The organism is Kitasatospora sp. NPDC098652, from assembly GCF_044760155.1.
Classification (GTDB): domain Bacteria; phylum Actinomycetota; class Actinomycetes; order Streptomycetales; family Streptomycetaceae; genus Kitasatospora.
The window spans coordinates 112,449-225,215 of record NZ_JBIWAQ010000002.1 but is presented as its reverse complement, the minus strand read 5'-3'; the positions used below and the strand labels follow the sequence as shown (position 1 = coordinate 225,215).

Genomic DNA, 112,767 nt, shown 5'->3' with positions numbered 1-112,767 from the left:
TGGGATCGGGCGCAGTTCGGACCTCGCGGCATTGACCGAGGAGGGTTTCGACGAGGTGTTCGCGGTGAACGTCCGGGCGCCGTTCTTCGTGGTGCGGCACGGGCTGGAGCGGATGCGGGACGGCGGCCGGATCATCAACATCTCCAGCGGGGCCGCCCGGCTCGCGATGCCGGAGATCATCGCCTACGGCGCGACCAAGGGCGCGCTCGACACCTTCACGCTCAACCTGGCCAAGCAGCTGGGCCCGCGCGGGATCACGGCGAACTCGGTCGCGCCCGGCGTGGTGGACACCGACGTCAACGCGGGCTGGCTGCGCGGAAACCCGGAGGCGCAGGCGCACGCGGCCTCACTCGCCGCGCTTGGCCGGGTCGGGCAGCCGGAGGACATCGCGGACATCGTCGCCTTCCTGGCCTCGGACGATGCGCGCTGGGTCACCGGGCGGGTCATCGACGCGACGGGCGGCGCCGGGCTGTAGGCGGCGCGGAGCGGAGAGGGGCAGACGGAGAGGGGTAGACGGAGAGGGACGGACGGCGAACGACGAACAGCTGACAGATTTCAGATGATGAAATCTGTCAGCTGTTATCCGTCGTCTGTTATCTGTTATCTGTTACCTGTCAGCCGCCCAGCCACCAGCCGTCAGCCCCGCACCCGCCCCGAGACCTCGCCGAAGCCGACCACCACGCCGTCCGGCCCCGGGGCCGTCGCCGTGATGACGACCTCGTCGCCGTCCTCCAGGAAGGTCCGGGTGGTGCCGTCCGGCAGCTTGAGCGGCTCCTCGCCGTTCCAGGTCAGCTCGATCAGCGCGCCACGGGTGTCCGGCTCCGGCCCGCTGACCGTCCCCGAGGCGAACAGGTCGCCGGTGCGCAGCGAGGCGCCGTTGACGGTCATGTGGGTCAGCTGCTGCTGCGCCGTCCAGTACATGGAGGCGAACGGCGGCCGCGACACCAGGTGCCCGTTCAGCCGGACCTCCATGGCCAGGTCCAGGCCCCACGGCTCGCCACCGCGGTCGTCCAGGTACGGCAGCGGCTCGACGTCGCGCTCCGGCGGCGTGACCCGGGCGTGCTGGAGGGCGTCCAGCGGCACGATCCACGGCGAGACCGAGGTCGCGAAGGACTTGCCCAGGAAGGGGCCGAGCGGCACGTACTCCCAGGCCTGGATGTCGCGCGCCGACCAGTCGTTGAGCAGGCAGACGCCGAAGACGTGCTCGCGGAAGTCGTCCAGCACGACCGGGCGGCCCAGCTCGGACGGTGTGCCGACGACGAAGCCGACCTCGGCCTCGATGTCCAGCCGCCGGGTCGGCCCGAAGCTGGGCGCGGCGTCGGCCGGCGCCTTGCGCTGCCCGTGCGGACGCACCACCGGGGTGCCGGAGACCACGACCGTGCCCGCCCGCCCGTGGTAACCGATGGGCAGGTGCTTCCAGTTGGGCGTCAGCGGCTCCGAGCCCGGGCGGAAGATCCGGCCCAGGTTGGTGGCGTGGTGCTCGGAGGCGTAGAAGTCGACGTAGTCCGCGACCTCGAACGGCAGGTGCAGTTCGACCTCGTCGGCCGGCAGCAGCGCCGGCGACAGCGCCTCCCGGAAGGACTCGTCGGTCAGCCAGGTGGTGAGGTCGGCACGCACCTGCGTCCAGGTCGAACGCCCGGCCGCCATCAGCGGGTTGAGCGAGTCCGCGTCCAGCAGGACGGACGGCGCCCCGGCCGCGCGGGCGGCCGCCCCGGCGTCCAGCACGAAGTCCCCGACGCGCACGCCGATCCGGCGCCGCCCGGGCCGGTCGGCCGCGGTGAAGACGCCGTACGGCAGGTTGTGCACGCCGAACGGCGAGTCCTGGGCGCTGGTCAGCCAGCTGCGGGGGGTGCTCAACGGTCCTCCTGGAGGAGTGGACTGGGCGACAGCAGGCCGAGCGCGGCCAGGTCGTCCAGGGGTTCGGCGACGCTGCAGGTGCCGAACGCGGTGAACGAGTTGCGGATCACCGTAACCTGGTGCCCGGTCAGGGCGCGGACGGCCTTGGCCAGTGCCTCGCCGTCGCGTTCGGCCAGTACCTCGGCCGCTGCCGCGCGGTCCGTCTCCTGGGCGGCCAGCAGCACGTTGAGGAAGCCGTGGTGCTCGAAGCCGGTCACCGGGTCGGTGTGCCGGACGGCGTTGTGCAGTCCGGCCGTGCACTTGTACGGCAGGCCGCGGCGGGCGCAGCCGGTGAGGAAGGCGGCCAGTTCGTCCTCGTCCGGGAAGGCCTCAGAAACCACCCCGCCGGTGCGGAACTTGGCCCGGTAGGCGCTGTCGACCAGGGCGTCCAGGGTCTCGTCCAGGCCGTCCCCGCGCAGGAGTTCGCGCGGCATTTCGACGGCGGCCGGCACGTCCGGCGGCAGCAGCCGGTCCAGTTCGGCCACGGCCTCCTGCACGTCCCGGGTGGCGAGCTCGACGCCCGCGAGCTCGAACGGTGCGGCGGCGGTGAGCGCCGGCCCGAGCTCGCTGCTGCCCCCCGGCAGCACGAGCCCGACCCTGAGCGGCCCGGTGCCCGCCACCGCCGCGGCCAGTTCGCCCAACCGGCCCGCCCCGCACAGGAACGGGCCGACCGCGTCGGCGTACCAGGCCGTGCGGTGGACGCGGTGCGCGGGCACCGCCTCGGCGACCGGCAGGTTCCCCGGGGGGAACACCGCCGCGTCGTCGAAGAGCCCGCGGAACAGCTCCGGGACCGGCGAGCCGTCGGCGCTCATCGCGCGGGCCCCCGACCCGCCCAGGTCCAGGCGTAGTTGGGGTCCTCGGCAGCCCGGCCGCCCTCGCCGAGCTCCAGCGGGCGGAAGGTGTCCACCATGACGGCCAGTTCGTCGAAGAACTCCACGCCGATGCTGCGCTCGTAGGCGCCCGGCTGCGGCCCGTGGGTGTGCCCGCCCGGGTGCAGCGAGATCGAGCCCTGGGCGATGCCGGAGCCCTTGCGGGCCGCGTAGTCGCCGCCGCAGTAGAACATCACCTCGTCGCTGTCCACGTTGGCGTGGTAGTAAGGCACCGGGATCGACAGCGGGTGGTAGTCCACCTTGCGGGGAACGAAGTTGCAGATCACGAAGTTGTTGCCCTCGAACACCTGGTGGGCCGGCGGCGGTTGGTGGATCCGCCCGGTGATCGGCTCGAAGTCCCGGATGTTGAAGGCGTACGGGTACAGGCAGCCGTCCCAGCCGACCACGTCGAAGGGGTGGTGCGGCACGGTGTAGCGGGTGCCCGAGATCCCGTTCGGGCCACGGTGCTTGACCAGCACGTCGACGTCGCCGTCGGCGTCGACCACCAGCGGCCCGACCGGTCCGCGGAAGTCCCGCTCGCAGTACGGCGCGTGCTCCAGCAGCTGCCCGTACTTGGAGAGGTAGCGCTTGACCGGGGTGATGTGGCTGTTGGCCTCGATGCAGTAGGCGCGCAGCGGTTCGTCCCCGGTCGGCACCCAACGGTGGGTGGTGGCGCGAGGGATGATCACGTAGTCGCCCTGGCCGACCTCGATCGAGCCGAAGACCGTCTCGACCGTGCCCGCGCCGGACTCCACGTACACGCACTCGTCGCCGAGTCCGTTGCGGTACAGCTCGCTCGGGGCCCCGGCGGCGACGTACGAGATCCGCACGTCGCCGTTGCCGAGGACGAGCCGGCGGCTGCCGACCACGTCCGCGGACTTCCACTCCTGGTCCGCGAACAGCTCGTGCAGCTTGAGGTGGCGGGGGAGCAGGGGATGGTTGGGCACCGTGGACTGGTCCGGCAGCTCCCACGGCACCGCGTTGACCACCGCCGAGGGGATGCCCCGGTGGTAGAGCAGCGAGGAGTCGGAGGAGAATCCCTCCTCGCCCATCAACTCCTCGTAGTACAGCCCGCCTTCGGGTGTGCGGTGCTGGGTGTGCCGCTTGGGCGGGATGTTGCCCAGCTGCCGGTAGTACGCCATCTCCGTGCTCCTCCTCGACGCCTCGAACGTCCGTCAGGGCCGCCGTCAATCAGGGTAGGCCGACGCTCACAGGTTGCCGCGACGGTCCTGCTCGCGCTCGATGGACTCGAACAGCGCCTTGAAGTTGCCCTTGCCGAAGCCCAGCGAGCCGTGCCGCTCGATGAACTCGTAGAAGACGGTCGGGCGGTCGCCGATCGGCTTGGTGAAGATCTGCAGCAGGTAGCCGTCCTCGTCGCGGTCGACCAGGATGCCGCGCTTCTTCAGCTCCTCGATCGGGACCCGCACCTTGCCGATCCGCTCCCGCAGCTCCGGGTCGTCGTAGTAGGCGTCCGGGGTGTTGAGGAACTCGACGCCGCGCGAGCGCAGCACGTCGACGGTGGTGAGGATGTCGTTGGTGGCGAGCGCCATGTGCTGGCAGCCGGGGCCGGTGTAGAACTCCAGGTACTCGTCGATCTGGGACTTCTTCTTGGCGATGGCCGGCTCGTTGAGCGGGAACTTCACCCGGTGGTTGCCGCTGGCGACGACCTTGGACATCAGGGCGGAGTACTCGGTGGCGATGTCGTCGCCGACGAACTCGGCCATGTTCACGAAGCCCATGACCCGGTTGTAGAACTGGACCCACTCGTCCATCCGGCCCAGCTCGACGTTGCCGACGGCGTGGTCGAGGGCCTGGAACAGGCGCTTGGGCGTGCCCTCAGGGTGGGTGACGGTGCTCTGCGCCACGACGTAGCCCGGCAGGTACGGGCCCTGGTAGCGGGAGCGGTCGATCAGGGTGTGGCGGGTCTCGCCGTAGGTGGCGATGGCCGCGCGGCGCACGGTGCCGTTCTCGTCCGAGACGTCGTTCGGCTCCTCCAGGATGGTGGCGCCGCTGGCCCGGGCGTGCTCGATGCACTTGTCGACGTCCGGGACCTCCAGGGCGAGGTCGACCACGCCGTCGCCGTGCCGGCGGTGGTGGTCCAGCAGCGCGCTGTCCGGCTGGACGCCACCCTTGATCACGAAGCGGCAGGAGCCGGAGCGCAGCACGTAGGCCTTGCGGTCGCGGCGGCCGGTCTCCGGGCCGGAGTAGGCGACCAGCTCCATGCCGAACACGACCTGGTAGAACTGGGCCGTCTGGGTGGCGTTGCCGACCACGAAGACGACCGCGTCCTGGGCGGTGACCGGGAACGGGTCGGAGGCCTGGTCGTGCTCGACGAGGCCGACGAGGCGGCGCAGCTGGTCGGCGTCGAGGCCGGCCTCGCGCTCCTCGGGGGTCAGCTCAAGGGCGTGGGACTGCGGGGTCATCGCTCGTTCCTCCAGTCAGGGCCTCGGCGTTGAGGCTTCCGGGGGTGTTCGGGGGCCTTGCGGCCCGCCGGGTCGGATCGCGTGGATCGCGGCCGCACGGCGACGGGTGGGCGGTGCGGTTGCGGAGAGCTTGCTCCTGTCCTGGGGGTTGGGCAACAGGTCGGTTTTTCACTGCTCAATGTGTACAAGCTGGCCAGGAAATCCCGGCTCGGGCTGCGCAAAATGTGCTGTCTCCGGGCGGTCATCCCCGGAATTCTGTGCAGCCGCACCTACCGGCCCTCGGGGCCGGGCCCGTCGGCGGGCGGGAGGTGGCGCAGGAACCAGTCCCCGGCCAGCTCAGCGGCCTGGTCGAGGGTGCCGGGCTCCTCGAACAGATGGCTCGCGCGCGGCACCACCACCAGCTCGCCCACGCCGCCCAGCCGGGCCAGGGCCCGCCGGTTGAGGTCCAGCACGGTGGTGTCCAGCGCGCCGACCACGAGCAGCGTAGGGGCGTCCACCCGGGCCAGCACGTCCGGCCCGGCGAGGTCCGGCCGCCCGCCCCGGGAGACCACGGCGCGTACCGCGGGGCCCAGTTCGGCGGCCGTGTACAGCGCGGCGGCCGCGCCGGTGCTGGCACCGAACAGTCCCAGCGGCAGCCCCCGGGCCCCTTCGGTGCGGCCCAGTTCCTCGGTCACGGCGGTCAGCCGCGAACCGAGCAGGGCGACGTCGAACACCTTGCGCCGGTCCGGCTCCTCGGCCTCGGTGAGCAGGTCGAACAGCAGGGTGCCCAGCCCGCGGCGGTTCAGGTGGCGGGCGACGTGCCGGTTGCGCGGACTGCGCCGGCCGCTGCCGCTGCCGTGCGCGAAGACCACCGCGGCGCGCGCCCCGGCGGGCACGGTCAGCCGGCCGGTCAGCCGGACCCCGGCGACGGCCAGCGGCAGCTCGCGGTCGATCCCGGGCGGCTCCCCGTCGGGCGGCTGTCTGCCGGACGGCTTCGCGCTGGGTGGCTCCCTGCCGGCCGGTTCCCCGGCGGCCGGCTCCCCGGCGGGCCGCTCGCTCCTGGCCTCGGCCAGCAGCCGCAGCACCTCCTCGTCGCCGGTCTGCGTGAAGTCGGCGTAGAACTCGCCGATCGCGAAGAACGGCGACGGCGTGTCGACGCAGACCAGTTCGTCGGCGACCTCGGACAGCCGCTCCGTCCAGTCCCGCGGCGCCACCGGGACGGCAAGCACCACCCGCGCCGCCCCGCGGGCCCGGACGATCCGGCAGGCGGCCCGGGCGGTCGAGCCGGTGGCGACGCCGTCGTCCACCACGACCACCGTGCGCCCGCGCAGGTCGGCCGCCGGGCGGTCGCCCCGGTAGCGCACGGCCCGGCGCTCCAACTCGGCGCGCTCGCGCCGCTCCACCTGGGCCAGCTGCCCGTCATCCACCCCGGCGAGCCGGATGACCTGCTCGTTCAGCACCCGGACGCCGTCCTCGCCGATCGCCCCCATACCCAGCTCGGGCTGGTGCGGCACGCCCAGCTTGCGGATCACGCAGATGTCCAGCGGCGCACCGAGCGCCGCCGCCACCTCGGCCGCCACCGGCACCCCGCCCCGGGGCAGGGCGACCACCACGGTGCCGGGGCCGGCGAGGTGGCCGAGCCGGTCGGCCAGGCGGCGGCCCGCCTCGGTGCGGTCGGTGAAGTGGGTTCCGGTGACGTGCATTCCACGGCCTCCGAGTTCCACCGTACGCCGGTCCGGTGCACCGGTCCCGGGCCTTGCTCCGGGCCTTGCTCCGGGCCTTACTCCGGGCGTTCCGCTGGGCATTCCGCCGGGCGTTGCTCCGGGCAGGGTGGGGGCGTCCGGCGGTTGCCTGCTGGGGGCTTGGCGGGGCCCGCACGGGGGTCTCGGCAGGGCCCGGTGGGACCGGGGCAGGACCGGGGCAGGACCAGGGCAGGACCGGGGCCAGGACCTGGGCGGCCGCGGACCCGGGACCGCGACGGGGCCGCCCGGGACTACGCACGTCCGGGCCCGGGACGGTACGGCCGCGCGGCCGGGAGCGGTACGGGACGACACCCCCGTGCGACCGGGACGGCGGGCGGCGGAACGTGGTGCGCAGAGGCGGTCCGCAGAGCCCGCCCAGCACCGAAGGAGCGTCCGACATGCCGGGCACCGTCATCACCGACCTGCGCCGCCGCGGCTCCGCCGTCGACCCCGGATGCCTGCTCGCGGGACCGCTTCGCGCCGTCGGCCTGCAGTGGCTCGAACCGGGACGGAGCGCCGAGGTGACCGCCGAGGGCGTCGAGCACGCGCTGTACGTCACTGCGGGCTCCGGCCTCGCCACGTTGCCGGAGGACGTCGTGCACCCCGACCACCCCGAGCGCGCCGACACCGGCCTGCCGCTGGTCGAGGGCACCGCCGTCGTGCTCCCGCTCGGCGCGCGGACCGTCCTGACCGCCGGAACGGCCGGACTGGAGTACTTCCACGCCGTCCTGGCCGTTCCCCCGTCCGCCGAACCGTCCGCCGAACCGGCCGCGGGACCGGCTGCCGGAGAAGCCGAAGCCTCCGGCGAAGAACCCGACGAACCCGAAGAACCCGAAGAAGGTGACCAGAGGTGATCGTCACCACCGACACCGGCTCCGCCACGGTCCTGCTCGGCCCGAACGGGGAGCAGGTCCGGATCCGTTCACTGGCCCGTCGCGCCATGCTCACCAGCGCGTGCGAGGCCTTCGACCACCTGCGGCTGAGCCCGGGCGCCCACCACGTCCTGCCCGGGCGGCCCGATGCCGAGACCGTGCTGCACGTACTGCGCGGCGCCGCCGTCATCGGACAACTCGCCGACCAGCCCGACCACTTGGCCTCGGACGGCGACCTGCTGCTGGCCCGCAAGGGCTGCACCCTGTGGATCGAGGCCGGCCCGCTCGGTGCGGAACTGCTCTGCCTCACCCTGGCCGTGCCCCGCCACCGCGCCGGCACCCGGGCCTCACGCGCCCGCCGCCGCGCCGAACACTGCGACCGGCCCTGACCTCCACCAGCTCTGACCTTCACCGGCCCTGACCGCCGCTAGCCCCGCCCTTCACCGTTCTCCGGGAGCCACTTGTGATCCTCGTCCCCGCCGCTGTCCCGCGCACCGCGCCCGTCTACCAGCGGCTGATCGACCCCGAGCGCCGCCCGTCCGTCCGTGCCGCGCTGACCGTCGAGACCCTGCCGCCCGGCGTCCGGGTCGAGCAACTCCCGTGCGAATCCGTCGAGTCGGTCACCGTGGTGCTGGCCGGACGGCTGTCCGCGGGCGGCCGGATCCTGTCCCCGGGTGAGGCGCTGCACCACCCGCCCGGGAGCGGTCACCGGCTCACCGCCGTGCGCGGCGCACCGACCGCCGTGCTCACCGTCCGGCCCGTCCTGTCCGCCGCCCACATCCCCACCCAGCGCGCCGGTTCGCGACTCCTCGGTCCGGTCCGGTCCGCCCGGCGGATCGCCGTCGACACCGTGCTCCTCGCCCCCGGTGGGCAGCACGGGCCGTACGCCGTGACCGCGGTGGACACGTTCCTGGTGCTGCTCTCCGGCGCCGACGCCCGCCTCGGTCTCGCCGACCGCGAAGTGCCGCTGTTCCCAGGTGACTTGGTCTACCTCCGGGCCGGTGAGCGGTACGTCCTGCGAGCTGGTGCGGGCGGGCCGGTGACCGCCGTGCGCGGCCGGGTCGGCGCGGTTCTGGGACCTGAACAGGACCTCGAGCCCATGCAAACGGGGCAGTCCCGTCCGCACAGTGGTGGGCAGAGCGATTGATCGATCGGATCGGCCGCTCGGAAGAACCAGGAGTACCACCTCATGTCCACGAACACTGCGACTGCCTCGACGACTGCGACCAGGGTGATCTGTACGGCCGGAGCGCTGGCGGGCGTGATCGCGGCAGCCCTGGCACTGCGCAAGGCCTGTTTCGGACCCGTCCCGGAGTCGACCGGGCGTTCCGAGTCGAAGTCCGGCCCGGTCACGCGTAAGGACTGCCCGTTCGGGTGCGGGCCCGGCCAGTAGCCCGCCGCGCCGCCACCCCCTCCGACTAACAGCTGACAGCCGACAAAAAACAACTAACAGCTGACAGATTTTGAAATCTGTCAGCTGTTCGCTGTCAGCCGTCGGCTGTCAGTTGTCAGCTGTCACCCGCTCGAGCTGTCACCCGCTCGCCCGCCACGGCCGCTCCCGCTACCGGTTGGCCGCCGCCGAGCGCGGCAGCACCGCCAGCACCTGTGTGCCGTGCTGCTCGGGCAGCGGTCCCACGGTGCAGCAGCCACCGATCTCCGCCGCCCGGTCGGCCATCGACCGCAGGCCGACCCCACCGCCCGGCGGTTCCTCGGTGGTCTTCGCCTCCCACCGGTACCCGACCCCGTCGTCCTGCACGGTCAGGGTCAGCGCCTCGTCGTCCACCCTGAGCGTCACCCGCGCGGTCCGGGCCCGGGCGTGCCGCAGCACGTTGTTGAGCGCTTCCGCGGTGATCCGGTAGGCCGCGACCTCCACCGCCGCCGCCAGCTCCGGCAGCGGTTCCGGCGCGACCTCCACCGTCACGGCCAGCCCCGCCCCGATGAAGTTGTCCGCCAGCTGCCGGACCGCCCGGGCCAGTCCGAGTTCGCCCAGCGGCGCCGGCCCGAGCCGGTCGGTGATCCGGCGGACCTCCTGGATCGCCATCCCCAGGCCCTCGGAGACGGTGTGCAGCGGATCCGCGAGCCCGCCGTCCGCCGCCGTCGAGGCCGCGTTGTCCACCCGCAGCCGCAGGCCGGCCAGGGCCGGCCCGAGCCCGTCGTGGATGTCCCGCCGCAGCCACCGTCGTTCCTCCTCCCGGGCGGCGATGATCTGCTCCCGGCTGGCCAGCAGGTCCTCCTGGAGCTGCAGGGAGGCGACGGCGGGCGAGGCCTGGTCGGCGAGCGAACGCAGGATGTCCACGTCGGTCGCCGCCAGCCGCTCCTCGCCCGTCCGCAGCCCGACGGTCAACTCGCCGATCGGCAGCCCGTTGTGGACGAGCGCGAAGCCCTGGCTGCGGCCGTTCAGCCGCCCGGCGGTGGCCAGCGTGCGCCGTCCGGCCCGGGTGGTGACGGCCAGGGTGACGCCGGGCAGCTTGAGTTCCTCGGCGACGGTCGCGCACAGCGCCGCCGGCAGCTGCTCCGGGTCGACGACCTGCCGCACCCGCCCCGCGAGCGTGCGCAGCACCTGGTACGGCTGCGCGCGTTCGCCGTAGTACAGCCGGTCCACCACGGCGACGGCCCGTCGCGCCGCCTTCGGCAGAGTGGCGCCGAGCGCGTACACCAGGGCGATCAGCAGCAGGGCGGCTCCACCGCGCCCCGGTAGCAGCGAGTTGGACAGTACGGCGGCGGCCACCACGAACAGTCCGGTGACGCCGGTGCCCAGCAACAGCCCGATCAGGACGCTGCGGGCCGCCCGGTCGAGCCGCCAGCCGTGGTCCCGGATCACCAGGAAGCCGATCGCGACGGCCCAGACCGCCCCCGCCGCGGTGAACAGCCAGTAGCTGAGCCAGTAGTGGTCGGCGCGGTTGCGCATGTAGAAGTCCTGCAGCGCGACCCAGAGCACGTACGCCCCGAGCATGCCCGCCACCCGCAGCCGGTGCCGACGGGTCTCGGCCGCGTCGCGCCCCGGGACGGCCGCCGGCCGCAGCAGCCGTGACAGCAGGACCAGCGTGACGAACCCGAGCACGCACTCGCTGATCAGCAGGTCGTGGCCGCCCAGTCCGTCGACCACGGTCACGGCGAGGTGTGCCGGCGGGCTGTCGGCCAGCGGGTTGGTCCGCCCGTAGGTCGTCGGGTAGGCGAGGCCCTGGGCCACCTCGGCGGTCACCCACACGCCGACGGCCCCGATGAACCACCACCATCGCCGCGTCGTCAGCCGTCCGCTCGGCAGCCAGAGCGGCAGCGCGTAGATGAGCGTCGTCCTGACCGCGCTGAGCAGGGTGTCGAAGGCCAGTACGGCGCCGGCGATGCCAGGGTCGCGGACCTCGACCCACAGCGGTGCGGCCGCCACCCGGGGAAGGATGTTGGTGAGCGCGTAGACGAGCATCACCCAGCCGAGCGGACTGCCCGGGCGGTGCGCGTGGAGCAGCATGCCCGCTCCGGCGGTCGGCAGGGCGTAGACCAGGATGGCGAGTTCGTCGCGGGGGTGGGAGACACCCGGTTCGCCGAGGTGGACGAGCACGTAGCAGATCCACACCGTCGCGGAGACGAAGCAGAGTGCGGTGACGACCGCGGCGGCGGTCAGTTGCCGCTCGGCCCGGGTGCGGCGCGGGGGATCGGAGACCGTGATCATGGCACCACCTCGGTTCTCGACAGCGGGTGTTCCGCCGGCCGCGACGTGGTCCGCCGGCGCCTTGTCCCCAGAGCGTTCGGTCCCAGGGCGTTCGGTCCCAGGGCGTTCGCTCCCAGTCTGGTCGGCCCGGTGTCCCGGTCGCCTGAGGCAGCGGTCACGCATTCCGGGCGGGACGGCGGTGGGCCCCGGGCGGGACGGCGGCGGGCGCCACCGCCGCCGTGCGGACGACCTCCGGGCATGTCACGGAGAGTCACGTGATCGCCGCTGCTAGTGTCGGCCGGGTGGATGAACACCAGCTGGTCGCACCCTCAGGCCCGGCGGGCGGGGCCACGCCCGTTCGGGTACTGATCGTCGATGACCACCCCCTCTTCCGCGAGGGGCTCAAGGCGGCGCTGGAGAGCGCCGAGGGCGTCACCGTGGTGGCCGAGGCCGAGCGGGTCGCCGACGTCCCGGAAGCGGTCGCCCGGCACAGCCCGAACGTGGTGATCATGGACCTCTCCCTGCCCGACGGCTCCGGGCTGGAGGCCGTCCGCCGGCTCGCCACCCAGGACCAGTCCCCGCCGGTGCTGATGCTGACCATGTCGGACGACGACGGCAACCTGCTCGCCGCGCTCCAGGCGGGCGCCCGCGGCTACCTGGTCAAGGGCGCGGGGCGCGAGGAGGTGCTGCACGCCGTCCGGACGGTCGCCGCGGGCGGCGCGGTGTTCGGCGGAGAGGTCGCCGGGCGGATCACCGCCCTGCTGGCCGGGGCGAAGATGCGCGAGGCCGGGCAGCTCTTCCCCGACCTCACCGCCCGCGAGGCCGAGGTGCTGGACCTGGTCGCGCGCGGCCACGACAACCGGCGGATCGCCCGGGAGCTGGTGGTCGCGGAGAAGACCGTCCGCAACCACGTCACCCACATCTTCGAGAAGCTGCACGTCGCCACCCGCGCGGAGGCGGTCGCCCGGGCCCGCGACATGGGCCTCGGCGACGGCTGAACCCGCCGCCCCGACGGGGGAGGTCCAGGGGCCGGGGGCTCCGGAGATGTCGGAGACGTCCGGGGGTGCCGGTCCGCCGACCGGCACCCCCGGAGTCGTACTGGTCCTCGCCGGACCTACGGCTGCGTCACGGCTGCATCTCGTACGCGCCCGAGAGCGCCTCGACCCGGGCCCACACCTTCGCGGCGCGTTCGGCGTCCGCCACCGGGCGGCGCACGTGGGCCAGCGCCCAGGCGGCCTGCTCCTCGGTGGTGGAGGCCTTGCCGTGCAGCTCGGTCGCGTGCGCGGAGAAGTCGCGGACCAGCGCGTCGAACACCTGGTCCAGGACGTCGGCGTCGAGGCCGGTCAGCTCGGCCTGCTCCAGCACCAGCTGGCCGTAGACGATCAGTGCGAACAGCTGGCCGATCTCCAGCAGGAAGTCCAGGTCGGCCTGCTGCTCCTTGCTCGGCGCGTGCTTGAGCAGCAGCTCGCAGAAGCCGTCGGCCTGCTCGCGGAAACGGGCGACGTTCGGCAGCTGGGCGTGCCGGTCGTAGGCGGCGCGCCAGTCGTGGAAGCGGATCGCGCCGAGGCCGCGGGCCGGGCCCTGGTGGAACAGGAAGGCGTCGTCGGCGGCGTCCAGCCGGGTCGGCACCGGCGCGTACTCGGCGGGTGCGAACAGGTAGTTGCCCATGAACTTGAGGATCAGCGCCAGGTTGACGTGGACCGTGCCCTCCAGCTTCGGCAGGCCGCGGATGTCCTTGGCGGCCTTGTCGAAGTAGGTGTCCGCCTCGAAGCCCTTGGCCGCGATGACGTCCCACATCAGGTCGATGACCTTCTCGCCCTCGGTGGTGACCTTCATCTTGGTCATCGGGTTGAAGAGCAGGTAGCGGCGGTCCTCGGCGGAGGCGGTGCGGAAGTAGTCCACGGCCCGCGCGCTGAACAGCTTCATCGCCACCAGGCGGGCGTAGGCGTCGGTCAACTCCCGCCGCACGTGCGGGAAGTCGGTGACCTTGCGGCCGTACAGCACCCGGTTGTGGGCATGCGTGACGGCCTCGTACATCGCGTGCTCGCAGATGCCGACCGAGGCGGTGCAGAGGTTGAACTTGCCGACGTTGACGGTGTTCAGCGCGGCGTCGAAGGCGGCCTGCCCGGTGTGCAGCACGTCCTCGGCCCGGACCGGGTAGTCCTCCAGACGGAACTCGCTGACGTACATCTGGGCGTTCACCACGTTCTTGACCAAGTGGTACGCGTCGTGGCGGCTGTCGGCGGCGAAGAAGACATAGCCCTCGGGGCCCTCGATGTCCGAGCGGCGGCCGAACACCGAGACCAGGCCGGCCACGTTGCCGTTGCCGATGTAGTACTTGGGGCCGGTCGCGGTGAAGCCGCCCTCGCCGTCCGGGGTGAGGATCATGTCGGTGGAGTAGATGTCGGCGCCGTGGGTGCGCTCGGAGAGGCCGAAGGCCATCACGTGGCCCTCGGCGAGGAGCTTGGCGGCGCGGGCCCGGACGGCCTCGTTCTCGCTCTGCCAGACCGGGCCGAGGCCCAGGATGGTGACCTGCCAGGTGTACCAGTAGCCGAGGCCGTAGAAGCCGAGGATCTCGTTCAGCTCGGCGATCCGCGCGGTGTCCCAGCGCTTGTCGGCATCGGCCGTGGACGGGGTCAGGAACTCCGCGAACAGGCCCTCCCGGGCGGCGAATTCGAGGAAGTCGCCGTACCAGGCGCGGTCGATGTAGGTGTCGATGAGCGCCTTCTTGCCGCGGGACTCGAACCAGTCGACGGTCGCGCGCAGCAGCCGGCGGGTCGGCTCGTCGAACTGCGCGGGGTCGTAGGTGCGCGGGTTGAAGAGCATCGGGGGCTCCCAGGGGGTCGAGGGTGTGAGGACTCGGCGGGGTGGGCCGGGGTGCAGCGGAGCGGCGGGGGAGAGGGGAGGGGACCGGCGGGCGAGGCGGGCGGGTGAACGGGCGGCGGCGAACAGAGTTCAGAAGACAGATTTCAGCGAACAGATTTCAGATTTCAAACTCTGTCATCTGTTATCTGTGATCTGTTACCCGCCGTCTGCCGCCTACCGTCCGTCCGTCGGCCGTCCGTCCGCCGTCATTCGTCCGCTCTTCCCCGTCCGTCCTCCGCGAGCCGGCGCAGGGTGGCGAGCACGTCGTCCAGCCAGGCGAGGGTCATCCGCTCGAACTCGATGCCGCCGCGCAGCACGACGTGCTGGAGCTCCTGCCGGGTGTCCAGCGCGGTGAGGTCGGGGAAGTCCCGCTGCTCACCGTGCAGGTAGCGGGCGAGGAGGGCGGCGTGGCTCTCGCGGTGCCGCTCGACCTCGGAGATCAGTGCGGCCGGGTCGTCGAAGGCGGCGGCCCGGATCTTGACCGCGAGCTCGTGCCGCACGGTCTCCGGTTCGACCGGTTCGCGCAGCCAGTCGGCCAGCGCGGCCCGTCCGGGGCCGGCCGCCGAGTAGACCTTCTTGTCCGGGCGGCCGTCCTGCGCGACCTCCTCGGCGGCGACCCAGCCGTCCGCCTCCATCCGCCGCAGCACCCGGTAGATCTGCTGGTGGGTGGCGGTCCAGAAGCGTCCGATGGAGCGGTCGAAGCGCCGGGCCAGTTCGTACCCGGAACCGGGCTGCTCCAGCAGCGAGACGAGGATCGCGTGCTCCAGTGCCATGCCCCGCATCCTGCTATGCAACGAGTTGCATAGGCAATGGGCCCTCGGAGTGTTGAGACACAGGTCACCGGTGTGACTGTCAGCGATAGTGGGCGGATGTCACCGATAGTTGGCGACAGCGGCGATCAGTAACCATGGGTTACGGTCATCTTCGAAGATCCAGACCCTTCCGCGTACGCGAGCTGTTGTCCTGAGCGCATGGCTGTGGATACCGGGGCGGCGATTCCTTCGGATGCCTGCGAGCTCGACGCGCTGGTGGTGCCGTACGCGGGTGACGCGGCTGTGCGGGACCGGTTGCTGCTCGACGGGGGCAGGGTGGGCCGGTGGGCGACGTCCTGGACGTTGAGCGGTGACCAGGTCGTCTGGCCGGTACGGGACCTGGGCTCGGTGGAGGTGTTGTCGTCGCAGCCGGTGCGGCGGTTCACCTGGTTGCCGCGGCAGTTGCACCGGCCAGGGCTGGAGTTCTTGGTGTCGACCGGGCGGATGCACGGCTTCGAGTCGCTGGAGGAGCGCTCGTTGCTGCTGGCGCTGGACTTCGTCGGGGTAACGGAGGTGATGCCGCAGCCGTTCCGGTTGGACTTCGAGCACGTCGGTGGGCGGTCGGCGCACGTTCCGGACTTCCTGGCGGTGATGCCGGACGGCACACGGTGGATGCTGGACGTCCGGCCCGCAGATCTGATCCGGGACGAGGACCTGGTGAAATTCGCTGCGACGCGGGAGGCGGCGGCGAGTGCCGGGTGGCGCTACAGCGTGGTGGCGGGCTGGCGGCGGCACGTGCTGGGCGTGGTGGATGCGCTGTCGGCCCGGCGGCGCCCGCGTTCGGACCGGCTGGGGCTGCAGCCGCTGCTGCTGGAGCGGGCCGCGCGGGGGCCGGTGCGGTTCAGCGACCTGGTCGCGTCGACGCCGTGGCCGCTGCCGGCCCGGGCGGAGGCGCTGCACCTGCTCTGGCACCGGCGGCTGGGCGTCGACCTGGCCGCACCGCTGGGCGACGGCTCGCCGGTCTGGCTCGGTGCCGCCGCTGGGGGCGGGTCGTGAGCCGCGGCGTCCTGGTGCTAGCACCGGGGGTCACCCTGGACGTCGACGGGGTGGAGTGGACGGTCGAGGAGGTGGAGCCGCAGCTCGGCCGGATCGTGCTGGCCAGCCCGGGTGGGGAGCGCGAGTGCCGGTCGCTGCGGTGGCTGGTTAACCACCCGGGTGTCCGGCCGCTGCAGGCACCCGCAGCGGGGCCAGTCCGGGGCGGCCGGCCGGGTGTCGTGCTGGACGATCTGACTGAGGAACAGCTGCTGCGGGCCCGGATCCGGGCCGAGCACGTGCTGGAGGCGGAGACCGGGTTCCGGGGCGGGCACCCGTCGATGGCCTTGCCCGGCGAGCCGCGGCCCGGCTATGACCCGCAGGCCACGACGGTGGGCGAGCGGAGGCGGGCGAAGGCGGCCGAGGTTGCCGCGATGCCGCCGATGGAGGCCGCGGCGCTGGGGATCCGGTTCATGAGCGAGCGGACGCTGGAGCGCCTGGCCGGGAAGGCCGGCCGGGAGTTGGTACTGGCCTGCGCGGACGGACGGTGGACGCGCTCGGGCGGCGGGCACCCGAGCGTCACGGGGGAGGTCCGGGAGGCGATCTTCGCAGTCCGGCAGGAGTCGCTGCGGCGCTCGCGCATGAGTTTCTCCGCCCGGCACCGGCTGCTGCAGCAGTACGTCAACGAGGTGTTCCCGGACTTCCCGCTCGCGCAAGTGCCGTCGCGGAACACGTTCGTGGCGGTCTGGCGGGAGTGGTTCGGGCCGGACGGAGCACGTCAGCGCTACGTCCGCACCGCGCAGACCGCGGAGACGGGGCAGCGGGTGGTGGTCCACCGGCCGGGCCAGGTGGTCGCGCTGGACTCGACGCCGCTGCCAGTGAAGGTGAGGGAGTCGGTGTTCGGCGAGCCGGTCTCGGTGGTGCTGTCGATTGCGCTGGACCTCTACACGCACTCGCTGGTCGCGTTCCGGCTGACGTTGGTGTCGGACACGTCGGTGGACATCGCGATGCTGCTGCGGGACGTGATGCTGCCGCTGCCGATGCGTGAGGGCTGGGGCGAGGAGATGGAGTGGCCCTACCCTGGCGTCCCGGCCTCGGTGGTCGCGGAGTTCGCCGGGCACAAGGTCGCCGCGCTGCCGTTCTTCGCGCCGGAGACGGTGACCACCGACCACGGCGGCCCCTACAAGAACCACCACCTGGTCGACGCCCAGCGGGTGTTGGGCTGCAACATCCTCCCAGCCCGCGCGTTGAGGGCGAGTGACAAGTCCGCCGTCGAGCGGGCGTTCTCCTCGATCAAGACGCTGCTGCTGGAGCACCTGCTGGGCTTCACCGGCACCGACGTCGCCGACCGGGGCGCCGATCCGGAGGCGGACGCGCTGCTGACGATGTCGCAGATGGAGCACGTGATCGCGACCTGGATCGTGAAGGTCTGGCAGAACCGCGTGCTGGGTGAGTACGCGCCCTCCTGGGGCCCGGGCGAGGGGCACAGCCCGAACTCCCTGTTCGCGGCCGCCGCCCTGCAGGGCGGCCTGGACCTGGAGATCCCCGACCCGGAGCTCTACTACCAACTGCTGCGGGGCCACCACGTCAAGATCCACCAGGGTCGCGGGGTGAAGATCCTCAATCTCTGGTATCACCACCCGGTGCTGGAGGAGGATCGCTTTCGCGGGCCGTCCGCGCGCGGCGGCCGGCACAAGGGCGGCTGGCTGGTGCGCTCGGACCGGCGCGACCGGCGGTCGGTGTTCTTCGAGGACCCCGACGAGCCGGGCTGCTGGCACACCTTGCGCTGGACGGGGCTGCCGCCCGAGGGTGAGGTCCCCGCGTTCTCCGATGCGACCGCATCCAGCTTGCTGGCGGAGGTCCGTGCTCGCGGGATCTCTCCGCGCACCGACGCCGAGTTGCTGCCTGTCCTGCTGGAGATCCTCGGCTCGGCGATCCCGGTCGAGCAGTGGCCATCCCGGATGACCAAGCGGGAGAAGACCGGCCGCTCGCGCCGCACCGCCCAGAGCGCGGCCGCCGCGACCGACCGGCCCGCACCGGCACCCGCGAAGTCTCCCGCGGACAACGTGGTGGCCTGGCCCGTCGAGGCGGCGGCGGTCGACGCGGCCGTCGACACCGAGCGCCGCCGGCTCCGGGAGGCGAGCGTCGTCCACGCTCCCACCCCGCCCCCGCGGCTGGGCGACAGCCTGCGACGCCGCCGCCTGTTCGCTCTGCCGCCCGACGACGCCCCCGAGGCACAGGAGGAGAGTTCGTGACCGACGCCACCGGGCGGCCGCACCCGCTCAGCGCGATCCTGGCCGGCAAGCCGCCACGTCGGGACACTTTCGACGGCTGGCAACACTACCGGGCCAACCGCAGGGCGTTCGAAGCCGCACCGGTGCTGACGCTGGACCAGTGGCGGGCGCTGAGCCCGCGCGGGCGGGCCCTGCACGACCTGCACCGAACGGCGACTCACGTCAACCTGCCCCTTCAGGAGACGCCGATGGCGTTGAAGGTTTCCCGGCTGCTGTCCCGGAGGATCCTTGGCAACGCGCTGCAGCGGACCGCGGCGACCTGGCCGGGGGTGATCGTCGGCGGGTGGGGCTATCAGGGCAAGACGGAGACGGTCTGCGAGGTCGCGGCGGAGTTCGAGGACACCTGGCTGGAGATGAACGGCTTCGTGAACCCCGGCGCCCGGCCGGGCGTCCGGGCCCTGCACGCGCCGGTCGCCTACGTCCAGACGCCCGTCACAGCGACGCCGAAGGGCCTCTGCGAGGCGATCCTGGGCTTCTTCGGGGCGCCGACCAAGGGCCTGACCCTGTCCCAGCTTGTCCGCCAAGTCGCCGCCGCTCTGGACGACCACGGAGTCCTGGTCCTGATCCTGGACGACATCACCCGGCTGCGGCTGCACCGCGTCGATGATCAGGATGCCTTCGACCTGGTCCGGGCGTTCATGAGTATGAACGTCACCCTGGTGTTGGTCGGCGTCGACATCGCCGGGGCCGGCCTATTGCGGCGGGCCAGTTGGGACAAGCGGGGCAAGCAGTGGGTGATGCCCGCCGCAACGGGCGGCCGCGTCCATGGCCTGGAGGTCACCCAGACCGAGCGCCGGTTCGACTTCGTCGAACTGGACCGCTTCCGCTACACCACCCCCGCCCAGATCCAGGCGTTCCACGACCACCTCGTCGGCCTGGAATCCGGTCTGCGGCTGTTCAACGCCGTCCCGGGCATGCTGACCGGCGGCGGCATGCCCGAATACCTCATGCGCCGCACCGGCGGCGTCGTCGGACTGCTCAACCGCCTGACCGAGGATGGCGCCCAGGAAGCGATGGACAGCGGCAGGGAGCTGATCGACGAGCAACTGCTCGACGGGATCGTCCTGAGCCTGGACGACCCGGACCGTGACCCGGCGGCCGGCGAAGTCCCCCAGATCCCGGCGACGGCGCCCCCGACCGTCGCGGCGGCGGGCCGGAAGGGGGAATCCGCAGGGTCGGGCCGGCGCGGGCGCAACACAGTCTTCGACGACACCGGCCCGGTCGCGCAGAAGGGGGCCTGACTGGTGGACGACCGCTTCCCGGCCGCCTTGCCCCGGAGCCTGGATCCGCTGCCGGGCGAGAGTTTGCCCGGCTTCGTTCTGCGGCTCTCCCACCTGCTGGATCTGCGGCCGGGTCTGGTCGTCCGATGCACTGGCCTGGGCACCACCGGCGGAGGGTGGTCCTCCCGGGCGTCGGCCATGCAGCTGTTTGTGCTCGAAGCCGATGTCCGGGCCCGGTTCGCTCGGGCGACCCGGTTGAGCGAGGAGGAGGTCGACCGGCTCACCCTCCGCCGTTGGGCCGCCCACTACCCGCCGATCGCCGACGCGGTCGGCCGGCCGGACCAGAGCTTCCGGCGCCCGTTCCTGAACCGCGAGTGGGTCCTGCCGGCCTCCAGTCGCTACTGCCCGCAATGCCTCGCGGGTGACGGCAGCGACATCCAGCTCCGACACGGCGGCCCCTGGAAGCTCGAATGGCGCCTGCCGGTCGTCTTCGGCTGCCTGGAGCATAACCGCCTGCTCGCGGATACCTGCCCGGGCTGCCGCCTCCAGGCGCTGAGCGGGAGGACCCGGACCACCAACACTCCGGACCTCATCATGGGCCCGGGTCGGCAGGTCCTGCATCCTGCTCAATGCCGGAACACAACGGAGATGTCGCTGCACGGCCCGGTCTGCGGGACCCGACTCGACTCGGCTGACAACACGACTGCGGCGCTCACTCCGGAGCAGGCGGCCCTCCAGGTCAAGTTGTTGGAGTTGCTCTCCGATGACCGCGATCCCGTCCGGTCGTTCCAGGCATTTGCCGATCTTCGTGCCGCTGCCGCGCTGGTCATCTCGGCCTGGCCGTGGTCCTCGTTCGACTCGCAGGTTTCGCGGGAAGAGATCGACCTGGTCATGCAGTCCCTTCCCGCCCTCCACCACAGGAACAGGAACACTGCGAGCACCGGGGGCCGGTGGGGAAGCGCTCCAACCACCAGTGCGGCCGCGGCATGCATACTTCGGCTCGCGGACGCTCTCCGCACTCTCCCTGCTCCCCAGCTCCGCCAGGCGCTCAGCCGCCGGCCGGGCATAGGCTTCCACGTCGACGGGTCCGGATGGGGCCGGACCTGGGAACATGTCCGACAGGACTGCTCACCGCAGTTTCGGACGCAACTCCAGCAGGCAGTTCAGCGCCAGTTTTCCCCCGCGGTCCAGGAGACCAACGCAACCCTGCTGATCCCCGTTCGCCAGCGCGGCTACCGGCCCGAGCACATCCCCCAGCGGTTCCCTCGTGAATGGCTGGACATCCTGGTGGCCAACGGCGCCCCGAAGGAGATCCGAAGCGTTCGAACCCAGTTCCGCCGAGCTGCGGCGATCCTGCTCGTCCAAGCCGCAGACGGGACCACCGCGGCCGACGCCGCACGCTTCCTTGGACTCCCACGAGACCGTATCCGAGGCCGGTTCCTGAGCCTCATGCCGACAGCGGGCCACCCCTGGATGCAGAGGCATATCAGCGAGAAGCTGCCGGAAGCATTCGAAGCCCTCGCCCGGCACATCGCTGAGCTGCCCGACCCGGTCGACTACCACGAACGACGCCAACGCTTGGGCTCATGGCACCTTCGCCCACCCGACTGGGAGAACCTCACCGCGCAACTGCCCCCGGCAACCTCGGCGCGGCCTCACTACGGCCCTGACCTGCACCGCACATGCGCCTCGGCCTACATCTGGGCCAAGGCCACGAGCGGCGAATGGACACACGCACCGATCTTCCAGCCCCCGCTGGACCCGGCCGGGACCATCGTCAACAAGACGAGCATCGAACACGCGCTTCTCTGCATCATCGACACCCGACGTGATCGCCACTACACAGCACTTCGCGAAGCCCTGAACGATCACGCCCAGGAGCTCACCACCGCAGCCCCCCTTAAGCGACTACCGTCCGTAATCAATACGAAGAACGTCCGCCAACTACCGCCGACAGGAACCGCCAACTAGTGCTGCCAAAGCACCCAGCCACCTGCGCGCATGCCTATGGTCTCCGCCAACTAGCGGCGAGAGTCACAACCGGCGTGATCGGATGGTTATCGGTCATTCCGGACTATCAGGTGCAAAACCTTGGAGAAGCGCCAGAATAGGTACGGGGCTTGCCCCTTTCAATGGTCCCGAACCACAGGAGGTGGTATCGGTGGCAACCCACGTGCCGGCAGGCATGGAGCACCACCCGGACATCGTCGAACTCCGGGAACACTACGAGCGGGTCACCTCGACCCCCCGCGCCCAGGGCGTCGAAGCCCTGGCCGTTCTGGCCGGTCTGTTCCTCGCGGCATCGCCGTGGATCGTCGGCTTCACCGCGTTCAGCACCCTGACCGTGACCTGCCTGATCGTCGGGCTGGCCTACACGGCCCTGATGGCCGGCTACGGCTCGGCCTACGAGCGCACCCACGCGAGGGCTTGGGCCGCCGCCGCGCTCGGCATCTGGACGATCATCTCTCCCTGGGCCGTCTCAGGGTCCGTCGCACACGGCAAGAACATCGTCACCTGCGTCATCGTCGGTGCCGTGATGTTCCTGCTCGGACTCGCGGCGCTCTCGATGGCCACGATCACGTCGAACGGAGCAGCGATGCGGCTCGGCCGGGCCGGCCGCGCCAAGGGCTGACCTTCCCCGCAGCCCGCGTCCGGGGCACGGAGGGCACTCGTGCCCGCCGCGCCCCGGCGCACCGACCGGCCCGGCCCTACCCGGCCCGACGCCCGACCCCGTCTGGCCCGACCGGTTACGGGTGCGTCATCCGCAGCACGTCCAGCGCCCGGTCCAGCTCCTCCTCGGTGAGCGCGCCCCGCTCGACGTACCCTCGCTCCAACACCACCTGACGGATGGTCTTCCGCTCCGCCAGCGCCTGCTTGGCGACCTTCGCCGCCTCCTCGTAGCCGATGTACCGGTTCAGCGGTGTCACCACCGAGGGCGAGGACTCCGCGTACTCGCGGGCCCGTTCGACGTTCGCGGTGATCCCGTCCACCGTCCGGTCCGCCAGCAGTCGAGCGCTGTTGGCCAGCAGCCGCACCGACTCCAGCACGTTGCGGGCGATCACCGGGAGCATCACGTTCAGCTCGAAGTTGCCGCTCGCGCCGGCCAGCGTCACCGTCGCGTCGTTGCCCACCACCTGGGCGGCGACCATCAGCACCACCTCGGGCAGCACCGGGTTCACCTTGCCCGGCATGATGGACGAACCGGGCTGGAGGTCCGGCAGGTTGATCTCGCCGAGGCCGGTGCGCGGGCCGGAGCCCATCCACCGCAGGTCGTTCGCGATCTTCGTGAACCCGACGGCGACCGTGCGCAGTTGGCCGCTCAGCTCGACCAGCGCGTCCCGCGCACCCTGCGCCTCGAAGTGGTCTCGGGCCTCGGTCAGCGGCAGCCCGGTGGCCCGGGCGACCTCCTCGATGACGGCCGCCGGGAACCCGGGCGGGGTGTTGATGCCGGTGCCCACCGCCGTTCCGCCGAGCGGCAGTTCGGCGACCCGGGGGAGGGTCGCCAGCAGCCGCTCCCGCCCGTGCCGCACCTGGGCCGCGTAGCCGCCGAACTCCTGGCCGAGGGTGACGGGCGTGGCGTCCATCAGGTGCGTGCGGCCGGACTTGACCACCTGCGCGAACTCGACCGACTTGCGCTCCAGCGCCTCCGCGAGGTGCTCCAGCGCCGGGATCAGGTCGTGGGTGACGGCGGCGGTGGCGGCGATGTGGATCGAGGACGGGAACACGTCGTTGGACGACTGGCTGGCGTTCACCTGGTCGTTCGGGTGCACCGGCCGCCCCAGCCGTTCGCCGGCCAGGGTGGCGATCACCTCGTTGGCGTTCATGTTGGACGAGGTGCCCGAACCGGTCTGGAACACGTCCACCGGGAACTCGTCGTCCCAGCGGCCCTCCGCGACCTCCTCGGCGGCCGCCGCGATCGCCCCGGCCGTCTCCTCGTCCAAGACCCCGAGGCGGGCGTTCACCCGCGCCGCGGCCGCCTTGACCCGGGCCAGCGCGGCGATGTGCGCGCGCTCCAGCCGTTGGCCGGACACCGGGAAGTTCTCCACCGCCCGCTGCGTCTGCGCCTGCCACTTCGCGGCGGCCGGCACCCGCACCTCGCCCATCGAGTCGTGCTCGGTCCGGTACTCCTGCGGCTTCTCCCGCTCGTCACCCATCGCGCGCTGCACCTCCTGTACGGGCCGGTCAGGCCCGGTCACGGGACTTCCGATCACGACAGCCGCGCGCGGGCCCCGGGTATTTCCACCCGGGGCCGGCGATCTCCGATCCGGGACGCGATGTGCGGCGTGGGCGTGGCTAGCGCCGGGGCAGCTCGGCGCGGACCAGCGCGCCCGGCTCGGTGCCGGCCTGGGCGACGGACGACCCGTCGGGTGCCCAGATCCCGGAACCGCCCGAGCTGTCCGGGTACTCGCCGGTGGACCCCGCGGACGTGGACAGCACGACCCAGACCCCGTGCGCGGTGGCGCGCGCCCGGCAGTGCTCGTCCCGCCGCTCGGCCTGCGCGGCGCCCGGGCCGTACAGGGTGGAGGCGACGTAGGCGTCGATGCCGAGCGCGGCGGTCTCCTCGGCGTGCGTCGGGTCGGCGGCGTCGGCGCAGACCGCGAGGCCCAGCCGCAGCCCGTCCAGCTCCAGCACGACGGGCTTCTCGCCCGGGGTGAAGCGGTCGGGCTCGCCCTCGCCGTGCAGGCGCATCTTCCGGTAGACGACGGTGGCGCTCTCGCCGGTGACCGCCAGGGTGGCGATCGACTCGTGCCCGTCGGCCTCCGCTACCGGCGCGCCGACCAGCGCGAGGGCGCCGGTGGCGGCGCAGGCCTCGACCAGTGGGGCGAGCCGCGGGTCGGCCGGGTCGACGGCGGGGGCTGCCAGGTCGTAGCCGGTCAGCGACAGCTCGGGGAACACCACCAGGCGGGTCCCCGCCGCCCGGACGGCCTCGGCGTGCCGCTCGACGTTGACGGCCAGGGTGTCCGGGCGGCCGCGCTCGGCGCAGAGGGGCTGGGCCACGGTGACGGTCAGCGGCGCGGACGAGGGCATGGCGGGGCCTCCGGGCAGGTGGGGGCGGGGGTCAAGATCAACCTATGCGGCCGCCGAGGAGCTTGGCAAGGGCCGGGAACCCGGTCCGGCCGGGCTGGACGCCCGCCACACCGGACCCCACCATGGCGGCATGAACAGCAACGATGCCGCCGCCACCCGCTACGAGGCGATCGCCGACGAACTGGCGCCCCGGGGCGCCCACCGCTCCAAGATGTTCGGCATGCCCTGTCTGAAGGACACCAACGGCAAGGCCTTCGCCGGGTTGCACGGGGACGAACTTGTCTGCCGGCTCGGCCGGGAATCGGCGGAGCACGCGGAGGCGCTCGCCCTGACGGGGGCGCACCTGTTCGACCCGGCGGGCGGGCGACCGATGAAGGACTGGGTCTGCCTGCCCGGTACGGCGGCCGACCGGTGGCAGCGTTACGCGGAGGCCGCCCTCGCGGCGCCACGCTGAACCCGGCCCGGCCGGAGGCGGCGCGACTACCGCCGGGGCAGCTCGGCGCGGACGGAGTGGACAGTGGACGGGTCTCGCCCGTTCGCGCCATGATCACTCGAACGAGTGAGATCCCGGCCGGAACGCTTCAAACTGTCGTACGGCACTTCGTACGCTCCTGACCGGGTCAGGCGGATGCCGACCGCCCCGGAGCGCCGCGATCCGGCCCGGGGAACCGATGCAGGGGGCGGACCGGATGACCACAGAACACGACGGCAACGACACCCACCGCGGCCTGAGCAGGCGGCAACTGCTCGGCGCCTCCGCGGCGCTCGGCGCCACCGCCTGGCTGCTGCGCGGCACCATCGGCCCGGACGGCGCCGAGGCCGCCACGCCGGTACCGCCCGGCCTTCCCGCCGGCACCGAGCTGTACCAGCGGGTGTTCCAGAACTGGTCCGGCGAGATCCGCACCGACCAGCTGTGGACCTGCGCGCCACGCACCCCCGAGGAGGTCCCGGCCCTCGCCGACTGGGCGCACGCCAACGGCTGGCGGCTTCGCGCCACCGGCTACCGGCACACCTGGGCGCCGCTCACCGTCGCCAACGGGACCCCGGCCGACGCCCGGGTCCTGCTCGTGGACACCAACCGGTACCTCACCGCCATCACCGCCGACTCGCCCACCACCGTGCGTGCGCAGACCGGCGCGAGCATGGAGGCGCTGCTCGCCCACCTGTCCGACCGGGGCCTCGGCCTGACGGCCTGCCCTGCGCCGGGCGACCTCACCGTCGGCGGAGTGCTCGCCATCGGCGGCCACGGCACCGCCACCGGCGCCGGTGGCGAACTGCGCCCGGACGGGCACGGCTACGGCTCGGTCAGCAACCAGGTGGTCAAGCTCACCGCCGTCGTCCTCGACCCGGCGACCGGCCGCTACGCGCTGCGCACCTTCGACCGCGCCGAGGCCGACAGCGCCGCGTTCCTGGTGCACCTGGGCCGCGCCTTCCTCACCGAGGTCGTGCTGCGCGTCGGAGCCGACCGCCCGCTGCGCTGCGTCAGCCGGCTGGACATCCCGGCGAGCGACCTGTTCGCCCGCCCCGGCACCGCCACCGGGGGCGGCGGGCTGCTCGGCGGAGTGCTGGGCGGAGTCCTGGGTGGCGGCGGTGGCCCGCGCACCCTCGCCGACTTCGTCGAGCGCGACGGCCGGGTCGAGGCGATCTGGTTCGCCTACACCGACTACCCATGGCTCAAGACCTGGACCGTCGCCCCGAGCAAGCCGCTCGCCTCCCGGGCCGTCGACCAGCCCTACAACTACCCTTTCTCGGACAGCATTCCGGAACCGGTCGCCCGACTGGCCGGCCAAATCGTCTCCGGCGCCTGGGGATCGGCCCCGCTGTTCGGTCAACTCCAGTACCTGATCGCCAAGGTGGCGCTCACCGGCGACCTCACCGACGTCCTGCTCTCCGGCGGACTGCTGCGCGACCTGCTCACCGGCGACCTGATCACCCACCTGCTCGCCGGCGGTCTGCGCTCCGACCTCTGGGGCCCCTCGCGCGCCCTGCTGCAGTACGTCCGGCCCACCACGCTGCGCGTCACCGCCAACGGCTACGCGATCTTGACCAAGCGCGCCGACCTGCAGTGGGTGGTCAGCGAATTCGCCGCCTACTACCGGCAGTTGCTCGGCGAGTACCAGGCCAGGGGCGAGTTCCCGGTGAACGGCGCGGTGGAGATCCGGGTCACCGGCCTGGACGACCCGTCCTACTCCGGCGTCCCCGGTGCCCGGCCCCCGCTGCTGTCCGCGCTGCGCCCCCGGGTGGACCGCCCGGAGTGGGACACCGCGGTCTGGCTCGACGTCCTCGCCTTCCCCGGCACGCCCGGACTGGAGCGCTTCGCCCGGGACTTGGAGCAGTGGCTGCTGCGTACCTTCGACGGCACCCGGGCCGGGATGCGGGTCGAGTGGTCCAAGGGGTGGGCGTACACGGCGGACGCCGCCTGGTCCGACCAGGACCTGATCGGCCGGGTCATTCCCGACAGCCTGCGCGCCGGGGGCGGGCCCGGCTGGGACGAGGCGGTCGCCACGCTCGACCGGTACGACCCGCACCGGGTGTTCGGGAACCCGTTCCTGGACGGGCTGCTGAGGTAGCCCGGGCCTCCGGGTCGGGAGGCGGCGGTGGGCGGCCGGCGCTGACGGACGGCGGGTGACAGCGAACGGATAACAGATAACAGCTGACAGATTTCGAAATCTGTCAGCTGTTATCTGTTTGCTGTCATCTGTTCGCGGCCGCCACCCGCTACCCGTTGCCCGTCGGTCGCCACCCGCTGGGGGTCAGTCGCCGCAGCCGGCGGCGGTGCGTCAGATGTGCTCCATCACGATCACCGCGAGGGTGTCCGGGGCCAGTGCGCGGAACACATGGGGGGCGTCCCCGGGATAGCTGATGTAGTCGCCCGGGCCGAGTTCGACCGGTGTCTCGGTCGGGCCGACCAGGGCCCGGCCCGAGCCGATCAGCACGTGCTCGACGGTGCCGGGCATGTGGGGCTCGGAGGCCCGGGTGTCGCCCGGCTGGGCCTCGATCCGGTAGATGTCGCGCCGGGCGTTCGGCGGGCAGGAGGAGAGCACAGTGGCCGCGTAGTTGGCCTGCTCGGAGTGGGTCACCGGACCCTCGCCGGCTCGGAGCACCTTGACGGTGGGGCGCGGCGGGTCGACCAGTCGGCTGAACGGCACGTTCAGCGCGACCCCCAGTGCCCAGAGTGTCTCCACGCTGGGGTTGCCCGCGCCCGACTCCAGCTGCGAGAGCGTCGACTTGGCGATGCCGGCGCGGCGGGCCAGCTCGGCCATCGACAGCCCGCTGCGTTCGCGTTCGCGCCGGATGGACGCGGCGATCTGGCCGATCAGCTCCGTGCCGGAGCCGTTGGCGCCCTCGGGCCGGGTGGTCCGGTCACTCATGCTCGCCACTCACGCTTTCTCCAGGCTCCTTCGGTCGGCTTCCCGCTGGTGGTGCCGTTCATGCTGCCACGGCCGGCCTCCGGGGGTCGGGCTACGGGCCTCGAGGACGTTCGTCACACCGGTCCTTCCGTTCGCCTTGACGAACGACGACTCTGGGTTCACTCTGATGAACATGCGTTCGCTACTCCGAACACTCGAACATGCGACCCTCCGCGACATCGCCCTGGTCTGTGTCGCCGACGCGCTCGTCGGCGCCTCCTTCGGCGCGATCAGCGTGTCCGGCGGCCTGCCGCTCTGGGTGCCGACCGCCCTGTCCGTCCTGGTCTTCGCGGGCGGCTCGCAGTTCGCGGCCGTCGGCGTGGTGCTCTCCGGGGGAGGCGTGCTCGCGGCCGTCGCCACCGGTCTGGTGCTCAATGCCCGGCTGCTGCCGTTCGGCTTCGCGGTCGCCGACGTGCTCCAGGGCCCTTGGTGGCAAAGGCTGTTCGGGGCGCAGATGCTCACCGACGAGAGTGCGGCCTTCGCGTTGCAGCAGCACGAACCGCGCCGCCGCCGGGCGGCGTTCTGGGTCTGCGGGGTCTCGCTGTTCGTGGTGTGGAACGTCGCGGTGCTGCTCGGGGGCCTCGCCGGCGGGCTGATCGGGGACACCGACGCGCTCGGGCTGGACGCCGCCTTCCCGGCCGTGCTGCTCGCGCTGGTGCTGCCCTCGCTCGCCGACCGCGCGACTCGTACGGCCGCGGTGGTGGGTGCGGTGGTGGCCGTCGCGGCCACGCCCTTCGTGCCGGGCGGGCTGCCGGTGCTGCTGGCCCTCGTCGGGCTGCTGTTCGCCGGGCGGCCCGGACCGGGGCCCGGGCTAGGGGCACCGGGTGAACTGGGTGAACCGGGGGAGCAGGAGGCCGCCCCGGCGGCCATGAAGGAGGAGGCCCGATGATGCCGCTGTACGCGATCCTGCTGCTGGGCGCCGGGACGTACGCCTACCGGGTGGCCGGTCCGCTGCTCGGGCACCGGCTCGCGCTCTCGGCGCGGATCCGGCACCTGCTGGCCGTCGCGGCGGCGGTGCTGCTGGTCGCGCTGGTGGCGACCGGTGCGCTGACCCAGGGGCACGGTTTCGCCGGGTGGGCCCGCCCGGCGGGGGTGCTGGTCGCGGGTGTGCTCGCCTGGCGCCGGGCACCGTTCCCGTTGGTGGTCGTGGCCGGGGCGGCGACGGCGGCGGTGCTGAGGCTGTGCGGGGTGGGGTGACGGCAGGCCGAGCACGGCGGACGGCAAACGGCTGACAGTATTCAGCGAACAGATAACAGATTTCGAAATCTGTTATCTGTTCGCTGTCATCTGTCAGTCGTCACTCGTCAACCGCTCCGCCTGCACCTCGGGCCGCTTGCTGTCCCACAGCAGCTCCCACACCTTGAACACGCAGTGGTAGTCCCGCATGCTCCCCCGCGAGATCAGCAGGTAGGTGTCCCCGTCCCGCAGCAGCGTCTGCTGCCGGCTGCTCATGGGGTGCTCCGGGGTGTAGGTCGGGACGATCCGCCGCAGCTCCGCGACGGCCTCCTCCCGGGTGCCCTCGACCTCGCCGAGCACCTTGTTGCCCCAGGTCCGGTCCTTGCCGATGCCCACCGTCTCCTCGACGACCAGCGCCCAACGTGCCATGTCCCGCCTCCCCTTCCGTGTTCCGTAGCGGCCGTTCGGGTTCGTACCGGCCGTACGCGCTCGAATCGGCCGTTCCCCGTCGGCCCGCCCGATCCGTCAGCGCACCAGCGACTTGAAGAAGATGGTGGTCGGCTGCAGCACGCCGGTCGTGTCGGCCGCGTAGTCGGGCACCGAGCCGACCCGGGTCCAGCCCTCCGCCTCGTACATCCGCTCGGCCGGGCTGCCCGTCACGGTGTCCAGCACCAGCAGCCGGATCCCCGACCCCGCCGCCCGCTCCTCCAGCGCCGCCAGCAGCCGCCCGGCCAGCCGCTGCCCGCGGTCCGCCGGGTGCACCATCAGCTTGGCCACCTCGCCCCGGTGCCGCCCGTTCGCCGTCGTGGCCGGCCGCAGCTGCACCGTCCCGGCGAGCCGCCCGTCGGCCGCCGCCCGGGCGGTCCACAGCACCAGCCGTCCGGCCGCGAGCTCCGGGACCAGCGCCCGCCACCACGCCGCGGACTCGCCCGGCTCCAGCGGGGCGAGGAAGCCGACCGAGGCACCGCCGTCGACGGTCTCCGTCAGCAGCCCGGCGAACTCGGCCACCGAGGAGTCCAGTTCCTCGGCCGTCACCTCGTCGACCACGTACCCGGTGCCGGACATGTCGCCTTCCTCACTCGCTCCCGTCGGTCCCTGACCGGGCGGGTTGCGGAATACTCGCCGATGTCCCGCCGAGACTACAAGGAGCTTCAATGCCGAAGCCGACCCGGATCGACCCGGCCGACCTGCTCGCGGTCGGCGACCTCCTGACCGACGAGGAGCGGTTGGTTCGCGACACCGTCCGCCGGTTCACCGAGGAGCGGATCCGCCCGCACATCGGCGACTGGTTCGAGCGCGGTGTCTTCCCGGCCCGCGAACTCGCCCCCGAACTCGGCGCGCTGGGCGTGCTCGGCATGCACCTCGACGGCTACGGCTGCGCGGGCGCCGACGCGGTGGCGTACGGGGTCGCCTGCATGGAACTGGAGGCGGCCGACTCGGGGCTGCGCAGCTTCGTCTCGGTCCAGGGCTCGCTGGCGATGCGCTCGATCCACGCCTTCGGCTCGGAGGAGCAGAAGCAGCGCTGGCTGCCCGGCATGGCGGCGGGTGAGCTGATCGGCTGCTTCGGCCTCACCGAGCCCGACTTCGGCTCGGACCCGGCGAACATGCGCACCCGGGCGGTCCGCAAGGGCGGCAAGGGCGGCAAGGGCGGCGAGGGCGGCGACTGGGTGCTGTCTGGCAGCAAGATGTGGATCACCAACGGCAGCATCGCCGACGTCGCCGTGGTCTGGGCGCAGACCGAGGAGGGCGTGCGCGGCTTCCTGGTCGAGCGAGGCACCCGCGGCCTGACCGCGACCGACGTGCACGGCAAGCTCTCCCTGCGCGCCTCCGTCACCAGCGAGCTGGCCTTCGACGAGGTGGTGCTGCCCGCCGACGCCGTACTGCCCGGCGTCACCGGCCTGCGCGGCCCGCTCTCCTCCCTCAACGAGGCCCGCTACGGCATCCTCTGGGGCACCGTCGGCGCCGCCCGCGACTGCTACACCGCCGCCCTGGACTACGCGAAGAGCCGGATCCAGTTCGACCGCCCGATCGCCGGCTTCCAGCTGACCCAGCAGAAGCTGGTCGAGATGATGCTGGAGGTGGAGAAGGCGTACCTGGTGGCCCTGCGGATCGGCCGGCTCAAGGAGGAGGGCGCGGCCCGCCCGCCGCACGTCAGCTTCGGCAAGCTCAACAACGTGCGCACCGCGCTGGAGATCGCCCGCAGCGCCCGGACCGTCCTCGGCGCCAACGGCATCACCACCGAGTACCCGGTGCTGCGGCACGCCAACAACCTGGAGTCGGTGCTCACCTACGAGGGCACCAGCGAGATCCACACCCTGGTCCTCGGTGAGGCCATCACCGGTGAGTCCGCCTACCGCTGACGAGCCGTCCACCCACCATGAGCAGCGAATAACCGGTGGCCGGGCCCCTCGCGGCCCGGCTACCGTCCCGCTATGACCAGTCAGCCCGCCCGGCAGCAGCCCCCGACCACCACCCTCTGGCGCCCCACCGGCCCGCAGGAACTGGCCCTGGTCGAGGGCGCCGACTGGCGTGCCTGGCCGGCCCGGCTGCCCGAGCAGCCGATCTTCTACCCCGTGCTGAACGAGGACTACGCGGTCCGGATCGCCCGCGACTGGAACGTGCCCGCCTCCGGCGTCGGCTACGTCACCCGCTTCGAGGTGGAGACGGACTTCCTCGCCCGCTACCCGGTGCAGCGGGCCGGTGGCCGGACGATCCTCGAACTCTGGGTCCCGGCGGAGGAGTTGGCGGAGTTCAACCGGCACATCGTCGGCCGGATCGAGGTCGTGCACGAGTTCCGGCCGGAGGGCTGACGACCCTGCGCGCGCCCGTCCTGCTCGCCTGCCTGCTCGCCTGCCTGGACGCCGCGCCACCCGGCCTTCGCCAAGCCGACCGCCGACAGGTCCTTTCCGCCCGCCGTCCACGCGGACGGTTCCCGGCTGCCCCGCACCGGCGAGCGAATCGGCCCGGACACCCCGTCCTGGTCGGCGAGCCGGTGAGCATCGCCGCCGAGTACCGGCTGTTCCTGCCCGACGGGGAGGCACGCACGGGCGGCCGCTACGCCCGCTTCGGCTCCCGACACCTCGCGGACACCTGCCGTTCGGCGCCCCGTCGCCGACCGGTACGGCCGACCGTGAAGCATGGCGCGGTCGGCGGCGCCCTCGGCGGGCGCGGCCGGGTGTGCACGACCGAGAGGAAGCCCCACCATGTCCGCAGTCCAGTGGCCCCGCCCCCGCGTCCTCGTGGTCGGGATCGACGGAGTCCGCCACGACTACCTCGCCCAGGTGCCGATGCCGCGCCTCCAGGAGGTCGCCGAGGCCGGGTTCCTGGTGCCGGTGACCGTCGCGGACTCCACCCCGACCATGTCCGGACCGTGCTGGGCCACCATCGTGACCGGCGTCGAGCCCGCCAAGCACGGCGTCTGGGGCAACCACCTCGGCGGCAACCGGCTGGACGTCTTCCCCGACTTCGCCACCCGTCTCAACCGCGGCGACCGCCGCCGCACCTTCGTCGCGGCCGGTTGGGACCCGCTGATGATCAACGAGTCCGGCGGCCCGCTGTTCCGCGCCCCCGGCCGGCTCTCCTACGTGGCCCCTGCCGAGGACACCCCCGAGGCCTGGGAGGCCGTCGACGAGGAGGTCACCCGGGAGGCCGTCCACGTCCTCGGCACCGCCGACCCCGAGGCCTCCTTCGTCTACCTGGGCGCCGTGGACGAGACCGCCCACTTCCTCGGCTGCGGCGAGGAGTACCGCGCCTCCATGCGCACCGCCGACGAGCGCCTCGGCCGGCTGCTCGACGCCGTCCGCGGCCGGGAGGACTACCCGCAGGAGCAGTGGACCGTCATCGTGGTCACCGACCACGGGCACGTCGACGCCGGCGGCCACGGCGGCCGTACCGTCGAGGAGCGGACCGCCTGGGTCGCCTGCGCCGGGCACGACATCCCGGCCGGCCCGCCCACCGGCGAGATCCGCCACCCCGACGTCGCCGCCCAGGTGTACGCCTCGCTGCTGCGCCCGATCGACCCGCACTGGACCCTGGACGGCCGCCCCTTCCCCGTCGCCCGGCCGGTCCCCGCGACCGTCTGACCCGGCGCCCGCCTGGCCCGGCGCCCGCCTGGCCCGGCGCCCCACCCCCGTCCGTCGCGCGCCCGGCCCATGCCCGCCCGCGGGCCGGTGCCCCGGGTGCAGCACACCGGGCTGCGGCGGGGCCGCGCCTGCGTCAGGCTCGATCGGGGCTCGGGACGTACCCGGGCCCGGCGTGGCGGCCCGAGCGCCGGAGCGGTACCCGCCTGCCTCCGGGGCCGGCCCCACGGACATACGCCTGAAGGTGGAGACGGTACCCCGTGGGTTGGATGCACGATCGCGACCTGGTGGTGACGATCCGGAAGGTCGGCCCGCGCCACCATGGATACACCCGGACGGCGGACCGTTCAGCCAGGACGGGTCGCGGACGGGCCGGCGGCGGTCCCGGCCGCACCGGACGCAGCACGGGCGCCGCACGCAGCAGGCGCACAGCAGGCAGCACAGGCATCGGACGTACCGGACACACCGGACGCATCGGCACCGCACACGGAGAGGGCAGCCAGGCATGAAGGGCATCGTGAGCAAGGTCGCGCTGGGAGTCGCGGGCACCGGCATGGCCGTCGCCGTGGCAGCGGTGGCAATCGGCCCGCGGGTGTCCGAGTGGTACGACGGGCGCCACCAGGAGCTGGCCGCGTTCGACAGCGGCTCGCAGGCCAAGGCCGAACGCCGCTCGATGCCGACCTGGCTGCCCGACAATGCCTCCTCGGTCAGGTACCTGATGTCCACCACCGGCGACGACCGGCTGCTGCGGGCCACCCTCCCCGAGGGCCGGCTGCCCGCCGGCTGCAACACCGGGGTGCCGGGCAAGGGGCCGCACCCGGTGCCGGTCTCGCTCAAGGCGGGCTGGTTCCCCGAGGGCATCGCGGCCAAGGCCACCGGCACCTGCGGGCACTACAATGTGACGCTCACCGGCAACCAGCTCTACGCGTGGCAGGACGGCGCGACGCTGCAGGCGGCCCTTCGCGCCGAGCACGTCGCCAAGCACTGAGGGTGCTGATCGGGCGCTGACCGGGCGCTGATCCCGGATCAGCCGTCCTGACCAGGGAACGAACGGCCCGCCGGGCACCGGAAGGTGCTTGGGTTCTAACGGTCCTCGCAACACCTGCGATCTGTGGGAGTTGCGAGGACCGTGGGCGTTGGGCGTAGTGATCTTGCCGGGTTGCGGGAGCGTTTCCTTGAGCGGCTGGATGTCGTAGGCAGCGTGACCGTGGCGGCGCGTGAGTTGGGGCTGAACCGGAACACCGCCTTCACCTGGGCCCGGAAGGCCGGACGGAGGTCGGTTGGCCCGCCGCGTCGGCATTCCGGGCGGGACGAGTACGAGCGGCTCCGGGCCGGCGGTATAGCCCGCCGGGTGGCAGCCCGGCAGGTCGGCGTGAACGAGCGCACGGCCAGGGACTGGGACCGGGGCGTCAAGAAGTCCCGCCATGCGCGCACCTATCCCGGAGGGCGCCGCGTCGACTATCAGGCGGGAACCGTCACCATGGCCGGTGTGACAACAGCACCGGTCAGCTTGAGGGCCCTGGAAAAGCAGCTCCACCCGCGGTTCCTGACACTGGCCGAGCGCGAACAGATCCGCGATCTTCGCGAGGCGGGTCAGTCGCTGCGGGCGATCGGACGGGCCCTGGGGCGGCCCGCGAGCACGGTCAAGCGGGAGATCGACGCGAACTCGGGCAGCGAGGGCTACCGGCCCTACCAAGCCCACCGGGCGGCGGCAGCGCGCCGGCCCCGGCCCAAGGACCGCAAGCTGCTGCGCGAGGGACGACTGCGCCGCTTCGTCGCGGACAGGCTGCGCAGGCGGTGGTCACCGGAACAGATCTGCCACGCTCTGCGGAGGGAACATCCCGGCGACGAGAGCATGCGGGTGAGCGTGGAAACGATCTACCAGGCGCTGTACTTCCAGGCCCGCGGGGGCCTGAAACGGGAAGTGCAGGCAGCCGTCCGCTCCGGGCGGACCCGCCGCAAACCCCGCCGGAACCCCGAGCGGCGCACTTCCCGGTTCGTCGATCCGATGGTCATGATCAGCGAGCGCCCCGCCGACATCGAGGACCGAGCCGTTCCCGGTCACTGGGAAGGCGACCTGATCCTCGGCGCGGGCGGGCGCTCCGCGATCGCCACCCTGGTCGAGCGAAGCACCCGCTACACCATGCTGGTCCACCTGCCGGGCGGAGCCCACGACGCCGAGACCGTCCGCGACGGGCTCGTGCGCACCGTCCAGACCCTGCCCGCCCACCTGCGCGGTTCTCTCACCTGGGACCAGGGCAGCGAGATGGCACGGCACAGGCAGTTCAGCATGGCCACCGACATGCCCGTCTACTTCTGTGACCCGGCCTCGCCCTGGCAACGCGGCTCGAACGAGAACACCAACGGGCTGCTGCGGCAGTACTTCCCGAAAGGCACCGACCTGAGCCTGCACGGTCCCGAAGACCTCGAACACGTCGCCCAGGAGCTCAACGGCCGCCCACGCAAGACGCTCGGCTGGGATACCCCAGCCGAGCGTCTACGTGATCTACTCACCGTCTGAAACCAGGTGGTGTTGCGACGACCCCTTGAACCCAAGGTGCGGGCGGGCCTTCGTCGTGCGCGTGCTGTGGATCGGCCGGTGGGCGGATCCGTCCCGGTGCACCCCTGCCGTCGTCGCGCCCGAGGTGTTGGGATAGGACGGACCGCGAACAAACCCCGCGTCACCGCGTCCGTTAGGAGAGCCATGCCCGGCCCGACCGTCGGTCCCACCGACGACACGTCGACCGATCCAGCTCCAGATCCAGCCCCAGATCCAGCTCGAGCCCCAGCCTCAGTCCCAGCCCCGGCGTCCGGCAGGTCGGCAGCCGCCGGCCGGGCCACCGTCGTCGTCCTCGGCGGCCTCACCGCGCTCGGCCCGCTCACCACCGACCTCTACCTGCCCGGTCTGCCCGCGATCGCCGATGACCTGGTCGCCGAACCGGCCGCCGTCCAGCTCACCCTCACCTTCTCGATGATCGGGGTCGCGGCCGGGCAACTGCTCTTCGGGCCGCTCAGCGACCGCTTCGGGCGCCGTCCGCCGCTGCTCGCCGGGCTGGTCGTCTACACCTTGTCCAGCGTGGTGTGCGTGTTCGCGCCGAACCTGTCGGTGCTGATCGCGGCCCGCTTCGTCCAGGGCGCGGCCGGGTCGGCCGGACTGGTCATCGGACGGGCCGTCGCCCGGGACCGCTTCCAGGGCGTGGCGATGCTGCGCTTCCTCGCCTCGATCGCGCTGATCTCCGGGCTGGCACCGATCCTCGCCCCGATCATCGGGGCGCAGCTGATGCGCTTCACCTCCTGGCGCGGCACCTTCGGGGCGCTCACGGCGCTCGGGCTGCTGCTCACCCTGGCCGCGTTCGGCGCGCTGCGCGAGAGCCTGCCGCCGCAGGCGCGGGACGGCGGCGGGGTGGGCGCGACGCTGCGCACGATGGCGCGGCTGCTGAGCCACCGGCCCTTCCTGGGACTGGCGTTGACCAGCTCGCTGGCGTTCGGCGCACTGTTCGGGTACATCAGCGGGTCGTCGACGGTCCTCCAGCACGTCTACCAGGTGTCCCCGCAGACCTACAGCCTGCTGTTCGGGCTGAACTCGCTCTCCATCGTGGTGATGACCCAGCTGAACGGGCGGGTGCTGGCGCCGCGCTTCGCCGCGCGGTCGCTGATGCTGGCCGGGCTCGGGACGGCTGTCGCGGCCGGGGTGGCGCTGGTGCTGCTGACCACGGTGTGGGACTTCGGGTTGACCGGGTTCTGCCCGCCGCTGTTCGTGCTGATGGGCAGTCTCGGGGTGGTGCTGCCGAACACGGCGGCGCAGGCGCTGAGCCTGGTGAAGCCGCAGGCGGCTGGGACGGCCTCGGCGCTGCTGGGGACGGGCAACTTCCTGTGCGGCGCGGTGGTCGCGCCGTTGAGCAGCCTCGGTGGGCGACCGTCGGCGACCCTGCTCGCGCTGGTGGTGCTGGGCTGCGGTGCGCTGGCGCTGGCGACGTACGCGGCGCTGTGCCGGCCGGGGCGGCTGCGGGAGGTGGCGGAGGGGGTGGAGGGGGCGACCGAGCGGGCCTGACAGATGACGGCAAACGGATAACAGCTGACAGATGTTGAAATCTGTCAGCTGTTATCTGTTTTCTGTTATCTGTTACTTGTCAGCTGTCAGCTGTCAGCTGTCAGCTGTCAGCTGTCGTCCGTCGCTCAGGAGATCGAGAAGTCGTCCCCGTAGACGCTGCCCTGCCCGTACCAGCCGTGCAGGTACACCGTGACGCTGCCGGAGGCGTCGGTGGTGAAGGGGACGGAGAGCTTGGTCCAGCCCGAGGAGATGGTCCAGGTGCTGGCGTTGGCGCCACCGCTGACACCCAGGTAGGCGTAGTTGCCCTGCACCCAACCGCTCAGCGTGTAGCTGGTGTTGGGCTTGAGCGTCACGCTCTGGGTGCAGTCGCCGGTCTGGCTCGCGGAGGCCGCGGCCTGCAGTGCGTACGAGCCGGAGTGGACCGGCGTGGTCACGATGCCGCCACCGCTCTGGCAGGTCCAGGGGGCCGCCTTGCCGGTCTCCAGGTCACCGTTGACCAGGCCGGTCGACGGGGCCGTGCCGGTGACGGTCAGCGAGTAGGTCGCCGTGTGGCTTCCCGAGGGCGCGGTGGCCGTCACGGTCAGCGGGTAGGTGCCCGCCACCGCGCCCGAGGTGGTGGCGATGTTCAGGGTGGCGCTGTTTCCGGCGGTGACGCTGCCGGGGGTGACGGTGGCGGTGACTCCGGCCGGGGCGCCGCTGACCGAGAGGTTGACGTTCTGCGCCGAGCCCGCCGTGACCGCTGTCGCGATCGCCGCCGAGGTCGACGAACCCGCCTTCACGGTGGCGGAGTTCGGGTTCACCGCGACCGAGAAGTCGTTGGTCACCGTCGATCCGCTGGTGAAGGGCGCGAAGATGTGGGTGAAGTCCCAGGTGTTCTGGTTGATCCCGGAGCAGGAGTCGTCCCCGCCCTTGCCCGGGCAGCTGCCGTTGTCGCGCTGGAGCGCCCAGAAGGACAGGGTGTTGATGCCCTTCGACACCGCCCAGTTGTACACGGTGGTGGCGTTGGCGACCGTGAAGGTCTCGGCCGCGCCGAAGTCGTCGATGCCGACCATCTCGGTGATCCCGATCGAACCCCACAGCTGCGAGGGGGACTTGGCCGGGTAGAGCTGGGCCAGCTGGTTGTACAGGCCCTGCGCCGAGGTCTGGGTGTCCGCCGCCATGTCGTGGGTGGCGTTGTCGTAGTAGTCGAAGGTCATCATGTTGACGACGTCGATCCGCGCCTTGTTGCTGACGGCGTTGCGCAGCACCGCGAGGCCGTTGTCGGCCAGCCCGCTGGTGGTGGTCGGCAGCGTGTAGGAGAACTGGACGTTGCGCCCGTTGGCGGCGGCCCAGTCCTGCACGACCTTGATCGCCTTGTTCCGGCGGTCGATGCCGGCCGTGTTGGTCAGCGAGTTGTCCTCGATGTCGAGGTCGATCCGGCTGATGTCGTAGGTGGTGATCAGGTTCTCGTAGGCGGCCGCGATCTGGTTGACGTCGGTGCAGCTGTCGGCCAGTTCGGTGCCGGTGTTGTCGGCGGTGTAGCCGCCGAAGGAGGGGATCACGTCCCCGCCGTTGGCGCGGATGGTGGCGATGTCGGCGCCGAAGGTGGAGGAGGACACCGGCTTTGAGGTGTCGCCGTTCCAGTACGGGGTGCAGGAGCCCTTGGTGGCGGCCTGGAGGAAGGCCATCGTCAGGTACTTGGCGCCGGACTGGGCGGCCAGGGTGGCGGGGCTCTGGCCGGTCCAGGACTCGAAGTAGGGCGCGAAGACCCGGCTGGGGAGCGGGGTGGCGGCCTGGGCGGAGCCCGTCCCAGTACCGACCAGACCGGCCGAGGCGGCCAGTGTGACGCAGGCCGTCAGCGCGGCCCGGAGGGTTCTGCGAAGACGCATGGATTCTCCAACAGGCGTGGTGGGGGAGGATGTTGGGGGGCGTACGGGCCGCGGGACGTCCGGGTGGTCGTGTGGGGTCGACCGTGCGGACGTCCGGGGCCGGGGATCGGGTGCCGGGAATCGAGTGCGGGGGATCGGGTGCAGGGGGCGTTCGATGCGGACGTGAGGGCGTGCGGAGCCCGCCGCCTCGCGTGGAGGCGGGCGGCGGTGCGAAAGGTGCGCACGCCGTAGGAGGGCGGGGGCGGAGCGGAGCAGGGCAGTGCCTCAGCCGCCGGTGGTCACACCCCCACAGTGCATCCCGGTCGGATCGACATGCTTATGTTTGGACTAGACCACTGGTCTGTCAAGAGAGCTAACAGTTCGTCAGCGGACGGCCCCGGCCGTCGAAGGGAGGGGGCGCCAGTGGCCGCGCACCCGGCGGGCGGGGCGCGGCCACGGCTGCCCGGAGCTCAGGACACCGGGCGGTTCGGGGGCGGTGCGGGCGGCGTCAGCGCGCCGCCGGGCAGAGGGTGGCGCGCAGCGCGTCGTCGATCTTCGCGGCCGTGTCCGGTCCGAAGCCCTGCGGATGCTCGGGCGAGGTGAAGTGCTGGTCGGCCAGTTGGGCCAGCTTCGCCTTGTCCTTGGGGTACTGGTACAGCGCCTGGCACTGCTTGCGGGCCTGTTCCACCACCTGGTCGGGCTTGCCGCCGACGATCGCCGGGTCGATCGCGTTCAGTGCGGCGACCACCTTGCCGGTCAGGTCGGCGTCCGGCTTGGCGGGCAGGCCGGCGTCGGCGGGCGGTGCGGGCTTGGCCGGGGCCGAGCCGTCCGCGCCGGGTGTGGAGCCCGGGTCGGCGGGTGCGGACGGTGCGGCCGTCGCGGGTGCCGGGGCGCCTGCCGAGGCCGTGGCGTCGGCGGTGGCGGCGGTGGGGGAGCCGGCCGCGACGGTGGCCTTGGCCGAGCTCGAGCCGGAGCCCGATCCCGAGCCGGAGCCCGAGCTCGAAGCGGAACTGGAGCAGGCAGCGAGGCTCACCGCGGCGAGTGCCGTGAGGGAGGCGGCGAGGAGACGAGTGCGCATGGCGCCACACTGTCATGTTCGCGGCGTAGAAGGGAAGGTCCGGTGGGGCTGCCGGGAAGGGCGCGGAAACGGCGAACGACGGCCCCGGAGGAAGCCCCTCCGTGCCGCCGCCCGCCGCGCCGCTGTCCGCCGCCCGCTGTCCACCGCCCGCCGCCCGCCGATTCCCGGGCAGGGCAGGGCAGGGCAGGGCCGGGCCGAGTCGGGTGGGGCCGGGTCGGCCGGACCGTCAGCCCAGCCCGTTGCTCTTCAGCCAGTCCTTGGCCACCGCCGACGGGTCCTCCTTGTCGACCGAGACCCGCTTCATCAGCGCCGTCAGCCCGGCCGTGTCGAGCTTGGCCGACACCGCGTTGAGCGCCGCCGTCGCGTTGGCGTCCACGCCCGCCTTGTTGACCAGCGGGGTGACGTTCTGCGCGCCGAAGACGTTCTTCGGGTCGCTCAGCGGCACCAGCTTGTACTGGACGATCTTCGGGTCGGTGGTGAACACGTTGCCGACCTGGATGCTGCCGTCCTTGAGCGCGTTCGCGGTGGTGTCGGCGGTGGGCTTCCACTCCTTGAAGGTCAGCCCGTAGACGTCCTTGAACTGCTGCTCGCGGCGGGTCTTGAACTCCGGCGGACCACCGATGGTGAACTCGCCGGCCTTGGCCGCGAGGTCCGTGATGCTCTTGAGGCTGTACTTGTCGGCGGTCTCCTGGGTGACGCTGAGCGAGTCCTTGTCCTCCGCGGGGGAGGAGTCGAGGATCGCCAGCGAGGCGGGCAGTGCCTTGGTCAGCGCCGCGTTCACGTCCGGGGTGGTGACGGCGGTGTTCTTGGCGTCCAGGTACGCGAGCAGCGCGCCGTTGTACTCGGGCAGGACGGTCAGGTTGCCGCTCTGCAGCTGCCCGTAGAGCACCTCGCGGCTGCCGATGTTGAACTTCTCCTGGACCTTGACGCCCTTGGCCTTGAGGGCCTGCGAGTAGATCGAGCCGAGCAGCACGTTCTCCGGGAAGTTCGCCGAGCCGACCACCACGGTCCCGCCGGAACCACCGGAGCCGCCCGAGGCGGCACCGCCGGAGGCCGTGGCACCGGCGGAGGCGCTCGACCCGCCGCCGAGCGGGTTGCTGCTGCCCGAGGAGCCGCAGGCGGTGGCGCCCAGGGCGAGGGCGGCGAGGGTGCCGAGGAGTACGGCGCGGCGGCTTCCGTTGAATGTCGACATGATGACAGTTGTCCTTCCGGGGCGAATGGGAGAGAGAAGCAGGGAGGGGCCTCAGCGGGTCCGGCGCTGGGCGCGCACCCCGGGCGGGAGCGCGAACCGGGCGAGCAGGGCGAAGAACAGTTGGGCACCGACCGCGAGCAGCACCACCAGCAGCGCGCCGCCCACGGTCACCGCGTACTGCCGGGTGGCCAGCCCGTCGATGACGTAGCGGCCCAGGCCGCCCAGCCCGACGTAGGCGGCCACCGTGGCGGTCGCGATCACCTGGACGGTCGCGGTCCGGAAGCCCGCCAGCAGGGTCGGCGCGGAGGAGGGCAGGCAGACCTGGAACAGCACCTGCGGGTGGGTCAGGCCGATCCCGCGCGCGGCGTCCCGGACGTCCGGATCGGTGCCGCGCACCCCCTCGACGGCCGCCACCAGCAGCGGCGGCGCGGCCAGGGCGACCAGCGGGAACAGGACGGCGGTGTCGCCGACCCCGGCGAGCAGCACCGCGAGCGTGACCAGGCCCAGGGTGGGCAGGGCGCGGGCGGCCCCCGCCAGCGCGGTGACCACCGTGACGCCGCGCCCGGTGTAGCCGATCAGCAGCCCGAGCGGGACGGCCAGCAGCGCCGCGAAGAGCAGGGCCTCGCCGGAGAGCAGCAGGTGCTCGGAGACCCGGTGCACGATCGAGTCCGGGCCGCTGCGCCGGTCCGGGGCGGAGAAGAAGTCGCTCAGCCAGTTCAGCCAGTTCACGAGCCCGCCCCCTGCTCCCGGACGGCCCACGGCGCGAGCAGCCGGCGGGCGGCCACCAGCAGCAGGTCGACGGCCAGCGCCAGGACGGCGATCAGCACGATCCCGGCCACGATCGGGGTCGGGAAGGTCCGCTGGAACCCGTCGATGAACAGGTAGCCCAGCCCACCGCGGCCGATCAGGGCGCCGACGCTGGCCAGCGAGATGCTGGACACCGCCGCGACCCGCAGCCCGGCGATCAGGTACGGCACGGCGGCGGGCAGTTCGACGGCGGTCAGCCGGTGCCAGGGCCCGTACCCCATCGCGGTGGCGGCCTGCCGGACGGAGTCCGGGACGGCGCGCAGCCCGTCCACCGTGGTCGGCAGCAGGACGGCGAGGGCGTAGAAGGTGAGCGGGATCATCACGGTCGCCTGGGTGGCGAGCCCGGTGTACGGGATCAGCACCACGAAGACGGCCAGTGAGGGCAGCGCGTAGACGATGTTGAAGACGGCGGACAGCGGCTGGTAGAGCCGGGGGAAGCGGGCGCAGGCCAGGCCGAGCGGAACCGCCAGCAGCAGGCCGATGAGCACCGGGACCAGGGCGATCACGGCGTGGTCGGCGAGCAGGTTGCCGAGGTAGCCGAGGTGGTCGCCGATCCAGTACCAGCGGACGATCGGTTCATCGTCCACCGTCGGCTCCGTCCGTCGGGGCCTGCGGGAGCGCTTCGTCCGCCAAGTCCGCCTCGTCCGTCACGGCCGCCTTGTCCGCCACGGCCGCCTCGTCCACCTCGTGCGCCACGGCCGCCCGGTTCGCCTTGGTGAGGGCGACCGGCGTGAGCGCGGCCAGGACGGCCTCCCGGCCCGCGGTGCCGACCGCCCGGCCGGCGGCGTCCAGCGCGACCGCGACCCCGGCGGGGGAGAGCACGGCGGCGTCCAGGGCGGCGCGCAGGGTGTCGGTGTCCGGGCGGTAGCCGGCGGCCGGCCGCAGTTCGGTGGCCCCGGCGGCACGGTCGATCCAGCCGATCGGGCGGCGCTCGTCGTCCAGGGCCAACTCCCAGCCCCCGTGGCGGAGTCCGTCCTCGATCGGGCGGAGTTCGACGGCCTTCGCGGGCCGCAGGCCCAGGCCGCGCAGGCCCCGGTCGCGGCCGAGGAAAGCGGCCACGCCGTCGTCCGCGGGGGCGGTCAGCAGGGTGTGCGGGTCGGCCAGCTGGGCGATCCGGCCGTGCTCGCGCAGCACCACGACCTGGTCGCCGAGCCGGACGGCCTCCTCGATGTCGTGGGTGACGAACAGCACGGTCTTGTGCAGCTCGGACTGCAGGCGCAGCAGTTCCTCCTGGAGGCCGGCCCGCACCACCGGGTCGACGGCGCTGAACGGTTCGTCCATCAGCAGCACCGGCGGGTCGGCGGCCAGCGCCCGGGCCACGCCGACCCGCTGCTGCTGGCCGCCGGACAGCTGGAACGGGTAGCGCTTGGCGGTCTCGGGGGCGAGGCCGACCAGCTCCAGCAGTTCGGCGGCCCGGGCCCGGGCCTTCTTGCGGTCCCAGCCGAGCAGGTAGGGGACGGTGGCGATGTTGTCGATCACCTTCCGGTGCGGGAACAGCCCCGCCTGCTGGATCACGTACCCGATGCCTCGGCGCAGCTTGGCGGGTTCCAGGTCGGCGACGTCGGTGCCGTCCAGCAGCACCCGGCCCGAGGTGGGCTCGACCATCCGGTTGACCATGCGCAGAAGGGTGGTCTTGCCGCACCCGGAGGGCCCGACCAGGACGGTTATCCGACCGGTCGGGACTTCCAGGTCCAGTCCCTCGACCGCGATGGTGCCGTCTGGGTGGCGCTTGCCGGCGCCCTCGAATCTGATCACGGAGTGTTTCCTCGTCAGGGCGCCCCGGGGAGGCGGCGCCTGTGTCGGTCGGTCTTTCGGGTCGTTCGGTTGGCGGCGGTCGCACCGCCCGGGCGTTCTTCCGCCCGCCTGGCTGCCCAGCTTCGGACCGGCGGAAACTCTGATCAGACTATGACCTGCATCATCTCCTGTCCCTGATTTACCGCCCGGCACGCGGCGTGACTCCCGGCCCGGCGGCCCGGCGCCCGGTGAGGTGACCCGGGCTCAGCCGCCCGGGAACACCCCTCGTGACCTCGGGCCCGAGGGTTCAGTCGCCCGGACGGGTCCGCAGCCCGGACGCCGCCCAGCCGACGAAACCGCCGTCGAGATCGGTCGCCCGGTGCAGCCCGAGCTCGCGCAGCGAGGCCGCGGCCAGGCTGGAGGCATAGCCCTCGGAGCAGACCACGATCACCTCGACGTCGTAGCCCGAGGCCTCGGGGATGCGGTGACTGCCCGTGGGGTCGAGCCGCCACTCCAGCACGTTGCGCTCGATGACCAGCGCGCCCGGGATCCCGCCCTCGGCGGCCCGCTGCGCCGCCGGACGGATGTCCACCAGCAGCGCGCCGTCCAGCTGGGCCTGGTACGCCTCCCGGGCGCGCGGGCGGTGGACGCCCTCGCGGGCCCGCTCCACCAGGTCGTCGATCGTGGTCACCATTGCTCCGGTCCTTCCTCAGAGGTGCGGACGAGCCCGCCGGCCCGCAGGTCGTAGTGCGCCATCGAGCTCAGCGGCGGCGAGTAGGCGTGCAGGGTGACGGCCGGGCCCGAGGCGGTGTTGCGCACGTCGTGCACGTACTCCGGGCCGAAGGCGCGGGCCGTGCCGGCCGGGACCCTGCGGATCAGCAGGCCCTGGTCCGGGCCGCCGAGGGACAGCTCCTCCAACTCGCCGAGCGCGACGGTGAACGCGCCGCGCGAGCCGCCGTGGTCGTGGAAGCCGGTCGACTGGCCGGGCAGCCAGCTGATCAGCCAGACCTCGTGGTCGTCCTCGGCGACCAGCCGCTGGTACCAGCGCTCCTCGGTGGAGAGCCGGACCAGGTGGATCCACTGGTCGGGCCGCTCGGCCAGCTCCCGGACCACGGTCCGCAGGGTGCTCGGGCTGAGCGGGGGCCGTGCGGGGCCGGTGGCTGGGTCTGCGGCGGGGCCGGTGGCTGGGACGGCGGTGGGGTCTCCGGTGGGGTCGGTGGCTGGGGGTAGCTCGGGGCTGCGGGTCGGGTTCTCGGTTGCGAGGTCCAGGCTCATGGGGCGTCCTCGGGTGCGGCGGGAACGTCGGGAGGGGCGCTCGGATCCGGCGGCGGGGCCGCGGCGCCGCGGGGTGCGGCTGTTGCGGCCGTGGTTGCGGCTGCTGCGACGTGGCGGTGACGGGCGCGGGCCGGCGGAGCGGCCCGCACCCGGCCGGGCACGGCACGTGCGGTGCCGCCGGGCGGGCGGGTTTCAGGACTGCGGGTACGGCTGCGCGGTGCGGGCCCTGGCAGTGGTCACAGGGCGGAACCGGCGAAGTGGAACAGGGTCAACAGGCACAGATGGAACTCGCCTGGCGTCGCAGATCGACGTGCAGGCGGCAAACCAGAGTGGTGCCGGAGTCCATGCCCCGGATCTTTTCCGAGCCGGTCGGACGAAGTCAAGCCGGGGCGCCCGTTTGTTGCCGTCTGTTGCGCCTTGTGGACGGGAGGCGCGACGCCCCGGCCAGGGGCGCCGGCTCACCCTCTGCTCAGCCCTCTGCTCAGCTCTCGGCCCGGTCCCCGGCGGGCCGCTCGGCTGCCGCGGGCGGCCCACCGCGCGGCTGCGCGGGCACGGGTGGGGGTGCGGGCGCGGATTCAGGTGCGGTGGCGGCGGCCGCAGCGGCGGACAGCGCCCGTTCGAGCACCGGTCCGGCCTGCTCGCCCAGGTAGCGGCCGAGCGTCTGGTAGGCGTCGAACTGCTGGTGGTCGAACCACTGGTCGCTGGTGCCGTCGTTCGGGAAGGCCGGGTGGGCCACCGCGTAGGACTGCAGCTCGTACGGCATGTCGGCGGTCAGCACCGCCTGGAGGACGATCAGTGTGCCGTGCCGTTCGGAGTCGGGCTCGCCGTCGATGGCCGGGTAGTGGATGTCCCCGGTGATCACGCCCCGGGCCGAGAGCCGTTCGGAGAGCTGGGCCGCCAGCCCGCGCAGGGGAGTGCCGCCGTCGGTGCCGGCCCCGTCGGCGCTGGTGGCGCTGCCCGGGATCAGCAGCTCCGGCCGGTGCAGGGTGATGACGATGCCGAGCTCCTCGCGGGCCAGGGTGATCGCGGCGGCCAGGTTGGCGGCGTAGCCGGAGTCCCCGCTGGCGTCGATGCTCACCGCCGTCCGGACCCGGTGCCGCAGCAGTTCGACCAGCCCGAGGTTCTCGTAGTGCCCGCCGTCGGTGGTGAGCAGGAAGCGGTCGTCCGCCGGGAACCGGCCGGTCAGCTCGCGGAGTTGGTAGGGCAGCCGGCGTACGGCGGGCTGCCCGGCGCGACGCCAGTCGGGCGTGCCGGACCAGGCCGGGCCGAGCTCCGCCGGGTTGGGCAGCCACGTCCCGAGCCGGGCGTTGGTGACCGCGAACAGGCCCTGGTAGACCTTGGACTGGCGGCCCATCGCGGAGGAGAAGGCGGCGCCGGAGACGGCCATCGCGGACTGCACGGTGAGGTCCCGGGCGATGTGCCGACGCGTCCGCCGCTCCAGCAGGTCGGTGCGCGCGTAGCCGATGTCCGGGCCGCCCACGTAGTCGTACGAGAGGGAGAAGGAGACCGCCCGACGGCCGGGCGGGGTACGGGAGTTGCCGGATAGGTTGGCCGCCGCCGAGAAGATCACCTGGGGGAAGTCGGGGTGCCGGGCGCCGTAGTGGCTCAGCCAGGTCTGCTCCCGGTGGAAGTCGTACGGGCGGGCGAGCGAGCGGCCGCCCTCGGTGACCCGGCGGACGGCGAAGGCCGAGGCCAGGCGCAGCCGGTAGAACGGGTGCAGGCTCATCCAGGTCTGGTCGAGGTTGAGCCCGACCGCGCCGAGCACCAGCGGCAGCAGCACCTGGACGGCCGTCGGCCAGGCGTACCCGGTGGCGACCGCCCAGCCGAGGGCCAGCAGCGCGCCGGCCGTCAGGGCACTGAGGGCGGCCCAGACCACCAGGTACTGCGGGAGGTTGGCGGTCAGCCCGCCGCCGAGCCGGCCCGCGCCGCGCAGCGCCCCTGCGGCCGCGCGCACGCCGCCGCCGATCGCCCGGCGGTCGCGCCAGAGTATGCCGAGCAGCAGGGCGAGGTAGCTGAGCACCACGGTCAGGCTGAGCCCCGCGCCGGTCAGTTGCGGGCCGGCCGCCAGCGCCTGTTGGAGCCGGACCGCACCCCAGGCCAGCCCCGGCACCGCCAGCACCCCGAGGGCCAGCAGCCCGGCCAGCGCGAGCGCGGCGTAGTTGAGCCGGCGCAGCGTGCGTGGCAGCAGCGCGTGCCAGCCGAGTGGTGGGAAGGCCAGCAGCCACAGCAGCCAGCAGCAGGCTGCCGCGCCCAGCAGCACGCCGAGGGCGGCCAGCGCGGGGGCGCGGAACTCCAACCCGCCCGGCACGGCGCCCGGGTGGCGCAGGCCGGCGGCGGCCAGTGCGTCCAGGTCGGCGAGCGGGACGGCGTGGTAGAAGCGGCTGAGGCCGAGGCCGAGCACCAGGACGGCGGCCAGCAGCAGGCTGAGCGCCGAGAGCACGCCGCGCAGCAGCGTCCCGAGGGCGACCAGCCATTCGCCGGTGCCGTCGGCGATGTACTTGCTGTGGCGGCGGAGGTGGTCCTCCTCCGGGGAGCCGGGCTCCAGCACCGTGTCGGCCGTCAGGCCCGAGACGGCGCGCACCGGGCCGCCGGGCGCGGAGTCGCTGAGCGCGAGCTGCAGCGCTCCCACGGTGTATCCGCCGCCGGAGACGGAGACCAGGTAGCGGGCCCGTTTCAGCCACGGGCGCAGGGCCTGGAGTGCGCCGAGCGTGACGCAGGCCGAGCGGATACCGCCACCCGAGGCGCAGAAGCCCAGCTCGGCGGGCTCGCGGCCGGGCGGCACCCGGCCGGCGTCCCGCCAGTGGGCGTGGGTGCCGGGAGCGTCGGGTGACGTCGCTGCCTCCGGCCGCCGGGGGCCGGGACGGGAGTCGTGCGGTGGCTCGTGCGGTGACCCGTGCGGTGGCTCGTGCGGTGACCCCTGCGGCGGTTCGGGCGGTGGTTCGGGCCGGGACGCGTGTCGGAGCCCGTGACGGAGCCCATGTCGGAGCCCGTGCCGGGGCCCGTGCAGCGGGTGGCCGTGCCGGGTGAGGACGGGCCAGGGCGGTATCAGCGCCGGGCGGTCCGGGTCGGCGTCGTCACCCGGTTTCACCGCCGTGGCGCGCAGCCCGCGAACGGCCCTGGCGGCCGTCACCGTGAGCAGGGCCGCGGCCGTCACCCCGGCGGGCAGGAGCAGCAGCCGGCTGACGGTGGTGAGCGCCGCCGCCACCACGAAGGGAGTGTCGGAGCCGGCGTGGTCGAGGCCCAGGCGCAGCAGGACGTTCGCGGCGAGGTCGCAGCCGGCGGCGAGCAGCCCGGCGACCCCGACCACCAGGGGCGCCCCCAGTCTGCGGCGCCGACCGAGCACGTACCCGCCCAGCAGGGCCGCGGCCGTCAGCGTCAGCCCGTAGCCGGCGATCAGCCAGGGCTCGCTGCCCAGGGCGGCCCGGTACGCCCCGGAGCTCCCGCCGACCACCGCCTCGGCGGCCGCCCGGGAACCGGCCAGGCGCAGGGCCGTCAGCCCGGCCCGCGGCACCCGCCCGGGGGCGAGGAGGAGGCCGCCGGCGAGGGGCAGCAGGGCCCCAGGGGCGAGCAGCAGGCCCGCCCAGGCGGGTAGGGCGGGCGGCCGCCCCGCCGGCGCCGACGTACCCGCCGTGCGCTCCGCGCGCTCGTCCGTCGCCGTCATCAGTACCACCCCCCGTTCGGCCCCCTGCCGACCGTCGATCGCCGCGGCCGATCCCCGTGTTTGATCGCCGCATCCGACCCCGGATGATCAGCGCATGATCAGCGCATGATCACCGAAGTCGCCCCGTACGCGCGGCGGATGACGATCCGTCGCACCGTCAAGGCGCGTTTTACCCTGCCGTGGCCGATTCCGCACCCCCGGTGCCCGCTTTCACTCGAATGAGTAAGGAGGCCATCAATGGGGTAGATGAGCATTTCATCCCACCCAGGGCCACCCGCGTGTCCGCGTAACAAGATCGCCCCATAGGCGTTACTGCCGACGTATTGTCAGGCGACCAAAGCCCGGCCTACCGTCTACAGATCGCTTTCTACGCACGTAGACCCTTCCGTAGAACCCCGCGGCCCCCGAGCGGAGCCGCAGGCGAAACCCGCCCCGTCAACCCTCAGACCGCGGGCCCGACCGCACGGCCGGGACGCGGAGTTGCGGAGGTACCCATGTCGCAGATCGTCCGTGCCGCGCTCGTCCAGACCCGCTGGACCGGCGACCAGGAGAGCATGATCGCGCTCCACGAGCGGTACGCCCGCGAGGCCGCCGTCCAGGGAGCGAAGATCATCGGCTTCCAGGAGGTGTTCAACTCCCCGTACTTCTGTCAGGTCCAGGAACCCGAGCACTACCGCTGGGCCGAGGCCGTCCCGGACGGGCCGACCGTGCGCCGGATGCAGGACCTCGCCCGCGAACTGGGCATGGTGATCGTCGTACCGGTCTACGAGGAGGAGCAGACCGGCGTCTACTACAACACCGCCGCCGTGATCGACGCGGACGGCAGCTACCTCGGCAAGTACCGCAAGCACCACATCCCGCAGGTCAAGGGCTTCTGGGAGAAGTACTACTTCAAGCCCGGCAACCTCGGCTGGCCCGTCTTCGACACCGCCGTCGGCAAGGTCGGCGTCTACATCTGCTACGACCGGCACTTCCCCGAGGGCTGGCGCGCCCTGGGCCTGGCCGGCGCGCAGATCGTCTACAACCCCTCCGCCACCAGCCGCGGCCTGTCCGCCTACCTCTGGCAGCTCGAACAGCCCGCCGCCGCCGTCGCCAACGAGTACTTCGTCGCCGCCATCAACCGGGTCGGCACCGAGGAGTACGGCGACAACGACTTCTACGGCACCTCCTACTTCGTCGACCCGCGCGGCCAGTTCGTCGGCGACGTCGCCTCCGACAAGGAGGAGGAGCTGGTGGTCCGCGACCTCGACCTCGGCCTGATCGAACAGGTCCGCCAGCAGTGGGCGTTCTACCGCGACCGCCGGCCCGACGCCTACGGACCGCTCGCCGAGGCCTGAGGAGCACCGCGATGACCACCCGTGACCCGCAGCAGCGCACCGTCGTCCGCGGCGGCCTCGTCATCACCGCCACCGACGAACTCCACGCCGACGTCCTGATCGAGGGCGAGCGCGTCGCCGCCCTGGCCGTCACCGGCAGCGCCGCCGCCGAGGCCTGGAGCGCCGACACCGTCATCGACGCCACCGGCCACTACGTCATCCCGGGCGGCGTCGACGCCCACACCCACATGGAGCTGCCGTTCGGCGGCACCGCCGCCTCCGACACCTTCGAGACCGGCACCCGTGCCGCCGCCTGGGGCGGCACCACCACCATCGTCGACTTCGCCGTCCAGCCCGTCGGCGGGGCGCTGCGCGAGGGCCTGGACGCCTGGCACGCCAAGGCCGAGGGCAACTGCGCGATCGACTACGCCTTCCACACCATCGTCTCGGACGTCAACGACGCCGTCCTCAAGGAGATGGACGCGCTGGTCGACTCCGGCGAGTCCACCTCCTTCAAGCTCTTCATGGCCTACCCCGGCGTCTTCTACAGCGACGACGGCCGCATCCTGCGCGCCATGCAGCGCGGCGCGGCCAACGGCGGGCTGATCATGATGCACGCCGAGAACGGCATCGCCATCGACGTCCTGGTCGAACAGGCCCTCGCCGCCGGGCACACCGCCCCCCGCTACCACGGCGAGGTCCGGCGCGAACTCCTCGAGGCCGAGGCCACCCACCGGGCGATCAAGCTCGCCCAGGTCGCCGGCAGCCCGCTCTACGTGGTGCACGTCTCCGCCGCCTCGGCGCTCGACGAACTCGCCCGGGCCCGCGACGCCGGGCTCCCCGTCTTCGGCGAGACCTGCCCCCAGTACCTCTTCCTCTCCACCGACAACCTCGCCGAGGAGGGCGCCGACGGCTTCGAGGGCGCCAAGTACGTGTGCAGCACGCCGCTGCGGCCGCGCGAGCACCAGGAGGCGCTCTGGCGCGGACTGCGCACCAACGACCTCCAGGTGGTCTCCACCGACCACTGCCCGTTCTGCTACGTCGGGCAGAAGGAACTCGGCCGCGGTGACTTCTCGAAGATCCCCAACGGCCTCCCGGGCGTGGAGAACCGGATGGACCTGCTGCACCAGGCCGTGGTGGACGGGCGGATCAGCCGGCGCCGCTGGATCGAGATCGCCTGCACCACCCCGGCCCGGATGTTCGGGCTGCACCCGCGCAAGGGCACCATCGCGCCCGGTGCGGATGCCGACCTCGTGGTCTACGATCCCACCGCCGTGCAGACCGTCTCCGCCGCCACCCACCACATGAACGTGGACTACTCGGCCTACGAGGGCCGCCGGCTCACCGGCCGGGCCCGTACGGTGCTCTCGCGCGGCACCGTGGTGCTGGACGACGGCCGCTGGCTCGGCCGGGCCGGACACGGCACCTTCCTGCGCCGGGACACCTGCCAGTACCTGACCTGATCCGCTTCGTCTCCCCTTCGCCCTCCCTCCGTCCTCTCTCCGCCTTCCTGCTGCCTTCCCTCTGTCCTTCCTCCGCCCTCCCGTTGACTTTCCTCCGTCCTTCCTCCGTCCTTCCTTCGTCGCCCGGGGCCGCGCCGAGCGCGTCGGCCCCGGGCCGCCCTCCCACCCCTCCCGGAGCACCCCATGGACATCGGCCTCGTCCTGCAGACCGACCCGCCGGCCCGCCTGCTCATCGACCGGATGATCCGCGCCGAACAGGCCGGGTTCAGCCACGGCTGGACCTTCGACTCCTGCGTGCTGTGGCAGGAGCCCTTCGTGATCTACAGCCGCATCCTGGCCGAGACCGAGCGCCTCACCGTCGGCCCGATGGTCACCAACCCCTCCACCCGCACCTGGGAGGTCACCGCCTCCCTGTTCGCCACCCTCAACGACATGTACGGCAACCGGACGGTGTGCGGCATCGGCCGCGGTGACTCCGCCATGCGGGTCGCCGGCCGTCGCCCCGCCACCCTCGACCGGCTCTCCCAAGCCATGCATGCCATCAAGGAGTTGGCCGAGGGGCGCACCGTCGAGGTGGACGGCACCGAGATGCACCTGCCGTGGGTCGGCCCCGGCGCCTCCCTGCCGATCTGGATGGGCGCTTACGGGCCCAAGGCACTTGCACTGACGGGGCATCAGGCGGACGGCTTCATCCTCCAGTTGGCTGACCCCTACCTCACGGAGTACATGATCAAGGCCGTCCGGGCGGCCGCCGTCGAGGCGGGACGGGACCCGGCCGACGTCACCATCTGTGTCGCGGCGCCCGCGTACGTCACCGCCGACGACTCACCCGCCGCGCTCGCCCACGCCCGTGAGCAGTGCCGGTGGTTCGGCGGGATGGTCGGCAACCACGTCGCCGACCTGGTCAGCCACTACGGCGAACACTCCGACCTGGTGCCCGACGCCCTCACCGAGTACATCAAGGACCGCCAGGGCTACGACTACAGCCACCACGGCCGGGCCGGGAACCCCGACACCGCCTTCGTGCCGGACGCGATCGTCGACCGCTTCTGCCTGATCGGGCCGGTCGAGGCCCAGCGCGCCCGGCTCACCGAACTCCGCTCGCTCGGCGTCGACCAGTTCGCCGTCTACGCCATGCACGACGCGGTCGAGGCCACCATCGACGCCTACGGGGCGGACGTCATCCCGCACCTGTGAACCCGTGGTTCCTGGTGCCGCGGTCCCTGAATCCATGATCTCCGGAACCAGCATGTGGCAGAAGGGAGTTGCCCATGGCCGACATCGCGACCGGCGGTGGCGGACAGTGGCAGCATTCCGACGGGCGGGTCGAACTCGACTCGGTCGAAGGGGTGTTGCCTCCCAACGGTTTCACCAGTGACGACCTCCGGCCGGTCCCGGTGCGGCGGCGTACCTGGACCACCTACAACTTCCTCGCGCTCTGGGTCGGCATGGCCCACAACATCCCCTCCTGGACCCTGGCTTCGGGCCTGGTCGCGCTCGGGATGGACTGGAAGCAGGCGGTGCTGACCATCGCGCTCGCCAACCTGATCGTGCTCGCACCGATGCTCCTCACCGGGCACGCCGGGACGAAGTACGGCATTCCCTTCCCGGTGTTCGCGCGGGCCTCGTTCGGGCTGCGCGGCGCCAACCTGCCCGCGCTCATCCGGGCGGCGGTGGCCTGCGCCTGGTTCGGCATCCAGACCTGGATCGGGGGCGAGGGGATCTTCCTGCTGGCGGGTCGGCTTCTGGGCGAATCCTGGCGGACCGCACCGGAGTTCGGCGGCTACCCGTGGACGCAGTGGGCCTCCTTCCTGCTGTTCTGGCTGGTCGAGATGGGCATCATCGCCCGGGGGATGGAGGCGCTGCGGCGCTTCGAGAACTGGGCGGCGCCGTTCGTCATCGTCGGCGCGCTCGCCCTGCTGGTCTGGATCGGCGTCAAGGCCGGCGGGCTCGGCCCGCTGCTCGACCAGCCGTCGAAACTGGGCTGGGGCGGCGGGTTCTGGAAGGTCTTCTTCCCGTCACTGATGGGGATGATCGGCTTCTGGTCCACACTGGCGCTCAACATCCCCGACTTCACCCGCTTCGGCGGCAGTCAGCGGGCCCAGATCCGCGGCCAGGCCCTCGGCCTGCCGACGACGATGACGCTCTTCGCCCTGCTGTCGGTGCTGGTCACCTCGGGCTCCGCGGCGGTGTACGGCGAGCCGGTGTGGGACCCGATCAAGCTCGCCGCGAAGATGGAGAGTCCGGTGGCGCTCCTGTTCGCGCTGCTGACCGTCCTGATCGCGACGCTGTCGGTGAACGTCGCCGCCAACGTCGTCTCCCCGGCCTACGACCTGGCCAACCTGGCGCCCCGGTTCATCAACTTCCGCACCGGGGCGCTGATCACCGGCGTGGTCGGGATCGCCATCTTCCCGTGGCGGCTGACCGCCGACCCGCACGTCTACATCTACGTCTGGCTGGGCGTGGTCGGCGGCCTGCTCGGGACGGTCGCCGGGGTGCTGATCGCCGACTACTGGCTGCTGCGCCGCACCCGACTGCAACTCGCCGAGCTCTACCGGCCGTTCGGCGCCTACTGGTACGCGGGCGGATGGAACTGGCGGGCCGTCGCCGCACTTCTGGTCGGCGGTCTGCTGGCGGTCGGGGGGTCGTACTCGACGGTGGACGCGCACGGGGTGAAGCAGGGACCGTTTCCGGTGGACGGGTTGGTGCCGTTCCTCCAGCCGTTGGCGGACTACGGGTGGGCGGTGGGGCTCGCGTCGTCGGCGGTGGTGTACCTGGTGCTGAGCGCGGGGCGGGGAGAGGAGAGAGAGGCGGGGAGCAGCGGGCGGGGGACGGCTGACGGGTAACAGATGACAGCGAACAGATAACAGATTTCAGCGAACAGATTTTGAAATCTGTTCGCTGAAATTTGTTCGCTGACATCTGTTATCCGTCATCTGTCACCCGTCGCCTCCACCGCGGCCAGGACCTTGGCGGCGCCGTCCTCGGTGGCGAGGGCGGCCGCGACGGACCGGGCGCGGGTGCGGTAGTGGGGGGCGTCCAGGGCCTGGCGGATGGAGGTGGCGAGGTGGGCGGCGGTCAGGGCGCGCAGGGGTACCGGGCCGGGCGAGACGCCGAGCGCGGTCAGCCGCGCGGACCAGAAGGGGGCGTCCAGTTGGGCGGGCACCGGGACGGCGGGGGTGCCGGAGCGCAGGGTGGCCGCCGTGGTGCCCGCGCCCGCATGGTGGACGACGGCGGCGGTGCGCGGGAACAGCCAGTCGTGCGGGGTGTCGCCGATGGTCAGTACGGTCTCCGAGTCCTCGGCGGCCAGGCCGCTCCAGCCGGACTGCAGGAGGAGGCGGACCCGGGCGGTGCGGGCGGCGGCGATGACGGTCGCGGTGAGCCGTTCGGGATCGGGTACGACCAGGCTGCCGAAGCCGACGAAGACCGGGGGCGGTCCGGCGGCCAGGAAGTCGAGCAGCCGCTGCGGCGGCTGCCAGTCCGCGTGCCCGGCGGGCCACCAGTACCCGGCCACCTCCAGCCGGGGGTGCCAGTCCGTCGGGCGGGGGACGACCCGCGGCGAGAAGCCGTGCAGGACGGGGTGGTCCCGCCGGGCCCGGGCGATGCCCATCGGCGCCAGTCCGAGCCGGCGGCGCAGCCCGCGGACGGCCGGGACGAACAACTGGTCGGTGGCCGCCTGGACGGCGTGACCGGCGAGCAGGTTGCCGGCCCGTCCGAGCGAGCGTGCGCCGGTCACGGCCGGGGCGAACTCGCGGGTGGGGGAGAGGGGTTGGAGGTACAGCCCGATGGTGGGGATGCCGGCCGCCTCGGCCGCGACCTGGCCGAGCGCACTGGTGGTGCTGGTGGTGAGCAGCAGGTCGGTGCCGAGCGCCGTCGCGTCCGCGATGCCGTCGCCGAGGGCGGGCATGAACCTCCGCCCCAGGCGCAGGAGTTGCAGGACGACGCCGGGCCCGCCGCCGGCCCGCAGCAGTCGCCGGCCCTCGGCGGAGGCGAGTTCGGCCCGCGGGTCGACGGGCAACGGACGGAACTCCAGTCCGGCGGCCCGTACCGAGTCGGCGAAGGTGGCGTGGGTGGCGACGGCCACCTGGTGTCCGGCCGCCCGCAGGCGGACGCCGAGCCCGGTGAAGGGTGCGACGTCGCCCCGGGAGCCGGCGGTGGCGATCAGGATGCGCATGGCCGCAGTATTTCGGCGGGTACGGCCGGCCGGAAGGACGCCACGCGCGGACCGGTCGGCTGGGGGTGGCCGGATCCCGCCGCCTGTCGCGGTCGGCCGGAACCGCGGCGGCGGGAGTCGGCGTCCTCAGCGGCAGAGCGCGCGGAACGGGGCCGTCGCGCCACGGACGGGAGGGACGGGTTCGGATGAGCGTCATCGCGTGGATCGTGCTGGGCCTGGTGGCCGGAGCCCTGGCCAAGCTGCTGCTGCCCGGGAGGGACCCGGGCGGTCTGATCGTCACCACTCTGATCGGGATCGCCGGCTCCTTCGTCGGCGGCTGGATCGCGTCGCACTTCCTGCACCGGTCGATCACGGCGCGCTTCTTCGACGGGCCGACCTGGGTGTCGGCGATCGGCGGCGCGTTGGTGCTGCTGATCCTCTACCGACTGCTGTTCGGCAACTCGCGCCGCTGACGGGCGAGCTCGGCGGCGGCGCGAGTTGTACCGATGACGCAAGGGGCGGCGGATGAGCTGGCTGGAGTGGATCGTGCTGGGCCTGGTGTCGGGGACGCTGGCCAGGATGGCGATGTCGAGGCGGGAACGCGGCCTGATCGGCAGCACCCTGATCGGGATCGCCGGCTCCTACATCGGCACCTGGATCGTCCTGCGCTGGATGCACGGGACGGTGCGGGTGGGCCTGCTCGACGTCCCGACCTGGGTGTCGGCGATCGGTGGCGCGATGGTCCTGCTCATCGCCTACCGGGTGCTCCGCTTCGTCGCCCGGCGCTGACTGCCCGGCGTGACTGCCGGGCGCTGACTGCCCGGCGTTGACTGTCGGGCGGTGACCGTCGGGCGCCGGTCACCGGCCGGTGGCCCGGTCCGGTAGCTCCTCGCAGGCCGCGAGCCAGTCGGCCGGTACGCCCGCGAGCCCGGTGCGGGCGGCCACCACGCCGGCGGCGATGGCGCAGGTGGTGTCCATGTCGCCCCAGCCCGCCAGGGTGTGCCAGATCGCGTCGGGCAGCGAGTCCAGGTGCCCGGCGGCGGACCAGAGGGCGAACGGGACGGTGTCCGGGGCGGAGATCATCAGCCCCGAGCCCAGGACGTTGGCAGCGTGCCGGACGCTGGTGTGCTCCGGCAGCCGGGCGGCGATCCGCAGGCCGGAGCGGACGTCGCTCTCCGGCAGCCGGTCGGCGACCTCGGTGAGCAGCTCGGTCCGGCCCGGCGCCCGGCGGCCCCGGCTGCGGACGGCGAGCGCCGCGGCGAGTGCCACCGCCACCGCCCCCGTGACCGCCTCGGGGTGGAAGTGGGTGGTGAGCGCTTGGAGTTCGGCCTGCCGGGCGACCTCGTCGAGGTCCTCGGCGAACCTGGCGCCCAGCGGCGCGACCCGCATCGCGGCGCCGTTCCCGTACGAGCCCTGGCCCTCGAACTGGCCCGAGGTGATGGCGCGCCAGTGCCCGCCGGCGCCGATCCCGCGCAGTACCCGGTGCATCGACGGGCCGTACTTGCGCTGGTACTCGCGGGCGTACTCGGCCGCGAACTCGGCGGCCAGCGCGTCCTGCCGGATCTCGCCGTGGGCGGTGAGGTGGCGGACCAGGACGAGGGCCATCGCCGTGTCGTCGGTCCAGTGCCAGGGCGCCGGGCGGACCAGGCGGGCCGCCAGGGCGGCGGGTGCCTCGTCCACCGGGACGGAGAACCACCGGTCGCCGAAGGCGTCGCCGAGCGCGAGCCCCCGCAGGCTGTCCAGGACCGGACCGGCCGCACGCATGTCATCCTCCGAGTGAGATCAACTGGGTGCGACAGTCTGCCGGAAAGGGTGAGGCGCCGACGACCGGATTTCGCTCCGGCCGCCGACGCCTCACCGCCCCCGTGCGGGGCGCGTTCCGCTCAGGACGCCGCCGGCTCGCGGAGCGGCTTGGTGGGCCTGCCCTTCAAGCCGCCGAGCACGAGCTTCCAGACCGCCGCGAAGCGCTCGTCCGCGGTCGGCTCGGACCAGGTGTGGGCGAAGACCGGGTCGTGGAAGGGGGCCGTGGCGTCGAAGACCGCGCGGGCGGTGGAGGGGACGTGGGCGAGCTGGAACTCCTTGGCGTCCATGCCGTCGTGCACGATCTGGGCGATCTGCTTGACCAGGGTCTCGACGTGCGCGTCGACGACCGTGCTGTTCTCCTCGGCCAGCACCAGGTAGGTGGCGAACAGCTCCGGGTCGTCCAGCGCCTTCTTCCGCTTGGCCTCGAACAGCGTGGTCAGCCAGCGCTGGAGGCGCTCGACGGCGCCGCCGGTGTCGCTCGCGACCATCTCCAGGTCGTAGTGCGCCTGGTTCAGCCAGCGTTGGGTGACCGCCTCCCGCAGTGCCGCCTTGCTGGGGAAGTGGCGGTAGACGCTGCTGTGGCTGACGCCGAGTTCCCGGGCGACGTCCACGACGGTGGCCTTGGCCGGGCCGAACCGCCGGAGGGCTTCCTCCGCCGCGATCAGGATCTGCTCGGCGGTGAGTGCGGTGTCCGTGGTCACGGGGCCGTCCTTAGGGTCGTGCGGTCGGGTGGTGCGGAGGGTTCTCACTGGTCGGTGCGGGCTCGGTCAGCGCTCGCTGTCCAGGCGCGCCATCTGCGCGGCAGCGTACCGGTCCCCGGCGGCGGCCCCGGCGGGGACGGCGGCCTCGATGGCGGCCAGGTCGGCCGGGGTGAGGGTGACGTCCAGCGAGCTGAGCGCCTCGGCCAGCCGGTCGCGGCGGCGGGCGCCGACCAGCGTGACGACGTCCTCGCCGCGCGAGGCCACCCAGGCGATGGCGATCTGGGCGACGCTGGCGCCCTTGCTGTCGGCGACCGCGCGCAGCGCCTCGACCAGGGCCAGGTTGTGGGCCAGGTTGTCGCCCTGGAAGCGGGGACTGTTCGTGCGGAAGTCGGTGTCGGCGAGCGAGCGGTCCGGGTTCCAGTGGCCGCTGAGCAGGCCGCGGGAGAGCACGCCGTACGCGGTGATGCCGATGCCGAGCTCGCGGGCGGTGGGCAGGACGGCCGCCTCGATGGAGCGGCTGAGCAGCGAGTACTCGATCTGCAGGTCGCTGATCGGGTGGACGGCGGCGGCGCGGCGCAGGGTGTCGGCGCCGACCTCGGACAGGCCGATGTGGCGGACGTAGCCGCCCTTCACCAGGTCCGCGATGGCGCCGACGGTCTCCTCGATCGGGACCTTCGGGTCGAGCCGGGCGGGGCGGTAGACGTCGATGTGGTCGGTGCGCAGCCGGCGCAGGGTGTACGTCAGCGCGGTCTTGGTGGCGGCCGGGCTGGTGTCGTAGCCGAGCCACTGGCCGTCGGGGCCGCGCTGGGCGCCGAACTTCACGCTGATCTGGACTCGGTCGCGGTCGCGACCGCGCAGGGCTTCGTGGATCAACAGCTCGTTGTGGCCCATGCCGTAGAAGTCGCCGGTGTCGAGGAGGGTGATCCCGGCGTCCAGGGCGGCGTGGATGGTGGCGATGCTCTCGGCCTCGTCGGCCGGGCCGTAGAGGTCGGACATGCCCATGCAGCCGAGGCCGAGCGCGGAGGTGACGGGGCCGGAGGTGCCGAGCGGGCGCTGGGCGGGGCGGGTGGTCGAGGCCATGGGGGCTCCAGGGGCGAGTGCGGCGCCGGACGGCGAGGGCAGTGTGACCCGGATCTCACTATGGCACGACAGCGAACAGATTTCAAAATCTGTTCGCTGTCGTTTGTCATTTGTTCGTAGCGATACTCCGCTAGGAGTACGGCCCCGGCGAGCGCAGCAGGTAGGCCCGGGCGGGCGGCAGATTGCGCCACACCGTGCGCTCGCCCAGCCCGTACGTCGCCTCGAAGCGCCGCAGCAGCCGCACCACCGCCCGGTGACGGGCACCCCGACGGGGGCCCGAGGTGAGGGTGCGGGCCGTCGTGGTGCCGAGGTACCCGAAGTAGGTCAGCTCGCCACCCGGGGCCAGTAGGCGCAGGTAGAGGTCGAGGATGCGCCGGACCAGGGCCGGCTCGAAGTTGGTGAACGGCAGCCCGGACACGATCACGTCGTACCGCTCGCCCGCGAGCCCGGGACCGGGACCGGCGCCGCCCCCGATCTCGGGCCCCGCCGGGGCGGATGCCTCCGGAAGCTCCTCCACCCGACAGGTCGACAGTCGCAGCCCCACCCCCGGCCGGCGTGCGGCCAGGACCGGGTCCTCCCGCAGCCGGTCGGCGAACCGGGGGTTCGCCTCGACCACGTGCAGCCGGTCGCCGGGGCGCAGCACCTGGGCCAGTCGGCGGGTCACCACGCCCGTGCCGGCGCCGACCTCCAGCACCGAGATCGGCCGGTTCGGGCGACTGGTGGCCGGTACCACCAGGGCGTTCACCAGTGCGGGCCCGCTCGGCGCCAGCGCGCCGGTGTCGTGGAAGGTGCGCAGGGCCTCGGCGAGGAACAGCAGGTGGTCCCCGCCGTGCGGAGAGCCGTGCGTGCTGTGCGTTCCGTGCTGGTCGTGCTGGTCGTGCGCGAGGTTCTGCTCGTAGGTGTCGGGCGAACTGCGTTGCGGTGAAGGGGAATCGGGGGCCTGGTGGAGCTGCTCGGTCGTCATGCAGACGACGCTAGGGAGCGCGGGGATGCCGCGGATCGGCCGGTGAGCGGCGCCGGCCCCCGACGAAAGTCGAGGGTGCCGACGTCCGGGAGGAGGGGGTGGCGCGCCGCCGTCCGCCCGTAGCATCGAGCGGGCGGACGGGACCGGGCGGGAGGAGCTCCATGCGCACAGGCCTGCTCGGTTGGTACGGCCCGGACCACCGGCCCTGGACCGACAGCCTGTTGCTGCTCGGGGTCCTCGGCCTCGCCGTCGAGGAGGGCGTCTTCCAGTGGCTGCACGTCGACGGCCCGCTGCGCCTGCCCCGGGCGGGGGTGGCCGTGCTCGCCGCGCTCTCGCTGTTGCTCGCCCGTCGTCACCCCATCGCCTCGGCCGTCCTGCCGGTGCTCACCGGCGGTCTGCTCAACCGGGCTTTCCCCGGCTTGATCAGCGTCTACTACCTGGCCTCCCTCGGCCGGGTCGGTCCGGCGGCGGTCGGCGGCGCGATGATCGCCGTTGGCAGCGCGATCGCCGCGGACTCGCTGGCCGGCTGGGCCGGTACGACCGGTTCCCAACTCCTCCTCCAGGCGGCCACCTTGTCCTTCGGGCTGTGGCTGCACGGCCGCCGGGTGCTGATCCGGGCGCTGCACGCCCAGGTCGAAACCCTGCGGCGGGAGCGGGAGTTGCGAGCCGAGCAGGCCCGGTCCGCCGAACGCGCACGGATCGCCCGGGAGATGCACGACGTGCTGGCCCACCGGCTGAGCCTGCTGGTGCTGCACGCCGGAGTGCTGCGCGACCAGGCCCGGGCCGGTACCGTCGCCGCCGACCCGGACCGGCTCACCCACCGCCTCGAACTCCTGCGCACCACCGCCGCCCGCTCGCTCGACGACCTGCGCGACGTCCTGGGCGCCCTGCGCGCCGACCCGCCGGAGCGGTCCGCCGCCGAGGCCGCCGCGCCCGTACCGTCCGGGTCGCCGTCCGGGTCGCGGTCCGGGTCGCGGTCCGGGTCGCCGTCCGGGTCGCGGTTCGGGGCGCCGCCTGTTCCGCCAGCCGTCCCGCCACCCGTCCCGGCGCCAGCCCTGCGCGACCTCACCGACCTGATCGACGAGGCGAACCAGGCCGGGCAGCAGGTCGAACTCGCCCTGGCGGGAGACCCGGAGGCCGTGCCCACCACCCACCGGCTCGCCGTGCACCGGGTGGTCCAGGAGGCGCTGACCAACGCCCGCAAGCACGCCCACGCCGCGCCAGTCACCGTCCGGGTCGGCTACGGGGCACCGGCGACCACCGTCGAGGTCCGCAACGGCCCGGGAGGGTCCATGCCGAACGGGCCGGTCACCGGCGGCGGGTACGGGCTGGTGGGCCTCGGCGAACGGGTCGGCGCGCTGGGCGGCCACCTGGACGCCGGGCCGGACGGTGCCGGCGGCTTCCGGCTCTCCGCCCGGTTGCCCGCGCCGGACCGGCCGGCGCAGGGCGCGTCGTCCCCGAAGTCCGCGCCCCCGGCGGAGGTCGCGCCCCCGGCAGAGTCCGCGGCCCCGTCGGAGGTCCCGTCGCCGAGGTACCCGTCCTGGAAGAAGCCCCCGAAGCCGAAGGACACCGCATGATCCGCACGATGGTGGTCGACGACGACGCGCTGGTGCGCCTCGGACTGGTCGACCTCCTCGCCCAGGACCCGGCCCTGACCGTGGTCGCCGAGGCGGCCGACGGGCTGCAGGCCGTCGAGCTCGCTCGCGGCCGCCGGATCGACGTCGCGCTGATGGACATCCGGATGCCCCGGCTCGACGGGATCGCCGCGACCCGGCGACTGCGCCAACTCCCCGACGCCCCAAGGGTCATCGCGCTCACCACCTTCGACCTGGACGAGTACGTGTACCAGGCGCTCGCCGCCGGGGCGGACGGCTTCCTGCTCAAGGACACCCCGCCCGCCGAGATCGCCCGCGCCGTCCACGTGGTCGCCGCCGGCCAGGGGATGCTGCACCCCGCCGCCGCGCGACGGCTGATCGACCGGTACCACCGGGTCGGCGCGCCGCGCTCCGTCGCCGCCCGGGGCCGGATCGCCGGGCTCACCCCGCGCGAGACCGACGTGCTGCGGGAGCTCGCCGACGGGCTGTCCAACGCCGAGATCGCGGGTGTGCTGGGGATGCGGGAGAGCACCGTCAAGGCGCACGTCAGCCGGATCCTGACCGCGCTCGGCGTGGCCAATCGGGTCCAGGCGGCGCTGCTCGCACGGGATGCGGGGCTCGTCGGGGACGGCGCCTGACCGTGGGCGCTCGGGAGGGCAGGGCGGGGCGCAGCGTCGGACGGTGTTCACACGGATGTTCCCCGGGCGTCGGTCCGGGCTTCGCCGCGGGCTTCCCTGAGCCGTCGCGTGCCTCCGGTTGGTACCGCCCGCTGAGCCGTTGTCACCCATCCGGCGTGGAAATGCCGTGCCTTGGCCGTTTGCGCTGCCGAACCCGGGCGGCGGGTCCATGGTGGAGATGGGCGTGATCCGGCGACCGCGCCCGCGCGTCGATCCGGGCCCGCCCGCCGAGCGCCCGCCGCTTCCGCCGACGGGTGCCCGGCACCGGGGCCCGTACCGGCACGCTGGGAGCAGGGCCACCTCGCAGGAAACCGAACGGTTCTTCTAGGCTCACATCTCGGCTTCCCTGCGGCGGTCCGGCCCTTGCGCCCGCCACCAGGAAGCCGCCGTCCACGGGGCTCCGGGCGGAACCGGGGCCACCGGATCGAGCGAGGAGGACGCAGATGCCAAGCACGCCGCCCAACCGTTCCACCGCACTTGGGCCAGACGGGCCGTTCCGACGGGCCGTCCGACCCCCTGGCCGACCGGTGCGGTCCGGCCGGACCTGGCACCCGGGCGGGAGCGGTCGGCCGGTGCGGCCGCTGAGTACCGGCTGCGGCCGCGGAGGCGAGCGTTGAGTCCCCAGATCGTCGGGTCGCCGGCCGCACCGGGCAGCGCCGCGGAGCCCGACCGCGTACCCGTGACCGTTCCCGCCGCGGCCGACGGTGAGGCCCTGGTCGCCCTCGGCGGCTCCGTCAAGGCCGGTTCGTCCACCATCGGTTCCACCATGGGCTCCGCCGTGGTGGGCTCTGCCGTCGAGAGCCCCCCGGCCGCCACGTCCGCGACTGGTGTCACGGCCAAGTCCGGTGTCACGGCCAAGCCTGGCGTCACGGCCAAGTCGGTGGCCGCGGTGAAGCTCGGTGCCACGGCGAAGTCCGGCGTGGCAGCGAAGTCCGGTGCCGCGGCGGTCGGATCCGCCCCTGCCGGCACCACTGCCAGTGCCGCTGCGACGAGCATCACCGCGGCGCTGCCCGGACTGCCGCAGGCACTCAGTACCCGGGCCCGTACCCTCGCCGGCGCCGTCCGGCGGCGGTGCGCGGACCTGGCCCGGATCGAATCGCCGAGTGGTGACGCGCCCCGACTCGACGCGCTCGCCGAGGAGTTGGAGTCCGGATTCCGGGCCACCGGGGCAACCGCCCGCCGCGAACCCGGGCCGGCCGGTGACCACCTGGTGCTGGAGTGGGAGGGACGGGACGAGACCCTGCCCCACCTGCTGATCGTGGGGCACCACGACACCGTCTGGCCCGCCGGCACCCTGGCCGACTGGCCGGTGACCGAGCAGGACGGTCGGCTCACCGGGCCCGGCGTCGTCGACATGAAGGGCGGACTCGCCGTCCTGGAGGGCGCCTTGGCGCTGCTCGCCGACCTGGGGCAGCGGCCGCACCGCACCGTACGGCTGGTCGTGGTGTCCGACGAGGAGGTCGGCAGTCCGGACGGGCGGGGCCTGGTCGAGCGCCAACTCCGGGGCGCGGCAGCGGTCCTGGGACTGGAACCGCCGCATCCGGACGGGCGGTTGAAGACCGCGCGGCGTGGCAGTACCCGGGTGCGGCTGACGGTCACCGGCCGGGAGGCGCACGCGGGCAACGACGCCCACGACGGGGTGTCGGCGGTGGATGAGCTGGTCGACCAGCTGGTACTCGTCCGCGGCCTCGCGGGCCAGCCCGGTACGGAGCTCAACACCGGTCGGATCAGCGGGGGTTCGCGGGCGAACATGGTCGCCGGACGGGCCGAGGCGGAGCTCGGCCTGCGCTTCTCCACCACCGAGGCGCAGCGCCGTACGCTCGACAACCTCGCCCGGCTGACCGCGTTGCGGCCGGGAGCGCGGGTGCGGACGGAGGTGCTGTCCAGCCGGCCGGCCTGGCCCGAGCGCACCGGCAACCCGCTGCTCAGGCATGTGCGTTCGCTCGCCGCGGTGCTCGGGCAGCAGATCGACGGCGCCCCGGCCGGTGGTGCCGGGGACACCAACCTGCCCGGCTCGCGCGGACTGCCGACGTTGGACGGTTTCGGCGCGGTCGGTGCCGGCGCCCACGCCCGGCACGAGTACATCAAGCTGGACCAGCTCGCACCGCGGATCGCCCTGCTTGCGGCGCTGCTCGCGGTGCCGTTGCCGCGACTGCGGGACCGCGCGGAGGGGTGACCCTCGACGGCTGACGGCTGACGGCTGACGGCTGACGGCTGACGGGCGACGGGCGACGGGCGACGGGTAACAGGTAACAGGTAGCAGCGAACAGATAACAGCTGACAGATTTCAGATTCTGTCAGCTGTTATCTGTTTTCTGTTCGCTGTTACCCGCCCCCTGCCCCTCGCGCCCGCCCATTCGTCGACGTCCCTTGCCATCCCTCCGTCCCGCCGCGCAGAATGGTACCGACCGAACGGTCAGTCGGTTGGCGCCCCGGTGCCAAGGCCGAGAAGTCGGAAGCCGGGAAGCCGGAGCAGGGAACACGAGAGGGGACCGTGGTGACAACAGAGGTGGCAGAGGCGGTCCCCGCGCAGACGCCGGAGGACCGGTTCGACGCGGTGATCGCCGCCGAACAGCGGATCGAGCCCCGGGACTGGATGCCCGACGCCTACCGGGCCACCCTGATCCGCCAGATCGCCCAGCACGCCCACTCCGAGATCATCGGCATGCAGCCCGAGGGCAACTGGCTCACCCGGGCCCCCTCGCTGCGCCGCAAGGCGATCCTGCTCGCCAAGGCCCAGGACGAGGCGGGCCACGGCCTCTACCTCTACGCCGCCGCCGAGACCCTCGGCGTCGACCGCGCCGAGCTCACCGAGAAGCTGATCAACGGCCGCCAGAAGTACTCCTCGATCTTCAACTACCCCACCCTCACCTTCGCCGACGTCGGCGTGATCGGCTGGCTGGTGGACGGTGCCGCGATCTGCAACCAGGTCCCGCTCTGCCGCTGCAGCTACGGTCCGTACGCCCGCGCGATGGTGCGGATCTGCAAGGAGGAGTCCTTCCACCAGCGTCAGGGCTACGAGCTCCTGATGACCCTGATGCGCGGCACCGAGGGTCAGCGCCGGATGGTCCAGGACGCGGTCGACCGCTGGTGGTGGCCGTCGCTGATGATGTTCGGTCCGCCGGACGCCGACTCGCCGAACACCGCCCGCTCGATGGCCTGGCGGATCAAGCGCCACACCAACGACGAGCTCCGGCAGCGCTTCGTCGACATGACCGTCCCGCAGGCCGAGCACCTGGGCGTCACCCTCCCCGACCCCGAGCTGCGCTGGAACGAGGAGCGCGGCGGCTGGGACTTCGGCGAGCCGGACTGGTCCGAGCTGACCAGGGTCATCCACGGCCAGGGCCCGTGCAACGCCCAGCGCGTCGACCGCCGCCGGGCCGCGCACGAGGACGGCGCCTGGGTGCGCGAGGCGGCAGTCGCCTACGCCGCCAAGCGCGCCGCCGACGCCGAACACGCCGCGGCCGCCGCGCGGCCCACCCCCGAACAGGAGAACGAGAAGTGACCGAGTCCGAGGCAGGGCCCAAGGCCGGCTGGCCGCTGTACGAGGTGTTCGTGCGCCCCCGGCGCGGCCTGAACCACGTCCACGTCGGCTCGCTGCACGCCTCCGACGACCGGATGGCGCTGCTCGCCGCCCGCGACCTGTACACCCGCCGCAACGAGGGCGTCAGCCTCTGGGTGGTCCGCTCGGACGCGATCACCGCCTCCACCCCGGACGAGCGCGACCCGTTCTTCGAGCCCAGTGGCGACAAGGTCTACCGCCACCCGACCTTCTACGACATCCCCGAGGATGTCCCGCACATCTGACGGGGGAGTCACCGTGCACGACCACACCACGTCCGCCACCGAGGACGACCACGTCTACCTCAGCCTCGCCGGGGCCGCCCCCGGCCCCGAGGGCGAGGGCCGCTGGGCGTACGGGACGGGCTTCGCCGACCCGCTGCTCGGCGTGGACACCGCCCTGCCCGCCGGCCTGGATGGTGCCGACCTCGCCGCCTACTGCCAGATGCTCGGCGACGACGCCCTGGTGCTCTCCCAGCGGCTGATCGAGTGGTGCACCCGGGCGCCCGAGCTGGAGGAGGAGGTCGCGCTCGCCAACCTGGGCCTGGACCTGCTCGGCCAGGCCCGGCTGCTGCTCACCCGGGCCGGCCAGGCGGACGGCTCCGGCCGCACCGAGGACGACCTCGCGTACTGGCGGGAGGAGCACGAGTTCCGCAACGTCCGCCTGGTGGAGACCCCGAACGGCGACTTCGCGTACTCGATCGCCCGGCTGCTGCTGTTCGCCACCGCCCGCGGCGCGCTGTACGAGGCGCTGAGCGCCCACCCGGACCCGGTGCTGGCCGCGGTCGCGGCCCGGGGCGTCAAGGAACTGGCCTACCACCGCGAGTACGCCACCGCCTGGACGCTGCGCCTCGGCGACGGCACGCCGTACTCGGCGGAGCGGATGCAGGCCGGGCTGGACGCGGTCTGGCCGCTGCTGGACGAGCTGTTCACCGCGCACCCGGTGGAGCTGCGGGCCGGCGTCGACCCGGCCGGCCTGCGCGAACCGGTGCTGCGCGAGCTCGCCGCCGTCGTCGCGGAGGCCGGGCTGACCCTGCCGGACGTCCCGCCGCTGGCCACCGTCCTGGGCCGGGCCGGCCGCGATGGCGTGCACACCGAGGCGCTCGGCCCGCTGCTCGCCGAGCTGCAGGTGGTGGCGCGCGCCCACCCGGGGGCGACGTGGTGACGGGCACCGCGGACACGGGCACCGCGCATACGGGCGCCGCGGCTCCGGGCACTGTGGACATGGGCACTGCGGACACCGTCCGCGGGACGGCCTGGTCGGTCGCCGCGGCCGTCCCGGACCCGGAGCTGCCCATGCTCACCCTGGCCGACCTGGGCGTGCTCGCCGGGGTCGAGGTGGACGACGGCAGCGGCACGGTGACCGCCTGGCTGACGCCGACCTACTCGGGCTGCCCGGCCGTCGCCGAGATGGCCGCCGACGTGGACCGCCGGCTGCGCGCCGCCGGGTACCCGGACGTCCGGGTGCGGCTGCGGCTGGACCCGCCGTGGTCCACCGACCTGATCACCGCCGAGGGCCGCCGCAAGCTCGCCGAGGCGGGCATCGCCCCGCCGCGCCCGACCTCGGCCCTCGCGCCCGGCCCCGGACCGGTCCCGCTCACCCTCGGCCCCACCCGCGCGGGCGCCGCGGCCCCCGTGCCCTGCCCGCACTGCGGCGGCACCGACACGGAGGAGCTGTCCCGCTTCGGCTCCACCGCCTGCAAGGCGCTCTGGCGCTGCCGCGCCTGCCGCGAGCCGTTCGAACGCGTCAAGGAGATCTGAATGCCCGCCGCGACCCCTGTGACGGATCCCGTCCGCCCGGCCCGCCGCCCGAGCTTCCACCGGCTGCGGATCGACCGGGTGGAGCGGCTCTGCGAGGACGCCGTGGCGGTGACCTTCGCGGTGCCGGACGCCCTGGCGGCCGAGTTCGCGTTCCGTCCCGGCCAGACCCTGACCCTGCGCAAGCTGGTGGACGGCACCGACGAGCGCCGCTCGTACTCGATCTGCGCGCCGGTCGGCGGCCCGCTGCGGATCGCCGTCCGCGAGGTGCCCGGCGGGCTGTTCTCGCGCTGGCTGGTGCGCGAGGCCCGGCCCGGCGAGGAGGTCGAGGTGCTGACCCCGTCCGGCCTGTTCACCCCCGAACTCGGTGTCCCCGCCGACCACGTGCTGCTCGCGGCGGGCTCCGGCATCACCCCGATGCTGTCGATCGCCGCCTCCGTGCTGGCTGCCGACCGCCGCTCCACCGTCACCCTGCTCTACGGCAACCGGCGCAGCGACACCGTGATGTTCGCGGACGAGCTGGCCGACCTCAAGGACCGCTACCTCGGCCGGTTCCAGCTGGTCCACGTGCTCTCCCGGGAGACCAGGGACGCCGAACTGCTCAGCGGCCGACTGGACCCGGAGCGGGTCCGGGCGCTGCTGGCGGCGCTGGTGGACGTCGGCGCCGTCGGGCACTGGTGGCTGTGCGGGCCGTTCGGCATGGTCGCCGGGGCGAAGGAACTGCTCGCCGAACTGGCCGTGCCGGGGGAGCGGGTGCACCAGGAGCTGTTCCACGCCGAGGACGAGCCGCTCGCCGAGCGGGACGAGGACCTGGACGGTCCCGACGGCGCGGCCGAGGCCGCGGTCGGTGAGCGCAGCGAGGTCACGGTCGTCCTCGACGGCCGCGGCAGCACCCTCAGCCTCCCGCGCGACCGTTCGATCCTGGACGGCGCCCAGCGCTCCCGCCCCGACCTGCCCTTCGCCTGCAAGGGCGGGGTCTGCGGCACCTGCCGGGCCCTGGTCACCGAGGGCGAGGTGGAGATGCGCCGCAACTTCGCGCTGGAGGAGAAGGAGCTGGCGGCCGGCTACGTCCTCACCTGCCAGGCCCGGCCGGTCACCGACCGGGTCACCGTCGACTACGACCGCTGACCCGGGCCGTCAGACGGCGGCGGGGACGGGCGCGAGTGCGGGCGCGGGTACGGGTGCGGGTACGGCGGTGACGGGGACCGGATCGGCCGCGGATTCGGTCCCGCGCCCGGCCTCCCCGGCCTCCCCTGCCTTCCCGGCCTCCCCGGCCCGCCCGGTCGGGCCCCCGAGCAACTCGACCAGATCGTTGACGGCGGCGCGGCCCGCCCGGTTGGCGCCGATGGTGCTGGCGGACGGCCCGTAGCCGACCAGGTGGACGCGCGGGTCGGCGGTGGCGCGGGTCCCGGTGAGCGCGATGCCGCCGCCGGGGGAGCGCAGGCCGAGCGGGGCGAGGTGGCCGACCTCGGGGCGGAAGCCGGTCGCCCAGACGATCGCGTCCACCGCCAACTCCTGCTCGCCCCAGGCGACTCCGTGCTCGGTGAGCCGGTCGAACATCGGGCGGCGGTGCAGCGCGCCCAGCTCCTCGGCTCGGCGGTAGGCGACGGACGGGCCGAGGCCGGTCACGCTCACCACGCTGCGCACCGGCAGGCCCTGGCGGACCCGCTCCTCGACCTTGGCGACCACCGCGCGCCCGTACTCGGGGGTGAACGGGCCCTCGTGGAAGACGGGTTCGGAGCGGGTGACCCAGACCGTCTCGCCGACCGCGGCCACCTCGGACAGCACCTGGATCGCCGAGGCGCCGCCGCCCACCACCAGGACGCGCCGACCCGCGAACTCCTCGGGGCCGCGGTACTCGGCGTAGTGCAGCTGACGGCCCGCGAAGTGGCCGGGGTAGTGGGGGAGGAACGGGCGGGTCCAGGTGCCGGTGGCGTTGACCAGTGCGCGGGTGGACCAGGTGCCGCGGTCGGTCTCGACCAGCAGCCGGGAGCCGGGGCGATAGGACTCGGCGCGTACGGCGCGTACCGCGACCGGGCGCACGACCGGGAGCGCGTGCCGGGCCTCGTACGCCGTGAAGTACCCCGGCACCACCTCCCGCGCGCGGGCCTCCGGGTCGGGCGCTGGGAGCTCGGCGTCCGGGAGGTCATGGAAGCCGTGCACGGTGGCCATCCGCAGGGACGGCGAGCGGTGGGCCCAGGCGCCGCCGGGGGCGGGGTTGGCGTCGAGTACGACGAAGCCGCCGTCGACTCCTGCCCGGTAGCGGGCGAAGCCGCGGCGGCCGAGGTGGTAGGCGGCGGACAGTCCGGCCTGTCCGGCACCCACCACCAGGACGTCCACGCGCCGCTCGCCGGCCTCGTCTGTTGCACCGTAAACAGTCACGCACGTGAAACATCGGGCGGTCGGTGGCTGTTCCCCGCGCAGCCGGCCCTCAGAGCGGCGCGGCGTGGTGTGGCGTGGCGTGGGGCGCGGCGCGGTGTGGCGAGGGGCGCGGGGCCTCAGCCGATCGGCGAGATCACCGCGGCGGTGCCGTACGCGCAGACCTCGGTGCCGACGTCCGCCGCCGCCGTCACGTCGAAGCGCATCATCAGGACGGCGTTGCCGCCGCGCGCCTTGGTCTGCTCGATCAGCCGCTGCATCGCCTCGTTGCGGCTCTCGACCAGGGTCTTCGTCAGACCCCGCAGCTCGCCGCCGATCAGCGACTTGAGTCCGGCACCGATCTGGCTGCCGACGTGGCGGCTGCGCACGGTCAGCCCGAAGACCTCGCCGATCACGTGGTCGACCCGGAAGCCGGGGATGTCGTTGGTGGTCACGACCATGACGTCGGCGTTCGGGCCCTGCCCGCCGCCGTACTCGTTGATGTCAGCCATGGGCCCATCCTGCCCGCGTCGTGCGTCCGGGTGACAGAGACACGGCCGGGCGGTGGCCGAGAAGCTCTCCGGAAGCTGCTCCGGACCGGTGATCGGGCGGCCGAAAAGCCGTACCGTAGCCCCATGGGCGAGCGAAGCGATCATCCGCAGGGGCCGGGCGCGGCAGAGTACTCCGGCGCACCGGAGATCGAGGCGACGGTGGTGCTGGGCCTGCGGATCAACGACTGGCCGGCGCTGCGCGCGGCCGCGATCAAGGCCGTCGAGGAGCTGGACTTCGACGGCGTCGACCCGGCCGGCCAGCGCCGTGAACTGCTGCGCGAGGTGGCCGAGGACGCCAACGCGGCGCTCGGTGCGCTGCTCCACCCGGACCGGCTGGTGGCCGCCATCCCCGGGGTCGAGGCGATCGGCGGCACGCTGGAGATCAGCGTCACCGAGGACTTCACCCCGGACTTCGCCGAACTGTTCCCGCTGGACGGCGAGGACGAGGAGGGCGGCGCCGGTGCCGACTGGACCCTTACCCCGCGCACCGCCTGCCTGCTGCACGCCCAGCTGCTCGGCCTGGCCGACGCCGCCTACGACGACCTCGACGAGCACGGGGACGACCCGGTGGTCGACGGCGAGGACGTCGACTGGACGGTCTTCGCCCGGCTGCCCCAGCGCACTTGGCGGCTCCACCGGGGCTGGCGGCGCACCATGGCCCGGGCCTTCGACGACCTGGCCGACGACCTCGCACTCGGCGAATGGCCGCTGCCGCGCTGCCTCGCCGAGGAGCTCGCGCTGCGGATGGCCCTGGTGGACGCCCGGACGCTGCTGGGCTCCCAGCCCGAGTCGGTGGCCGACATGATGGGCGACCTGCCCGCCGACCTGTACGACTACGACTGGGACGGCTGTCACGACGAACTGTTCGGCGTGTACGGGCCGGACGACGGCGACCCGGAGCTCGGCGCCGAGCAGCGCACCGAGTTGCTGCTGGCCGCGACGCACCCCGAGGGCTGGTTCCTGATCTACGAGGACGCGGAGGAGCGGGACCCACAGCGCGGCTACCGGCGCTGAGCGGGCCGCCGGGCCTGTCCGGCCGACCTCGCCGGGCGGGACCCGCCGGACTGGCCCTAGGCTGCCGTCATGTCCGATGTATCCGATGTGTCTGATGTGCACGGTGTGTCCTCGGCGGAGTCCGGTCCGGACGGGGGTGCTGACGAGTCGGCGCTCGGCCGGATCGCACTCGGACTGAACGGTGTGCGGGCGGCGCAGCTCGGGCGGACCGCCGAGGCGCGGGCCAGCTTCGAGGCCCTCTGGGAGGAACTGGGCGAGCGGGACGTCTTCCACCGCTGCGTCCTGGCGCACTATCTGGCCGACCTGCAGGACGACCCCCGGGCCGAACTGGAGTGGGACCGGCGGGCCCTCGCGGCCGCCGACTCGCTGACCGCCGAGCGCGCCCGGACCTACGAGTCCGCGCTCCAGGTACGGGCCTTCTATCCGTCGCTGCACCTCAACCTGGCCTCCGACCACCTCAAGCTCGGGGAACCCGACCTCGCGCGCGAACAGCTGGAACGGGCGGTCCGGAGCCTGGACGCGCTGCCGGAGGACGCCTACAGCGCGGGGATCCGGGCGGCGGTGGACGAACTGCGGCAGCGGCTGCGCTGAGCGGGGCTGCCGGGCCGGGGTGGGGCGCGCGGTGCGCTGGCGGCTCGGGCACGGCTCGGGTGCGGGTGCGGGTGCGGTGCGAGGGCGCGGGGGCGGGCCGGGGCGGTGATGGCGGGGCTGGCATGCTGGACGGGTGACTTCTCCGTTCGATGCCCCGGCCCCCGCTCCCGCCCCCGGCGACCTTCCCGACCCCGAGGACCGCGACGCGCGGCCGCAGTACGTGCTGCCGCTGGTCGTCCGGCTGGAGAAGGCCACGCCGCCCGGGCGGACGGACGCGCTGGAGACCTCGGCACGGGCGGTGCTGACGCTGCTCGCCGACCCCCGGGTGACCGGGCCGGACGGGGAGTGGGCGGAGCAGGTCGAGGCCTGGGAGGACGCCCGGATCCGCAAGGTGGTCCGGCGTGCTCGGGGCGGGGAGTGGCGTCGGGCCGGGGAGTTGTCGGGGATCACGGTGCAGGGGCGGGAGGCGGAGGTGCGGGTGTTCCCGCCGATCCCCTTGGACGGCTGGCCGAAGGAGCTCGCCAAGTTGCAGGTCTCCGGGACGGACCTGGAGGAGACCGCCGAGGTCGGCGCGCCCGAGCCGGGACTGCCGGTGCTCTGGCTCAACCCGGAGCTGGAGATGAGCGCGGGCAAGACCATGGCCCAGACCGGGCACGCGGCTCAGCTCGCCTGGTGGCGGCTGGACGATGCGCAGCGCAAGGAGTGGGCGGAGTCGGGCTTCGCGCTCGCCGTCCGCACGGCGGAGCCGGGGGCGTGGGAGGAACTGGTGCGCAGCGGGCTGCCGGTGGTCCGGGATGCGGGCTTCACCGAGATCGCCCCGGGGAGCTGCACGGTGATCGCGGAGCACCCGGCGCTGCGGTGACGGGGCGGGCCGGCGGCGAACGGATGTCCGATGACAGATGACAGGTAACAGATAACAGCGAACAGATTTCGAAATCTGTTCGCTGTTATCTGTCATCTGTTTGTTGTCATCTGTTACCCGTCGCTGGCCCTGCTCTGCCCGCCCTCCTGTCGCCCGCCCGCCATCCCGCTACTCGCCCGAAGCCTGGTAGCGCTGCATCGCCCGTAGCCCGCCGTACACCGCCGCGGCCGTCCAGAGCGCCATGATCAGCAGGCCCGTCCAGTGGCCGTAGTGGATGCCGGGCTCGGTCTGGGTGCGCATCGCGTAGAGGCCGGCCCGGTCGGGCAGGAACTGGCCGATCTCACGCACGCCGGGAATCGCCGCCAGCCAGGTGGTGCCGAGGAACACCATCGGGGTGAGCAGGCCGAGCGCGGCGCTGAAGTTTCCCAGCATCGCGGTCAGTCCGAGGCAGATCAGCACCATCAGCGGGTGGTAGAGCACGCCGGCCAGGAAGCTGTGGGCCAGGCCCGGGGTGGAGAGGTCAAGGCCGGCGGTGGCGTCGAAGGCGAGGAAGGAGCCCGCCGTGGAGGCCAGCCCCACCAACAGGCCGAGCCCGGCGCCGAGTGCGAGCTTGGCACCGTACAGCTCGCCGCGCCGGGGGACGGCGGTGAGCGAGGTGCCGATCATCCGGGTGTTGAACTCCTGCCCCATCAGCAGGATGCCGAGGCAGGCCACGGCCACGTGGCCGAACAGCAGGCCGTAGAAGATCCCGCCGGCCGGGTCCTCGCCGGGGACATGGTCCTTCGCCGCGTAGGCGGCGTTGACGGCCGCGGTCACCCCGACGGTGAGGACAACTGCGGTCAGCGGTGCCGCCCACTGCGAGGGCAGGGTGGTGAACTTGATCCGTTCGGCGCGCAGGGCGTTGCCGAGGCTCATCCTCATCTCTCCTTCGCTCACGGTCACTTGGTGCGCTCCCGCATCGCCCGCAGTCCCCCGTACGCGGCCAGCGCCGTCCAGATCGCCATGATCGCCAGGCCGGTCCAGTGCCCGTACGCGAGCTGCGGGTCGTCGGCGTAGTGCAGCGCGTACTGGCCTGCCCGGTCGGGGAGGAACTGGGCCACCCGGCGCACCCCGGGCACGCCGCCGAGCAGCGGCGAGAGCAGGAAGACGGTCGGCGTCAACAGGCCCATGGCGGCGGTGAGATTGCCCAACAGTGCGGTCACCCCGAGGCAGAACACCACCAGCAGCGCCGGGTACAGCACCCCGGCGGTGGCCGCGCGGGCGAAGGCGGGGCCGTGCCAGTCGGCGGGCACGGTGGCCGCGTACCCGGCGTAGGAGCCCGCCGTGCCGAGCGCGCCCACGCCGAGGCCGATCAGGGCGCCCAACGCCAGCTTGGCGCCGTACAGTCGGCCGCGCCCGGGGACGGCGGCGAGGGAGACGTCGATCATCCGGGTGTTGAACTCCTGGCCGATCAGCAGGACACCGAAGGCGACCAGTGCCGCCTGGCCGAAGTTGAGTCCGTAGAAGATGCCGACGCCCGGGTCGTCGGTGATGCTGTGGTCCTTGTCGCCGAGTATCGCGCCGACGGCCGTGGTCGCGCCGACGGTGAGCAGCACGGAGAGCAACGGCGGGACCCAGAGCGAGCGGAGGGTGGTGAGCTTGACCCGCTCGGCCCGGAAGGCGTTGGCGGTGTACGGAACGGCACTCATGCGACGGACTCCGCCCGGTACTCGACGCTGTCCGCGGTCATCCGCATGAACGCCTCCTCCAGCGAGTCCTGTTGGACCGCGATCTCGTACAGCACCACGCCGTTGGCGGCGGCCAGTGCGGCGATCCGCTCGGGTTCGGCGCCGGTCACCTCCCAGGCGCCGCCGTCGACTTCGACGGCGTCGAGGCCGTGGCCGGGCCCGCCGAGCAACGCGGCCAGCTTGGCGGCGTCCACCGCCCGGACCCGGATCCTGGTGCGGCCGTGGCGGTCGATGAACTCGGCGGTGGCGGCGTCCGCGAGCAGTCGGCCGCGACCGATCACCACCAAGTGGTCGGCGGTGAGGGCCATTTCGGTCATCAGGTGGGAGGAGACCAGTACCGCCCGTCCCTCGGCGGCCAGTTCGCGCAGCAGGGTGCGGATCCAGCGGATGCCCTCCGGGTCCAGGCCGTTGACCGGTTCGTCCAGGAGCAGCACCGGCGGGTCGCCGAGCAGTGCGGCGGCCACCCCGAGGCGCTGGCGCATCCCGAGCGAGAAGCCCCGGATCCGTCGCCCGGCGGCCTCGGCCAGCCCGACCTGGGCGAGCACCTCGCCGACCCGTCGCGCCGGCAGGCCGTTGCTCGCGGCGAGCCAGCGCAGGTGGCCCTGCGCCGTCCGGCCGCCGTGCAGGGCCTGGGCGTCCAGCAGCGCGCCCACCTGCCGCAGCGGCTCGGCGAGTTCGGCGTACGAACGGCCGCCGACCAGGGCGCGCCCGGCGGTGGGGCGGTCCAGGCCGAGGACCAGCCGCATGGTGGTGCTCTTCCCGGCGCCGTTCGGGCCCAGGAAGCCGGTCACCACGCCGGGCCGGACCTCGAACGACAGGTCGTCGACGACCCGACGGCCGTCGTACTCCTTGGTCAGGCCCTGGATCTTGATCACGGCCGCTTTCCCCTCCTCGTCGCTGTCACCGTCCGTGTTCCGGTCGGCGGTTCCATTCGACCGGAACGGGCTGGTGGGCGGATCCCGCCGCAGCGGGGATTCGTCTCCCTCCCGGGAGGGAGACGGCGACAACCCGGCGGGGGAGCCGGGGCCGCCCGCTGAGCTGGCAGGATGGGGCGGTGCCACGAATGAACGCGTTCCGGAGCCGGGGCCGAGCGACCGCGATCCTCGCGCCGCTGGTGGCCGGTGCCACCTACGCCCGGCTGCTGCACCTGCTGGTGGGGTGGATCTTCGCGGGCGTCGTCCTGATGTCTACCCGGGGACGTACCAGCGGAGCCTCGGCTCGATCCTGACGGCGGCCGTCTCGCTGGACGTCGTCCTGCTCGGGCTCGTCGCCCTCATCCCGGCGGCGCGCCGCGCAGAGGGCGTGCAGGCGCGACTGCTGCTGGTGCCCGACCGCGAGGAGGACATCGGCGTCGAACCCTCCGGCACCTGGGCCGACCGGCGCCGTACGGCGGCCTGGTTGATCGGGCGGGTGGCGCTCGGTTCGGCGATCGGCTTCGCCACGGTCTTCGGCCTCGCTCCGGTCTTCGACCTGCTGACCGGTCCGCGCGGCTTCTGGTACCTCCCGCTCGCCCCGGTGCCGGCGCTCGGCTACGGCTGGCTGGTGGTCTGGGCTGGCCGCCTCCAACTCGCCATGGCCGTGAGGCTGCTGGGGCCGTCCCCGGCGGAGCGGCTGGCGGAGGCGGAGCTTCGGGCCGAACGGCTGCTGGAGCGCAACCGGTTGGCCCGCGAGCTGCACGACTCCATCGGCCACGCACTGACGGTGACGGTCCTCCAGGCGGGGGCGGCGCGCGAGGTCGGGGACCCGGCCTTCGCCGCCAAGGCGCTGGAGGTCATCGAGGAGACCGGGCGGCAGGCGATGGAGGACCTCGAACGCACCCTCGTCCTGCTGCGGGAGACCCCGGCAGGCGGCGCGGCGCGGAACGGGGCGGCCACCGAGCAGCCCGGCATCGACCAGCTGCCCGCGCTGTTCGACACCGCCCGCGCGGCCGGCAGCCCGGTCGAGGCGAGCATCGAGATACCCGCCGGGGTGCTGCCCGGGGTGCTCTCGCGCGAGTCCTACCGGATCGTCCAGGAGGGCGTCACCAACGCGCTCAAGTACGCGCCCGGCCAGCCGGTCGATGTCCAGATCGCCGTTCGGGAGGGGCAGTTGGAGCTGCGCTGCGCCAACCGCCTGGTGGCGGCGCCGAGCCGGGGCGGCCCAGGCCGGGTCGGCTCCCGCAGGGGAGGCAAGGGGCTGCGCGGCATCAGGGAACGGGCCGCGCTGCTCGGCGGTGAGGCCATGGTCGGGGCGGGCGGCGACGGGGGAGCGGAGTGGGTGCTCGACGTCCGGCTGCCCCTACGCTTGGGCTCGTGACGAATGATCTTGCAGGCGACGGCAGGACGGCAGGCGGCGCGGGCATGACCGACATCCTGCTCGCCGACGACGAGGAACTGGTCCGGGCCGGGATGCGGGCCGTACTGGAGGCCCAGGGCGACCTGCGGGTGGTCGGCGAGGCGGGCGACGGCGCGGAAGCCGTGTCCCTGGCCCGCGCGCTGCGCCCGCGAGTGGTGCTGATGGACGTCCGGATGCCCGTCATGGACGGCCTGGCGGCCACCCGCGAACTGCTGCGCCCCGGCCCGCCGGGTGAGTTGCCGCCGAGGATCCTGGTCGTCACCACCTTCGAGAACGACGACTACGTCTACCAGGCGCTGCGCGCGGGCGCCGACGGCTTCCTGCTCAAGCGCAGCCGCCCGGCCGAGATCGTCCACGCGGTACGGCTGGCGGCGGCGGGCGAGTCGCTGCTCTTCCCGGCCGCGATCCGGCAGCTGGCCGCCGGGCACGGCAACCCGGCCGCCCGCGCGGCCATGGAGCGGGCGGCGCTGACCGGGCGGGAGGCCGAGGTGCTGCGGATGATGGCGCGCGGGCTCAGCAACGGGGAGATCGCCGAGCAGCTGGTGCTCGGGGTGCAGACGGTGAAGACGCACGTCAGCAGCGTGCTGGCGAAGCTGGGCGCGCGGGACCGTACCCAGGCGGTGATCGCCGCGTACGAGTCGGGGTTCGTCGAGCCGTCGGAGTAGGCGCGCTCAGGCGCGGCGTCGTCCGGCGGGCCGGGGCGGTACAGGGCGCTCCGGCGCCGGGGTCGGGCCGGGTCAGGCCGGGTAGGCGTGAGTCTGGGTGGCCTTGACCGAGGCCCAGACCGGTGTTCCCGGTGCCAGCCCCAGTTCGGCGACGGCGGCCGGGGTGAGGTCGGCGGCCATCGGCAGGGTTCCGGCGAGTTCGGCGCGCACCTGGTCGCCGTGCAGGTCCAGGCCGGTGACCTCGGCCTGCCACAGGTTGCGGGCGCTGGACCGCGGCCGCTCCCGGTACAGGGTGACGGCGGCGGGCGGGAAGGCGACGAACGCCGGTCCGGACAGCTCCTCGGTGGTGGTCAGGACGGTGCCGTCCGGGAGGGTGACCAGGGTGCCCTCGGCCCGTCCCTGGTACAGGTTGAGGCCGACCAGGCGGGCGATGTAGTCGGTGCGCGGACGCCGGGCGACCTCCGCCGGGCTGCCGGACTGCACCTCGCGGCCGTCCTCGATCACCACCAGCCGGTCGGCCAGCACCATCGCGTCCAGCGGGTCGTGCGTCACCAGCACCGCCACGGCCTCGAACTCGGCCAGATGGCGCCGCAGTTGGGACCGTACGTCGAGCCGGGTGCGGGCGTCCAGGGCGGCCAGCGGCTCGTCCAGCAGGAGCAGCCGGGGGCGGACGGCCAGGGCCCGGGCCAGCGCCACCCGCTGGGCCTGGCCGCCGGAGAGCCGGCCGGGGCGCACCGAGGCGTGGCCCGCCAGGCCCATCCGGTCCAGCCAGGCCGCCGCCTCGGCCCTGGCCTCGCGCTTGGGGCGGCCCTGGCAGCGCGGGCCGAAGGCGACGTTGTCGAGCGCGCTGAGGTGCGGGAACAGCAGGTAGTCCTGGAACACCACGCCGACCGGTCGCCGCTCGGCGGGGGTGTGCAGGCGCCGGGCCGGTTCCTCCAGGACGTGGCCGTCCAGGCGAAGGTGGCCGCCGGTGAGCGGGAGCAGGCCGGCGAGGGCGCGCAGCGCGGTGGACTTGCCGGCGCCGTTCGGGCCGAGCAGGGCGATCACCTCGCCGGGGGCGGCGGTGAGCGCCAGGTCGAGGGCGAACGCGGTGCGGTCGACCCGCAGGTGGGCGTCGAGGGCGGCGGGCGCGGCCCCGACCCCCGGTGCGGGGACGGGGACGGGGACGGGGGCAGGGGCGGCGGCGGAGGGCGGTTCGGGGGGCATCGGTTCGGCCGTCCTGTCGGCGTCCTGGGTGTGGGGGCGTCCGCCCGGGGCCGGGGCCGGGGCCGAGGCCGGGTCTGGGTCCGGGATCGGGGCCGGGGTCATGGGGTCGACATCCAGCGGTCGCGCAGGCCGACCAGGACGGCGACGGAGACCACCAGCAGTACCAGCGACAGCGCGATCGCCGCCTCCGGGTCGGACTCCATGGCCAGGTAGACGGCCAGCGGCATGGTCTGGGTGCGGCCCGGGAAGTTGCCCGCGAAGGTGATCGTCGCGCCGAACTCGCCGAGCGCCCGGGCCCAGGCCAGGACGGCTCCGGCGGCGATCCCGGGGGCGATCATCGGCAGGGTGACCCGGCGGAACGCGGTCAGCCGGGAGGCGCCCAGGGTCGCGGCCGCCTCCTCGAAGCGGGGATCGGCCGCCCGCAGCGCGCCCTCCACGCTGATCACCAGGAAGGGCATCGCCACGAAAGTTTCGGCGATCACCACCCCGGTGGTGGTGAAGGGCAGGGTGATGCCGAACGCCGAGTCCAGCCAGGAACCGACGATGCCGCGTCGGCCGAGCACCAGTAGCAGCGCCACACCGCCCACCACCGGGGGCAGTACCAGCGGCAAGGTGATCAGCGCCCGGATCACCCGCCGGCCGGGCAGCTCGGTACGCGCGAGCAGCCAGGCCAGCGGGACCCCGAGGACCAGCGACACCGCGGTGGCGGCCGTCGCGCAGATCAGCGAGAGCCGCAGGGCGTCCCAGACGGCGGTGCTGGTCAGCTGCTCGGACAGGCCGCTCCACGGCGCCCGGACGAGCAGCCCGACCAGTGGGAGGATCAGGAACGCCAGGCCGAGCAGCGCCGGGAGCAGCAGTGTGACCGGGACGCGCTGTGCGCCGGGGCGGCGCGGGCCCCGGCGGCGGCCCGGCAGGGCGTTCGCGGGTCCTGCCGGTGCCGGGGCTGCGTCGTCCCGGGTGATGCCCGCACCGGTGTCGGTACCGGTGTCGGAGCTGGCGCCGGTGCCGGTGCCGATGCGGGAGCCGGAGTCCCGGTTGCGGTCGCTGCCGGTGGTGCGGTCCGTCACGGCGCCTGGAAGCCCGCCGCGGTCAGCACCTGCTTGGCCTCGGGGGACCGGACGTAGGCGACGAAGGCGGCCGCGCCGTCCTTGTTCGGCGCCTTGGCGAGTGCGGCGATCGGGTAGTCGTTCACGGCCTTGGCGGCCTCGGGGAAGTCCACGCCGTCGATCTTCGCAGCATCGGCCTGCACATCGGTCTTGTACACCAGCGAGGCGTCGACCTCGCCGAGCTCGACCTTGGTGAGCGCGCCCTTGACGTCCTGCTCCAGGGTGACCGGGGTGAGGTCGACGCCGGCGGCCTTCAACGCGGTGAGGGCGGCGGCGCCACAGGGCACCTCCTTCGCGCAGAGCGCGACCTTCACGCCGGAACCGGTGAGGTCCTTGAGGCCCGCGAGGTGCTTGGGGTTGCCCTTGGGCACGGCGATGGCGAGGGTGTTCTTGACGAAGGTCGTCGGCTGGCCGCTCGCGCCGCCCGCGTCGGTGACCGTCTTCATGGTGGCCGGGCTGGCCGCGGCGAAGACGTCCGCCGGTGCACCGGAGTTGATGCTGGTGGCGAGGGCGGAGCTGCCGCCGAAGTTGAAGGTGACCTTGGTGCCCGGGTTGGCGGCCTCGAACTTCTTGCCGAGCTCGGTGAAGGTCTCCTTGAGGGAGGCGGCGGCGAACACGGTGATGGCGCCCTTCGCCTTCGGGGCGGTGGCTCCGTCGGTGCCCGCCGCGCCGGTGGCGCCGGTGGCGGCGGCGGTCGCGGCCGAGGAGGCGGAGCCGGAGGACTTGCCGCCGTCGCTGCCGCAGGCGGTGGCCCCGAGGCTGAGGACGAGGGCCGCAGCGGCGGCGACGGCGAGTCTGCGGGTGGGGGTGGTGCGAGTGCTCATCGGTGCTTCCCCTCCAGGGTTCGCGCCGGAAGGGGCGCGGAGGTGTGGCCGCAGGTGCGGCCATTACGGCGATCATAGTGCCGCAGATGCGAGCGATAAATCGTCTGTCACATCGCACAGCGGGGGTGGGGCGACGGTCTCGGGGCTGCTGTGCGAAGGCTCAAACGTGCACGGACGGTTCGGTCCGGAAGGGCGGCAGGTGGAAGGACGGCCGGCGCAAGGGCGGCCGGTGGAAAACCCTTCGCATCCGGGCAGGTGGAACGGTCAGAGTGGGCGACAGCCCGTAGGCGCGGCCGACCGTCGGCCGCCCGGGCCCGATGGTCGATCCGAACGGATCAACGGGGAGGAGTCCGCCCATGTCCACGCTGCGCGTCACCGCCGAGAAGCTGGTCATCCTGGAGCACCCGAACGCCGACGCGCTGGAGTTGGCCCAGGTCGGGCTCTATCGCGCGGTGGTGGCCAAGGGCTCCTACCGGACCGGCGACCACGCCGTCTACATCCCCGAACAGGCCGTCCTGCCCGAGGAGTTGATCGAGGAGCTGGGGCTGACCGGCAAGCTGGCGGGCAGTGCGGCGAACCGGGTCAAGGCGGTACGGCTGCGCGGGGAGCTGTCCCAGGGCATCGTCTGCCGGCCCGGCGCGCTGGCCGGAACCGACCTGGCCGGGGCGGCCGAGCGGGGCGAGGACTTCGCCGACCTGCTCGGGATCGTCAAGTGGCAGCCGCCGGTGCCGACCTCGATGAACGGTGAGGTCCTCAGCGCGCCCGACCTGCTGCCCTGGGTGGACATCGAGAACCTCAAGCGCCACCCCGACGTCTTCGAGCCCGGCGAGCCCGTGGTGCTGACCGAGAAGCTGCACGGCAGCTGCTGCCTGGTCACCTACACCGCCGCCACCGGCGAGGTGCACGTCTCGTCCAAGGGGATCGGCGCGCAGGGGCTGGCGCTCGCCGAGGACGAGCGCAACCTGTACTGGCGGGCGGTGCGCGCGTACGACATCCCGGCGGTGGCGGCCCGGTTGGCCGAGCGGCTGGGTGCCGAGCGGGTCGGCATCTTCGGCGAGGTGTTCGGCGAGGGAGTGCAGGACCTGACGTACGGCGCCTCCGCGCGCACCGAGCGCCCCGGGTACGCGGCCTTCGACGTGTCGGCCGTGCTGGACGGGCAGCTGACCTGGCTGTCGGCCGCCGAACTCCTGGACGGCGAACTGCCGTTGGTGACCGAACTGTGGCGCGGGCCGTTCGACACCGCGACGGTGCTGGCGCATGCGCAGGGCAAGGAGGCGCACTCGGGGCGTGAACTCCACCTGCGTGAGGGCGTGGTGGTCCGGCCGGTGGTCGAGCGCTGGAGCCCGGTGCTCGGCGGGCGGGCGATCGCCAAGGTGGTCAGCGACGCCTACCTGACCCGCAAGGGTGGCACCGAGTACGAGTGATACGAGTGAGCGGACCGGGCCGGCGGCGTGGGTCGGCGGCCCGGTCCCTCCGCGCGGCTTCCCCGGCTGAATACCCGTCAGTAAGGTTGAAGGGCCGCCGAGCGCGCGTCAGCGCCGAGGAAGTCCAGAAGGAGTGCCGATGGCCACCGCAGCCGCCATACCCGGACCGGCCGGGAACCCCCTGGTCGGGTCGCTCTTCGACCTCACCCGCCGTCCGCTGCGCACCTACCTCGCGGCCCGGCGGGACCACGGCGACGTGGTGCGCATGGTGGCCGGGCCGCCCGGGCTGCGTGTCGAGTTCTACGGGGTGTTCTCGCCGGAGGGCGCCCACCAGGTGCTGGGCAGCGAGGCGGCGAACTTCCGCAAGGAGAACAGCTTCTACGACGAACTGCGGACCAGTGTCGGCAACGGGCTGCTGACCAGCCAGGACGAGGTCTACCAGCGTCAGCGCCGACTGGTCCAGCCGCTGTTCACCCGTCGCCGGGTCGACGGCTACGCGGAGGCGCTCGCTCAGGAGGCGCAGGCGCTCGCCGAGCGCTGGCGGGCGGTGCCGGGTGGGGTGGTGGACGCTGCGGAGGAGATGTCGCGGTTCGCGCTGCGGGCCGTCGCCCGGATCCTCTTCGGCGCCGACGTGGAGGAAGCGGTGGAGGTGGTGAACCGCAGCTTCCCGGTGCTCGGCGAGTACATCAAGGAGCGAGGCTTCGCGCCGGTCCGGTTCCCGCGCACCTGGCCGACGCCGGGCAACCGGCGCGGCCTGGAGGCGCAGCGGGCGCTCTACGAGGTCTGCGACCGGATCATCGCGGAGCGGGCGGCGCGCGGGGGCGGTGACGAGGAGGCGGACGACCTGCTGACGCTGCTCGGCCGGGCGCGCGGCGAGGACGGCGAGCGGCTGGATCCGGCCGAACTCCGGGACCAGGTCCTGGTGTTCCTGCTCGCCGGGCACGAGACCACGGCCACCTCGCTGGCCTTCGCCCTGCACCTGCTGGCCAAGCACCCGGAGCAGCGCAAGCTCGCCCAGGAGGAGGCGCGGACCGTTCTGGCCGGGCGGGTGCCGACGGCGGCGGACCTGGAGCGGCTGCCGTACATCACCCGGGTGATCAAGGAGGCGATGCGGCTCTTTCCCGCGGCGTCGCTGATCGGGCGGCGGGCGGTCGAGGAGACGGTCATCGACGGGTACGTGATCCCGGCGGGGGCACAGGTCGTGGTCGCGCCGCTGGTCACCCAGCGGCACCCGGACCACTGGGCCGAGCCCGAGCGCTTCGACCCGGACCGGTTCCTGCCGGAGGAGGAGAAGGCGCGGCACCGCTACGCGTGGTTCCCGTTCGGCGGCGGGCCGCGGGCCTGCATCGGGCAGCACTTCTCGATGCTGGAGTCGGTGCTGACCCTCGGGGTGCTGCTGCGGGACTTCGACCTGGAGGTGGTGGACCGGCGGGTGGCGCTCGTGCAGGGGATCACGCTCCGGGCGGCGAGCGCGATGCGGGTGCGGGTCACGGCGCAGGGCTGACGGCGCTGGGATGACGGCGCTGGGCTGACGGGAACGGCTGACGGGTTTCAGAGTTCAACTTTCAGAAGACAGATAACAGATTTCAACATCTGTTATCTGTCTTCTGTCTTTTGTTTGCTGTCAGTCGCCCGGGTGCCGCTGGGCACAGGACCGGGTCATTCGAACACAGCGGCCGCGCCGCGCGTGCAGCTTTTCAGATCTTCGCCTGGCCGATTCCAGCTGCTCGATAGCGTCCCACGCACCCCAGGCCGGAAGCGCACATGCGACGGGCATATGCCCGTGCGCCCGTCGGATGCAGTCCGCCCGGCCGGGGGTGCCCGGGAGTACCGCATTCCGCCCCGGGCCCGACCGGTCGACCGGAGGTCCCATGGGAGCCCTCAACCAGTTCAGCTTCGGCTGGCTGACCCCCGTCCTCTCCTACGCGATGGCCTGCGCCGGTGCCGCCCTCGGGTTGCGCTGCACCCTGCGCGGCCTGGCCGCCACGGGCGCCGCCCGTCGGAACTGGCTGCTCACCGCAGCCGCCGCGATCGGCTCCGGGATCTGGACCATGCACTTCGTCGCCATGTTCGGCTTCGCCGTCGACGGAACCGAACTGCGCTACAGCGTGCCGCTCACGGTGCTGAGCCTGCTGGTCGCCGTACTGGTCACCGGCCTCGGCCTGACCGTGGTCTGCTACGGCCGGCACCGCGGCCTCGCTCTGCTGGGCGGCGGCTGCACCACCGGCGTCGGTGTCGCCGCGATGCACTACCTCGGCATGGCCGCCGTCCGGATGCACGGCGGGCTGCGCTACGACGGCGGGACGGTCGCACTCTCCGTCCTGGTCGCGGTCGGTGCCGCCACCGCCGCGCTCTGGGCCGCCGTCACCGTCCGCAACGGGTACGCCGCGGCCGCCGCCTCACTGGGCATGGGCCTGGCCGTCAGCTGCATGCACTACACCGGCATGGCGGCCGTCCACGTCCAACTGGATCCCGCCCGGGCCGGGTTGGGCGGGGTCAGCCCGATGGAGTTCGTCTTCCCGCTCGCCGTCGGCCTCGGCTCGTTCCTCTTCCTGGCCTCCGCCTTCGTCGCGCTCTCCCCGACCACCCAGGAGCGGGCCGGCGACCTGACAGCGGGGGAGCTGGCGATCGAGGAGTTCGCCGACCCCGCCGCCCGGCCCGGCACCGAGCCGGGCGCCGCGTCCTCGGGCACCGCGCTCACAAGCCTGTACGGCCCCGCCGCGGACGGTTTCGACCCGGCCGGCCCTGCCCCGGGCGGGCGGGATCCGTACGGCCGGGACCGCGCGGCCTGAGCCTGCTTGTGCCGCCTGAGCCCGTCCGCGCCGCCCGAGTCTGTTCGTGCCGCCCGAGCCCCGTCGCCCTTGCCCGAAAGGCTCCCGTCCATGCGAGAAGTCCGTGGCACCACCCCTGGCGCCCGCCGGGGTGCCCACGCCGGACCGCCCGCTCGCTCGTCGCGCCCCGGCCCCCGACTGCGCGGGCTGCGCGGGCCGTTCGGACTGCGGGGGCTGCGTCCCCGGAGCGTGCGCGCCCGGATCATCGCCCTGCTGATGGTCCCGGTCGTCTCCGTCATCGCCCTCTGGGGCTTCGCCACCGTCACCACCGCCCAGGGCGTCTGGGACCTGCTGCGCCTGCGCGACGCCCAGCGCAGCCTGCTCACCCCCGTCGCCGACACCGTCGCCGGCCTGCAGGCCGAACGCGCCGCCGCCGGAGAGCTGTTGGCCGGTCCGGGCCTCGTCCCGGGGACGGTGCCCGCCGCAGGGCGGGAGAGTGCCCTGCGCGAGGCCGCCGCCGCCACCGACCGGGCGCTCACCCCGCTGTTCCCCGACCCGCGCCGCCCCGGCCGGGGCTACAACCGGGCCGATGCCCAGGGCCTCGGCGCCGACGCCGCTGCCCGCCTGGACGACCTCGGCACCGCGCTCGCCGCCCTGCCCGAACTGCGCGGCAGGGTGCTCACCCGGAGCGTGGGCTGGTCCGAGGCGTACGCCGCGTACGGGGCGGCCGTGGACCGGGCGCTGGCCGTGTCCGGTGCCGTCGCCGCGCCGCGCGACGGCCACCCCGGGGCCGACTCGCGGGCGCTGCCGGAGCTGGACCGCACCCGCGAACTCCTGTCCCGTGAGGACGCGTTGCTGCGGTCAGCCGAACTCTCCGGCGGGCTCGGTGACGACCAGCTGCGGGAGTTCTCCGGTGCGGCCTTCGCCCGTCGCGCGTTCGAGCAGGGCGCGACGGTCGGTCTCGGCCACGCCGACCGGGAGACACTGCTCGTCGTCACCGACGGCCCTGACCACCGGGAACTGGTGGGTTACGAGGAGGAGGTCCGTACCGCCGCCGACGGCCGGTCGGCCGTCGCCGCGGTGCCGGCGGACCGGTGGGCGGCGGTGGCCGGGAGCGTCGCCGCCGGGCTGCGCGACGTTGCGGACCGGGCCGGTCGGCTTGCCGCCGAACAGCAGAACCCTTACGCACTGGGCCTGTTCACCCCGTCCGGGATCGCCGTACTGCTCGGGCTGCTCGGGGTGGTCGCCTCGCTGGTGATCTCGGTGCAGATCGGCCGCGGCCTGGTCACCGAGCTGACCGGCCTGCGTAACACGGCACTTGACCTTGCCTGGCGCAAACTCCCGTCCACCATGCGGAAGTTGCTTGCTGGCGAGGAGGTGGACATCGAATCCGAGGCGCCCCGGCCGGTGGGCCGCGACGACGAGATCGGCCAGGTGCACCGGGCGCTCGGTACCGTGCAGCGGGCAGCTGTCACGGCGGCGGTGGAACGGGCCGAGGTGCTGTCGGGAGTGTCCGGGGTGTTCGTCAACCTCGCGCGCCGCAGCCAGGTCCTGGTGCACCGCCAACTCACCTTGCTGGACAGCATGGAGCGCCGCACCGAGGACCCGTCCGAGCTCGCCGACCTGTTCCGGCTGGACCACCTGACCACCCGGATGCGCCGCCACGCCGAGGGGCTGATCATCCTCTCCGGTGCGGCTCCCGGCCGGGCCTGGCGGCGGCCCGTCCCGCTGGTGGACGTGGTGCGGGCGGCCGTCTCGGAGGTCGAGGAGTACGCCCGGGTCGAGGTGCACCCACTGCCGCGCGCCGCCGTCGTCGGCCACGCCGTAGCCGACCTCACCCACCTGGTGGCCGAACTGGTCGAGAACGCCACCGGGTTCTCCCCGCCGCACACCAGGGTGCACATCCGCGGTGAACAGGTCGGCAACGGCTACGCGTTGGAGATCGAGGACCGCGGTCTCGGGATGGGGCCGGCCGCGCTGGCCGCCGCCAACCGGCGGATCGCCGCGGCCGAACAGACCGACCTGTTCGACAGCGACCGGCTCGGCCTGTTCGTGGTCAGCCGGCTCGCCCGGCGGCACGACGTCCGGGTCTCCCTGGTGACCTCCGCGTACGGCGGCACCACTGCGGTGGTGCTGCTGCCCACCGGACTGTTGGCCGACGAGCGGGGGGAGCCGGGGCAAGGCCAAGAGCCGGTACCGGAGTTGGACATCACGCCGGAGCCGGAGCCCGAGTGGGTGCCGGATCCGGCGGGGGACGGAGCGGAACCCGCCCTCCCGGGCAGCGGGGTGGCGGGGACAGAGCTTCCGGCGGCGGGTGGGCCGCTGCCGGAGGGCGGGGCGCTGCTGCCGTTCGGAGCCCGGGGCGTCGACCCCGGGCCGGGGCACCGCACCCCCTTCCGGGCCTCCAGTGCCCGGACTGCCGGACCGGCTGCGGACGGAGGCCCGGGTGCGGGCGCCCGCCCGCAGCCCGGTCCGCCGCAGCCCCAGCACGGCGCCTCCGCACCACCGACGGGCGCGTTTCCGAGCGGGTCACTGGGCGAGGTGCCGGGCGAGCGCGGATTGGTGGACGGTCCGGAGGAGTTGCCGCGCCGGGTGCGCCGGGCGAATCTCGCCCCGCAGCTGCGGGAGGCGCCCGCCGCCGCCCCGTACGGCCGCCGCGGAGTCACCACCGGAGTCACCACCGGAGCCGGAGCCGGAGGCGGAGGCGGGGGCGAAATCGGTACGGGGCCGGTGGCCCGCAGTCCGGAGGAGGCGCGGGCGGCGATGGCGGCCTTCCAGCACGGCTGGGCCCGCGGCCAACGGCCCGAAGTCCGGCCCGGCACCTCGCCCGTCACCTCGCCCGGCACCCCGCCCGACGCCCGGCCGGAAGCCCGGCCGGGCTTCCGGCCCGGAGCGAGACCCGATACCCGAACCGAAGGAGACCGGTCGTGATCGGCACCACCCACCGCGCGGGGGAACTGAGCTGGCTCCTCGACGAGTTGGTCCAGCGCGCCCCCGAGGTCCGCTTCACCGTGATGCTCTCCGCCGACGGTCTGGCCATGGGCAGTTCGGCCGGTCTGGCCCGGGAGGACGGCGAGCACCTGGCGGCCGTCGCGGCCGGGTTCCACAGCCTCGCCAAGGGTGCCGGGCGGCACTTCGGTGCGGGCGAAGTCCGGCAGACCATGGTCGAGTTGGAGGGCGGCTACCTGCTGGTCGCGGCGGCCGGGGAGGGTACCTGCCTGGCCGTGTTCGCCACCGCGCGGGCCGATCTCGGGCTGGTCGCCTACGAGATGGCCAGACTGGTCCGCCGGGTCGGTGAGCACCTGAGCGCCCCGCCCCGCACGGTGCACGGAGGGTGAGCTCGGTGCCCCAGCCGGACCGCCCGGACCACCGGGCGGAGCACGCCTTCCACCCGTACCACCGGCGACATCCGGAGCACCCGAGGGCCGACCCCGACCGGCTGCCCCGGAACCCGCTCGCCGCCGCCCACCGGGCCCACTGGTACGACGACGAGGCCGGACCGCTGGTCCGCCCGTACGCCATGACCAGGGGCCGGACCGGGAGCGGTGAGCAGCAGTTCGACCTGATCGCCGTGGTGGTGTCCGAGCTGCCCGACCCGGCGCTCGCACCGGACGCGGCCGAGCTGCCGATCGGTCCGGAGCAGGCGCGGATCCTCCGCCGGTGCCTGGGCACACCGCTGTCCGTGGCCGAGCTCGCCGCCGACCTCGACCTGCCGGTGGGCGTCGTGCGGGTGCTGCTCGGCGACCTGCTGGCGGCCGGGCTCATCCGGGTCAACCGCCCTGTGCCGCCCGCCCTGCTCCCCGACGAACGCATCCTCCAGGAGGTCATCCATGGGCTCCGCGCACTCTGACCAGCCGTCCGGCCGTCATCACCCCGCCGGTCCGGGCCGCCCGATCAGCCGGTGGCCGTCCACCCCGGTGGGGCCGGTGGACCAGTCCGACTCCGTGCTCGCGCTCAAGATCCTGGTGGCGGGCGGGTTCGGGGTAGGCAAGACGACGCTGGTCGGCGCGGTCAGCGAGATCCGTCCGCTGCGCACCGAGGAGCGGCTCACCGAGGCCGGGCGCGGGGTGGACGACCTGGACGGGGTGGAGCGTAAGTCCAGCACCACGGTGGCGATGGACTTCGGCCGGATCACCATCCGCGAGGGCCTGGCCGTCTACCTGTTCGGAACCCCGGGGCAGGACCGGTTCTGGTTCCTCTGGGACGAGTTGGCCCAGGGGGCGCTCGGTGCGGTGGTGCTCGCCGACACCCGTCGGCTGACCGACTGCTTCCCGGCCGTGGATTTCTTCGAGCACCGCGGCATCCCCTTCGTCGTCGCGGTGAACCGATTCGCCGGGACGCGCGAGTACGGCCCGGAGGAGGTCGCCCGCGCGCTGGACCTGGACCCCGGTACGCCGGTGCTGCTCTGCGACGCCCGGCAGCGCGCCTCCGGCAAGGAGGTGCTGATCAACCTGGTCGAGCACGCCGGCCGGGTGCACGCCGCCCGGCTGCTGGCAGAGGTCTCGCCGGCGGCGACCGGCGGCTGACGGAGGCTGGACGACGGACGACGGCGAACGGATGGCAGGGAACAGGTGACAGATGACAACGAACAGAAAACAGATGACAGCTGACGGATAACAGATTTTGAAATCTGTTATCCGTCAGCTGTCAGTGGTCATGCCCTCCGGCCGGCCCGGCGGTGGGGAAGGTGAACGCCCGCTCCGTTCGGCCGATGACGAGTTGCACACGAATGACTGCGCAGGGTGAGAGGACGGCTTATGATGTGACCTGTGTCACAACATGTCCGGTAGGGGTGGGAAACGGCCCCAACTGGGCGTTCGGGGTGCCGATTTCCGGGGAGAACGGCATGGCGGAATGCAACGAGCGGTGTGCGGGCGGACCGCGCAAGGACTTCGGCCCGGGGCCGACGGAAGGCCAACCGGTGGACCGGTCGGCGGACTTCAACCGCTTGTTCACCGAGCTGCTGCCCAGACTCCAGCAGGCGGCCGCGATGCTCGCCGGGAGCCCGCTCGCCGCCGGTGACGTAGTCCACGACGCGTACCTGCGGATCGCCCGCCGCCCGGAGCGCTTCCTCAGCCACCCGCAGCCGTACGCCTACGTGTTCACCACGATGACGAACATCCTGCGCGACCAGTGGCGCCGGGAGCGCCGTCGGGCGGCGCTGCGCGAGTTCCCGGAGTCGGCCGAGGCCGCGGGACACGGGCGGGCGGCGGCGTTCGGCCCGTCGCCCGGTGGGATGGCCGAGTTGCAGGCGCGCTGGGAGGTGGTCCGCCTGCTCGGCTTCCTGACCGTCAAGCAGGCCCGCGCCGTGGTGCTGGTGGACCTCGACGGCTACTCCGTCGACGAGGCCGCCGAGTTGCTCAGCCTGCACCGCAGCACCCTGGCCGTCACCCGCCGCCGCGCCCACGGCCGGTTGCGCGCCGTCCTGGAGCACGAGCGCAGGCAGGACCCCTGACGGCCCGGCCGCCCGCCGAAGCCGCCGCCCGCTGAGCCCGAGCGCTGAGTCCGAGCGCTGGGTCCGAGCGCTGGGTCCGAGTGCTGAGTCCGAGTGCCGAGGCCGCCCGCCAGGGCAGTCCCCCGACGTGCAGACCCGCCCCGACGCACCGAGCCGACGGCAAGTCGGCTGATGCGCCACCCCGGCCCGTACGCTGAAAATCGTGATCACGTACGAGGACCACAGCGTCCGCGCCCTGGCCGAGGACGGTCGCTGGCCCGAGCTGCTCGCCGCCTACCGGCAGGGCCGGGCGGCCGCCGTCGTGCAGGCCGGTGAGCGGGCCGCGGTGGCCCTGACCGCGCCGCTCGGCCATCTGATCGCCTACGCGGCGCCGCCCGAGCTGGCCGTCCGGCTGTTCGACACGGACGGTGGCGCGGGGACCTCCGCCGGGGTGGCGGACCACGACGCCGGTCCGCTGTGGGAGGTGCTGGCGACCCGTCACTCCTGGCTGCGGCTGGCCCCGCTGCTCGGTCCGGCCCCGGTGCGCCGCCTGGTGGCGCACACCAGGGTGCTGCTCGGCGAGGACCTCTCCTACGGTGCCGAGCCCGACCCCGAGGGTGTGCCGCTGCGCCTGGAGCCCTGGGAGAAGGCGGGCTGGGACGAGGCCGCCCGGGTGCGCGAGTACCTGCCCGGCGGGGGAGCGCGCAGCGCGGTGCTGACCTTGCCGGCCAGCCGGGAGGGCCTGGGCCAGGTCGACCTGCCGCGGTCGTCGGCCCGGCCGGGCGGTCAGCGGGTCACCCGGGGCCTGGCGGAGCTGGCCGCGCTGGCGCCCTGGGCGGAGGTGGTCTGCGTCCGCGGTCAGGCCCCGTCGGCGGCCGCAGTGCTGGCCCGGGGCCGGCGGGTGCTCGGCGGGTTCCTGCCGTTCGCACTCGCCTACCCGGCGCTCGTGCAGGCCGCCGCGGTGGGCCGGACGCACGGTTGCGCCCACGGCCGGCTGAGGCTCTGGCGGGCGCTGGGCGCGATGGCCGGGGCGGACGGCCCGAACCGCCGGGAGGTGGACGCCCTGGTGGCCCGGATGCGCTGCTTCACCTGGCATGAGCCGGCCGCCGGGCTGCGCCATCTGCACGTGGCGCTGGAGGACCCGGCCAGCGGGGTGGCCTGGGCGGTCAGCGGCTCGCAGGAGTTCTGACAGGAGTTCTGACAGGAGTTCTGACAGGAATGGGAAGCCCCCGGTCCGGCGCCGTTTCCGGGGATGGTGGTGGCGCCGGACCGGGGAGTCGTGGGAGTGCTCAGACGGTGGCTGTCGTCGTGGCTGCCGTCGTGCCCGCCGTCACGGGCGCCGCGGGGACGGCCTCCGGTTCGGGGGCGGCGCTGCCGTGGCCGTCGACCAGGGTCAGCTCGTCGAAGGGCAGCTCGCCGTCCAGCACGCGGCGGGCGCGCTCGGCGTCCAGTTCGCCGGTCCAGTGCCCGATCAGCACGGTTGCGACGGCGTTGCCCGCGAAGTTGGTGAGGGCGCGGGCCTCGGACATGAACCGGTCGATGCCGACGATCAGGCCGACCCCGTCCACCAGTGCGGGCTTGTGCGACTGCAGTCCGCCCGCGAGGGTGGCCAGCCCGGCGCCGGTGACCCCGGCCGCGCCCTTGCTGGCGATCACCATGAAGACCAGCAGCGAGAGCTGTTCGCCGATCGACATCGGCTTGTCCATCGCCTCGGAGATGAAGATCGAGGACATGGTGAGGTAGATCGCGGTGCCGTCGAGGTTGAAGCTGTAGCCGGTCGGCACGGTGATGCCGACGACCGGGCGGCTGACGCCCAGGTGCTCCATCTTGGCGATCAGGCGGGGCAGCGCGCTCTCGGAGGAGGAGGTCGAGAGGATCAGCAGGAACTCGCGCCCGAGGTACTTGAGCAGCGCGAACACGTTGACCCCGGCGACCAGGCGCAGCAGGGCCCCGAGCACCACGACGACGAACAGCGCGCAGGTGACGTAGAAGCCGATCATGATCACGGCGAGGCTCTTCAGCGCGTCGACGCCGGTCGCCCCGACCACCGCCGCCATCGCCCCGAAGGCGCCGATCGGCGCGACCCACATGATCATCGACATGATCCGGAACACCATCCGCTGCAGGTGCTCGACGCCGCGCAGCACCGGGGCGCCGACCGGTCCCATCGCCTGGAGGGCGAAGCCGGCCAGCAGTGCGACCAGCAGGGTCTGCAGCACCTTGCCCTGGGTGAGGGCCGAGAACAGGGTGTCGGGGATCATCCCGAGCAGGAAGTCGGTGGTCGACTGGGCGCCGCCGGCGGTCGCCTGGGCGTGGCCGGACTTGGCGAGCGCGGCGGTCAGGTGCAGGCCGCCGCCGGGCTCCAGCAGGTTGCCGACGACCATGCCGATGGCCAGGGCGATGGTCGACATGGCGAGGAAGTAGCCGATGGCGAGGCCGCCGACCTTGCCGACCTTCGCGGCCTTGGTGACCGAGCCGATGCCCAGCACGATGGTGCAGAAGATGACCGGGCTGATCATCATCTTGATCAGGTTGACGAACCCGGTGCCGATCGGCTTCAGCTCGACGGCGAAGCCGGGGGCGGCCAGCCCGACCACCACGCCCGCGACCACCGCGGCGATCACGGCGAGGTAGAGGTAGTGGGTCCGGTCCTTGCGTCTGGGTCCCCCCGCCGTGGCGGTCTCGGTGGTCGACATCTGCGGCTCCTTCGCCCTGCAGTCCTGGCGGCCCCGGGTGGTGGGCCGATCCGACTATGAGGTCCGGGCGTGACGGAGGTCACGTTTGCGTTCATAGAGTTCACGGCGGGACGGGAACGAGCCGGGGAGCCCGGAGCCCCTCGGGTGTGCGGGGCCGTGGTGCACACTGGCAGGCATGTCCGTGAGCACCGCCCCCACCCGCTCGCGTCGCCGCTGGCTCCCGCCGCCGCGTCGGCTGGTCGCCAGCCTGGCCGGGCAGCTGTTCGTCGTCCAGGTGGTCATCGTCGCCGCCGTGGTGGCGGGCGGCGCGGTGCTGGCGTACCTGTTCACCGCCGAGCGCACCGCGGACGCGGCCCGCCGCGAGGTCACCTCGGTCGCCCACGCCGTCGCCGACTCCCCGTCCGTACGGTCCGCCGTCGCCGGACCGGATCCGACCGCGGTGCTCCAGCCGTACGTCGAGCGGGTGCGCCAGGACGTCGGGGTCTCCTTCATCACCGTCATGGACACCGACGGGGTGCGCTGGACCCACCCGCTGCCCGAGCAGATCGGCAAGCGCTACCTCGGGCACATCGACTGGGCGCTGGCCGGGCAGACCCGCAGCGAGACCTACACCGGCACGCTCGGTCCGTCCGTCCGGGTGGTCACCCCGGTGTGGGACGACCAGCACCGGGTGGTCGCGCTCGTCAGCGTGGGGCTCACGCTGGATTCGATCTCCGCGCAGCTGAGCGGACCGCTGCTCGCCCTGGTCGGGGTCGCGGTGGCCGCGCTGGCGCTCGGCGGGGTGGGCACCTACCTCGCCAACTCCCGGCTGCGGCGGCACACTCACGGCATGCGGCCGGACGAGCTCAGCCACCTCTACGAGTACCACCAGGCGACCCTGCGCTCGGTGCGGGAGGGGCTGATCCTGCTCGACCGGGCGCACCGGGTGGTGCTGTGCAACGACGCCGCTCGTGAACTGCTCGGGTTGGAAGGCGAGTTGGACGGACGCCCGGTGGCCGGGCTCGGGCTGCCGGAGGCCCTGGTGGCCGCCGTGCTCGGTGAGGAGCCGGTCCGGGACGAGGTGCACCTGACGGCCGAGCGGGTCGTGGTGCTCAACACCTCCACCATCGGCACCGGCCTCGGCCGGGTGGTGACCCTTCGCGATCATACCGAACTGCAGTCGCTGAGCGGAGAGTTGGACTCCGTACGCGGCTTCACCGAGGCACTCGGGGCGCAGGCGCACGAGGCCGCCAACCGGCTGCACGCCGTCGTCTCGCTGATCGAACTCGGGCGCCACGAACAGGCGGTGGAGTTCGCGACCGCCGAACTCGCTCTCGCCCAGCAGCTCACCGACCGGGTGGTCGCCGCGGTCGGCGAGCCGGTGCTGGCCGCGCTGCTGCTCGGCAAGGCGGCCCAGGCGGCCGAACGGGGCGTGGAGTTGACCCTCACCGAGGACAGCCGGATCGACGACGGGGTGCTCCCGCCCGGGCTCTCCGCGCGGGACCTGATCACCGTCCTCGGCAACCTGATCGACAACGCGGTGGACGCCGCGATCGCCGGGGCCGCGCAGAGCCCGGGCGCGCCGGAGGTCACCGTCACCGCGCGGATCGACGGCGGAGCGGTCGGTACGGGCGGTGGGGCCGGCGGTGGTGCGGGCGATGCGGTCGGTACGGGCGGTGCGGACGGTGACGGCGGGGCAGGGGGCGCCTGTCTGCTGCTGCGGGTCGCCGACACCGGTGCGGGCATCGACCCGGCCGTCGTCGAGGACGTGTTCCGGCGCGGCTGGAGCACCAAGCAGGACGGCCACGGACACGGCCTGGGCCTGGCGCTGGTCGCCCAGGCCGCCCGGCGCAACGGCGGCACCGTCGAGGTCGGCCGCGAGCGCGGCGCGGTGCTCACCGTACGGCTGCCGCTGACCGGCGGCCGGGCACGGGAGCTCGACCAGGAAGGGGCCCCGGCGTGAGCGGCGGCGGCATGAGCGGTACCGGCGCGGGCGGCGCCTCCGCCGGGGGCGCCTCCGGCGGGGCCGCCCGGAGCGGGATCTCCGTCCTGGTCGTGGAGGACGACCCGGTGGCCGCCGCCGCGCACACCCTGTACGTCGAGCGCGAGCCCGGTTTCCGCGCCGTCGGCACCGTGCACAGTTGCGCCGACGCGCTGCGCTCCCTGGAACGGGCCCGTGCCGCCGGGACGCCCGTCGACCTCACCCTGCTCGACCTCTACCTGCCGGACGGCCACGGCCTCCAGCTGTGCCGCACGCTGCGCGCGGCCGGGCATGCCACCGACGTCATCGCGGTCACCTCGGCCCGTGACCTCGCCATGGTGCGACAGGCGGTCTCGGCGGGGGTCGTGCAGTACCTGCTGAAACCGTTCAGCGCGGCGGCGCTGCACGACCGGCTGGAGCGCTACGCCCGTTACCGGGACAGCCTCGGGCGCACCGGCGAGGCGACCGGACAGGACGAGGTCGACCAGGCGCTCGCCCTGCTCCGCACGCCCGAGCGCAACTCGCTGCCGAAGGGGCTGAGCGCGCCGACCCTGGACACCGTGGCCTCGGTGCTGCGGGAGGCGTCGACCGGTCTGTCGGCGGCGGCCGCCGGTGCCGCTGCCGGGGTGTCCCGGATCACCGCGCGGCGGTACCTGGAGCACCTGGTGGGCACCGGGCGGGCGGTGCGCGAGCCGCAGTACGGGAGTGTGGGGCGGCCGGAGCTCTGCTACCGCTGGAAGGGGCGGTGACACGGGGGCGATGGCCACGGGAGCGGTGACGGCGGGACGGTGACACGGGGGCGGTGACGAAGGGGCGGTGACACGGGGGCGCGGCACGGGAGCGGTGAGGAAGGGGCGGTGAGGAAGGGGCGGTGACGAAGGGGCGGTGACGAAGGGGCGGTGACGAAGGGGCGGTGACGAAGGGGCGCTGATGGTGGAGGGGCGCCGCCCGTTACCTTTCGGTGCCCTCGTTCGTTGGTCCGGACGGGGCGGCGCGGGTGCTGGCGCGGGAGGTTCACTCACTCGGGTGGTTCTGGGTGCCCCGCGGCATTCCGGCAGGTCGCGGGCGATAAAGTTAGGCTTACCTAACTTCTTCTGGGGGTTCGCCTTGTCGCTCGCCGCCGTACCCGCCCAGGCCGCCTCCGGGGCCACCGCCGCCGCGGCCCCGCCCTCCGGCGAGGCCATCCTGCGCCGCCAGCGCGTCCGCGAGTCCGCCGCCCGGACGTACGCCCGGTCCTTCCCGATCGTCCCGGTCCGGGCCCACGGCATGACCGTCGAGGGCGCCGACGGCCGCCGCTACCTGGACTGCCTCTCCGGCGCCGGGACGCTCGCCCTCGGGCACAACCACCCGGTGGTGCTGGAGGCGATCCGCCGCACCCTCGACAGCGGTGCCCCGCTGCACCTGCTCGACCTGGCCACCGCTGAGAAGGACGACTTCACCAGCGCGCTGTTCGAGAGCCTGCCCCCCGAGTTCGCCTCCCGCGCCCGGGTGCACTTCTGCGGACCGGCGGGGACGGACGCCGTCGAAGCCGCCCTCAAGCTGATGCAGACCGCCACCGGGCGTTCCGGCGCCCTCGCCTTCACCGGCGCCTACCACGGCATGACGGCCGGCGCCCTCGCGCTCACCGGCAACGTCGCCGTCAAGGAACCGCTGCCCGGCGGCGGCGAGGTCGTCCGGCTGCCCTACCCGTACGGCTACCGCTGCCCGTTCGGGGTCGGCGGCGAGGCGGGCGTCGAACTCGGCGCCACCTACGTCGAGCGGCTGCTGGACGACCCCTCCGGCGGTGTGGTGCCGCCCGCCGCGATGATCCTGGAGGCCGTCCAGGGCGAGGGCGGGGTGGTGCCCGCCCCCGACGGCTGGCTGCGCGAGATGCGCCGGATCACCGCCGAGCGCGGCATCCCGCTGATCGTGGACGAGGTGCAGACCGGCGTCGGACGCACCGGCGCGATGTGGGCCGTCGAACACAGCGGCATCGTCCCGGACGCGATGGTGCTCTCCAAGGCCATCGGCGGCAGCCTGCCGCTCGCCGTGGTCGTCTACCGCGAGGACTACGACGGCTGGCGGCCCGGCGCCCACACCGGCACCTTTCGCGGCAACACCCTCGCGATGGCCGCCGGAGCCGCCACCCTGCGGTACGTCGCCGCGCACGGACTGGCCGAGCGCGCCGCCGTGGCGGGCGAGCGGATCACCGCCCGGCTGCGCGAACTCGCCGCCGAACTGCCCGCGATCGGCGACGTGCGCGGGCGCGGGCTGATGATCGGGGTCGAACTGGTCGACCCCGACGCCGCCCCCGACGCCTGCGGCGCCCGCCCGGCCGACCCCGCGCTCGCCGTACGGGTCCGCGAGGCCTGCCTGGAGCGCGGGCTGATCGTCGAACTCGGCGGGCGGCACGACGCGGTGCTGCGGCTGCTGCCGCCGCTGACCATCACCGACGAGCAGGTCGCGGCCGTGCTGGAGCGGCTGGCGGAGGCGATCGCGGCGGCCTCGGTCGCGTCGACGGCCTCGGGTGCGTCGGGTGCGTCGGGGGCCCTGGGGGCGTCTGGGGCCTCGGGGGCCCGGGCCACGGCTCCGGGTTCGACGGCGCGGGGTGGGGCGTGACCGCCGCCGACTCCGGGGCGGTGCCGCCCGAACTGCCCGGCGAGGGCGGCGACCTGGACACCCTTGCGGGCGGCGCGGCCGGTCCCGGAGCCCTCGGCCCGCTGCTGGCCACCGTCCTCGACGCCCTCGACACCGGCACCGCGCTGCGCTCCGGGCCACTACCCGCCGGCAGCCCGGCCGAGATCGCCGCCCTGGTCGCGGACGGCCTCGCCGGCGCCGGGGGACACGGCGCGCTCGCCCGGCTCACCGAACTGCTCGCCTACGGCGCCGCCGACCCCGCCGACCCGGCCTGCGCCGCCCATCTGCACTGCCCGCCGCTCGCCGTCGCGGCCGCCGCCGACCTCGCGGTCAGCGTGCTCAACCCCTCCCAGGACTCCTGGGACCAGGCCCCCGCCGCGACCGCCCTGGAAACCGCCCTGCTCGCCGAACTCGCCACCCTGGTCGGCTACGACCCGCGCCGCGCGGCCGGGGTGCTCACCTCCGGCGGCACCGAGTCCAACCTGATGGGCCTGATGCTGGCGCGGGACCAGAAGCTCGACGGCATCGTGGAACTGGACGGCATCCCGGCCGGCGCCCGGCCCTGCATCCTCGCCTCCGAGGCCGCCCACTTCTCCGTCCAGCGCGCGGCCGCCCTGCTCGGACTCGGCGAACGCTCCGTCCTCGCCGTCCCGGTGGACCGCCGACTGCGCATGCCCCCGGAGGAGTTGGAACGCACCCTGGCCGAGGCCAGCTGGGCCGGACACACCCCGATCGCCGTCGTCGCCACCGCCGGCACCACCGACACCGGCGCCATCGACCCGCTGCACGCCGCCGCCGACCTGGCCGGCCGCTACGGCGCCTGGCTGCACGTCGACGCCGCGTACGGCGGCGGCGCGCTGCTCTCCGACCGGCTCGCCCCGCTGCTCGACGGCATCGCCCGCGCCGACTCCGTCTCCCTGGACTGGCACAAGCTCGGCTGGCAGCCCGCGGCCGCCGGGGTCTTCCTGGTCCGCCGGGCCGAGACGTACGTCTCGCTGGCCCGGCGCGCCGAGTACCTCAACCCCGTGGACGACGAGCGGGCCGGCTACCCGAGCCTGCTCGGCCGCTCGCTGCGCACCACCCGGCGGGCCGACGCCTTCAAGCTCGCCGTCACGCTGCGCACCCTCGGCCGGGAAGGACTCGGCCGACTCGTGGACGCCTGCCACGACCTGGCGCTGGCGGCCGCGGACACCGTCCGGGCCGAACCCTCGCTCGAACTGCACGCCGAACCCGTCCTCACCACGCTGCTGTTCCGCTACCGGCCGCCCGGGATGACGGACGAGGCCGCCGTGGACGAGTTGAACGGGCAGCTGCGTCGGCTGCTGCTGCGCACCGGGCGGGCGGTGGTCGGGCGGACCGAGCTGCCGGGGGACGGGCCCGGGCGGGTGCGGCTGAAACTCACGCTGCTCAACCCGCACACGACGGTGGGCGAGGTGGGGGCGCTGCTGCGGGAGGTGGTCGGCGCGGGGCGCAAGGTCGCCGGGGAGCGGGCGGGGTAGCGGTGCCCCCGCCCCGGGCGGGCAGGTGCCGGGGTGGGGTGGAGCAGGGGGTCCGGTGGGAAGGGGGAGGGTCCGGCGGGCGGCTTCGGTGGGGTCAGCCGTTCAGCAGGATGCCGCGGGTGAGTTCCCAGGTGTCGGGGTCGGCGGCGACCAGCAGGCCGTCCTCGCAGCCGGGGGCCTCGGGGCGGTAGGGGGCGCCGTCCATGCGGGCCGCGACACCGCCGGCCTCGGAGAGCAGCAGGGAACCCGGGGCGTGGTCCCAGGGGAGGGTCCGCCAGTAGAAGATGAAGTCGGTCCGGCCCTCGACGACGTCGGGGTACTCCATCCCGGCGGCGCTGCGGCCGGGGGAGATCTCGCCGAAGGCCGCGCAGTGCGACTCCAGGCGGTGGCGGTCGGCCGGGTCGAGGAATCGGCTCTTGAGGATGCCGGTCAGCTTGCCGGCGTCGGCGGGCGCGGGGCGGCGGGTGAGGCGTTCGCCGTCCCGCCAGGCGCCGGAGCCCAGTTCGGCGCGGTAGGCGGTCGCGGTAGCGGGCTGCCAGATCCACGAGGCGACGGTCAGGCCGCTGCGGACCAGGGAGCACATCACGGCGTAGTCGGGGCGGCCCGCGACGAAGTTGGCGGTGCCGTCCACCGGATCGACCAGCCAGACAGCGGGCTCGTCGTGGATGGCCAGGGCGAGCGACGGGTCGGCGGCCACGGCCTCCTCGCCGACCACCGGGACGGGCAGCAGTTCCTGCAGGCGGCGGGCGATGATCGCCTCGGCCTCGCGGTCGGCGATGGTCACGACCTCGCCGGGTGCCTTCTCCATCACCTCGCCGGCGGTCAGCGCCCGGAAGCGCGGCTCCACCGCCTCGGCCGAGGCCTCGGCGAGTATCTCCGCCACCTTGTCCATCAGCACGTTCGCGCTCCCTTCGCCGGTTACCACTCTCGCACGAGTGGGAGGAGGGGGTGTCGGCCGGCCGGTGACGGCGGGCGGGAGCGGGGACGGGGACGGGAGACGGGGAACAGATAACAGATGACAGATTTCGAAATCTGTCATCTGTTATCTGTTCCCCGTCATCTGTTATCCGTTGATTGTCTGCCGGTTCCCTGCCGGTTCCCTGCCGGTTCCCTGCCGGTTCGCCGTCGGCCGCCGGTCAGTCGCCCAGGTAGTGGAACCCGGGCCGCGGGTGCATCAGGAACTCGTGGTGCGAGATGTTCCACCCGTACGCGCCCGCCATGGCGAACAGCACCCGGTCCGCCGTCCGCAGGTCCGCCGCGCCGTCCGCGGCCCGGGCCAGGACGTCCTTCGGGGTGCACAGCTGCCCGGCCAGGGTGGCCCGGCCGGTGGTGACGGCGGGGCGCGGCCAGGGATGCGGCCAGGCGCCCACCGGGAGCACCGCGAAGGGCTGGGAGTGCCCGCGGGTGGCCGGGGTACGCAGGTGGTGGGTGCCGCCGCGGACCACCGCGAAGTCCTCGCCGTGGCTGCGCTTCACGTCCAGCACCTCGGTCGCGTACCAGCCGCAGTAGGCGGTCAGCGCCCGCCCGGGCTCGATCCGCAGGGTCAGCCCGGGGTGGGCGTCGAGCAGCTTGGCCAGGCCCTCGCCGAAGGCCGTCCAGTCGAAGAGCCGCGCCGGGTCGTCGTAGTCCACCGCCATCCCGCCGCCGACGTTGACCTCGGCGAGCGGGAAGCCGTGCCGTTCGGCCAGTTCGGCCGACCAGGCGACGATCTGCTCGGCGACCGCCAGCTGCTCGTCCGCTGCGAGCCCGCTGGCCAGGTGGGCGTGCACCCCGCGCAGCCGCAGCCGGCGCCCGAGCTGGCCGCCGTCGGTGAGCAGCCGGACGCACTCCTCGGCCCGGTCGGGGTCGAGCCCGAACGGCGTCGGGCGTCCGCCCATCGCCAGCGGCACCGCGTCCAGGGCGTCGGTGACCACCGGCAGGTTCACCCGCAGCAGGACGTCCACGACCGCCGCCGGGCGCTCCGCCAGGACGGCGGCGAGCCGGTGCAGTTCCTGCTCGCTCTCGACGTGCCAGCGGTGCACTCCGGCGTCCACGGCCGCGAGGATCTCGGCGGGGGTCTTGCCCGGCCCGCCGAAGGCCAGCGGCGCGTCCGGGACGGCGGCCCGTACGTGTGCCAACTCCCCGCCGCTGGAGACCTCGTAGCCGTCGACGGCGTCGCGCAGCGCGGTCAGCAGCGGCGCGTCCGGGTTGGCCTTCGCGGCGTAGTACAGCTCGACCCGCTCGGGCAGTGCGGCCCGGACGGCGGCGGCGTGCTCCCCCAGGGCGGCCAGGTCGTAGACGTAGGCGGGCAGTTGGTCGGGCGCGAGGGAGGCGACGTGGCGGTGGACGGTGTCGGTCACCGGGGCGCCGCTGGTCGGGGTGTGGCTCATCGGACGGCGCTCCCGGTCGGAAGGTGGGCGGTCATGCGGGCGGCCTCGGCGAGCACCGAGCCGGCCAGCGGGGAGGGCAGCCGGACGTACCCGGCCTCGCGGTCGGCCTTGCGCTCCCAGCGGGTGAGCAGGTTGGCCTTGGCGGGCAGCGGGACGCCGGCCAGCAGTGCCCGCAGTCGCGGCGGGCGGCCGTGGGCGGCCGCGTACTCCTCCAGGGCGTCCCGGACGGCCTGCCAGAGCGCGCCCTCCAACTCGGGGTGGCGGTCGGCGAGGGCGGCGAGCAGCTCGGCGACGTGGTTGACCAGCAGGCAGTAGACCACCCGGTCCCAGCCGCGCTCGGCGTCGTACGTCATCGGGCCGGCCACCTCGGGCGGCAGGGCGGCGAGCAGTTCGGCGTTCTGCTCGGGGACGAGCTTGGTGCCCTCCAGGTCGCGGAAGAGCACCTGGGCCGGCCGGCCGTCCGCGTCGACGCCGATCAGTACGTTCTGCAGGTGCGGCTCCAGCACCACGCCGTGGTCGAAGTAGGCCGCCAGCACCGGCGGGAGGAGCAGGCGCAGGTAGTCGCGCCACCAGCCGAGGGCGGCCGCCCCGCCCGAACTCCCGTCCAGCAGGCGGGAGATGTGGGCCGAGCTGGTCGGGTGCTCGTCGGCGACGGCGCCGGCCAGCAGCGGGGTGACACCGGGCCGCAGCAGCCCGCCGAAGCCGTCGCGCAGGATCAGGCCGAAGCCCTCGAACAGGGCCCGGTCGGGGTGGCCGTCGGCGCCCGGGAGGGCGAGGGTGCGGAAGGCGGGCTCGCGCAGCATCGCCGCGTCCGGGAAGCGCCCGGCCAGGTCGGTCAGCACCGGCTCCAGCACGCGGGTCAGCCGGACGGCGCCGGTGAGTTCGTAGGCGGCGTTCTTCCGCAGGCAGTTGGTGATGCGCACGTTGAGGCTGAACTTGAGGAAGGCGTCCGCGCCGTACAGGGTGCGCACCGAGGCGGTGGCGGCGAAGCGCTCGCCTCGGGGGCCGAGGTCCAGGACGTCACCGCGGGCCAGGGCCGCGCGCAACAGCGGGTGGTCGCAGACGAGTTGGTACTGCCAGGGGTGGGCGGGCAGCAGCCGGTAGCCGTCCGGCACCTCGCCGAGGCCGTCCAGGACGGCGCTCGCCCCCGGGTCCACGGACTCCTCGGCCAGCAGCTCGGCGCGTACGGCCAGGTGGCGCAGCGGGAAGGCCGCGCGGGACTCCGGCGCGTAGTGGCGCCAGTCGCCCCGGGCGGCGGAGCGGGACTTGGGGGCCGGGTGGAAGCGGTGGCCGAACAGCAGGGCCTGCTCGGACTCCAGGTAGCGGTCCGCCCCGGCGGCCGGCCGGTCGGCCAGACCCGCGCCGACGCCCCGGTGGCTGGAGGCCACCTGGTCGAGGAACTCCTCGTTCACCGTGCCGGTGCGCAGCTCCAGCTCGTCCTGGGCGTACCCGGCGAGCTCGCGCCAGCCCAACTCGCGCCAGCCGTCCGGGGTTTCCTCGTGCACGGGGCCGGTGAACCGGTGTGCTCCGAGCAGCGAGGTCCGGCGCAGGGCGACCCGCAGCAGGGTGCCGCGGCGGGGCAGGCGCAGCAGCAGGTGCCCGTCGTCGACGGCGGTCTGGTGCTCGGGGGCGGACACCTCGCGCAGCAGGCAGTTGAGCAGCGTGTGCGCCACCGCCTCGTCCGCGCCGGGCAGTTCGGCGGGATCCGTGGTCGACGGCATGGCGGGGAGGGTGGTGGGCCGGGCGGTCATCGGGGACTCCTACGGGTCAGGAGGGCGAGCAGGGCGGCGGCCAGTGCGGCGACGGTGCCGGTGACGACCGGGGCGGCCGGTCCGCCGCTGCCGTTGGCGAGCGCGGCGGCCAGTCCGGCGGCGACGGCACCGCACTTGGAGACGGTTTCGCGGGTGCCGAACATCCGGCCCGGCGCGCGGCCGCGGGCGGCTTCGGCGGCGAGGACGGCGAGGCAGACCAGGCCGAAGGTCATGCCGAGTCCGAGCACCGCTCGGGTGAGGGCGAAGGTGAGCAGCGAGTGGGCCGGGGCGTGGCCGACCAGTCCGACGGCCACCAGGGCGAAGCCCAGGGCCAGTCCGCTGCGCGGGCGTGCCTCGACGGCGGCGTGCACCCGGCCGGCTCCGACCAGGTAGACCAGGTGCGGCAGTGCGAACAGCAGGCCCGCGACGGTACCGCCGGCCCCCGGCAGCCGCTGCTGGACCAGGGTGATCAGGTACGGGAAGGAGATGATGGTGGCGAAGACGAAGGCGAACTCGAAGGTGTAGAGCAGCCGGAGCGAGCCGGGCCGGTCGGCCGGGACGGCCGGGACGGCCGAGACGGTTGGGGTGCTCGTGCCGGTGTCGTGGCCCGCCGGGGCGAGGGGCGGCCGGACCGGCTCCGGCAGGGAGTTGAGCAGTGCCGCGGCGGTCAGCGGCAGCACCGCCATCACCAGGTACTGCCGGTGCGGGTCGATCCACGGCGACAGTGCGCCGACCAGGATCGGCGCCGCGACCAGGGCCGCCCGGGCGCTGCCCTGCATCAGGGTCAGCGCCTTGGACAGCCGGGAGCCGTCCAGGGCCGCGGCGAGGTAGCCGTTGGTGGCGGAGAAGGTGCCGCCGAGGAAGCCCTGGAGCACCAGCGCGACGGTGAACGCGGGCAGGCTGTCGGCGGCTCCGGCGAGCAGGAAGGAGACGGCGAGGCCGAGTTGGGCGCGCAGCAGCAGCCGCTTCTGGCCGAAGCGATCGGCCAGCCGGCCCCACAGCGGAGCGCCGAGGGCGGTGAAGACGGTCGGCACGACGTACAGCAGACCCGCCCAGTGGCCGCTGTGGTCCCCGAGGGTGGGGAGGATCTCGGTGAGGTACGGCGGCAGGCCGAGGGCGGCGAAGGAGGCGACGAAGTAGCAGGCCGCCACCGCGTGCACCTGGCGCCGGTCCAGCCCCGTGGCCTCGGCCGGCCGCGACAGGGGTTCGACGGTCGTCACGAACGGTCCTCGGGAAGGAGGTAGTTGGGGCCGTCGGTGTAGTGCTTGTTGATGTCCGCGGCGCCGCTGCGCTCCTTGCTGAGCAGCGTCCCGGCGCTCACCATGGCCTTGACCGGCAGGCGCTCGGCGTCCAACAGGTCGGTGCGCAGCGGTTGTCCGGCCGGGCCGAGCCGGTCGACCGCCTCGGTGAGGACCGTGCGCAGCAGCTCCAGGCTCCGCGCCAGCGGCACCCGGCCGTGCGCGGCCAGGCCGAAGGCGAGCGAGGCGGTGCACAGGTGGCCGGTGATGGTGGTGAACAGGTCGGTGAGTGCGCGGTCCTGCTCGCAGAGGATCCTCGGGTCGCGGAACTCGGCGACCAGGGCGGTCAGTTCGCGGACCGGGGAGCGGCCCACCCGGGTGGTGTTGACCCGGGGGCCGTCGTTGTCCTTGTAGAGCAGCCGCAGGCCGGTGCCGTCGAGGACCAGTGAGGTGTTCTGCTGGTGGGACTCCAAGGCGATGCCGTGGCCGAACAGGGTGGTCTGCCAGTCGACCAGCAGCCGCAGCAACTCCTCGTACAGCGCGGGGACAAAGCCGTGGTGGAAGCGGTCGGCCAGGTGGTCGATCACCAGTCGGCCGTCGGGCGCCTCGGCGAGCAGGGCGGCCAGCGGGACGGTGACGGCGTCGTCCAGGCCCTCCGGGTAGCGGCGCAGCAGGACGGCCAGCAGCTCGTCCTCGGCGTGGGCGTAGTGCTGTTCGTCGGCGTGCAGGATCCGCCCGGCGAAGCGCGGTTCGTGGGCGGCCACGGCCTCCACCAGGCGCTGCCCGACCGCGCCGTTGACCAGGGTGACCGGCTTGATGGTGCGGCGGTTGCGAAGGCCCAGGGTCGCGGTGGCGAGCGGCAGTTTGAGGTGGCAGGACGGGTCGGCGGCCACGGCGACGGTGCGCATGGACAGCGTGGGGAGCACGTCGAGGTACGGCTCGGGCGCGAGCACCGCGCCCGGCACGATCCGCGCGAAGTCCTCGTCCGCGGTGAGCGGATGGACCGGGACGGTGGTGAACTCTCCCGGCACACCGAGCTGTTCGGCGCTCGGCCACCACGCGGGCAGTGGGCCGTCGCCGTGCACGGTCAGTCGGCCGGATGGGACGGCGAGCCAGCGCAGCTCGAAGGTCGGGTGGAACTCCGGCGCATAGGCGCGCAGTTGGGCCTCGCTCAGGCCGGAGCGGCCGCGCGCGGTCGGGTAGACGGGGTGGTCCAGGAAGGCGGCGAGGGTCTCGAAGCCGAGCGTGGCTCGCGGGCCGACCCAGTCCGCCACGTCCTTGCCGTAGCGCTCGGCGAGTTCGGCCAGCACCTCGGGCCGCACCCGGTCGTGCAGCTCCATCGTGGCGAGGGTCTGCCGGCACTCCTCGGCGAAGGCCAGGTGGCCGGGGCGGTCCAGCGGATCGGCCCGCTCCGCCAGCAGGGCCAGGACGGCGGCCAGTTCGGTGAGCCGGGCGCCGTCGACCTCCAGCTCCGGCAGCCGGGCGGCGTGGTCGGCCTGGAAGCCGTCGGGGGCGACCGGCAGGGCGAGCGAACCGTCGCTCAGCCAGGGGCCGTCGGGGCGCTGCTCCAGGGTGCCGCGGGTGCGCAGGCCGAGCACGTCCTCACGCAGCAGGGCGGACAGCACCCGGAGGGTGAGCTGCGCGGCGGGGGTCGAAGCGGCGGGTGCCGAATCGGTGGGTGTCGATGCGGTGGGGGCGGGATGATCGGCCGGGTTCACGCGGTGATCTCCCAGTGGTTGGCGGCGATGAACTCCGCGACCGCGCCGTCCACCGCGTCCTGGTCCGGGCCGACCGCCCAGACGATGCCCAGGTAGTCGCGGTTGGTGCGGTAGAGCTCGTGCCGGGCGCCGAGCTCGCGAACCGGCAGGTAGGACAGCGTCACCCCGTCGGCCCGTCGCTCGAAGCGCGGCTCGGGGGCGGCGGTCAGGGTGCCGGCCTGCTCGGCGCAGACCCGCTCGTGGCGGGCCCGCTGATCGCTGCGGGCGCCCAGGTCGGCGGGCAGCTCCTCGCCGAGGTGGGTGCGCAGCACCAGCTCGAAGTAGGGGATCCCGAGGATCTCGGCGAGCATCAGGTCGCACTGGTCGCCGATGGCACGGTAGTTGACCTCGATGATGCGGGCGCGGCCGTCCGGCTGGAGGACGAACTCGGTGTGGCAGGCGCCGAGTCCGACCCCGAGGGCGTCGAGCTGGGCGAGCACCTGCTCGACCACCGGGCGGGGGTGCGCCGGGGTGAAGGTCAGTACCTCCTCGATGAAGTCCGGCGGCGGGGAGAGCCGGGTGCGGAAGCCGCCGAGGACGCGCCTGGTCCGGCCGTCCCCCAGGGTCTCCAGGGTGCACAGCTCACCGGCCAGGAACTCCTCGACCACCAGGGTGGCCCCGGGGCGGCGCTGCTGGATCTCCTTGACCCGCAGCGCGAGTTCGGCGGCGTCGGCGACCAGGGTGACGTCCTCGCTGGCGACCCCCTCGCGCGGCTTGACGATGCACGGGAACGAGGGCGTGAGGCCGGTCGGGTCCTGCCCGGGTGCCAGCTCGGCGGACTCCACCGCGTCCAGGCCGCACTCGGCGAGGTGGCGGCGCAGCTCGCCCTTGTTCTTGGTCCGCAGGGCGGCCTTCCAGTCCTTGCCCGCCAGGCCGAAGTACTCGGCGACCAGGGCGGTCTGGGTCTGCAGGTGGTCGCTGTTACTGAACACCGCGGCCGGTGTGTGGTGCTGGGATATCAGGCCGATGACCTCGCGGAAGTCCTGCACGTCGCACTCCACCACCTCGCAGGTGAACTCCGCCTCGGCGTAAGCGCGTTGGTGGGCCTCGACGTGGTCGGTGAGGACGGTGACGTCGAGTCCGAGCCGGGCGGCGGCGGGCAGGAAGCCACGGGTGACCGAGTCGGTGGGGTTGAGGGCGAGCAGGTAGAGCCGCATGGGGAGGGTCCTTGGGGCGTGGTGGCGGACGAAGGACGGCGAACAGATGACAGAGTTCGAAATCTGTTATCTGTTATCTGTCGTCTGAAAGATGAACTCTGAAAGTTGAACTCTGAAATCTGTTCGCCGTCAGCTGTTCGTGGGGCGCAGGGCGCAGGGCGTGGGGCGCGGGGCGCGGAGCGCTGGGCGACGGCTACTTGGGCGCGTCCACGCCCGCCGCCTTGGCGATGTCGACGAGCATCGCGTCCGCGGCCTGGACGCCGATGCCGGACATCCAGGTCTCGTCCGGCACGGTGAAGACCTTGTTGTTCTTGACGGCGTTCAGGCCCTGCCAGACCGGGGTCTGCTGGACCTCGCTCTCCTTGGTCTTGGACGGGTCGTCAGCAGTGGTGACGAACACCAGGTCGGCGTCGGCCTGGCTGACCTGCTCGGCGCTGACCTCGATGATGTTCTTGTCCACGTCCTGCGGGGCCGGGCGGGTCAGGCCGACGTCCTTGAGCACCACGCCGCTGTAGGAGGCCTTCGCGTACAGGCGGGTCGGGCCGGCCACGAAGCGGACCACCGAGGCGGTCGGCATCGTCCCGTTGTACTTGGCCTTGATCGCCTCGCCCAGCTTGTGCGCCCGCTCCTCGTAGTCGGCCAGCGCCTTCTTCGCCTCGTCCTCCTTGCCGAGGGCCTGGGCGTACAGCGCGAGGTTCTCCTTCCACGGGAAGCCGGTGGTCTCGGCCAGCACGGTCGGCGCGATCGCGTTCAGCTGGTCGTACACCTTGGCGTGCCGGACCTTGGAGGAGAGGATCAGGTCGGGCTTGAGGGAGGCGATCAGCTCCAGGTTCGGCTCGTTCATCGGGCCGACGTCCTTGGTGTCCTTGATCTTGTCCTTGAGGTAGTTCGGGAACCCGCCCTCGGTCTTCATGTGCGGGGACACCGCTCCGACCGGCGTGATGCCGAGCAGCGTGACGTCGTCCAGCTCGCCGCTGTCCAGCACCACGACGCGCTTGGGCTGGGACTTGATCTGGGCGGTCCCGGCGGCGTGCTTGACGGTGCGCGGGAAGCCGGCGGCGGTGCCGGCCGAGGCGGCGGCGGAGGAGCCGGAGTCACCACCGGACTTGGCGCCGTCCCCGTTGCTGCCGCAGGCGGCGAGGAGCGTGGCGGACAGCGTGACGGCGAGGACGGCGACGGGGAGTCGGCGGTTCATCGGAGTTCCTTGGATCGGGTCGAACGGGGAGACGGAAGAGGGAAGACGGAAGACGGAAGAGGCGGGACGGGAAGGGCGGTGGGGGTCAGACGGCAGCGGCCGCAGCGCCAGTGCGCACCCGGGCCCGCGGCACGACCAGCGGAGTGCCGGTCTCCGGGTCGGGCACGACCCGGCACGGCACGCCGAAGACGGCCTCGACCAGTTCGGCCGTCAGGACCTCGGCGGGCGGACCGGCCGCGGCGAGCCGCCCGTCCTTGAGCACCACCAGGTGGTCGGCGTACCGGGCGGCCTGTCCGAGGTCGTGCAGCACCATGACGACGGTGCGCCCGGCCTCGGCGTGCAGGTCGGCGACCAGGTCGAGCACGTCGAGCTGGTGCCGCAGGTCGAGGAAGGTGGTCGGCTCGTCGAGCAGCAGCAGGTCGGTCTCCTGGGCGAGCGCGAGCGCGATCCAGACCCGCTGGCGCTGCCCGCCGGAGAGCCGGTCGACCTGCCGGTCGCGCAGCTCGGCGGCCCCGGTGCGCTCCAGGGCCTCCTCGACCGCCGCCTGGTCGGCCTTGGACCACGGGCTGAGCATCCGCTGGTGCGGGTAGCGTCCGAGCCGGACCAGGGCCTCGACGGTGACCGCCTCCGGGGTGACGGGCTGCTGCGGCAGCAGGCCCATCCGCTTGGCGAGGGTGCGGGCGGGCATCCGGTGGATGTCGGCGCCGTCCAGGGTGACCGTGCCGGCGGCCGGGTCGAGCAGTCGGACGAGGCCGCGCAGCAACGTCGACTTGCCGCAGGCGTTCGGTCCGACGATCGCGGTGACGGCGCCGCCGGGGAGTTCGAGGTCGAGGCCGTCGACGATGGTCCGGTCGCCGTAGCGCAGTCCGAGGCCTTGGGCGGCGAGCCGGTTGGCGGTCGCCGGGGCCGAGGGGGAGGTCATCAGCTGCTCCTCTGGGGAAGCCGGCCCTGGCGGATCATCAGCACCAGGAGCCAGGGCGCGCCGAGGGTGGCGGTGACGGCACCGACCGGCAGGCCGTGGACGGGGATCACGTGCAGCACGAGGAGGTCGGCCGCGAGCAGCAGCACGGCGCCGGTGAGCGCGGTGAGGCCGAGAGTGCCGGGGGTGGGCGGCCCGGCGAGCAGCCGGACCAGGTGGGGGACGGCGAGGGCGACGAAGGCGACCGGTCCGGTGAGGGCGGCGGCCAGCGAGGCGAGGGTGATGGTGAGCAGCAGCAGCCAGAGCCGGTCCCGGGCGGGGTCGAGGCCGAGGCCGCCGGCCGAGTCGTCGCCGAGGTCGAGGACGGCGACCCGCCGCTGGCAGAGCACGAGGGCTGCGGCGGTGAGGGCGATGGCGCTGCCGCCGATCCACACCTCGGTCCAGTTGCGCCCGTACAGCGAGCCGGTGGTCCACTGCATGGCGGAGGAGGCCAGCTCGGCCGGGAACCGTACGATCATCAGGTTCACGGCGGCGGCGAGTCCCTGCTGGACCGCCAGGCCGACCAGCACCAGCCGGGTCACGGCCATCCTGGAGCGCCAGGCCAGGCCGCCGAGCAGCAGCGCGGCGAGCAGCCCGCCGCCGACCGCGGCCAGCGGGATCAGCTGCTGCGAGGCGCCGGTGGCGAGCATCAGCACCGCGCCGAAGGAGGCGCCACCGGTGATCCCGATGGTGTCGGGGGCGGCCAGCGGATTGCGGAACAGCCGCTGCAGCATCGAGCCGGCCATCGCCAGCCCGGCCCCCGCGATCAGCGCGGACACCACGCGCGGCGCCCGGAACTGCTGCACCACCAGGACGTCGCCGGGCTGGCCCTGGCCGAACAGGGCGCGCAGCGCGTCCCAGGCGGAGATGCTCACCTGGCCGGTGCCGAGCGCGATGCCGGTGAGCACCACCAGCAGGGCGACGGCCAGCAGCGACCAGGCGGCGGTACGGGCCCGGCGGCGCGCGATCGCGCCCAGCGCGGCGGTCCGCCCGTTGCGCGCGCTCACTTGGCCACCTTCCGGGCCAGCACCGCGAGCAGCGGCGCGCCGAGGAAGGCGGTGACGATGCCGACCTCGATCTCGGACGGCTGCACCACGAGCCGGCCGAGCACGTCGGCGGCGAGCAGCAGCAGCGGGCCGGTGATCAGGCAGCCGGGCAGCAGCCAGCGGTGGTCGTTGCCGAGCAGGGCGCGGACCAGGTGCGGCGCGGCCAGTCCGATGAACGCCACCGGTCCGGAGACGGCGACCGCACTGCCCGCGAGCAGCACCACCGCCAGTCCGCCGACCACCCGGATCCGGGCCACCGGCACGCCCAGGGCCTGGGCGGTCTCGTCGCCCAGGGCCAGCGCGTTGAGCGCGGGGGAGATCGCGAAGGCGGCCACCAGGCCGAGCACCAGGAACGGCAGCACCGGGGTGAGGGTGTCCAGGTGGCGTCCGGCGATCGAGCCGGCCAGCCAGAACCGAGCCTCGTCCAGGGTGCGGTGACTGGCCAGCATCAGCGCGGAGGTCCAGGAGGTGAGCACCACGGTGAGCACGGTGCCGCCGAGCGCGAGCCGGACCGGGTCGAGGTCCCCGCCGCGCCGGGACATGCCGTAGGCGGAGACGGCGGCGACGGCCGCCCCGGCGAAGGCGAACCAGACGTACTGGGAGGGGCGGGAGAGGTCCAGCGTGTAGATCGCGGCGACCACGGCGAGGCTCGCGCCGGCGTTGATGCCGAGGGTGACCGGGGAGGCCAGGGGGTTGCGGGTGACGCCCTGGGCGACCGCCCCGGCGACGCCGAGCCCGGCTCCGACGGCCAGGCCGATGAGCGTGCGCGGGACCCGAAGGCCCGTCACCACGTCGGCGTCCCCGCCGTGGGCGGCGCCGGTGAGGGCGTCGACGACGGTGGACAGCGGGATGGCGCGGGAGCCCAGCGCGAGGCTCAGGGCGGCGCACAGCACGAGTGCGGCCACACCGGCGACCAGCAGCAACGGCCGCCGGAGCGCCGCCGCGGGACGGGGCGTCGCCGGGGCTGTGGTGGCGGGTGGGTCGGTTCTCAACACGAGTCGACATCTTAGGTTAGGTTTGCCTAAGTTCGTCAAGTTCGTGCCGATGGTCGAACATCACAACCGGCCCTGCGGGCGGGTGGTCGGTGCACCCTCTGAGGCATTGTAAGGTGAGCCTCACCTTAATGATCACTCGGAGTCGATCTCGGGAGTGCCGATGGTCCCCGGAACACCCCTGCCCGTCGCACCGGCCGGCTCCCCACCGGCCTGTTCCCCGCCCGCCTGTTCCGCGCTCGCCAGTTCCGCGCCTGCCCGCACCCCGGCCGTTCGCCCCGGGGGTCGGTCGGCCGCTCTGACCGGCGACTACCGGCGGCTGCGCGAACTCTGCCCCGCGCTCCGGCTGCACCTGCTCGACCCCGCCGAACCCGACCCCTCGGCCGCCGACGGCTGGTACTCGGGCGCCCGACTCGCCACCGACGAACGGGCCCTGGCCGCCGTACTGGCCGGGGCGGAAGAGCGGATCGCCGCCGAACACGGCCGCGCGCCCCGCCCGCACGTCACCGCCTCCCGGCTGCTCCACCACTACGCCTGGTCCGTCTGCCTGCTCATCGCCGGCCCCTGGCACCTTGCCCGGCGGGTCCCCGCCGTCGACCCCGCCGACCTCTGGCTGCACGCCCCGACCGGGGACCTCGCCCTGCGCCCGCGCGGGCACGTCACCCGC

General features: G+C 73.4%; 100 protein-coding genes (2 of these 100 running past the window's edge). 53 read left to right on the top strand and 47 right to left on the bottom strand.

The genetic code is table 11. The features are described 5' to 3' along the window. Positions 1-475 carry the 3' portion of an SDR family oxidoreductase gene (locus tag ACIQWA_RS05095; RefSeq protein WP_402478300.1) on the top strand. Its footprint begins 299 nt before the window's first position, so only the last 475 of its 774 coding nucleotides appear in the window; its start codon lies beyond the left edge, outside the window; its stop codon occupies positions 473-475. A 161-nt stretch (positions 476-636) separates the two neighbouring features. Here ACIQWA_RS05095 and fahA read toward each other — a convergent pair whose 3' ends face one another. From fahA to ACIQWA_RS05070, 5 genes are all read right to left on the bottom strand, one after another. After that, positions 637-1,857, bottom strand: coding sequence for a fumarylacetoacetase (gene fahA, locus ACIQWA_RS05090; RefSeq protein ID WP_402478297.1), 1,221 nt, complete (start codon positions 1,855-1,857; stop codon positions 637-639). Then, a complete protein-coding gene (locus ACIQWA_RS05085) occupies positions 1,854-2,708 on the bottom strand; it encodes a hypothetical protein (RefSeq protein ID WP_402478296.1) in 855 nt (284 codons plus the stop codon). The genes fahA and ACIQWA_RS05085 overlap by 4 nt, the downstream gene beginning before the upstream one ends. Further along, positions 2,705-3,907, bottom strand: coding sequence for a homogentisate 1,2-dioxygenase (locus tag ACIQWA_RS05080; RefSeq protein WP_402478293.1), 1,203 nt, complete (start codon positions 3,905-3,907; stop codon positions 2,705-2,707). Before ACIQWA_RS05080 ends, ACIQWA_RS05085 begins: the two co-directional genes overlap by 4 nt. A gap of 66 nt (positions 3,908-3,973) precedes the next feature. Continuing rightward, a complete protein-coding gene (hppD, locus tag ACIQWA_RS05075; RefSeq protein ID WP_360245845.1) occupies positions 3,974-5,188 on the bottom strand; it encodes a 4-hydroxyphenylpyruvate dioxygenase in 1,215 nt (404 codons plus the stop codon). Positions 5,189-5,457: 269 nt separating this feature from the next. After that, entirely contained in the window at positions 5,458-6,870 is a 1,413-nt protein-coding gene (locus ACIQWA_RS05070) for a phosphoribosyltransferase family protein (protein ID WP_402478290.1), read from the bottom strand. 437 nt (positions 6,871-7,307) lie between these two features. Here ACIQWA_RS05070 and ACIQWA_RS05065 point away from each other — a divergent pair, with 437 nt between their 5' ends. From ACIQWA_RS05065 to ACIQWA_RS05055, 3 genes are all read left to right on the top strand, one after another. After that, positions 7,308-7,763, top strand: coding sequence for a hypothetical protein (locus ACIQWA_RS05065; RefSeq protein WP_402478288.1), 456 nt, complete (start codon positions 7,308-7,310; stop codon positions 7,761-7,763). Continuing rightward, positions 7,760-8,170, top strand: coding sequence for a hypothetical protein (locus ACIQWA_RS05060; RefSeq protein WP_402478285.1), 411 nt, complete (start codon positions 7,760-7,762; stop codon positions 8,168-8,170). Before ACIQWA_RS05065 ends, ACIQWA_RS05060 begins: the two co-directional genes overlap by 4 nt. Positions 8,171-8,244: 74 nt before the next feature. Continuing rightward, positions 8,245-8,928, top strand: a complete 684-nt coding sequence (locus ACIQWA_RS05055) for a hypothetical protein (protein WP_402478283.1) — start codon at positions 8,245-8,247, stop codon at positions 8,926-8,928. 414 nt (positions 8,929-9,342) lie between these two features. On the opposite strand, the gene ACIQWA_RS05050 is transcribed toward ACIQWA_RS05055, so the two are convergent. Next, positions 9,343-11,448, bottom strand: a complete 2,106-nt coding sequence (locus tag ACIQWA_RS05050; RefSeq protein ID WP_402478280.1) for an ATP-binding protein — start codon at positions 11,446-11,448, stop codon at positions 9,343-9,345. Positions 11,449-11,729: 281 nt separating this feature from the next. Here ACIQWA_RS05050 and ACIQWA_RS05045 point away from each other — a divergent pair, with 281 nt between their 5' ends. Next, positions 11,730-12,425, top strand: coding sequence for a response regulator (locus tag ACIQWA_RS05045; RefSeq protein WP_402478277.1), 696 nt, complete (start codon positions 11,730-11,732; stop codon positions 12,423-12,425). Between the two features lie 127 nt (positions 12,426-12,552). On the opposite strand, the gene ACIQWA_RS05040 is transcribed toward ACIQWA_RS05045, so the two are convergent. After that, positions 12,553-14,253 carry an acyl-CoA dehydrogenase family protein gene (locus ACIQWA_RS05040; protein WP_402478273.1) on the bottom strand — a complete coding sequence of 567 codons (1,701 nt, stop codon included), beginning with the start codon at positions 14,251-14,253 and terminating at the stop codon, positions 12,553-12,555. A gap of 245 nt (positions 14,254-14,498) precedes the next feature. Further along, positions 14,499-15,065, bottom strand: a complete 567-nt coding sequence (locus ACIQWA_RS05035) for a PadR family transcriptional regulator (protein WP_360245869.1) — start codon at positions 15,063-15,065, stop codon at positions 14,499-14,501. A 198-nt stretch (positions 15,066-15,263) separates the two neighbouring features. Here ACIQWA_RS05035 and ACIQWA_RS05030 point away from each other — a divergent pair, with 198 nt between their 5' ends. The 5 genes from ACIQWA_RS05030 (at position 15,264) to ACIQWA_RS05010 (ending at position 22,222) form a co-directional block, all read left to right on the top strand. Beyond that, a complete protein-coding gene (locus ACIQWA_RS05030; protein WP_402478270.1) occupies positions 15,264-16,100 on the top strand; it encodes a TnsA-like heteromeric transposase endonuclease subunit in 837 nt (278 codons plus the stop codon). Continuing rightward, positions 16,097-18,331: a transposase gene (locus ACIQWA_RS05025; protein ID WP_402478267.1), complete on the top strand. Its 2,235-nt coding sequence runs from the start codon at positions 16,097-16,099 to the stop codon at positions 18,329-18,331. The genes ACIQWA_RS05030 and ACIQWA_RS05025 overlap by 4 nt, the downstream gene beginning before the upstream one ends. Next, on the top strand, positions 18,328-19,611 hold the full coding sequence (locus ACIQWA_RS05020; protein ID WP_402478265.1) for an AAA family ATPase: 1,284 nt from the start codon (positions 18,328-18,330) through the stop codon (positions 19,609-19,611). The genes ACIQWA_RS05025 and ACIQWA_RS05020 overlap by 4 nt, the downstream gene beginning before the upstream one ends. A 3-nt stretch (positions 19,612-19,614) precedes the next feature. Beyond that, positions 19,615-21,561, top strand: a complete 1,947-nt coding sequence (locus ACIQWA_RS05015; RefSeq protein WP_402478262.1) for a TniQ family protein — start codon at positions 19,615-19,617, stop codon at positions 21,559-21,561. Positions 21,562-21,751: 190 nt separating this feature from the next. Beyond that, the gene (locus ACIQWA_RS05010; RefSeq protein ID WP_360245872.1) at positions 21,752-22,222 is read left to right on the top strand and encodes an SPW repeat protein; all 471 of its coding nucleotides are present in this window, start codon (positions 21,752-21,754) and stop codon (positions 22,220-22,222) included. A gap of 115 nt (positions 22,223-22,337) precedes the next feature. Here ACIQWA_RS05010 and ACIQWA_RS05005 read toward each other — a convergent pair whose 3' ends face one another. Then, on the bottom strand, positions 22,338-23,744 hold the full coding sequence (locus ACIQWA_RS05005) for a class II fumarate hydratase (RefSeq protein WP_402479674.1): 1,407 nt from the start codon (positions 23,742-23,744) through the stop codon (positions 22,338-22,340). A gap of 139 nt (positions 23,745-23,883) precedes the next feature. Then, entirely contained in the window at positions 23,884-24,618 is a 735-nt protein-coding gene (locus ACIQWA_RS05000; RefSeq protein ID WP_402478260.1) for a carbon-nitrogen hydrolase family protein, read from the bottom strand. Positions 24,619-24,748: 130 nt separating this feature from the next. Here ACIQWA_RS05000 and ACIQWA_RS04995 point away from each other — a divergent pair, with 130 nt between their 5' ends. Then, positions 24,749-25,072 carry a hypothetical protein gene (locus ACIQWA_RS04995; protein ID WP_402478257.1) on the top strand — a complete coding sequence of 108 codons (324 nt, stop codon included), beginning with the start codon at positions 24,749-24,751 and terminating at the stop codon, positions 25,070-25,072. A gap of 235 nt (positions 25,073-25,307) precedes the next feature. Then, complete coding sequence (locus ACIQWA_RS04990; RefSeq protein ID WP_402478254.1) at positions 25,308-27,188, top strand: cholesterol oxidase substrate-binding domain-containing protein; 1,881 nt, start codon at positions 25,308-25,310, stop codon at positions 27,186-27,188. 210 nt (positions 27,189-27,398) lie between these two features. On the opposite strand, the gene ACIQWA_RS04985 is transcribed toward ACIQWA_RS04990, so the two are convergent. After that, positions 27,399-27,989: a helix-turn-helix domain-containing protein gene (locus ACIQWA_RS04985; protein WP_402478251.1), complete on the bottom strand. Its 591-nt coding sequence runs from the start codon at positions 27,987-27,989 to the stop codon at positions 27,399-27,401. Positions 27,990-28,161: 172 nt separating this feature from the next. On the opposite strand from ACIQWA_RS04985, the gene ACIQWA_RS04980 reads away from it, so the two are divergent. Next, the gene (locus ACIQWA_RS04980; protein WP_402478249.1) at positions 28,162-28,917 is read left to right on the top strand and encodes an AzlC family ABC transporter permease; all 756 of its coding nucleotides are present in this window, start codon (positions 28,162-28,164) and stop codon (positions 28,915-28,917) included. Next, on the top strand, positions 28,917-29,225 hold the full coding sequence (locus ACIQWA_RS04975) for an AzlD domain-containing protein (protein WP_402479672.1): 309 nt from the start codon (positions 28,917-28,919) through the stop codon (positions 29,223-29,225). The genes ACIQWA_RS04980 and ACIQWA_RS04975 overlap by 1 nt, the downstream gene beginning before the upstream one ends. 93 nt (positions 29,226-29,318) lie before the next feature. Here the strand turns inward: ACIQWA_RS04975 and ACIQWA_RS04970 are convergent, their stop codons facing one another. Further along, entirely contained in the window at positions 29,319-29,633 is a 315-nt protein-coding gene (locus ACIQWA_RS04970; RefSeq protein ID WP_360229911.1) for a hypothetical protein, read from the bottom strand. Between the two features lie 96 nt (positions 29,634-29,729). Then, positions 29,730-30,269, bottom strand: a complete 540-nt coding sequence (locus ACIQWA_RS04965) for a GNAT family N-acetyltransferase (protein WP_402478245.1) — start codon at positions 30,267-30,269, stop codon at positions 29,730-29,732. Between the two features lie 89 nt (positions 30,270-30,358). Between ACIQWA_RS04965 and ACIQWA_RS04960 the strand changes: the two genes are divergently transcribed. From ACIQWA_RS04960 to ACIQWA_RS04935, 6 genes are all read left to right on the top strand, one after another. Next, complete coding sequence (locus ACIQWA_RS04960) at positions 30,359-31,564, top strand: acyl-CoA dehydrogenase family protein (RefSeq protein ID WP_402478242.1); 1,206 nt, start codon at positions 30,359-30,361, stop codon at positions 31,562-31,564. A 72-nt stretch (positions 31,565-31,636) separates the two neighbouring features. After that, positions 31,637-32,014, top strand: a complete 378-nt coding sequence (locus ACIQWA_RS04955) for a hypothetical protein (RefSeq protein WP_402478239.1) — start codon at positions 31,637-31,639, stop codon at positions 32,012-32,014. A gap of 393 nt (positions 32,015-32,407) precedes the next feature. After that, entirely contained in the window at positions 32,408-33,286 is an 879-nt protein-coding gene (locus tag ACIQWA_RS04950) for an alkaline phosphatase family protein (RefSeq protein WP_402478236.1), read from the top strand. Between the two features lie 502 nt (positions 33,287-33,788). Next, positions 33,789-34,271 carry a hypothetical protein gene (locus ACIQWA_RS04945; protein WP_402478234.1) on the top strand — a complete coding sequence of 161 codons (483 nt, stop codon included), beginning with the start codon at positions 33,789-33,791 and terminating at the stop codon, positions 34,269-34,271. 351 nt (positions 34,272-34,622) lie between these two features. Then, on the top strand, positions 34,623-35,804 hold the full coding sequence (locus ACIQWA_RS04940; protein ID WP_402479669.1) for an IS30 family transposase: 1,182 nt from the start codon (positions 34,623-34,625) through the stop codon (positions 35,802-35,804). Positions 35,805-35,987: 183 nt separating this feature from the next. Next, positions 35,988-37,334 (top strand): multidrug effflux MFS transporter, encoded by a 1,347-nt coding sequence (locus ACIQWA_RS04935; RefSeq protein ID WP_402478232.1) that lies wholly within the window; start codon positions 35,988-35,990, stop codon positions 37,332-37,334. A gap of 125 nt (positions 37,335-37,459) precedes the next feature. Here the strand turns inward: ACIQWA_RS04935 and ACIQWA_RS04930 are convergent, their stop codons facing one another. The 10 genes from ACIQWA_RS04930 to ACIQWA_RS04885 form a co-directional block, all read right to left on the bottom strand. Beyond that, positions 37,460-39,202 (bottom strand): glycosyl hydrolase family 18 protein, encoded by a 1,743-nt coding sequence (locus tag ACIQWA_RS04930; protein WP_402478229.1) that lies wholly within the window; start codon positions 39,200-39,202, stop codon positions 37,460-37,462. A gap of 487 nt (positions 39,203-39,689) precedes the next feature. Continuing rightward, the gene (locus tag ACIQWA_RS04925; RefSeq protein ID WP_402478226.1) at positions 39,690-40,259 is read right to left on the bottom strand and encodes a hypothetical protein; all 570 of its coding nucleotides are present in this window, start codon (positions 40,257-40,259) and stop codon (positions 39,690-39,692) included. Positions 40,260-40,485: 226 nt separating this feature from the next. Then, positions 40,486-41,451: an ABC transporter substrate-binding protein gene (locus tag ACIQWA_RS04920; protein ID WP_402478223.1), complete on the bottom strand. Its 966-nt coding sequence runs from the start codon at positions 41,449-41,451 to the stop codon at positions 40,486-40,488. Positions 41,452-41,502: 51 nt separating this feature from the next. Further along, positions 41,503-42,180, bottom strand: a complete 678-nt coding sequence (locus tag ACIQWA_RS04915) for an ABC transporter permease (RefSeq protein WP_360229892.1) — start codon at positions 42,178-42,180, stop codon at positions 41,503-41,505. After that, a complete protein-coding gene (locus ACIQWA_RS04910; RefSeq protein WP_188303439.1) occupies positions 42,177-42,845 on the bottom strand; it encodes an ABC transporter permease in 669 nt (222 codons plus the stop codon). Before ACIQWA_RS04910 ends, ACIQWA_RS04915 begins: the two co-directional genes overlap by 4 nt. Next, complete coding sequence (locus ACIQWA_RS04905) at positions 42,835-44,013, bottom strand: ABC transporter ATP-binding protein (protein ID WP_402478220.1); 1,179 nt, start codon at positions 44,011-44,013, stop codon at positions 42,835-42,837. The genes ACIQWA_RS04910 and ACIQWA_RS04905 overlap by 11 nt, the downstream gene beginning before the upstream one ends. Positions 44,014-44,299: 286 nt before the next feature. Then, on the bottom strand, positions 44,300-44,686 hold the full coding sequence (locus tag ACIQWA_RS04900) for a rhodanese-like domain-containing protein (RefSeq protein ID WP_402478217.1): 387 nt from the start codon (positions 44,684-44,686) through the stop codon (positions 44,300-44,302). Beyond that, entirely contained in the window at positions 44,680-45,267 is a 588-nt protein-coding gene (locus ACIQWA_RS04895; RefSeq protein WP_402478214.1) for a cysteine dioxygenase, read from the bottom strand. The genes ACIQWA_RS04900 and ACIQWA_RS04895 overlap by 7 nt, the downstream gene beginning before the upstream one ends. Before the next feature lie 268 nt (positions 45,268-45,535). Next, positions 45,536-45,613: a putative leader peptide gene (locus tag ACIQWA_RS04890; RefSeq protein WP_101948289.1), complete on the bottom strand. Its 78-nt coding sequence runs from the start codon at positions 45,611-45,613 to the stop codon at positions 45,536-45,538. Between the two features lie 135 nt (positions 45,614-45,748). Then, positions 45,749-48,928: a hypothetical protein gene (locus tag ACIQWA_RS04885; RefSeq protein ID WP_402478212.1), complete on the bottom strand. Its 3,180-nt coding sequence runs from the start codon at positions 48,926-48,928 to the stop codon at positions 45,749-45,751. 494 nt (positions 48,929-49,422) lie between these two features. Between ACIQWA_RS04885 and ACIQWA_RS04880 the strand changes: the two genes are divergently transcribed. From ACIQWA_RS04880 to ACIQWA_RS04865, 4 genes are all read left to right on the top strand, one after another. Continuing rightward, the gene (locus ACIQWA_RS04880; protein WP_402478209.1) at positions 49,423-50,265 is read left to right on the top strand and encodes a nitrilase-related carbon-nitrogen hydrolase; all 843 of its coding nucleotides are present in this window, start codon (positions 49,423-49,425) and stop codon (positions 50,263-50,265) included. A gap of 11 nt (positions 50,266-50,276) precedes the next feature. Then, positions 50,277-51,707, top strand: a complete 1,431-nt coding sequence (gene hydA, locus ACIQWA_RS04875; RefSeq protein ID WP_402478207.1) for a dihydropyrimidinase — start codon at positions 50,277-50,279, stop codon at positions 51,705-51,707. A gap of 183 nt (positions 51,708-51,890) precedes the next feature. Beyond that, positions 51,891-52,904, top strand: coding sequence for a TIGR03842 family LLM class F420-dependent oxidoreductase (locus ACIQWA_RS04870; RefSeq protein WP_402478205.1), 1,014 nt, complete (start codon positions 51,891-51,893; stop codon positions 52,902-52,904). A gap of 74 nt (positions 52,905-52,978) precedes the next feature. Further along, positions 52,979-54,553 carry an NCS1 family nucleobase:cation symporter-1 gene (locus ACIQWA_RS04865; protein ID WP_402478202.1) on the top strand — a complete coding sequence of 525 codons (1,575 nt, stop codon included), beginning with the start codon at positions 52,979-52,981 and terminating at the stop codon, positions 54,551-54,553. 86 nt (positions 54,554-54,639) lie between these two features. On the opposite strand, the gene ACIQWA_RS04860 is transcribed toward ACIQWA_RS04865, so the two are convergent. Further along, positions 54,640-55,881, bottom strand: a complete 1,242-nt coding sequence (locus ACIQWA_RS04860; protein ID WP_402478200.1) for a glycosyltransferase — start codon at positions 55,879-55,881, stop codon at positions 54,640-54,642. A 185-nt stretch (positions 55,882-56,066) separates the two neighbouring features. Here ACIQWA_RS04860 and ACIQWA_RS04855 point away from each other — a divergent pair, with 185 nt between their 5' ends. Together ACIQWA_RS04855 and ACIQWA_RS04850 are read left to right on the top strand one after the other, a co-directional pair. Next, entirely contained in the window at positions 56,067-56,333 is a 267-nt protein-coding gene (locus ACIQWA_RS04855) for a GlsB/YeaQ/YmgE family stress response membrane protein (protein WP_360229872.1), read from the top strand. A 52-nt stretch (positions 56,334-56,385) separates the two neighbouring features. Then, positions 56,386-56,649 (top strand): GlsB/YeaQ/YmgE family stress response membrane protein, encoded by a 264-nt coding sequence (locus ACIQWA_RS04850; RefSeq protein ID WP_402478198.1) that lies wholly within the window; start codon positions 56,386-56,388, stop codon positions 56,647-56,649. Between the two features lie 69 nt (positions 56,650-56,718). Here ACIQWA_RS04850 and ACIQWA_RS04845 read toward each other — a convergent pair whose 3' ends face one another. The 4 genes from ACIQWA_RS04845 to ACIQWA_RS04830 all read right to left on the bottom strand — a co-directional run bounded on the left by ACIQWA_RS04845 (position 56,719) and on the right by ACIQWA_RS04830 (position 60,408). Further along, the gene (locus ACIQWA_RS04845) at positions 56,719-57,624 is read right to left on the bottom strand and encodes an ADP-ribosylglycohydrolase family protein (RefSeq protein ID WP_402478196.1); all 906 of its coding nucleotides are present in this window, start codon (positions 57,622-57,624) and stop codon (positions 56,719-56,721) included. Between the two features lie 119 nt (positions 57,625-57,743). Then, positions 57,744-58,364 carry a TetR family transcriptional regulator gene (locus tag ACIQWA_RS04840; RefSeq protein WP_402478193.1) on the bottom strand — a complete coding sequence of 207 codons (621 nt, stop codon included), beginning with the start codon at positions 58,362-58,364 and terminating at the stop codon, positions 57,744-57,746. 66 nt (positions 58,365-58,430) lie between these two features. Further along, on the bottom strand, positions 58,431-59,444 hold the full coding sequence (locus tag ACIQWA_RS04835) for an aldo/keto reductase (protein ID WP_402478191.1): 1,014 nt from the start codon (positions 59,442-59,444) through the stop codon (positions 58,431-58,433). 130 nt (positions 59,445-59,574) lie between these two features. After that, positions 59,575-60,408, bottom strand: a complete 834-nt coding sequence (locus ACIQWA_RS04830; RefSeq protein ID WP_402478188.1) for a class I SAM-dependent methyltransferase — start codon at positions 60,406-60,408, stop codon at positions 59,575-59,577. Between the two features lie 161 nt (positions 60,409-60,569). Here ACIQWA_RS04830 and ACIQWA_RS04825 point away from each other — a divergent pair, with 161 nt between their 5' ends. The 8 genes from ACIQWA_RS04825 to paaE all read left to right on the top strand — a co-directional run bounded on the left by ACIQWA_RS04825 (position 60,570) and on the right by paaE (position 69,127). Further along, positions 60,570-61,985, top strand: coding sequence for a sensor histidine kinase (locus ACIQWA_RS04825; RefSeq protein ID WP_402478185.1), 1,416 nt, complete (start codon positions 60,570-60,572; stop codon positions 61,983-61,985). Further along, a complete protein-coding gene (locus ACIQWA_RS04820; protein WP_375890631.1) occupies positions 61,982-62,641 on the top strand; it encodes a response regulator in 660 nt (219 codons plus the stop codon). Before ACIQWA_RS04825 ends, ACIQWA_RS04820 begins: the two co-directional genes overlap by 4 nt. A gap of 718 nt (positions 62,642-63,359) precedes the next feature. Further along, the gene (locus tag ACIQWA_RS04815; protein ID WP_402478182.1) at positions 63,360-64,856 is read left to right on the top strand and encodes a M20 family metallopeptidase; all 1,497 of its coding nucleotides are present in this window, start codon (positions 63,360-63,362) and stop codon (positions 64,854-64,856) included. Between the two features lie 318 nt (positions 64,857-65,174). After that, entirely contained in the window at positions 65,175-66,185 is a 1,011-nt protein-coding gene (gene paaA, locus ACIQWA_RS04810; RefSeq protein ID WP_402478179.1) for a 1,2-phenylacetyl-CoA epoxidase subunit PaaA, read from the top strand. Further along, positions 66,182-66,487 carry a 1,2-phenylacetyl-CoA epoxidase subunit PaaB gene (gene paaB / locus ACIQWA_RS04805; RefSeq protein ID WP_360229852.1) on the top strand — a complete coding sequence of 102 codons (306 nt, stop codon included), beginning with the start codon at positions 66,182-66,184 and terminating at the stop codon, positions 66,485-66,487. Before paaA ends, paaB begins: the two co-directional genes overlap by 4 nt. After that, positions 66,471-67,406 carry a 1,2-phenylacetyl-CoA epoxidase subunit PaaC gene (gene paaC, locus ACIQWA_RS04800; protein WP_402478176.1) on the top strand — a complete coding sequence of 312 codons (936 nt, stop codon included), beginning with the start codon at positions 66,471-66,473 and terminating at the stop codon, positions 67,404-67,406. The genes paaB and paaC overlap by 17 nt, the downstream gene beginning before the upstream one ends. A 59-nt stretch (positions 67,407-67,465) precedes the next feature. Continuing rightward, complete coding sequence (paaD, locus tag ACIQWA_RS04795) at positions 67,466-68,002, top strand: 1,2-phenylacetyl-CoA epoxidase subunit PaaD (RefSeq protein WP_402478173.1); 537 nt, start codon at positions 67,466-67,468, stop codon at positions 68,000-68,002. Further along, positions 68,003-69,127 (top strand): 1,2-phenylacetyl-CoA epoxidase subunit PaaE, encoded by a 1,125-nt coding sequence (gene paaE, locus ACIQWA_RS04790; RefSeq protein ID WP_402478171.1) that lies wholly within the window; start codon positions 68,003-68,005, stop codon positions 69,125-69,127. A gap of 9 nt (positions 69,128-69,136) precedes the next feature. Here paaE and ACIQWA_RS04785 read toward each other — a convergent pair whose 3' ends face one another. Together ACIQWA_RS04785 and ACIQWA_RS04780 are read right to left on the bottom strand one after the other, a co-directional pair. Continuing rightward, positions 69,137-70,381: an NAD(P)-binding domain-containing protein gene (locus ACIQWA_RS04785; protein ID WP_402478168.1), complete on the bottom strand. Its 1,245-nt coding sequence runs from the start codon at positions 70,379-70,381 to the stop codon at positions 69,137-69,139. A gap of 116 nt (positions 70,382-70,497) precedes the next feature. Beyond that, positions 70,498-70,869, bottom strand: coding sequence for a YbjQ family protein (locus tag ACIQWA_RS04780; protein WP_360229844.1), 372 nt, complete (start codon positions 70,867-70,869; stop codon positions 70,498-70,500). A gap of 123 nt (positions 70,870-70,992) precedes the next feature. Here ACIQWA_RS04780 and ACIQWA_RS04775 point away from each other — a divergent pair, with 123 nt between their 5' ends. The 3 genes from ACIQWA_RS04775 to ACIQWA_RS04765 all read left to right on the top strand — a co-directional run bounded on the left by ACIQWA_RS04775 (position 70,993) and on the right by ACIQWA_RS04765 (position 73,375). After that, positions 70,993-71,922, top strand: a complete 930-nt coding sequence (locus ACIQWA_RS04775) for a hypothetical protein (RefSeq protein ID WP_402478165.1) — start codon at positions 70,993-70,995, stop codon at positions 71,920-71,922. A 69-nt stretch (positions 71,923-71,991) separates the two neighbouring features. After that, positions 71,992-72,513, top strand: a complete 522-nt coding sequence (locus tag ACIQWA_RS04770; protein WP_402478162.1) for a hypothetical protein — start codon at positions 71,992-71,994, stop codon at positions 72,511-72,513. A 133-nt stretch (positions 72,514-72,646) separates the two neighbouring features. Continuing rightward, entirely contained in the window at positions 72,647-73,375 is a 729-nt protein-coding gene (locus tag ACIQWA_RS04765; protein WP_402478159.1) for an aminoacyl-tRNA hydrolase, read from the top strand. Between the two features lie 168 nt (positions 73,376-73,543). Here ACIQWA_RS04765 and ACIQWA_RS04760 read toward each other — a convergent pair whose 3' ends face one another. Genes ACIQWA_RS04760 through ACIQWA_RS04750 form a run of 3 tightly spaced genes read right to left on the bottom strand, consistent with a single transcriptional unit; the run spans position 73,544 to position 75,977 of the window. Next, positions 73,544-74,290, bottom strand: a complete 747-nt coding sequence (locus tag ACIQWA_RS04760; RefSeq protein WP_402478156.1) for a hypothetical protein — start codon at positions 74,288-74,290, stop codon at positions 73,544-73,546. A gap of 23 nt (positions 74,291-74,313) precedes the next feature. Next, entirely contained in the window at positions 74,314-75,063 is a 750-nt protein-coding gene (locus tag ACIQWA_RS04755) for a hypothetical protein (RefSeq protein ID WP_402478154.1), read from the bottom strand. Next, positions 75,060-75,977, bottom strand: coding sequence for an ATP-binding cassette domain-containing protein (locus ACIQWA_RS04750; RefSeq protein WP_402478150.1), 918 nt, complete (start codon positions 75,975-75,977; stop codon positions 75,060-75,062). The genes ACIQWA_RS04755 and ACIQWA_RS04750 overlap by 4 nt, the downstream gene beginning before the upstream one ends. A gap of 697 nt (positions 75,978-76,674) precedes the next feature. Between ACIQWA_RS04750 and ACIQWA_RS04745 the strand changes: the two genes are divergently transcribed. Both ACIQWA_RS04745 and ACIQWA_RS04740 read left to right on the top strand, forming a co-directional pair. Next, the gene (locus tag ACIQWA_RS04745; RefSeq protein ID WP_402479667.1) at positions 76,675-77,397 is read left to right on the top strand and encodes a sensor histidine kinase; all 723 of its coding nucleotides are present in this window, start codon (positions 76,675-76,677) and stop codon (positions 77,395-77,397) included. Between the two features lie 44 nt (positions 77,398-77,441). After that, positions 77,442-78,101 (top strand): response regulator, encoded by a 660-nt coding sequence (locus tag ACIQWA_RS04740; RefSeq protein ID WP_402479664.1) that lies wholly within the window; start codon positions 77,442-77,444, stop codon positions 78,099-78,101. Positions 78,102-78,173: 72 nt separating this feature from the next. On the opposite strand, the gene ACIQWA_RS04735 is transcribed toward ACIQWA_RS04740, so the two are convergent. The 3 genes from ACIQWA_RS04735 to modA all read right to left on the bottom strand — a co-directional run bounded on the left by ACIQWA_RS04735 (position 78,174) and on the right by modA (position 81,237). Then, positions 78,174-79,307 (bottom strand): ABC transporter ATP-binding protein, encoded by a 1,134-nt coding sequence (locus tag ACIQWA_RS04735; RefSeq protein ID WP_402478147.1) that lies wholly within the window; start codon positions 79,305-79,307, stop codon positions 78,174-78,176. Positions 79,308-79,405: 98 nt separating this feature from the next. Then, positions 79,406-80,269, bottom strand: coding sequence for an ABC transporter permease (locus ACIQWA_RS04730; protein ID WP_402479662.1), 864 nt, complete (start codon positions 80,267-80,269; stop codon positions 79,406-79,408). A gap of 101 nt (positions 80,270-80,370) precedes the next feature. Next, entirely contained in the window at positions 80,371-81,237 is an 867-nt protein-coding gene (modA, locus tag ACIQWA_RS04725; RefSeq protein WP_402478144.1) for a molybdate ABC transporter substrate-binding protein, read from the bottom strand. 356 nt (positions 81,238-81,593) lie between these two features. On the opposite strand from modA, the gene ACIQWA_RS04720 reads away from it, so the two are divergent. The 9 genes from ACIQWA_RS04720 to ACIQWA_RS04680 all read left to right on the top strand — a co-directional run bounded on the left by ACIQWA_RS04720 (position 81,594) and on the right by ACIQWA_RS04680 (position 92,055). After that, positions 81,594-82,661, top strand: coding sequence for an RNA ligase (ATP) (locus ACIQWA_RS04720; protein WP_402478141.1), 1,068 nt, complete (start codon positions 81,594-81,596; stop codon positions 82,659-82,661). Between the two features lie 139 nt (positions 82,662-82,800). Continuing rightward, on the top strand, positions 82,801-84,165 hold the full coding sequence (locus ACIQWA_RS04715) for a cytochrome P450 (protein ID WP_402478138.1): 1,365 nt from the start codon (positions 82,801-82,803) through the stop codon (positions 84,163-84,165). 367 nt (positions 84,166-84,532) lie between these two features. Then, positions 84,533-85,453, top strand: coding sequence for an MHYT domain-containing protein (locus ACIQWA_RS04710; RefSeq protein WP_402478135.1), 921 nt, complete (start codon positions 84,533-84,535; stop codon positions 85,451-85,453). A gap of 90 nt (positions 85,454-85,543) precedes the next feature. Continuing rightward, positions 85,544-88,363 (top strand): nitrate- and nitrite sensing domain-containing protein, encoded by a 2,820-nt coding sequence (locus ACIQWA_RS04705; protein ID WP_402478133.1) that lies wholly within the window; start codon positions 85,544-85,546, stop codon positions 88,361-88,363. Continuing rightward, positions 88,360-88,770 (top strand): roadblock/LC7 domain-containing protein, encoded by a 411-nt coding sequence (locus ACIQWA_RS04700; protein ID WP_360229816.1) that lies wholly within the window; start codon positions 88,360-88,362, stop codon positions 88,768-88,770. Before ACIQWA_RS04705 ends, ACIQWA_RS04700 begins: the two co-directional genes overlap by 4 nt. Positions 88,771-88,871: 101 nt before the next feature. Continuing rightward, positions 88,872-89,282 carry a DUF742 domain-containing protein gene (locus tag ACIQWA_RS04695; protein WP_360229965.1) on the top strand — a complete coding sequence of 137 codons (411 nt, stop codon included), beginning with the start codon at positions 88,872-88,874 and terminating at the stop codon, positions 89,280-89,282. Positions 89,283-89,358: 76 nt separating this feature from the next. Further along, the gene (locus tag ACIQWA_RS04690) at positions 89,359-89,958 is read left to right on the top strand and encodes a GTP-binding protein (RefSeq protein ID WP_402478130.1); all 600 of its coding nucleotides are present in this window, start codon (positions 89,359-89,361) and stop codon (positions 89,956-89,958) included. A gap of 320 nt (positions 89,959-90,278) precedes the next feature. Then, positions 90,279-90,887, top strand: a complete 609-nt coding sequence (locus ACIQWA_RS04685; RefSeq protein ID WP_402478127.1) for an RNA polymerase sigma factor — start codon at positions 90,279-90,281, stop codon at positions 90,885-90,887. Between the two features lie 202 nt (positions 90,888-91,089). After that, positions 91,090-92,055 (top strand): hypothetical protein, encoded by a 966-nt coding sequence (locus ACIQWA_RS04680; protein WP_402478125.1) that lies wholly within the window; start codon positions 91,090-91,092, stop codon positions 92,053-92,055. Between the two features lie 100 nt (positions 92,056-92,155). Here the strand turns inward: ACIQWA_RS04680 and ACIQWA_RS04675 are convergent, their stop codons facing one another. Further along, complete coding sequence (locus ACIQWA_RS04675) at positions 92,156-93,562, bottom strand: cation:dicarboxylate symporter family transporter (RefSeq protein ID WP_402478122.1); 1,407 nt, start codon at positions 93,560-93,562, stop codon at positions 92,156-92,158. Between the two features lie 175 nt (positions 93,563-93,737). On the opposite strand from ACIQWA_RS04675, the gene ACIQWA_RS04670 reads away from it, so the two are divergent. The 4 genes from ACIQWA_RS04670 to ACIQWA_RS04655 all read left to right on the top strand — a co-directional run bounded on the left by ACIQWA_RS04670 (position 93,738) and on the right by ACIQWA_RS04655 (position 99,637). Then, positions 93,738-95,504 (top strand): ATP-binding protein, encoded by a 1,767-nt coding sequence (locus ACIQWA_RS04670; protein ID WP_402478119.1) that lies wholly within the window; start codon positions 93,738-93,740, stop codon positions 95,502-95,504. 11 nt (positions 95,505-95,515) lie between these two features. Continuing rightward, entirely contained in the window at positions 95,516-96,271 is a 756-nt protein-coding gene (locus ACIQWA_RS04665; protein WP_402479659.1) for a response regulator, read from the top strand. Between the two features lie 358 nt (positions 96,272-96,629). Continuing rightward, positions 96,630-98,120 carry a diaminobutyrate--2-oxoglutarate transaminase gene (locus tag ACIQWA_RS04660; protein WP_402478117.1) on the top strand — a complete coding sequence of 497 codons (1,491 nt, stop codon included), beginning with the start codon at positions 96,630-96,632 and terminating at the stop codon, positions 98,118-98,120. A gap of 20 nt (positions 98,121-98,140) precedes the next feature. Further along, positions 98,141-99,637: a pyridoxal phosphate-dependent decarboxylase family protein gene (locus ACIQWA_RS04655; RefSeq protein WP_402479656.1), complete on the top strand. Its 1,497-nt coding sequence runs from the start codon at positions 98,141-98,143 to the stop codon at positions 99,635-99,637. Between the two features lie 94 nt (positions 99,638-99,731). Here the strand turns inward: ACIQWA_RS04655 and ACIQWA_RS04650 are convergent, their stop codons facing one another. The 10 genes from ACIQWA_RS04650 to ACIQWA_RS04605 form a co-directional block, all read right to left on the bottom strand. Continuing rightward, a complete protein-coding gene (locus tag ACIQWA_RS04650) occupies positions 99,732-100,529 on the bottom strand; it encodes an inositol monophosphatase family protein (RefSeq protein ID WP_402479654.1) in 798 nt (265 codons plus the stop codon). 244 nt (positions 100,530-100,773) lie between these two features. Further along, positions 100,774-102,006, bottom strand: a complete 1,233-nt coding sequence (locus ACIQWA_RS04645) for a type III PLP-dependent enzyme (protein ID WP_402478114.1) — start codon at positions 102,004-102,006, stop codon at positions 100,774-100,776. Beyond that, the gene (locus tag ACIQWA_RS04640) at positions 102,003-103,757 is read right to left on the bottom strand and encodes an IucA/IucC family protein (RefSeq protein WP_402478111.1); all 1,755 of its coding nucleotides are present in this window, start codon (positions 103,755-103,757) and stop codon (positions 102,003-102,005) included. Before ACIQWA_RS04640 ends, ACIQWA_RS04645 begins: the two co-directional genes overlap by 4 nt. Then, a complete protein-coding gene (locus tag ACIQWA_RS04635; protein WP_402478108.1) occupies positions 103,754-104,977 on the bottom strand; it encodes an MFS transporter in 1,224 nt (407 codons plus the stop codon). The genes ACIQWA_RS04640 and ACIQWA_RS04635 overlap by 4 nt, the downstream gene beginning before the upstream one ends. Next, positions 104,974-106,713: an IucA/IucC family protein gene (locus tag ACIQWA_RS04630; protein WP_402478105.1), complete on the bottom strand. Its 1,740-nt coding sequence runs from the start codon at positions 106,711-106,713 to the stop codon at positions 104,974-104,976. The genes ACIQWA_RS04635 and ACIQWA_RS04630 overlap by 4 nt, the downstream gene beginning before the upstream one ends. Further along, a complete protein-coding gene (locus tag ACIQWA_RS04625; protein WP_402478102.1) occupies positions 106,710-107,909 on the bottom strand; it encodes an acetyl-CoA carboxylase biotin carboxylase subunit family protein in 1,200 nt (399 codons plus the stop codon). Before ACIQWA_RS04625 ends, ACIQWA_RS04630 begins: the two co-directional genes overlap by 4 nt. A gap of 193 nt (positions 107,910-108,102) precedes the next feature. Continuing rightward, entirely contained in the window at positions 108,103-109,104 is a 1,002-nt protein-coding gene (locus ACIQWA_RS04620; RefSeq protein ID WP_360229798.1) for an iron-siderophore ABC transporter substrate-binding protein, read from the bottom strand. A gap of 85 nt (positions 109,105-109,189) precedes the next feature. Continuing rightward, positions 109,190-110,026 carry an ABC transporter ATP-binding protein gene (locus ACIQWA_RS04615; protein WP_402478100.1) on the bottom strand — a complete coding sequence of 279 codons (837 nt, stop codon included), beginning with the start codon at positions 110,024-110,026 and terminating at the stop codon, positions 109,190-109,192. After that, positions 110,026-111,069 carry a FecCD family ABC transporter permease gene (locus tag ACIQWA_RS04610; protein WP_402478097.1) on the bottom strand — a complete coding sequence of 348 codons (1,044 nt, stop codon included), beginning with the start codon at positions 111,067-111,069 and terminating at the stop codon, positions 110,026-110,028. Before ACIQWA_RS04610 ends, ACIQWA_RS04615 begins: the two co-directional genes overlap by 1 nt. After that, positions 111,066-112,103, bottom strand: coding sequence for a FecCD family ABC transporter permease (locus ACIQWA_RS04605; RefSeq protein WP_402478094.1), 1,038 nt, complete (start codon positions 112,101-112,103; stop codon positions 111,066-111,068). Before ACIQWA_RS04605 ends, ACIQWA_RS04610 begins: the two co-directional genes overlap by 4 nt. Positions 112,104-112,263: 160 nt before the next feature. Between ACIQWA_RS04605 and ACIQWA_RS04600 the strand changes: the two genes are divergently transcribed. Next, positions 112,264-112,767, top strand: the 5' portion of a protein-coding gene (locus ACIQWA_RS04600; protein ID WP_402478092.1) for an iron-sulfur protein. It continues 543 nt past the right edge of the window; only the first 504 of its 1,047 coding nucleotides appear in the window; its start codon is at positions 112,264-112,266; the stop codon falls past the right edge of the window.

Excerpts from the sequence above, each read along its gene's own strand:
- ACIQWA_RS05085 (WP_402478296.1), bottom strand. The coding sequence starts at position 2,708 with ATGAGCGCCGACGGCTCGCCGGTCCCGGAGCTGTTCCGCGGGCTCTTC.
- ACIQWA_RS05080 (WP_402478293.1), bottom strand. The coding sequence starts at position 3,907 with ATGGCGTACTACCGGCAGCTGGGCAACATCCCGCCCAAGCGGCACACC.
- hppD (WP_360245845.1), bottom strand. The coding sequence starts at position 5,188 with ATGACCCCGCAGTCCCACGCCCTTGAGCTGACCCCCGAGGAGCGCGAG.
- ACIQWA_RS05070 (WP_402478290.1), bottom strand. The coding sequence starts at position 6,870 with ATGCACGTCACCGGAACCCACTTCACCGACCGCACCGAGGCGGGCCGC.
- ACIQWA_RS05065 (WP_402478288.1), top strand. The coding sequence starts at position 7,308 with ATGCCGGGCACCGTCATCACCGACCTGCGCCGCCGCGGCTCCGCCGTC.
- ACIQWA_RS05050 (WP_402478280.1), bottom strand. The coding sequence starts at position 11,448 with ATGATCACGGTCTCCGATCCCCCGCGCCGCACCCGGGCCGAGCGGCAA.
- ACIQWA_RS05040 (WP_402478273.1), bottom strand. The coding sequence starts at position 14,253 with ATGCTCTTCAACCCGCGCACCTACGACCCCGCGCAGTTCGACGAGCCG.
- ACIQWA_RS05035 (WP_360245869.1), bottom strand. The coding sequence starts at position 15,065 with ATGGCACTGGAGCACGCGATCCTCGTCTCGCTGCTGGAGCAGCCCGGT.
- ACIQWA_RS05030 (WP_402478270.1), top strand. The coding sequence starts at position 15,264 with ATGGCTGTGGATACCGGGGCGGCGATTCCTTCGGATGCCTGCGAGCTC.
- ACIQWA_RS05005 (WP_402479674.1), bottom strand. The coding sequence starts at position 23,744 with ATGGGTGACGAGCGGGAGAAGCCGCAGGAGTACCGGACCGAGCACGAC.
- ACIQWA_RS05000 (WP_402478260.1), bottom strand. The coding sequence starts at position 24,618 with ATGCCCTCGTCCGCGCCGCTGACCGTCACCGTGGCCCAGCCCCTCTGC.
- ACIQWA_RS04995 (WP_402478257.1), top strand. The coding sequence starts at position 24,749 with ATGAACAGCAACGATGCCGCCGCCACCCGCTACGAGGCGATCGCCGAC.
- ACIQWA_RS04990 (WP_402478254.1), top strand. The coding sequence starts at position 25,308 with ATGACCACAGAACACGACGGCAACGACACCCACCGCGGCCTGAGCAGG.
- ACIQWA_RS04985 (WP_402478251.1), bottom strand. The coding sequence starts at position 27,989 with ATGAGTGACCGGACCACCCGGCCCGAGGGCGCCAACGGCTCCGGCACG.
- ACIQWA_RS04980 (WP_402478249.1), top strand. The coding sequence starts at position 28,162 with ATGCGTTCGCTACTCCGAACACTCGAACATGCGACCCTCCGCGACATC.
- ACIQWA_RS04975 (WP_402479672.1), top strand. The coding sequence starts at position 28,917 with ATGCCGCTGTACGCGATCCTGCTGCTGGGCGCCGGGACGTACGCCTAC.
- ACIQWA_RS04970 (WP_360229911.1), bottom strand. The coding sequence starts at position 29,633 with ATGGCACGTTGGGCGCTGGTCGTCGAGGAGACGGTGGGCATCGGCAAG.
- ACIQWA_RS04965 (WP_402478245.1), bottom strand. The coding sequence starts at position 30,269 with ATGTCCGGCACCGGGTACGTGGTCGACGAGGTGACGGCCGAGGAACTG.
- ACIQWA_RS04960 (WP_402478242.1), top strand. The coding sequence starts at position 30,359 with ATGCCGAAGCCGACCCGGATCGACCCGGCCGACCTGCTCGCGGTCGGC.
- ACIQWA_RS04955 (WP_402478239.1), top strand. The coding sequence starts at position 31,637 with ATGACCAGTCAGCCCGCCCGGCAGCAGCCCCCGACCACCACCCTCTGG.
- ACIQWA_RS04950 (WP_402478236.1), top strand. The coding sequence starts at position 32,408 with ATGTCCGCAGTCCAGTGGCCCCGCCCCCGCGTCCTCGTGGTCGGGATC.
- ACIQWA_RS04945 (WP_402478234.1), top strand. The coding sequence starts at position 33,789 with ATGAAGGGCATCGTGAGCAAGGTCGCGCTGGGAGTCGCGGGCACCGGC.
- ACIQWA_RS04935 (WP_402478232.1), top strand. The coding sequence starts at position 35,988 with ATGCCCGGCCCGACCGTCGGTCCCACCGACGACACGTCGACCGATCCA.
- ACIQWA_RS04930 (WP_402478229.1), bottom strand. The coding sequence starts at position 39,202 with ATGCGTCTTCGCAGAACCCTCCGGGCCGCGCTGACGGCCTGCGTCACA.
- ACIQWA_RS04925 (WP_402478226.1), bottom strand. The coding sequence starts at position 40,259 with ATGCGCACTCGTCTCCTCGCCGCCTCCCTCACGGCACTCGCCGCGGTG.
- ACIQWA_RS04920 (WP_402478223.1), bottom strand. The coding sequence starts at position 41,451 with ATGTCGACATTCAACGGAAGCCGCCGCGCCGTACTCCTCGGCACCCTC.
- ACIQWA_RS04900 (WP_402478217.1), bottom strand. The coding sequence starts at position 44,686 with ATGGTGACCACGATCGACGACCTGGTGGAGCGGGCCCGCGAGGGCGTC.
- ACIQWA_RS04895 (WP_402478214.1), bottom strand. The coding sequence starts at position 45,267 with ATGAGCCTGGACCTCGCAACCGAGAACCCGACCCGCAGCCCCGAGCTA.
- ACIQWA_RS04890 (WP_101948289.1), bottom strand. The coding sequence starts at position 45,613 with ATGGACTCCGGCACCACTCTGGTTTGCCGCCTGCACGTCGATCTGCGA.
- ACIQWA_RS04885 (WP_402478212.1), bottom strand. The coding sequence starts at position 48,928 with ATGACGGCGACGGACGAGCGCGCGGAGCGCACGGCGGGTACGTCGGCG.
- ACIQWA_RS04880 (WP_402478209.1), top strand. The coding sequence starts at position 49,423 with ATGTCGCAGATCGTCCGTGCCGCGCTCGTCCAGACCCGCTGGACCGGC.
- hydA (WP_402478207.1), top strand. The coding sequence starts at position 50,277 with ATGACCACCCGTGACCCGCAGCAGCGCACCGTCGTCCGCGGCGGCCTC.
- ACIQWA_RS04870 (WP_402478205.1), top strand. The coding sequence starts at position 51,891 with ATGGACATCGGCCTCGTCCTGCAGACCGACCCGCCGGCCCGCCTGCTC.
- ACIQWA_RS04865 (WP_402478202.1), top strand. The coding sequence starts at position 52,979 with ATGGCCGACATCGCGACCGGCGGTGGCGGACAGTGGCAGCATTCCGAC.
- ACIQWA_RS04860 (WP_402478200.1), bottom strand. The coding sequence starts at position 55,881 with ATGCGCATCCTGATCGCCACCGCCGGCTCCCGGGGCGACGTCGCACCC.
- ACIQWA_RS04855 (WP_360229872.1), top strand. The coding sequence starts at position 56,067 with ATGAGCGTCATCGCGTGGATCGTGCTGGGCCTGGTGGCCGGAGCCCTG.
- ACIQWA_RS04850 (WP_402478198.1), top strand. The coding sequence starts at position 56,386 with ATGAGCTGGCTGGAGTGGATCGTGCTGGGCCTGGTGTCGGGGACGCTG.
- ACIQWA_RS04845 (WP_402478196.1), bottom strand. The coding sequence starts at position 57,624 with ATGCGTGCGGCCGGTCCGGTCCTGGACAGCCTGCGGGGGCTCGCGCTC.
- ACIQWA_RS04835 (WP_402478191.1), bottom strand. The coding sequence starts at position 59,444 with ATGGCCTCGACCACCCGCCCCGCCCAGCGCCCGCTCGGCACCTCCGGC.
- ACIQWA_RS04830 (WP_402478188.1), bottom strand. The coding sequence starts at position 60,408 with ATGACGACCGAGCAGCTCCACCAGGCCCCCGATTCCCCTTCACCGCAA.
- ACIQWA_RS04825 (WP_402478185.1), top strand. The coding sequence starts at position 60,570 with ATGCGCACAGGCCTGCTCGGTTGGTACGGCCCGGACCACCGGCCCTGG.
- ACIQWA_RS04820 (WP_375890631.1), top strand. The coding sequence starts at position 61,982 with ATGATCCGCACGATGGTGGTCGACGACGACGCGCTGGTGCGCCTCGGA.
- paaC (WP_402478176.1), top strand. The coding sequence starts at position 66,471 with ATGTCCCGCACATCTGACGGGGGAGTCACCGTGCACGACCACACCACG.
- paaD (WP_402478173.1), top strand. The coding sequence starts at position 67,466 with ATGGGCACTGCGGACACCGTCCGCGGGACGGCCTGGTCGGTCGCCGCG.
- paaE (WP_402478171.1), top strand. The coding sequence starts at position 68,003 with ATGCCCGCCGCGACCCCTGTGACGGATCCCGTCCGCCCGGCCCGCCGC.
- ACIQWA_RS04780 (WP_360229844.1), bottom strand. The coding sequence starts at position 70,869 with ATGGCTGACATCAACGAGTACGGCGGCGGGCAGGGCCCGAACGCCGAC.
- ACIQWA_RS04775 (WP_402478165.1), top strand. The coding sequence starts at position 70,993 with ATGGGCGAGCGAAGCGATCATCCGCAGGGGCCGGGCGCGGCAGAGTAC.
- ACIQWA_RS04770 (WP_402478162.1), top strand. The coding sequence starts at position 71,992 with ATGTCCGATGTATCCGATGTGTCTGATGTGCACGGTGTGTCCTCGGCG.
- ACIQWA_RS04760 (WP_402478156.1), bottom strand. The coding sequence starts at position 74,290 with ATGAGCCTCGGCAACGCCCTGCGCGCCGAACGGATCAAGTTCACCACC.
- ACIQWA_RS04755 (WP_402478154.1), bottom strand. The coding sequence starts at position 75,063 with ATGAGTGCCGTTCCGTACACCGCCAACGCCTTCCGGGCCGAGCGGGTC.
- ACIQWA_RS04745 (WP_402479667.1), top strand. The coding sequence starts at position 76,675 with ATGGCCGTGAGGCTGCTGGGGCCGTCCCCGGCGGAGCGGCTGGCGGAG.
- ACIQWA_RS04740 (WP_402479664.1), top strand. The coding sequence starts at position 77,442 with ATGACCGACATCCTGCTCGCCGACGACGAGGAACTGGTCCGGGCCGGG.
- ACIQWA_RS04735 (WP_402478147.1), bottom strand. The coding sequence starts at position 79,307 with ATGCCCCCCGAACCGCCCTCCGCCGCCGCCCCTGCCCCCGTCCCCGTC.
- modA (WP_402478144.1), bottom strand. The coding sequence starts at position 81,237 with ATGAGCACTCGCACCACCCCCACCCGCAGACTCGCCGTCGCCGCCGCT.
- ACIQWA_RS04720 (WP_402478141.1), top strand. The coding sequence starts at position 81,594 with ATGTCCACGCTGCGCGTCACCGCCGAGAAGCTGGTCATCCTGGAGCAC.
- ACIQWA_RS04715 (WP_402478138.1), top strand. The coding sequence starts at position 82,801 with ATGGCCACCGCAGCCGCCATACCCGGACCGGCCGGGAACCCCCTGGTC.
- ACIQWA_RS04710 (WP_402478135.1), top strand. The coding sequence starts at position 84,533 with ATGGGAGCCCTCAACCAGTTCAGCTTCGGCTGGCTGACCCCCGTCCTC.
- ACIQWA_RS04705 (WP_402478133.1), top strand. The coding sequence starts at position 85,544 with ATGCGAGAAGTCCGTGGCACCACCCCTGGCGCCCGCCGGGGTGCCCAC.
- ACIQWA_RS04685 (WP_402478127.1), top strand. The coding sequence starts at position 90,279 with ATGGCGGAATGCAACGAGCGGTGTGCGGGCGGACCGCGCAAGGACTTC.
- ACIQWA_RS04675 (WP_402478122.1), bottom strand. The coding sequence starts at position 93,562 with ATGTCGACCACCGAGACCGCCACGGCGGGGGGACCCAGACGCAAGGAC.
- ACIQWA_RS04670 (WP_402478119.1), top strand. The coding sequence starts at position 93,738 with ATGTCCGTGAGCACCGCCCCCACCCGCTCGCGTCGCCGCTGGCTCCCG.
- ACIQWA_RS04665 (WP_402479659.1), top strand. The coding sequence starts at position 95,516 with ATGAGCGGTACCGGCGCGGGCGGCGCCTCCGCCGGGGGCGCCTCCGGC.
- ACIQWA_RS04650 (WP_402479654.1), bottom strand. The coding sequence starts at position 100,529 with ATGGACAAGGTGGCGGAGATACTCGCCGAGGCCTCGGCCGAGGCGGTG.
- ACIQWA_RS04645 (WP_402478114.1), bottom strand. The coding sequence starts at position 102,006 with ATGAGCCACACCCCGACCAGCGGCGCCCCGGTGACCGACACCGTCCAC.
- ACIQWA_RS04640 (WP_402478111.1), bottom strand. The coding sequence starts at position 103,757 with ATGACCGCCCGGCCCACCACCCTCCCCGCCATGCCGTCGACCACGGAT.
- ACIQWA_RS04625 (WP_402478102.1), bottom strand. The coding sequence starts at position 107,909 with ATGCGGCTCTACCTGCTCGCCCTCAACCCCACCGACTCGGTCACCCGT.
- ACIQWA_RS04620 (WP_360229798.1), bottom strand. The coding sequence starts at position 109,104 with ATGAACCGCCGACTCCCCGTCGCCGTCCTCGCCGTCACGCTGTCCGCC.
- ACIQWA_RS04615 (WP_402478100.1), bottom strand. The coding sequence starts at position 110,026 with ATGACCTCCCCCTCGGCCCCGGCGACCGCCAACCGGCTCGCCGCCCAA.